The organism is Serratia sp. 1D1416 (genome assembly GCF_003641105.1).
GTDB classification, from domain to species: domain Bacteria; phylum Pseudomonadota; class Gammaproteobacteria; order Enterobacterales; family Enterobacteriaceae; genus Serratia; species Serratia ficaria.
In genome coordinates this window covers 1,889,732-2,000,516 of sequence record NZ_CP032738.1, presented here as the reverse complement: position 1 = coordinate 2,000,516, position 110,785 = coordinate 1,889,732, and the positions used below count along the sequence as shown (strand labels likewise).

The 110,785-nt window shown below is 59.6% G+C and carries 112 protein-coding genes, 5 tRNA genes and 1 pseudogene (2 of these 118 cut by a window edge); 39 read left to right on the top strand and 79 right to left on the bottom strand.

What is annotated here, in order from left to right; translation table 11 throughout:
- A protein-coding gene (locus D7I37_RS09530) for a DapH/DapD/GlmU-related protein (RefSeq protein WP_129543594.1) crosses the window boundary here: on the top strand, positions 1–189 show its final stretch. Its footprint begins 414 nt before the window's first position; 189 of the gene's 603 nt are visible here — the last part of the coding sequence; the start codon falls outside the window, past its left edge; the stop codon is at positions 187–189.
- Positions 190–202: 13 nt separating this feature from the next.
- Positions 203–985, top strand: a complete 783-nt coding sequence (phnP, locus tag D7I37_RS09525) for a phosphonate metabolism protein PhnP (RefSeq protein WP_129543593.1) — start codon at positions 203–205, stop codon at positions 983–985.
- Here the strand turns inward: phnP and D7I37_RS09520 are convergent.
- The gene (locus D7I37_RS09520; protein ID WP_129543592.1) at positions 942–1,574 is read right to left on the bottom strand and encodes an NAD(P)H-binding protein; all 633 of its coding nucleotides are present in this window, start codon (positions 1,572–1,574) and stop codon (positions 942–944) included. The genes phnP and D7I37_RS09520 overlap by 44 nt on opposite strands.
- 30 nt (positions 1,575–1,604) lie before the next feature.
- Complete coding sequence (locus D7I37_RS09515; protein ID WP_095095463.1) at positions 1,605–2,045, bottom strand: YhbP family protein; 441 nt, start codon at positions 2,043–2,045, stop codon at positions 1,605–1,607.
- Between the two features lie 84 nt (positions 2,046–2,129).
- On the opposite strand from D7I37_RS09515, the gene D7I37_RS09510 reads away from it, so the two are divergent.
- On the top strand, positions 2,130–2,426 hold the full coding sequence (locus tag D7I37_RS09510; RefSeq protein WP_061799830.1) for a GIY-YIG nuclease family protein: 297 nt from the start codon (positions 2,130–2,132) through the stop codon (positions 2,424–2,426).
- On the opposite strand, the gene D7I37_RS09505 is transcribed toward D7I37_RS09510, so the two are convergent.
- The gene (locus D7I37_RS09505; RefSeq protein WP_061799833.1) at positions 2,413–2,916 is read right to left on the bottom strand and encodes a GNAT family N-acetyltransferase; all 504 of its coding nucleotides are present in this window, start codon (positions 2,914–2,916) and stop codon (positions 2,413–2,415) included. The genes D7I37_RS09510 and D7I37_RS09505 overlap by 14 nt on opposite strands.
- Positions 2,910–3,437 (bottom strand): SCP2 domain-containing protein, encoded by a 528-nt coding sequence (locus D7I37_RS09500; protein ID WP_174524375.1) that lies wholly within the window; start codon positions 3,435–3,437, stop codon positions 2,910–2,912. The genes D7I37_RS09505 and D7I37_RS09500 overlap by 7 nt, the downstream gene beginning before the upstream one ends.
- Before the next feature lie 249 nt (positions 3,438–3,686).
- On the opposite strand from D7I37_RS09500, the gene D7I37_RS09495 reads away from it, so the two are divergent.
- From D7I37_RS09495 to D7I37_RS09485, 3 genes are all read left to right on the top strand, one after another.
- Complete coding sequence (locus tag D7I37_RS09495; protein WP_061799834.1) at positions 3,687–4,682, top strand: peptidase U32 family protein; 996 nt, start codon at positions 3,687–3,689, stop codon at positions 4,680–4,682.
- Between the two features lie 11 nt (positions 4,683–4,693).
- Positions 4,694–5,572 carry a U32 family peptidase gene (locus D7I37_RS09490; RefSeq protein WP_129543591.1) on the top strand — a complete coding sequence of 293 codons (879 nt, stop codon included), beginning with the start codon at positions 4,694–4,696 and terminating at the stop codon, positions 5,570–5,572.
- Positions 5,573–5,887: 315 nt separating this feature from the next.
- The gene (locus tag D7I37_RS09485) at positions 5,888–6,520 is read left to right on the top strand and encodes an acyl-homoserine-lactone synthase (protein ID WP_129543590.1); all 633 of its coding nucleotides are present in this window, start codon (positions 5,888–5,890) and stop codon (positions 6,518–6,520) included.
- Here the strand turns inward: D7I37_RS09485 and D7I37_RS09480 are convergent.
- The 4 genes from D7I37_RS09480 to D7I37_RS09465 form a co-directional block, all read right to left on the bottom strand.
- Positions 6,492–7,253, bottom strand: a complete 762-nt coding sequence (locus D7I37_RS09480) for a LuxR family transcriptional regulator (RefSeq protein ID WP_129543589.1) — start codon at positions 7,251–7,253, stop codon at positions 6,492–6,494. The two genes, D7I37_RS09485 and D7I37_RS09480, sit on opposite strands and share 29 nt — an antisense overlap.
- Before the next feature lie 245 nt (positions 7,254–7,498).
- Positions 7,499–8,641: an ABC transporter permease gene (locus D7I37_RS09475; protein WP_061799839.1), complete on the bottom strand. Its 1,143-nt coding sequence runs from the start codon at positions 8,639–8,641 to the stop codon at positions 7,499–7,501.
- Positions 8,638–9,792: an ABC transporter permease gene (locus tag D7I37_RS09470; RefSeq protein WP_061799840.1), complete on the bottom strand. Its 1,155-nt coding sequence runs from the start codon at positions 9,790–9,792 to the stop codon at positions 8,638–8,640. The genes D7I37_RS09475 and D7I37_RS09470 overlap by 4 nt, the downstream gene beginning before the upstream one ends.
- Positions 9,774–10,745 (bottom strand): HlyD family secretion protein, encoded by a 972-nt coding sequence (locus D7I37_RS09465; RefSeq protein WP_061799842.1) that lies wholly within the window; start codon positions 10,743–10,745, stop codon positions 9,774–9,776. Before D7I37_RS09465 ends, D7I37_RS09470 begins: the two co-directional genes overlap by 19 nt.
- Positions 10,746–10,975: 230 nt before the next feature.
- On the opposite strand from D7I37_RS09465, the gene D7I37_RS09460 reads away from it, so the two are divergent.
- Positions 10,976–11,989 carry a luciferase-like monooxygenase gene (locus D7I37_RS09460; protein WP_174524376.1) on the top strand — a complete coding sequence of 338 codons (1,014 nt, stop codon included), beginning with the start codon at positions 10,976–10,978 and terminating at the stop codon, positions 11,987–11,989.
- A 33-nt stretch (positions 11,990–12,022) separates the two neighbouring features.
- Here the strand turns inward: D7I37_RS09460 and D7I37_RS09455 are convergent, their stop codons facing one another.
- Positions 12,023–13,465, bottom strand: coding sequence for an MFS transporter (locus D7I37_RS09455; protein WP_129543588.1), 1,443 nt, complete (start codon positions 13,463–13,465; stop codon positions 12,023–12,025).
- 121 nt (positions 13,466–13,586) lie between these two features.
- Here D7I37_RS09455 and D7I37_RS09450 point away from each other — a divergent pair, with 121 nt between their 5' ends.
- Positions 13,587–14,453, top strand: coding sequence for a helix-turn-helix transcriptional regulator (locus tag D7I37_RS09450; RefSeq protein WP_061799848.1), 867 nt, complete (start codon positions 13,587–13,589; stop codon positions 14,451–14,453).
- Positions 14,454–14,461: 8 nt separating this feature from the next.
- Here the strand turns inward: D7I37_RS09450 and yedF are convergent, their stop codons facing one another.
- From yedF to secG, 15 genes and pseudogenes are all read right to left on the bottom strand, one after another.
- Positions 14,462–14,701 carry a sulfurtransferase-like selenium metabolism protein YedF gene (gene yedF, locus D7I37_RS09445; protein WP_061799849.1) on the bottom strand — a complete coding sequence of 80 codons (240 nt, stop codon included), beginning with the start codon at positions 14,699–14,701 and terminating at the stop codon, positions 14,462–14,464.
- The gene (gene yedE / locus D7I37_RS09440) at positions 14,698–15,912 is read right to left on the bottom strand and encodes a selenium metabolism membrane protein YedE/FdhT (protein ID WP_129543587.1); all 1,215 of its coding nucleotides are present in this window, start codon (positions 15,910–15,912) and stop codon (positions 14,698–14,700) included. The genes yedF and yedE overlap by 4 nt, the downstream gene beginning before the upstream one ends.
- A 146-nt stretch (positions 15,913–16,058) precedes the next feature.
- Positions 16,059–17,993: a DEAD/DEAH family ATP-dependent RNA helicase gene (locus D7I37_RS09435; protein WP_061799853.1), complete on the bottom strand. Its 1,935-nt coding sequence runs from the start codon at positions 17,991–17,993 to the stop codon at positions 16,059–16,061.
- Positions 17,983–18,057 (bottom strand): protein YrbN, encoded by a 75-nt coding sequence (gene yrbN, locus D7I37_RS27680; RefSeq protein ID WP_223499600.1) that lies wholly within the window; start codon positions 18,055–18,057, stop codon positions 17,983–17,985. The genes D7I37_RS09435 and yrbN overlap by 11 nt, the downstream gene beginning before the upstream one ends.
- Before the next feature lie 247 nt (positions 18,058–18,304).
- Positions 18,305–19,188 (bottom strand): annotated as a pseudogene (gene nlpI, locus D7I37_RS09425) (lipoprotein NlpI).
- Positions 19,189–19,316: 128 nt separating this feature from the next.
- Positions 19,317–21,434 carry a polyribonucleotide nucleotidyltransferase gene (gene pnp, locus D7I37_RS09420; RefSeq protein ID WP_061799858.1) on the bottom strand — a complete coding sequence of 706 codons (2,118 nt, stop codon included), beginning with the start codon at positions 21,432–21,434 and terminating at the stop codon, positions 19,317–19,319.
- Between the two features lie 256 nt (positions 21,435–21,690).
- Complete coding sequence (gene rpsO / locus D7I37_RS09410; protein ID WP_004933502.1) at positions 21,691–21,960, bottom strand: 30S ribosomal protein S15; 270 nt, start codon at positions 21,958–21,960, stop codon at positions 21,691–21,693.
- 124 nt (positions 21,961–22,084) lie between these two features.
- Positions 22,085–23,029 (bottom strand): tRNA pseudouridine(55) synthase TruB, encoded by a 945-nt coding sequence (gene truB, locus D7I37_RS09405; RefSeq protein ID WP_129543586.1) that lies wholly within the window; start codon positions 23,027–23,029, stop codon positions 22,085–22,087.
- Positions 23,029–23,439 (bottom strand): 30S ribosome-binding factor RbfA, encoded by a 411-nt coding sequence (rbfA, locus tag D7I37_RS09400; protein WP_061799862.1) that lies wholly within the window; start codon positions 23,437–23,439, stop codon positions 23,029–23,031. Before rbfA ends, truB begins: the two co-directional genes overlap by 1 nt.
- 70 nt (positions 23,440–23,509) lie before the next feature.
- Positions 23,510–26,197: a translation initiation factor IF-2 gene (infB, locus tag D7I37_RS09395; protein WP_061799864.1), complete on the bottom strand. Its 2,688-nt coding sequence runs from the start codon at positions 26,195–26,197 to the stop codon at positions 23,510–23,512.
- Positions 26,198–26,221: 24 nt separating this feature from the next.
- Positions 26,222–27,730, bottom strand: coding sequence for a transcription termination factor NusA (gene nusA, locus D7I37_RS09390; RefSeq protein ID WP_129543585.1), 1,509 nt, complete (start codon positions 27,728–27,730; stop codon positions 26,222–26,224).
- 21 nt (positions 27,731–27,751) lie between these two features.
- A complete protein-coding gene (rimP, locus tag D7I37_RS09385; RefSeq protein WP_004952852.1) occupies positions 27,752–28,204 on the bottom strand; it encodes a ribosome maturation factor RimP in 453 nt (150 codons plus the stop codon).
- Between the two features lie 217 nt (positions 28,205–28,421).
- A tRNA-Met gene (locus D7I37_RS09380) sits at positions 28,422–28,498 on the bottom strand.
- A 60-nt stretch (positions 28,499–28,558) separates the two neighbouring features.
- Positions 28,559–28,645 (bottom strand) — tRNA-Leu (locus tag D7I37_RS09375).
- A 78-nt stretch (positions 28,646–28,723) separates the two neighbouring features.
- Positions 28,724–29,059 carry a preprotein translocase subunit SecG gene (secG, locus tag D7I37_RS09370; protein ID WP_061799947.1) on the bottom strand — a complete coding sequence of 112 codons (336 nt, stop codon included), beginning with the start codon at positions 29,057–29,059 and terminating at the stop codon, positions 28,724–28,726.
- Positions 29,060–29,097: 38 nt separating this feature from the next.
- On the opposite strand from secG, the gene D7I37_RS27005 reads away from it, so the two are divergent.
- Entirely contained in the window at positions 29,098–29,271 is a 174-nt protein-coding gene (locus D7I37_RS27005) for a hypothetical protein (protein WP_157079264.1), read from the top strand.
- A 9-nt stretch (positions 29,272–29,280) separates the two neighbouring features.
- Here the strand turns inward: D7I37_RS27005 and glmM are convergent, their stop codons facing one another.
- The 4 genes from glmM to rlmE all read right to left on the bottom strand — a co-directional run bounded on the left by glmM (position 29,281) and on the right by rlmE (position 34,159).
- Positions 29,281–30,618 carry a phosphoglucosamine mutase gene (glmM, locus tag D7I37_RS09365; protein ID WP_061799946.1) on the bottom strand — a complete coding sequence of 446 codons (1,338 nt, stop codon included), beginning with the start codon at positions 30,616–30,618 and terminating at the stop codon, positions 29,281–29,283.
- Positions 30,619–30,622: 4 nt separating this feature from the next.
- Positions 30,623–31,459, bottom strand: a complete 837-nt coding sequence (folP, locus tag D7I37_RS09360) for a dihydropteroate synthase (protein ID WP_061799945.1) — start codon at positions 31,457–31,459, stop codon at positions 30,623–30,625.
- A gap of 82 nt (positions 31,460–31,541) precedes the next feature.
- The gene (gene ftsH, locus D7I37_RS09355; protein WP_061799943.1) at positions 31,542–33,473 is read right to left on the bottom strand and encodes an ATP-dependent zinc metalloprotease FtsH; all 1,932 of its coding nucleotides are present in this window, start codon (positions 33,471–33,473) and stop codon (positions 31,542–31,544) included.
- A 56-nt stretch (positions 33,474–33,529) separates the two neighbouring features.
- The gene (gene rlmE, locus D7I37_RS09350) at positions 33,530–34,159 is read right to left on the bottom strand and encodes a 23S rRNA (uridine(2552)-2'-O)-methyltransferase RlmE (protein ID WP_061799941.1); all 630 of its coding nucleotides are present in this window, start codon (positions 34,157–34,159) and stop codon (positions 33,530–33,532) included.
- Positions 34,160–34,302: 143 nt separating this feature from the next.
- Here rlmE and yhbY point away from each other — a divergent pair, with 143 nt between their 5' ends.
- Positions 34,303–34,596: a ribosome assembly RNA-binding protein YhbY gene (gene yhbY / locus D7I37_RS09345; RefSeq protein ID WP_004933536.1), complete on the top strand. Its 294-nt coding sequence runs from the start codon at positions 34,303–34,305 to the stop codon at positions 34,594–34,596.
- 103 nt (positions 34,597–34,699) lie between these two features.
- Here the strand turns inward: yhbY and greA are convergent, their stop codons facing one another.
- Positions 34,700–35,176, bottom strand: a complete 477-nt coding sequence (greA, locus tag D7I37_RS09340) for a transcription elongation factor GreA (RefSeq protein ID WP_061799939.1) — start codon at positions 35,174–35,176, stop codon at positions 34,700–34,702.
- A 256-nt stretch (positions 35,177–35,432) separates the two neighbouring features.
- On the opposite strand from greA, the gene dacB reads away from it, so the two are divergent.
- From dacB to pmrB, 3 genes are read left to right on the top strand one after another with little or no spacing between them, the layout of a single operon-like run.
- Positions 35,433–36,866, top strand: a complete 1,434-nt coding sequence (gene dacB, locus D7I37_RS09335; RefSeq protein WP_061799937.1) for a serine-type D-Ala-D-Ala carboxypeptidase — start codon at positions 35,433–35,435, stop codon at positions 36,864–36,866.
- An 8-nt stretch (positions 36,867–36,874) separates the two neighbouring features.
- Positions 36,875–37,537 carry a two-component system response regulator PmrA gene (gene pmrA / locus D7I37_RS09330; protein WP_061799936.1) on the top strand — a complete coding sequence of 221 codons (663 nt, stop codon included), beginning with the start codon at positions 36,875–36,877 and terminating at the stop codon, positions 37,535–37,537.
- Entirely contained in the window at positions 37,534–38,595 is a 1,062-nt protein-coding gene (pmrB, locus tag D7I37_RS09325; RefSeq protein ID WP_129543584.1) for a two-component system sensor histidine kinase PmrB, read from the top strand. The genes pmrA and pmrB overlap by 4 nt, the downstream gene beginning before the upstream one ends.
- A 35-nt stretch (positions 38,596–38,630) precedes the next feature.
- Here the strand turns inward: pmrB and cgtA are convergent, their stop codons facing one another.
- The 4 genes from cgtA to rplU form a co-directional block, all read right to left on the bottom strand.
- Complete coding sequence (gene cgtA, locus D7I37_RS09320; RefSeq protein WP_061799933.1) at positions 38,631–39,803, bottom strand: Obg family GTPase CgtA; 1,173 nt, start codon at positions 39,801–39,803, stop codon at positions 38,631–38,633.
- Positions 39,804–39,819: 16 nt separating this feature from the next.
- A complete protein-coding gene (locus D7I37_RS09315; protein ID WP_061799932.1) occupies positions 39,820–40,791 on the bottom strand; it encodes a DMT family transporter in 972 nt (323 codons plus the stop codon).
- 111 nt (positions 40,792–40,902) lie between these two features.
- Complete coding sequence (gene rpmA, locus D7I37_RS09310) at positions 40,903–41,160, bottom strand: 50S ribosomal protein L27 (RefSeq protein ID WP_004933559.1); 258 nt, start codon at positions 41,158–41,160, stop codon at positions 40,903–40,905.
- Positions 41,161–41,177: 17 nt separating this feature from the next.
- Positions 41,178–41,489 carry a 50S ribosomal protein L21 gene (rplU, locus tag D7I37_RS09305; RefSeq protein ID WP_004933561.1) on the bottom strand — a complete coding sequence of 104 codons (312 nt, stop codon included), beginning with the start codon at positions 41,487–41,489 and terminating at the stop codon, positions 41,178–41,180.
- Between the two features lie 270 nt (positions 41,490–41,759).
- Between rplU and ispB the strand changes: the two genes are divergently transcribed.
- Positions 41,760–42,731: an octaprenyl diphosphate synthase gene (gene ispB / locus D7I37_RS09300; RefSeq protein WP_061799929.1), complete on the top strand. Its 972-nt coding sequence runs from the start codon at positions 41,760–41,762 to the stop codon at positions 42,729–42,731.
- Between the two features lie 49 nt (positions 42,732–42,780).
- Here ispB and D7I37_RS09295 read toward each other — a convergent pair whose 3' ends face one another.
- Positions 42,781–43,131, bottom strand: coding sequence for a DNA-binding protein (locus D7I37_RS09295; protein WP_061799927.1), 351 nt, complete (start codon positions 43,129–43,131; stop codon positions 42,781–42,783).
- A 181-nt stretch (positions 43,132–43,312) separates the two neighbouring features.
- Between D7I37_RS09295 and D7I37_RS09290 the strand changes: the two genes are divergently transcribed.
- Positions 43,313–43,579, top strand: coding sequence for a helix-turn-helix transcriptional regulator (locus D7I37_RS09290; protein WP_061799925.1), 267 nt, complete (start codon positions 43,313–43,315; stop codon positions 43,577–43,579).
- Between the two features lie 66 nt (positions 43,580–43,645).
- Here the strand turns inward: D7I37_RS09290 and mdh are convergent, their stop codons facing one another.
- Together mdh and D7I37_RS27000 are read right to left on the bottom strand one after the other, a co-directional pair.
- A complete protein-coding gene (gene mdh, locus D7I37_RS09285; RefSeq protein WP_061799923.1) occupies positions 43,646–44,584 on the bottom strand; it encodes a malate dehydrogenase in 939 nt (312 codons plus the stop codon).
- 251 nt (positions 44,585–44,835) lie between these two features.
- The gene (locus D7I37_RS27000; RefSeq protein ID WP_157079263.1) at positions 44,836–45,012 is read right to left on the bottom strand and encodes a hypothetical protein; all 177 of its coding nucleotides are present in this window, start codon (positions 45,010–45,012) and stop codon (positions 44,836–44,838) included.
- A gap of 37 nt (positions 45,013–45,049) precedes the next feature.
- Between D7I37_RS27000 and argR the strand changes: the two genes are divergently transcribed.
- From argR to yhcN (D7I37_RS09270), 3 genes are all read left to right on the top strand, one after another.
- Positions 45,050–45,520, top strand: a complete 471-nt coding sequence (argR, locus tag D7I37_RS09280) for a transcriptional regulator ArgR (protein ID WP_061799922.1) — start codon at positions 45,050–45,052, stop codon at positions 45,518–45,520.
- A gap of 405 nt (positions 45,521–45,925) precedes the next feature.
- The gene (gene yhcN, locus D7I37_RS09275) at positions 45,926–46,189 is read left to right on the top strand and encodes a peroxide/acid stress response protein YhcN (RefSeq protein WP_061799951.1); all 264 of its coding nucleotides are present in this window, start codon (positions 45,926–45,928) and stop codon (positions 46,187–46,189) included.
- A 123-nt stretch (positions 46,190–46,312) separates the two neighbouring features.
- On the top strand, positions 46,313–46,576 hold the full coding sequence (gene yhcN / locus D7I37_RS09270) for a peroxide/acid stress response protein YhcN (RefSeq protein ID WP_061799921.1): 264 nt from the start codon (positions 46,313–46,315) through the stop codon (positions 46,574–46,576).
- 203 nt (positions 46,577–46,779) lie between these two features.
- Here the strand turns inward: yhcN (D7I37_RS09270) and mpl are convergent, their stop codons facing one another.
- Positions 46,780–48,159 carry a UDP-N-acetylmuramate:L-alanyl-gamma-D-glutamyl-meso-diaminopimelate ligase gene (mpl, locus tag D7I37_RS09265; RefSeq protein ID WP_129543583.1) on the bottom strand — a complete coding sequence of 460 codons (1,380 nt, stop codon included), beginning with the start codon at positions 48,157–48,159 and terminating at the stop codon, positions 46,780–46,782.
- A gap of 170 nt (positions 48,160–48,329) precedes the next feature.
- Between mpl and fbp the strand changes: the two genes are divergently transcribed.
- The gene (fbp, locus tag D7I37_RS09260) at positions 48,330–49,334 is read left to right on the top strand and encodes a class 1 fructose-bisphosphatase (RefSeq protein WP_061799919.1); all 1,005 of its coding nucleotides are present in this window, start codon (positions 48,330–48,332) and stop codon (positions 49,332–49,334) included.
- A gap of 47 nt (positions 49,335–49,381) precedes the next feature.
- Here the strand turns inward: fbp and D7I37_RS09255 are convergent, their stop codons facing one another.
- Entirely contained in the window at positions 49,382–50,935 is a 1,554-nt protein-coding gene (locus D7I37_RS09255) for a methyl-accepting chemotaxis protein (RefSeq protein WP_061799917.1), read from the bottom strand.
- 256 nt (positions 50,936–51,191) lie between these two features.
- Between D7I37_RS09255 and ppa the strand changes: the two genes are divergently transcribed.
- Positions 51,192–51,722 (top strand): inorganic diphosphatase, encoded by a 531-nt coding sequence (ppa, locus tag D7I37_RS09250; RefSeq protein WP_061799915.1) that lies wholly within the window; start codon positions 51,192–51,194, stop codon positions 51,720–51,722.
- Between the two features lie 52 nt (positions 51,723–51,774).
- On the opposite strand, the gene D7I37_RS09245 is transcribed toward ppa, so the two are convergent.
- The 3 genes from D7I37_RS09245 to D7I37_RS09235 are packed head-to-tail and all read right to left on the bottom strand — an operon-like array spanning position 51,775 to position 57,676.
- Positions 51,775–52,122, bottom strand: coding sequence for a gamma-glutamylcyclotransferase (locus tag D7I37_RS09245; RefSeq protein ID WP_061799913.1), 348 nt, complete (start codon positions 52,120–52,122; stop codon positions 51,775–51,777).
- Between the two features lie 2 nt (positions 52,123–52,124).
- Positions 52,125–55,943 (bottom strand): translocation/assembly module TamB domain-containing protein, encoded by a 3,819-nt coding sequence (locus D7I37_RS09240; protein ID WP_129543582.1) that lies wholly within the window; start codon positions 55,941–55,943, stop codon positions 52,125–52,127.
- Entirely contained in the window at positions 55,940–57,676 is a 1,737-nt protein-coding gene (locus D7I37_RS09235; protein WP_061799908.1) for an autotransporter assembly complex family protein, read from the bottom strand. Before D7I37_RS09235 ends, D7I37_RS09240 begins: the two co-directional genes overlap by 4 nt.
- A 287-nt stretch (positions 57,677–57,963) precedes the next feature.
- Here D7I37_RS09235 and msrA point away from each other — a divergent pair, with 287 nt between their 5' ends.
- Both msrA and D7I37_RS09225 read left to right on the top strand, forming a co-directional pair.
- Positions 57,964–58,605, top strand: a complete 642-nt coding sequence (msrA, locus tag D7I37_RS09230; protein ID WP_061799907.1) for a peptide-methionine (S)-S-oxide reductase MsrA — start codon at positions 57,964–57,966, stop codon at positions 58,603–58,605.
- Positions 58,606–58,804: 199 nt separating this feature from the next.
- The gene (locus tag D7I37_RS09225; RefSeq protein WP_061799906.1) at positions 58,805–60,136 is read left to right on the top strand and encodes a hemolysin family protein; all 1,332 of its coding nucleotides are present in this window, start codon (positions 58,805–58,807) and stop codon (positions 60,134–60,136) included.
- A 67-nt stretch (positions 60,137–60,203) separates the two neighbouring features.
- Here the strand turns inward: D7I37_RS09225 and D7I37_RS09220 are convergent, their stop codons facing one another.
- Positions 60,204–60,410, bottom strand: coding sequence for a DUF1107 domain-containing protein (locus tag D7I37_RS09220; protein ID WP_061799905.1), 207 nt, complete (start codon positions 60,408–60,410; stop codon positions 60,204–60,206).
- A gap of 328 nt (positions 60,411–60,738) precedes the next feature.
- Here D7I37_RS09220 and D7I37_RS09215 point away from each other — a divergent pair, with 328 nt between their 5' ends.
- Positions 60,739–61,296: a YtfJ family protein gene (locus tag D7I37_RS09215; RefSeq protein WP_061799904.1), complete on the top strand. Its 558-nt coding sequence runs from the start codon at positions 60,739–60,741 to the stop codon at positions 61,294–61,296.
- 1 nt (position 61,297) lies between these two features.
- Here D7I37_RS09215 and cysQ read toward each other — a convergent pair whose 3' ends face one another.
- Positions 61,298–62,038 (bottom strand): 3'(2'),5'-bisphosphate nucleotidase CysQ, encoded by a 741-nt coding sequence (gene cysQ / locus D7I37_RS09210; RefSeq protein ID WP_061799950.1) that lies wholly within the window; start codon positions 62,036–62,038, stop codon positions 61,298–61,300.
- A 255-nt stretch (positions 62,039–62,293) separates the two neighbouring features.
- Here cysQ and D7I37_RS09205 point away from each other — a divergent pair, with 255 nt between their 5' ends.
- Positions 62,294–64,246: a bifunctional 2',3'-cyclic-nucleotide 2'-phosphodiesterase/3'-nucleotidase gene (locus D7I37_RS09205; protein WP_129543581.1), complete on the top strand. Its 1,953-nt coding sequence runs from the start codon at positions 62,294–62,296 to the stop codon at positions 64,244–64,246.
- 44 nt (positions 64,247–64,290) lie between these two features.
- On the opposite strand, the gene fklB is transcribed toward D7I37_RS09205, so the two are convergent.
- The gene (fklB, locus tag D7I37_RS09200) at positions 64,291–64,911 is read right to left on the bottom strand and encodes an FKBP-type peptidyl-prolyl cis-trans isomerase (protein WP_061799901.1); all 621 of its coding nucleotides are present in this window, start codon (positions 64,909–64,911) and stop codon (positions 64,291–64,293) included.
- A 288-nt stretch (positions 64,912–65,199) separates the two neighbouring features.
- Here fklB and D7I37_RS09195 point away from each other — a divergent pair, with 288 nt between their 5' ends.
- Positions 65,200–65,850: an OapA family protein gene (locus D7I37_RS09195; RefSeq protein ID WP_061799900.1), complete on the top strand. Its 651-nt coding sequence runs from the start codon at positions 65,200–65,202 to the stop codon at positions 65,848–65,850.
- Here D7I37_RS09195 and D7I37_RS09190 read toward each other — a convergent pair.
- The 5 genes from D7I37_RS09190 to rpsF all read right to left on the bottom strand — a co-directional run bounded on the left by D7I37_RS09190 (position 65,847) and on the right by rpsF (position 67,756).
- Positions 65,847–66,200: a DUF488 domain-containing protein gene (locus D7I37_RS09190; protein WP_129543580.1), complete on the bottom strand. Its 354-nt coding sequence runs from the start codon at positions 66,198–66,200 to the stop codon at positions 65,847–65,849. The genes D7I37_RS09195 and D7I37_RS09190 overlap by 4 nt on opposite strands.
- Before the next feature lie 107 nt (positions 66,201–66,307).
- Positions 66,308–66,760, bottom strand: a complete 453-nt coding sequence (gene rplI, locus D7I37_RS09185; RefSeq protein WP_061799898.1) for a 50S ribosomal protein L9 — start codon at positions 66,758–66,760, stop codon at positions 66,308–66,310.
- Positions 66,761–66,799: 39 nt separating this feature from the next.
- Positions 66,800–67,027 carry a 30S ribosomal protein S18 gene (rpsR, locus tag D7I37_RS09180; RefSeq protein ID WP_000135199.1) on the bottom strand — a complete coding sequence of 76 codons (228 nt, stop codon included), beginning with the start codon at positions 67,025–67,027 and terminating at the stop codon, positions 66,800–66,802.
- 4 nt (positions 67,028–67,031) lie between these two features.
- Entirely contained in the window at positions 67,032–67,349 is a 318-nt protein-coding gene (gene priB / locus D7I37_RS09175) for a primosomal replication protein N (RefSeq protein ID WP_073970356.1), read from the bottom strand.
- Between the two features lie 8 nt (positions 67,350–67,357).
- Positions 67,358–67,756, bottom strand: coding sequence for a 30S ribosomal protein S6 (gene rpsF / locus D7I37_RS09170; RefSeq protein ID WP_004933634.1), 399 nt, complete (start codon positions 67,754–67,756; stop codon positions 67,358–67,360).
- A gap of 455 nt (positions 67,757–68,211) precedes the next feature.
- On the opposite strand from rpsF, the gene D7I37_RS09165 reads away from it, so the two are divergent.
- Positions 68,212–68,478 carry a DUF1471 domain-containing protein gene (locus D7I37_RS09165; protein ID WP_129543579.1) on the top strand — a complete coding sequence of 89 codons (267 nt, stop codon included), beginning with the start codon at positions 68,212–68,214 and terminating at the stop codon, positions 68,476–68,478.
- Between the two features lie 103 nt (positions 68,479–68,581).
- Here the strand turns inward: D7I37_RS09165 and yjfP are convergent, their stop codons facing one another.
- A complete protein-coding gene (gene yjfP, locus D7I37_RS09160) occupies positions 68,582–69,334 on the bottom strand; it encodes an esterase (RefSeq protein ID WP_061799895.1) in 753 nt (250 codons plus the stop codon).
- A gap of 126 nt (positions 69,335–69,460) precedes the next feature.
- On the opposite strand from yjfP, the gene bsmA reads away from it, so the two are divergent.
- Both bsmA and D7I37_RS09150 read left to right on the top strand, forming a co-directional pair.
- Entirely contained in the window at positions 69,461–69,769 is a 309-nt protein-coding gene (bsmA, locus tag D7I37_RS09155; protein WP_061799893.1) for a biofilm peroxide resistance protein BsmA, read from the top strand.
- Positions 69,770–69,890: 121 nt separating this feature from the next.
- Positions 69,891–70,166: a DUF1471 domain-containing protein gene (locus D7I37_RS09150; RefSeq protein ID WP_061799948.1), complete on the top strand. Its 276-nt coding sequence runs from the start codon at positions 69,891–69,893 to the stop codon at positions 70,164–70,166.
- Here D7I37_RS09150 and D7I37_RS09145 read toward each other — a convergent pair.
- The 16 genes from D7I37_RS09145 to nnr all read right to left on the bottom strand — a co-directional run bounded on the left by D7I37_RS09145 (position 70,163) and on the right by nnr (position 88,779).
- Entirely contained in the window at positions 70,163–70,561 is a 399-nt protein-coding gene (locus tag D7I37_RS09145) for a DUF350 domain-containing protein (protein ID WP_061799890.1), read from the bottom strand. The two genes, D7I37_RS09150 and D7I37_RS09145, sit on opposite strands and share 4 nt — an antisense overlap.
- 87 nt (positions 70,562–70,648) lie before the next feature.
- Positions 70,649–72,277, bottom strand: a complete 1,629-nt coding sequence (locus D7I37_RS09140) for an isovaleryl-CoA dehydrogenase (RefSeq protein WP_061799889.1) — start codon at positions 72,275–72,277, stop codon at positions 70,649–70,651.
- Between the two features lie 116 nt (positions 72,278–72,393).
- On the bottom strand, positions 72,394–73,125 hold the full coding sequence (gene rlmB, locus D7I37_RS09135; RefSeq protein ID WP_061799887.1) for a 23S rRNA (guanosine(2251)-2'-O)-methyltransferase RlmB: 732 nt from the start codon (positions 73,123–73,125) through the stop codon (positions 72,394–72,396).
- A gap of 59 nt (positions 73,126–73,184) precedes the next feature.
- Positions 73,185–75,671 carry a ribonuclease R gene (gene rnr / locus D7I37_RS09130; RefSeq protein ID WP_061799885.1) on the bottom strand — a complete coding sequence of 829 codons (2,487 nt, stop codon included), beginning with the start codon at positions 75,669–75,671 and terminating at the stop codon, positions 73,185–73,187.
- Between the two features lie 59 nt (positions 75,672–75,730).
- Positions 75,731–76,156 (bottom strand): nitric oxide-sensing transcriptional repressor NsrR, encoded by a 426-nt coding sequence (nsrR, locus tag D7I37_RS09125; protein WP_061799884.1) that lies wholly within the window; start codon positions 76,154–76,156, stop codon positions 75,731–75,733.
- Positions 76,157–76,388: 232 nt separating this feature from the next.
- Complete coding sequence (locus tag D7I37_RS09120; protein ID WP_061799882.1) at positions 76,389–77,687, bottom strand: adenylosuccinate synthase; 1,299 nt, start codon at positions 77,685–77,687, stop codon at positions 76,389–76,391.
- Positions 77,688–77,785: 98 nt separating this feature from the next.
- Entirely contained in the window at positions 77,786–77,986 is a 201-nt protein-coding gene (locus D7I37_RS09115; RefSeq protein ID WP_061799880.1) for a DUF2065 domain-containing protein, read from the bottom strand.
- A 63-nt stretch (positions 77,987–78,049) separates the two neighbouring features.
- A complete protein-coding gene (hflC, locus tag D7I37_RS09110; RefSeq protein ID WP_061799878.1) occupies positions 78,050–79,054 on the bottom strand; it encodes a protease modulator HflC in 1,005 nt (334 codons plus the stop codon).
- 3 nt (positions 79,055–79,057) lie between these two features.
- Positions 79,058–80,308 carry an FtsH protease activity modulator HflK gene (hflK, locus tag D7I37_RS09105; protein WP_061799876.1) on the bottom strand — a complete coding sequence of 417 codons (1,251 nt, stop codon included), beginning with the start codon at positions 80,306–80,308 and terminating at the stop codon, positions 79,058–79,060.
- Positions 80,309–80,376: 68 nt separating this feature from the next.
- Complete coding sequence (gene hflX / locus D7I37_RS09100) at positions 80,377–81,657, bottom strand: ribosome rescue GTPase HflX (protein ID WP_061799875.1); 1,281 nt, start codon at positions 81,655–81,657, stop codon at positions 80,377–80,379.
- Positions 81,658–81,755: 98 nt separating this feature from the next.
- On the bottom strand, positions 81,756–82,064 hold the full coding sequence (hfq, locus tag D7I37_RS09095) for an RNA chaperone Hfq (protein ID WP_004955988.1): 309 nt from the start codon (positions 82,062–82,064) through the stop codon (positions 81,756–81,758).
- 114 nt (positions 82,065–82,178) lie between these two features.
- A complete protein-coding gene (gene miaA / locus D7I37_RS09090; protein WP_061799873.1) occupies positions 82,179–83,120 on the bottom strand; it encodes a tRNA (adenosine(37)-N6)-dimethylallyltransferase MiaA in 942 nt (313 codons plus the stop codon).
- The gene (gene mutL / locus D7I37_RS09085) at positions 83,113–84,981 is read right to left on the bottom strand and encodes a DNA mismatch repair endonuclease MutL (RefSeq protein WP_129543578.1); all 1,869 of its coding nucleotides are present in this window, start codon (positions 84,979–84,981) and stop codon (positions 83,113–83,115) included. The genes miaA and mutL overlap by 8 nt, the downstream gene beginning before the upstream one ends.
- Before the next feature lie 22 nt (positions 84,982–85,003).
- A complete protein-coding gene (amiB, locus tag D7I37_RS09080; RefSeq protein WP_129543577.1) occupies positions 85,004–86,776 on the bottom strand; it encodes an N-acetylmuramoyl-L-alanine amidase AmiB in 1,773 nt (590 codons plus the stop codon).
- 7 nt (positions 86,777–86,783) lie between these two features.
- Entirely contained in the window at positions 86,784–87,254 is a 471-nt protein-coding gene (gene tsaE / locus D7I37_RS09075; RefSeq protein WP_061800499.1) for a tRNA (adenosine(37)-N6)-threonylcarbamoyltransferase complex ATPase subunit type 1 TsaE, read from the bottom strand.
- Positions 87,255–87,264: 10 nt separating this feature from the next.
- Positions 87,265–88,779, bottom strand: coding sequence for a bifunctional ADP-dependent NAD(P)H-hydrate dehydratase/NAD(P)H-hydrate epimerase (nnr, locus tag D7I37_RS09070; protein WP_061800500.1), 1,515 nt, complete (start codon positions 88,777–88,779; stop codon positions 87,265–87,267).
- Here nnr and queG point away from each other — a divergent pair.
- Positions 88,778–89,917: a tRNA epoxyqueuosine(34) reductase QueG gene (gene queG / locus D7I37_RS09065; protein ID WP_129543576.1), complete on the top strand. Its 1,140-nt coding sequence runs from the start codon at positions 88,778–88,780 to the stop codon at positions 89,915–89,917. The genes nnr and queG overlap by 2 nt on opposite strands.
- A gap of 311 nt (positions 89,918–90,228) precedes the next feature.
- Here queG and D7I37_RS09060 read toward each other — a convergent pair.
- The 4 genes from D7I37_RS09060 to orn all read right to left on the bottom strand — a co-directional run bounded on the left by D7I37_RS09060 (position 90,229) and on the right by orn (position 91,315).
- Positions 90,229–90,304, bottom strand: a tRNA-Gly gene (locus D7I37_RS09060).
- A 56-nt stretch (positions 90,305–90,360) separates the two neighbouring features.
- Positions 90,361–90,436 (bottom strand) — tRNA-Gly (locus D7I37_RS09055).
- 64 nt (positions 90,437–90,500) lie between these two features.
- A tRNA-Gly gene (locus tag D7I37_RS09050) sits at positions 90,501–90,576 on the bottom strand.
- Positions 90,577–90,769: 193 nt separating this feature from the next.
- The gene (orn, locus tag D7I37_RS09045) at positions 90,770–91,315 is read right to left on the bottom strand and encodes an oligoribonuclease (protein ID WP_061800503.1); all 546 of its coding nucleotides are present in this window, start codon (positions 91,313–91,315) and stop codon (positions 90,770–90,772) included.
- Between the two features lie 173 nt (positions 91,316–91,488).
- Between orn and rsgA the strand changes: the two genes are divergently transcribed.
- The 3 genes from rsgA to mscM all read left to right on the top strand — a co-directional run bounded on the left by rsgA (position 91,489) and on the right by mscM (position 96,871).
- A complete protein-coding gene (gene rsgA, locus D7I37_RS09040) occupies positions 91,489–92,538 on the top strand; it encodes a small ribosomal subunit biogenesis GTPase RsgA (protein ID WP_061800504.1) in 1,050 nt (349 codons plus the stop codon).
- 75 nt (positions 92,539–92,613) lie between these two features.
- On the top strand, positions 92,614–93,510 hold the full coding sequence (asd, locus tag D7I37_RS09035) for an archaetidylserine decarboxylase (RefSeq protein ID WP_129543575.1): 897 nt from the start codon (positions 92,614–92,616) through the stop codon (positions 93,508–93,510).
- 13 nt (positions 93,511–93,523) lie between these two features.
- A complete protein-coding gene (gene mscM / locus D7I37_RS09030) occupies positions 93,524–96,871 on the top strand; it encodes a miniconductance mechanosensitive channel MscM (RefSeq protein WP_129543574.1) in 3,348 nt (1,115 codons plus the stop codon).
- 66 nt (positions 96,872–96,937) lie between these two features.
- On the opposite strand, the gene epmA is transcribed toward mscM, so the two are convergent.
- Positions 96,938–97,915 (bottom strand): elongation factor P--(R)-beta-lysine ligase, encoded by a 978-nt coding sequence (gene epmA / locus D7I37_RS09025; RefSeq protein WP_061800507.1) that lies wholly within the window; start codon positions 97,913–97,915, stop codon positions 96,938–96,940.
- Between the two features lie 386 nt (positions 97,916–98,301).
- Here epmA and frdA point away from each other — a divergent pair, with 386 nt between their 5' ends.
- From frdA to frdD, 4 genes are read left to right on the top strand one after another with little or no spacing between them, the layout of a single operon-like run.
- The gene (gene frdA, locus D7I37_RS09020; RefSeq protein ID WP_061800509.1) at positions 98,302–100,098 is read left to right on the top strand and encodes a fumarate reductase (quinol) flavoprotein subunit; all 1,797 of its coding nucleotides are present in this window, start codon (positions 98,302–98,304) and stop codon (positions 100,096–100,098) included.
- Positions 100,091–100,825, top strand: coding sequence for a succinate dehydrogenase/fumarate reductase iron-sulfur subunit (locus D7I37_RS09015; RefSeq protein WP_061800510.1), 735 nt, complete (start codon positions 100,091–100,093; stop codon positions 100,823–100,825). The genes frdA and D7I37_RS09015 overlap by 8 nt, the downstream gene beginning before the upstream one ends.
- 15 nt (positions 100,826–100,840) lie before the next feature.
- A complete protein-coding gene (gene frdC / locus D7I37_RS09010) occupies positions 100,841–101,233 on the top strand; it encodes a fumarate reductase subunit FrdC (RefSeq protein WP_129543573.1) in 393 nt (130 codons plus the stop codon).
- A 12-nt stretch (positions 101,234–101,245) separates the two neighbouring features.
- Positions 101,246–101,605 carry a fumarate reductase subunit FrdD gene (gene frdD / locus D7I37_RS09005; protein ID WP_129543572.1) on the top strand — a complete coding sequence of 120 codons (360 nt, stop codon included), beginning with the start codon at positions 101,246–101,248 and terminating at the stop codon, positions 101,603–101,605.
- Between the two features lie 57 nt (positions 101,606–101,662).
- Here the strand turns inward: frdD and sugE are convergent, their stop codons facing one another.
- The 4 genes from sugE to efp all read right to left on the bottom strand — a co-directional run bounded on the left by sugE (position 101,663) and on the right by efp (position 103,198).
- Positions 101,663–101,980 carry a quaternary ammonium compound efflux SMR transporter SugE gene (sugE, locus tag D7I37_RS09000; protein ID WP_061800513.1) on the bottom strand — a complete coding sequence of 106 codons (318 nt, stop codon included), beginning with the start codon at positions 101,978–101,980 and terminating at the stop codon, positions 101,663–101,665.
- 195 nt (positions 101,981–102,175) lie between these two features.
- The gene (locus D7I37_RS08995) at positions 102,176–102,307 is read right to left on the bottom strand and encodes an entericidin A/B family lipoprotein (protein ID WP_061800515.1); all 132 of its coding nucleotides are present in this window, start codon (positions 102,305–102,307) and stop codon (positions 102,176–102,178) included.
- Positions 102,308–102,427: 120 nt separating this feature from the next.
- Positions 102,428–102,559, bottom strand: coding sequence for an entericidin A/B family lipoprotein (locus tag D7I37_RS08990; RefSeq protein ID WP_061800517.1), 132 nt, complete (start codon positions 102,557–102,559; stop codon positions 102,428–102,430).
- Between the two features lie 72 nt (positions 102,560–102,631).
- Positions 102,632–103,198 (bottom strand): elongation factor P, encoded by a 567-nt coding sequence (gene efp / locus D7I37_RS08985; RefSeq protein ID WP_061800519.1) that lies wholly within the window; start codon positions 103,196–103,198, stop codon positions 102,632–102,634.
- A 42-nt stretch (positions 103,199–103,240) separates the two neighbouring features.
- On the opposite strand from efp, the gene epmB reads away from it, so the two are divergent.
- Complete coding sequence (gene epmB / locus D7I37_RS08980; RefSeq protein ID WP_129543571.1) at positions 103,241–104,269, top strand: EF-P beta-lysylation protein EpmB; 1,029 nt, start codon at positions 103,241–103,243, stop codon at positions 104,267–104,269.
- An 80-nt stretch (positions 104,270–104,349) separates the two neighbouring features.
- Here the strand turns inward: epmB and D7I37_RS08975 are convergent, their stop codons facing one another.
- The 4 genes from D7I37_RS08975 to D7I37_RS08960 form a co-directional block, all read right to left on the bottom strand.
- Positions 104,350–104,694 carry a DUF4156 domain-containing protein gene (locus D7I37_RS08975; RefSeq protein WP_061800523.1) on the bottom strand — a complete coding sequence of 115 codons (345 nt, stop codon included), beginning with the start codon at positions 104,692–104,694 and terminating at the stop codon, positions 104,350–104,352.
- Between the two features lie 419 nt (positions 104,695–105,113).
- The gene (gene groL / locus D7I37_RS08970; RefSeq protein WP_061800525.1) at positions 105,114–106,760 is read right to left on the bottom strand and encodes a chaperonin GroEL; all 1,647 of its coding nucleotides are present in this window, start codon (positions 106,758–106,760) and stop codon (positions 105,114–105,116) included.
- Between the two features lie 44 nt (positions 106,761–106,804).
- The gene (locus D7I37_RS08965) at positions 106,805–107,098 is read right to left on the bottom strand and encodes a co-chaperone GroES (RefSeq protein ID WP_004952634.1); all 294 of its coding nucleotides are present in this window, start codon (positions 107,096–107,098) and stop codon (positions 106,805–106,807) included.
- Positions 107,099–107,288: 190 nt separating this feature from the next.
- Complete coding sequence (locus D7I37_RS08960; protein ID WP_129543570.1) at positions 107,289–107,780, bottom strand: FxsA family protein; 492 nt, start codon at positions 107,778–107,780, stop codon at positions 107,289–107,291.
- Between the two features lie 349 nt (positions 107,781–108,129).
- On the opposite strand from D7I37_RS08960, the gene aspA reads away from it, so the two are divergent.
- Both aspA and D7I37_RS08950 read left to right on the top strand, forming a co-directional pair.
- Positions 108,130–109,566, top strand: coding sequence for an aspartate ammonia-lyase (aspA, locus tag D7I37_RS08955; protein ID WP_061800720.1), 1,437 nt, complete (start codon positions 108,130–108,132; stop codon positions 109,564–109,566).
- A 126-nt stretch (positions 109,567–109,692) separates the two neighbouring features.
- Positions 109,693–110,785: the 5' portion of an anaerobic C4-dicarboxylate transporter gene (locus tag D7I37_RS08950; RefSeq protein WP_095095405.1), read on the top strand. 209 nt of this gene lie beyond the right edge of the window; 1,093 of the gene's 1,302 nt are visible here — the first part of the coding sequence; the start codon lies at positions 109,693–109,695; its stop codon lies off the right edge, out of view.

Genomic DNA, 110,785 nt, shown 5'->3' with positions numbered 1-110,785 from the left:
GTGACCAAAGATGTGGAGCCGTACAGCATCGTCGCCGGGGTGGCGGCCAAAAAGATCGGCATGCGCTTTGACGACGCGCTGGTTGAACGCATCGAGCGCAGCCAGTGGTGGCACTGGGATCATCAAACATTGCAGGAAAGATTGGCGGATTTCCGCGATATCGACCGCTTTGCGGAGAAGTATCTTTAACGGAGAGTGGCCTATGAAATTGACCTTTCTCGGCACCGGTGGTGCACAGCAGGTGCCGGCATTCGGTTGCGACTGCCTGGTCTGCCAGCGGGCGCGGCGTGAACCGGCATTTCGGCGGCGGCCGTGCAGCGCGATGATCGGCTATCAGGGGGAAACGACCTTGCTGGATGCGGGATTGCCGTCTTTGGAGCGGCGGTTTTCGGCGGGGCAAATTCAACGTTTTTTACTGACACATTACCACATGGATCACGTTCAGGGGTTATTTCCTTTGCGCTGGGGGTGCGGAAATTCCATTCCGGTCTACGGCCCGCCGGATGAGCAAGGCTGCGACGACCTGTTCAAACACCCCGGCATGCTGGCGTTTCAGCCGCCGCTGCAGGCCTTCGAAACCGTCGAGCTGGGCGGCATGCGCATCACGCCGCTGCCGCTGCAGCATTCCAGACTGACCCACGGTTATCTGATCCAGGCGGGCGGAGCATCGCTGGCCTATCTCACCGATACCCTCGGCCTGCCGCCGACTACCGCAGATTTTTTACAGCGGACGCCGCTGGATCTGCTGGTACTCGACTGCAGCCTGCCGCCGCAGCCGCAGGCGCCGCGCAACCACAACGATCTGACCCGCGCACTGGAAACGCAACGGCGGTTGCAGCCGCGGCGCACGCTGTTGACGCACATCAGCCATCATCTCGATCTGTGGCTGATGGACAACGAGCTGCCGGCCGGGCTGGAGCTGGCGTTCGACAACCTCAGCATCAGCTGCGATAGCAATGCAGCCGGTCCGACTCCAGCACCCTGACGCCTTCGCCGGGGCCGAATGCCTGCTGCAACAGGCTCTGCGCCACGTCTTTGGCGGCGACGGCCCGCCACTTGCCGGGCAGCAGTTTGAACAGCGGCAGGGAAAGCCGCTCCGTCAGCCGCGGTGACCGGCGTTCGCCCAGCAGCATCGACGGCCGCGCCAGCGTCAGGCGCGGCCAGTCTTGCTCGCGCAGCGCCTGCTCCATTTCGCCCTTGGTGCGGTTATACAGGAAGGAAGAATGCGGATTGGCGCCCAGCGCGCTGACCACCAGACAATGCTGCGCGCCGAGCCGCCGCCCGGTCAACGCGCTTTCGACCACCAGCTGATAATCGACATAGCGAAACGCATCGGCGCTGCCGGCCGCGCTGCGGGTGGTACCCAGGCAGCAAAAGACCAGTTCCACCGGCTGCCGCAGGGTGCTCAGCAATTCGAACAGGTCATCGCCCACCGGGTTGGTCAGTTTGGCGTGCGGCGGCAGCGGCGCGCGCGTCGGCGCCACGATCGCCGTCACCTGCGCATCGTCCTGCAGCAGCTGCAACAGCGCCTTCCCCACCAGGCCGGTGGCCCCCACTATCAGTGCCCGCGCCATCAGATCTCCCGTGCCAATCGATTGTTCAGCTTACAGTATAGACCGCGTCCAATGCAGCTTCTTGCCGAAGCCGAGGGTGTTGTCGGTCATCTTCACCTCCTGCAAACTCAGTTGCCACACCGGCGCCTTCATCGCTTTGGCGATCGGGAAACGCCGGCAGTAGCGGGCGCGCGCCTGCGCGTCTTCCTCGCCGCTCAGCATCACCGCCTCGGCGCGGTACTGCACGCCGCGGATCAACGCAATGGTCTTCGGCTTCGGCGCGATGGTGCCCACCACTCCGGCGTTCTGCAGCATCAGCTCGCCATGGCGGGTGTGCGGCTCGGTCATCAGCCACAGCGCCATGCGCTCGGCGTCAAACACGTAAAAACAGTTGGCGCACCACATATCCATGCCGTTGCCGGCGCACAGCGTCAGCACGTGCTGCTTGCCGATGAAATGGCGGATGTGTTCTAACTCTTCTGGCTGATTCAACGCAGTTCTCCCCTCGTCTCCAGCGCATGATAATAGCCTGATATGCTACGATTAGGCTCTGTTTCAACCCGATTTGATGTGCAAATGACCGAGAATAACTGGCATCTCTACATGCTGCGCCTGCCCAACGGCATGCTGTATACCGGCATCACCACCGACGTGGCGCGGCGGCTGGCCCAGCATCAGGCGGGCAAAGGCGCCAAGGCGCTGCGCGGCAAAGGGGAACTGACGCTGGCGTTTCACCGGCCGGTGGGGGATCGCTCGACGGCGCTGAGGCTGGAATATCGGGTAAAGCAGTTGAGCAAAGCGCAAAAAGAGCGGCTGGTGAAGCACCCGCCGCTGTCATTGGAATATTTGCTGCCGGCGGTTACAGCCGGTTAAACGGCGCCGAGTATGCGACTTCACCGCTGACGCCGCTCAGGGCGTCTTCCGCCAGCGGATAAACCTGGAACGCGGCTTCCGCGCCCGGCCAACGGCAGTGCAGGCCATAGGCCGCCGCCGGTTTGAAACCGAAACGGCCGTAATAAGCCGGATCGCCCAGCACCACCACCGCGGCGTAGCTGAACTCATTGAGCGAATCCAGCCCTTCGTAGATCAGCTTTTCGCCCAAGCCCTGGCGGCGCAGGCTTTCGTCCACCGCCAACGGCGCCAGACCGACCCATTGGCGATCTTCACCCGCCACATCGACCGGGCTGAAGGCGGCGTAGCCCACCACCCCGCCTTCGTCGTCGGTGGCGACGATGCCCAGAGTCAGCAGGCCGTCTTCGCGCAGTTGCTGCACCAGATCGGCTTCGTCGTCGCGGCCAAAGGCGCGGCGCAGCAGTGCGTCGATGCCCGCCGCATCTACCGGGATCTCTACGCGGATCAGCATGATACCGGTACACGGGAAGCCTGCGCCGTGCCCTCCTGCTGCCCTGCCTCGACAAAATCGGCCAGCTGCAGCAGCCCCATGCGCAGCGGCGCAGGCATGCTTTCCAGCTCAATGGCGTCCATCAGATTTTTTACATACAGGCCCAATTCGGTATCCCCTTCAATCTGCAGCCGACGCTGAAAGAACAGCGTATCAGGATCTTGCTTGCGCGCAGCGATCAGGATCAGATCGTTGGCGTCGCCGCTGAAGCTGACGTCCGCTTCGGCGTGCTGGCTGACAACCAGTTTGTCGTTTTCAACCGTCATAAACCAGTGTAGCGCCAGATCGCGAACTTCGATCTTTAACCAGCGCGACGCGAGAAATTCCAAATCGCCATCCGCCAGCGCCTGGCGGAACTGCCAGCCCAGCACCTGTTGCAGAAGCTGGCGCTGCAGAGCAAACGGCGTGAATTTTAGCGGTACGCGCAGCAGCGACGGCCCTTGGCGCACAATGCGTGCTCGTAGTTGTTCCAACACGGTCATTCACTCCTTTCAACACAGACTAACGCTATTTTGCCACAACGGCGCGCCGCTTCAGCGGTCTATATCAACAAATAGTGCATTTCGCCGCCATGTCTATCAATACGCCAGAAGCTGCCCCAAATCAAAACCTGTTCACCCGCCTTTCACTAAAATTGCCTCCCCGATTCGCGTTTGCCGGCGGGAAAGGGTCGCCGGCAACCTTATGACCGCCCATGCCCGGCCGGGCGCGGGCTGAGTCAGGATAAATCTATGGAGCTGCTTTGTCCCGCCGGCAACCTGCCGGCCCTGAAGGCCGCAGTGGATAACGGTGCCGACGCCGTTTACATCGGCCTGAAAGACGATACCAACGCGCGCCACTTCGCCGGTCTCAACTTCACCGAGAAAAAGCTGCGGGAGGCGGTCGACTACGTGCACCGCCACGGCCGCAAGCTGCACATCGCCATCAACACCTTCGCGCATCCGGACGGCTATGCGCGCTGGCAGCGGGCGGTGGACATGGCGGCGCAGCTGGGCGCCGACGCGCTGATCCTGGCCGATCTGGCGATGCTGGAATATGCCGCGGAGCGCTATCCGCAGCTGGAGCGCCACGTGTCGGTACAGGCCTCCGCCACCAACGAGGAGGCGATCCGCTTCTATCAGCGCCACTTCGACGTGAGCCGGGTGGTGCTGCCGCGCGTGCTGTCGATGCATCAGGTCAAACAGCTGGCGCGCACCAGCCCGGTGCCGCTGGAGGTGTTCGCCTTCGGCAGCCTGTGCATCATGGCCGAAGGCCGCTGCTACCTCTCTTCCTATCTGACCGGCGAATCGCCGAACACCGTCGGCGCCTGCTCGCCGGCGCGCTACGTACGCTGGCAGCAAACCGCACAGGGCATGGAGTCGCGGCTGAACGACGTGCTGATCGACCGCTATCAGGAGCATGAAAACGCCGGTTACCCGACGCTGTGCAAGGGGCGTTATCTGGTGGACGAGCTGCGCTACCACGCGCTGGAGGAGCCCACCAGCCTGAATACCCTGGCGCTGCTGCCGGAGCTGCTGGCCGCCAATATCGCCTCGGTGAAGATCGAAGGCCGCCAGCGCAGCCCGGCCTACGTCAGCCAGGTGGCGCGCGTCTGGCGCCAGGCGATCGACCGCTGCCTGGCCGATCCGGCCGCCTATCGGGCCGACGCCGCCTGGATGGAAACGCTGGGGGCGATGTCCGAAGGCACCCAGACCACATTGGGCGCCTATCACCGCAAATGGCAGTAGCCGGAGGAAGCATGAAATACGCACTGGGGCCGGTGCTCTACTACTGGCCAAAAAACGATATCGCGGCGTTTTATCGGCAGGCGGTAAACAGCAGCGCCGAGATCATCTACCTCGGCGAGAGCGTCTGCACCAAGCGGCGCGAGATGAAGGCCGGCGACTGGCTGGCGCTGGCGCAGGAGATCGCCCGCAGCGGCAAGCAGGTGGTGCTCTCCACCCTGGCGCTGCTGCAGGCGCCTTCCGAACTTAACGAGCTGAAGCGCTACGTGGAGAACGGCGAGTTCCTGATCGAAGCCAACGATCTGGGTACGGTAAATATGGCGGCGGAGCGCGGCCTGCCGTTCGTCGCCGGCCACGCGCTGAACTGCTACAACGCCTATACCCTGCGCCTGCTGCGCCGCCAGGGCATGATGCGCTGGTGCATGCCGGTCGAGCTGTCGCGCGACTGGCTGGCCAATCTGCTGACGCAGTGCGAAGAGCTGGGTTTCCGCCACGACTTTGAGGTGGAAGTTCTGAGCTACGGCCACCTGCCGCTGGCCTATTCGGCCCGCTGCTTCACCGCCCGTTCGGAAAACCGCGGCAAGGACGAATGCGAAACCTGCTGCATCAAGTATCCGCAGGGCCGCATGATGCGCTCCCAGGAGCAGCAGCGGGTGTTCGTGCTCAACGGCATCCAGACCATGAGCGGCTACTGCTACAACCTGGGCAACGAGCTGCAGAGCATGCAGGGGCTGGTGGACATCGTGCGGCTTTCGCCGCAGGGCGCCGAGACGCTGGCGCTGATCGCGCGCTTTCGCGCCAACGAACGGGGCGAGCAGCCGCTGGCGCTGACCGAAGGCGCCGACTGCAACGGCTACTGGCGCCGGGTCGCCGGGCTGGAGTTGATGAGGTAATTGCGATAAAACAGAGGCTTTTGTACCAGGGTGAACAGCCGCCGAGAACAAGATTTGTTCACCCCTGCCTGTGCGGCAATGAATGCCCGTACTCAAACACTGCCAGCACACATTCTCGCAAAGGATATACCCGCTGTTTCAATCGGGAGATGCGATCCGGAATTTCAAATATCAGTTCGGATACATCATCGCCAACTCCTCCGACTTTTCTTACCATGCTTTTAAGTTCGCCTGCCGACGCGAAACCTTTGTAGAATACCGGCATGCGATATGTAAATCGCGATGAATTCTCGCCAGTAAAAACAAGGAAATGAAATGCTGGAACTGTTTGATGTCAGTTTTGAAGAACTGAAAATGACGCACTCAAATGAACTTTACCGACTGAGAAAAAAAACGTTCAGTGATCGGCTGAGATGGGACGTCGTGTGCAACCTCGATATGGAGTTCGATGAGTTCGACACTCCCGGTACCCGTTATATTCTTGGACTGTGCCAAGGGCAGCTGATCTGCAGCGTCCGTTTTACGGGTCTGGATCAACCCAATATGATCACCCACACGTTCCGCACCTGTTTTGATTCGGTGCCTCTTCCTCACGCCGGCATTGAGTCCAGCCGTTTTTTCGTCGACAAGGCACGTGCGCGTCACCTGTTGGGTGGGCGTTACCCGATCAGCCAGGTACTGTTTCTCGCCATGATCAATTGGGCACGCCACCATCGGCGTAACGGAATTCATACCATCGTGAGCCGAGCCATGCTGACCATCCTTAAAAGGTCGGGATGGCAAATCAAGCAGCTTAAGGAGGCTTTTCTCAGCGAGCGGGAACGTATCTATCTGGTGTATTTGCCGACGGAACAGGCGGAACAAACGCGAATGGCAGAGGGAGTCATTACCGAACTTAACTGCCCTGCATCATCGGTTATCACTTGGCCAATGTCGTTGCCGGTGTGATCAACCCCAACTCAACGCCTAGTCGCACAGCCTGACGGGCGTTGCTGACCCCCAATTTGGTGACAATGTTGCCCATGTGGAACTTCACCGTGCTCACGGAAATACCCACGATGAGAGCCACCTCAGCATAGGTTTTCCCCATGCTTGCCCAATACAGCACTTCATTCTCACGGGCGGTAAACATGCCCTTGTCGTCGATTTCCGCTGGAGGTTTTTGCTTGCCGAACTTGCCGTATAAGACGGGTTCGGTCAGACGATACATCTGCTCATTAATATCTATTAACCACATTTGCAGACACCCTCCTTCAGACGAAAGACGCGCCGCCAACTCACTCTGCTCCTTGCTGTCGATAATAACGGACAACAATGCCAGATTGTTCATCTGGTCGTGCAACACAAAGGTGAAGCCATTGATAATGTTATATTGTTTCGACAACGAAAATATTCGGGTGAGCTTCAAATTAGACATCAGGGTGATGTTTTCGTCCCAGGAAAACGGCGAGGTACGTTTGAATGCGGTTAAAATCACCGGATCGGTAAGCTGAAAGTTGTTGGCTCGGTAGAGATTGACCCATTCATCTGGATAGCTGGAAATAATAAGTACATTTGATGGATTTTTTTTACTGATGACCGTGTAGGCGTACTCAGGACTACCGAGCGAAGAAATTTTTCCGTCGATATAGTCCCGCAGCTTTTCCGTGATTGTCTGATTCTCATTGAAAACAGAAAACATGAAGGCTCCATCGCGGTCAGATGCATCCCTTATGGCGACAACATGCCCCTAATCGCAGGTAAAACATAAGTAAAAAATATAAATTTGAGGCTAAAAACTATGACAATACTTATCAGTATAATAAAAACCCGACCTATGCGGTCAGGTAGCCAAATTAGCCAACACCAGGGAAAAATCCAGTCAGGCTGGGTAAAAATCACCACAGCCGACTGCCACAATTACGTTAGCATTTCTAATAGAACATTTCAAACGTGCCGCCGTTTGCGGAACATGCTGCGCAGCGCCACGCTGTTGCGTATAAAGCCGACGCCGAAGCCCAGCAGGGTGTAAATGATCCCCAGCACCAGCAGCATCACCACGTCGCCCCACACCTCGTTCAGCGACAGCCCCATCTGGTTCACCCCGGCGACCGCCTTGGTGGCCCAGGTGGAGGGAATGCTGTAAGAGATGGTGCGCACCCAGCCCGGCATCGCCTGCAGCGGCCAGATGGTGCCCGACAGATAGAAGATCGGGGTGGTGATAAACGCCAGCGTCAGGTAGATCATCTCGACGCTGCGCAGGCACTCGGTCACCAGCTTGCCCAGCCCCAGCACCGCCAGCAGGAACGGGAAGGTCAGCAGCAGGATTTCCGCTATGCCCGCCGTTTGCCGGTAGCCCAGCACCCAGGGCCACAGCACGAACAGCACGATCGACAGAAACAGCCAGATCGGCAGCAGCGCCGTCAATCCGCCCAGGTGCGCCGCGAACGGCGCTTTGCCGCCGGGCAGGTTTTTCATGGCGATGCTGACGCGGATACAGGCAATCAACAGCGAGTGCTGCAACAGCATCACCAGCAGGCCGGGGAAAACGATCGCCGCAAAGCTGATGCCGGGGTTGAACACGTCCAGCGTCTGCCCCCGTATCGGCGTCAGTATCACCTGCGCCTGCCGTTCGCTGAAACCGCTGCGCAACAGCAGCCCGTTGTTGTACTCGCCCAGCAATTGCTGGTAGGCCGCCACCACGTCCTGCTGGATCTGGCCGTTGGCCAGCCGGTTGGTGGCGTCGCCGTACACCGGCACCACGATATTCTGCCCGCTCAGGATCTTCTTCTCCAGATCCACCGGCATGATGATCACCGCGAACAGCTTGCGCCAGCCGAGATCGCGCTGCGCCTGCTCCAGGCTGTCATAGGTTTCAATGGCGATCTTGGAGGTGGCGTCCAGTTGACGGATCAGCTGGCGGCTGGCGGTGCTGTGGTCCTGATCGACCACCCCCACCGGCAGATCCCACACCGTGCGGTTGGCGTACACCAGGCTCATGATGCACAGCGAGAGGATCAACATCAGCCACATCGGCCGCTCCAGCATGCCGAGCAGCACCCGTACGAAGGTTTGCCAATAGAGCTTCATCCCGCGCCCCCTTCTTTCAGCAGCCGCACCAGCAGCCGTTTACGCACCAGCAGCGCGGTCACCAGCGGATAAACCGCCAACAGCGCGCAAACGCTGAAGATGGCGCTGGCCGGCACCTGCCGCAGGAACACGTCGAACATGGCATACAGCGCATGGGTCAACGGTTCGATGTTGGAAATGATGCGCGCCGGCAGCGGCATCGACAGCTCGGGCACCGCCATGCCGGAAAAGGTCATCGCGATGCTCACCAGGATGCCGATCAGGCTGTAGGCGGTGATGATGCTGCCGGTAAAGGTAAACAGCAGCAGGCCGATGCTCTGCGCCGCCATCACGTAGAAAAAACCGATCATCAGCATAAACAGCGGGTTGCCGCTTACCCTGGCGTCGAAAATGCCCACCAGCGCGGCGATCTCGATCATCAGCAGGCTGGTGAAGCACAGGGTGTAGGGCGCCAGCTTGCCGAGCAGCGCCAGGCTGAAGGGCCTGGCCTTCAGCAGCGACTTGCTGCGCGCCAGCACGTAGATCATGCAGGTCACCACGAACAGCTGCAGCAGGTGAATGGTGGCGGCGAACTGCTGGTAATAGATATAGCTGCCGCTGGCGTTGAACAGGCTGCCGTAAGACAGCGTCACGTCCGCCAACGGCGGCAGCGTCTTGCCCATCTCACCGGCGATGATGCTGCGATAGCCGGCGTTGATCTCGGTCATCAGGCCGCTGAAATCCTGGGTGGAGTACAGCCCGGCGCCGTAGAACAACGCGTTGTAGTACATCACCACGCTCGGCTGCTTGCCCGCCAGCGCATTGGCCTCGAAATCCGGCGGAACGTACAGCAGCGCGTAGTCCTGCGCGCTGCGCAGGCGGTGCAACGACTCTTGCAACCCGCCGCCGTAGGCCTCGACGTGGGCATGCGACCCGGCGTCCAGGCGGCGCGTCAGCGATTTGGACAACGGGCTGTGATCGCTGTCGACCACCGATACCGGCAGATCGAGCAGCGTCCCTTCGGAAAAGTTGCTGCTGATCAGCCCGAACAACATCAGCGGAAAGATCCAGCTCAGCCAGTGAACCACCGGGCTGCGGAAGGCGACGCGGCACTCGTTGTCAAACGCGTGGCTGAAGCAGCGCCAGCCGGCCCTTACTCTTTCCATTGCCATAAGCTGCTCATCCCCGGACGCAGGCCGTCCACCGGCTGTGACGGATACAGGCGAACCTCAAAGGTTTTCAGATCGAAGTCGCCGGTGGCGCGGGTGGCGCGTTTGGTGGCGTAATCCCCCAGCGGCGCGATGTAACGCACCTCGGTTTCGATCGTTTTGTCTTTCAACGCCGGCACCCGCAGCTTGACCTTGTCGCCCTTGCGCACGTGGGCCAGGATGTCTTCACGCAGGTTGAACACGAAGTAGGCGTCCGGCACGCGGATCAGCGTCAGCAGCGGGCTGCCGGCGTTCAGCAACTCCCCCACTTCGGCCGGGATCGGCCCCACTTCGCCGTCGACCGGCGCCTTGACCTGCAGATCGTCGGTCTGGGCTTTGACCTGCAGCAGATTTTCTTCCGCCGCGCGCAGCGCCGCCGCGTATTGCTGCCGCAGCTCGACGCGATCGCCGTTGACGCCTTCATCCAGGTTGGCCTTGGCCGCCTGCACCTGCTGGAAGGCGGTATCGCGCGCCCGGCGCGAACTGTCCAGCTCGGACTTCGAGATATAGCCTTTGCCGGCCACGCTCAGATTGCGGTTGTAATCGTTCTGCGCATTGCGGTATTGCGCCTCGGCCTGCGCCAGATTGGCGCGCAGGTTGCGAATGCTTTCCTCACGGGTGCCGTGCAACGACTGATCGAGCTGCGCCTTGGCCTCGTCGCGCGACGCCTGCGCGGAACGCAGCTGCGCCATCAGCTCCGGGCTGTCGAGCTGGATCATCAATTGCCCGTTTTTCACGTCGTCGCCGCGCTCTATCAGGCGTTCGACCACGCGTCCCTTGGCCTTGGAGGCCACGATCACCTCGGGCGCATCGACTTCGCCCTGCAGCAGCAAATCCTGATTATGCGCGCGGAACAGCACCGCCAGGGCGATGGCTACCACCATCAACAACAGGGTAAACAGCGTCTTTTTTTTCATTATGTCGGCTCCCGGAAGGGTAAGCGGCAGGCGGGGGTCATCATGTCCATATCTCGGTTTGCTCCTAAAAAACCATTATTCTCATAAGGATATCACAAGCACATATATCCTCTTTTATAACTATAAATTGGATTATGCTTTTAACACTAAAAAGCATCTATTTTTAGCTTTGTAGTTTGCAGACGCCTGCAATCGCCCTTTAAGCGATCAACCCTCTGATGGACGATGTTATGACCGAAAAAACTGCCGTACCGCTGTCGGTACTGGACCTGTCCCCCATCCCGCAAGGGGCCAAAGCGCGCGACGCCTTTCACTGCTCGCTGAACCTGGCGCAGCACGCCGAAACATGGGGCTACCAGCGTTACTGGCTGGCGGAGCACCACAACATGACCGGCATCGGCAGCGCCGCCACCTCGGTGCTGCTGGGCTACCTGGCCGCCGGCACCCAGAGCATCCGCCTCGGCTCCGGCGGCGTGATGCTGCCCAACCATGCGCCGCTGGTGATCGCCGAACAGTTCGGCACGCTGGAATCGCTGTACCCCGGCCGCATCGATCTGGGGCTGGGCCGTGCGCCGGGCACCGATCAGCGCACCATGATGGCGCTGCGCCGCCACCTGTCCGGCGAGGTGGATAACTTCCCGCGCGACGTACAGGAACTGCAAAATTATTTCTGCGATGCGCAGCCCGGCCAGCCGGTGCAGGCGGTGCCGGGCCAGGGGCTGCACGTGCCAATCTGGCTGCTGGGCTCCAGCCTGTACAGCGCGCAGCTGGCGGCACAGCTTGGCCTGCCGTTCGCCTTCGCCTCGCACTTTGCGCCGGACATGCTGTTCCAGGCGCTGCAGCTGTACCGCGAAAACTTCAAGCCGTCCCAACAGTGCGCGCAGCCGCACGCCATGGTGTGCGTCAACGTGGTGGCCGCCGACAGCGACAACAATGCGCGTTTCCTGTTCAGCTCGATGCAGCAGCAGTTCATCAACCTGCGCCGCGGCTCGCCCGGCCCGCTGCCGCCGCCGGTGGACAACATCCACGCGCTGTGGACCGCCGGGGAGCAGTATGGCGTGGAACAGGCGCTGCGGATGTCGATCGTCGGCGACGAAAATACCGTGCGCCACGGGCTGCAGGCGCTGCTGCGCGAAACCGGGGCCGACGAGATCATGGTCAACGGCCAGATCTTCGATCATCAGGCGCGGCTGCGCTCGTTCGAGATTGTCGCCGGGGTAAAAGGGGATTTACTGCGAGGTTAAGCCGGTGGGGGAGCGCACCTCCCCCACCTTGCTTCACGAACGGCAGGGCTGCTTCAGCGCCGCCTGCCGCCGATCGGCGCGCAGCACCAGCAGCGTGCGCGACAGCAACGCCAGCATCAGCACCAACTCTACCGCCACCGCCGTCAGCAACGCGCTCAGATAATTTCCCTGCGTCACATGCAGCACCTGCACCAGCACCGTGCCCAACAGAATCGGCCCCAGACCGAGTGCAGTTTGCTGCACGGTGGCCAGCATGGCGCTGCCGGAACCCGCGTGTTCGGGCGGCACGTCGGACAAACCGATGCGGAAGAAGCTGCTGACGATAAACGCCTGGCCGAAGCCGATCAGCAGCGTCGCCGGGATCAGGTTGAAGATCCCCGGCTGCGGCCACACCAACCGCAGGGTCAGCATCAGCGCCAGCAGGCCCGCCATCTGGATCAGGCAGCCGAACATCAGGGTACGCACCTTGCCGAAATGCTCGACCACCGTGCTGCTCAGCAGCGACGAGGCGAAATAGGCCACCCCCAACGCGATAAACGCATTGCCCGACTGGAACGAGCTCAACCCGGCCCCGGCCTGCAGCGTCAACGCCATCACGAACATGAAACCGCTCCAGCAGGCGAAGAACAAAATGGCGATGGTCAGCCCGAAACGCACGCTGGCCAGCCGCAGCAACGCCGGCGGCAATAGCGGGAAGTTATTTCGCCGCTCCTGCCGCCGCTCCACCCGCCACAGCCATGCCAGCAGGGGCAGGCTGGCGGCCAGCAACGCCAGGCACGGCCATGGCCAATGCCACACCGGCCCCAGCGCCAGCGGGAACAGCAGGCAGGCGATGGTCAGCCCCAGCAGCAGCGTGCCGGGCAGATCGACGCTCACCGGTTTTTCGCCGCGGGTGTCCGGCACCCAACGATGCGCGCAGGCCAGCACCAGCAGGCAGATGGGAATGTTGATCAGAAACACGCTGCGCCAACCGGAACCCGCCACGTTGAGGGAAATCAGCAAGCCGCCCAGCACCTGACCGACGATAAACGCCAGCCCGCCGATGGCGCCGTACAGCCCCAGCGCCCGGGCGTGCTCGCGGCCGCGCAGGCAAACGTGAATGGTGGCGAGAATTTGCGGCACTATCAGCGCCGCCCCTGCCCCCTGCAGCACCCGCGCCACCAGCAGCAGCCAGACCGAGTTCGCCAGCCCGCACATCAGCGAGGCGATGGCGAACAGCCGCACGCCCCACAGGAACAGGCGGCGGCGCCCCAGGTTATCCCCCAGCCGGCCGCCCATCGCCAGGCAGACGGCGAAGGCCACGCCGTACACCGCCACGATCAGCTCCAGCTGCGCCGGGCTGGCGCCCAGCGATTGCGCCATCGAGTCCAGGCCGACGTTGACGATGGAAAAATCGATCATCGGCAGCAACTGCCCGGCCAGTAAGATAATCAGCCCCGCGCGGCCCAAAGAGGCCGCAGGTGATGCCATGTTCATCGTGTTCAACCATTGTGTTAACCCAGGAATGTGATTAGCATCACCCTTAAATCAAACGGGTACCAGTTCTTGGTTATCATGGTATAAAAACTACCGGTCTCGTTGCAGGAGTAAACTGTTTATGCCCGTAACTACCCGCCTTTCCGCCACCGCTCACGCCGACAACCGCAAGCTGCTGGGCGCTTTTCTGCGCACGCGCCGCGAGAGCCTGGACCCCAATCGGCTCGGCCTGCCGCGCATGCGCCAGCGCCGCACGCCCGGCCTGCGCCGTGAAGAAGTGGCGCAACTGGCCGACGTCGGCATCACCTGGTACACCTGGCTGGAACAGGGGCGGCCGATCCAGGCCTCGCCGAAAACCCTGACCGCCATCGCCAATGCGCTGCAGTGCAACGAAGCGGAGACTCACCACCTGTTCCGGCTGGCGGGGCAAAGCCTGCCGGCGACGCCGCAAAACGAGGGCTGCGAGCAGCTGTCGATATACGGGCAAAAAATTCTCGACCAGCTCGATCCGCTGCCGGCGATTATCTCCAACGCCCGCTTCGATATTCTGGGCTTCAACCGAGCCTATTGCCTGCTGATGGGCGTCGATCTGGCCGAGCTGCCGCCGGAGGATCGCAACTGCATCTATCTGGCGTTTACCCACGAGCAGTGGCGCGCCAGCCAATTGGACTGGGACGAAGTGATGCCGAAAATGGTGGCGCTGTTCCGCGCGCAGATGGCCGAGCATTTGGGCGATCCGCTCTGGGAGCAACAGCTGGCGCGCTATCTGGCGGTCTCGGAGGATTTCCGCACCCTCTGGGAGCGGCACGAGGTGCGCAGCATCGACAACAACGTCAAGCGCTTCCGCCATCCGTCGGTGGGGGTGATGAACCTGCGGCAGAACAACTGGTGGTCGGCGCCGCGCAACGGCGACCGCATGCTGGTGTATGTGCCGGCGGATGAGCCGAGCGAGCGCCGCCTGCATCAGTTGACCGGCGGCGCAGAGTAACCCGGCGCTCAGCGCTGGATCAGGTAGCGGATGGTCGGGCCGTCCTGCTGGATATCCAGCACCTTGTAGCCGTGATTGCGCGCGTCGAGCGGGATGTTGTTGATCGACTGCGGGCAATCGCTGATCACCTCGAGGATCTCGCCCGGCTTCAGCTGCGGCATCGCCTCCAGGGTCGCCACCGCCGGGTATGGGCAGGGCTCGCCCAGCATATCCAGCCGGTAATCCGGCACTATCGCCGTCGCTTTCATGGCATGCTCCTTAAATTGACCACCTGCGCCGCAGGTTTGGCGCGGAAAAAGCGTTTCTCCCACCACAGCATGGCGGCAAAGGCCAACGCCAGCAGCAGGTAGGTCACCAACAGGCCGCCGATCGGGCCGAAGGTGTCCAGCAGGTTGACCTTGTCATAATCGGTGGCCAACGCCGGGGCCAGATCGTCCCAGTAATAGGCCAGCAGCGTGGCGCCGATGATGTTGCCCAGCCCCACCCACCAGTAATGCACCTGGCCTTCTACCGCCCGGTACATCCAGCCGGTCTCGCAACCGCCGGCCAGCACGATGCCGAAACCGAACAGCAGGCCGCCCAGCACCGCGTTCGGCCCGGCCCACATGATTTTCGGCGCGACGCCGAGCTGCACGTAGCTGAAGATGCCGACGGCGCTGACCGCCATGCCGATGATGATCGCCTTCGCCATGTGGGTGCGGCCGGTGATCCACAAATCGCGGAACGCCGAGGTGAAACAAATCTGCGCGCGCTCAATCAACAGGCCAAAGCCGATGCCGAACAGCATGGCGATGCCCAGCTTGGGCGCATCGAACAGCGTCCACAGCGACCAGGCCACCGCCAGAGCGAAAATCGCCATGCCGAGACGGAAGCGCCGGCGCGCCTGCGCCGGCTTTTGCGTCAGCGGCGCGGCGGCCTTCACCTTTTGCAGCCTGACCGGAATGCGGAACATCGGCAGCAGGGTGAATTTGGCGCCAAAATAGGAGCCTGCGGCGGTCGCCAGCGCGAAGAACCAGGCGTGCAGCGAGAACTGCGGGATACCGGTGAAGAAGGCCGCCAGGTTGCAGCCCATCGCCAGGCGGGCGCCAAAACCGGCGATAATGCCGCCCAGCAGCGCCTGCACGATGCGGATGCGATGCTGCGGCTGGCGCAGCTTGATGTTGTTGGCCCACAGCGCGGCGGCGATGCAGCCGGCGAACATGCCGATAATCATCCGGCCGTCGATGCGCTCAAACGGCGTGCCTGCCAGACCGATAACCTTGAAATACCCCCACTGCTCGGGGTGCAGGCCGAACCACTGCAACACGTGGCCGCCCCAGCGGGTGAATTCGCCGGTCACCGCCCAGAAGGTGCCGGTCATGCCGAAGTAGTAGGTAGAGAGGATCCCGGCGGCGATCACCGCCGGCAACGGTGCCCAAAAGCGCACCAGGTATTGAGATTTAAATTGCTGCCAACTCATGGCATCTCCCGTGCATATCATCCATAAGAAAAAACCTTATGAATAATACGCCATTCAACGTCGTTTGACGGTAAATTTCAGGCATAAAAAAACCAGCCCGAAGGCTGGTTTTCAGTGCGACTGACCGCGAAGGGTCAAATCAGCGATTATGCATCACCGAAACGGCGACGTGGAGCCGCTGGCGCTGAGTCATCACGACGCGGAGCCGGCTTGCCGTCACGATTGAAGTTGCCGCCACGGCGCTCGCCGCCGGCGTTGCCGCCTTCGCGACGTTCACCGAAAGAACGACGCGGAGCGCCTGCGCCTTCACGGCGTTCGCCGTTGAAAGGACGACCGTTGCCACGGCGCTCGCCGGCGCCGCCTTCACGACGCTCACGACGTTCGTGCGGCTGTGCATCGCCCAGCAGTTGCATGTTCATCGGCTTGTTCAGGATGCGGGTGCGAGTGAAGTGATTCAGGATCTCGCCCGGCATGCCTTTCGGCAGCTCGATGGTGGAGTGGGAAGCGAACAGCTTGATGTTACCGATGTAACGGCTGCTGATGTCGCCTTCGTTAGCGATAGCGCCAACGATATGACGAACTTCCACGCCGTCATCACGGCCCACTTCGATGCGGTACAGCTGCATTTCGCCGACGTCGCGACGTTCACGACGCGGGCGGTCACCGTCACGGCTGTCTGGACGCGCATCGCGACGACGGTCGTTGCCGCGATCGTCACGATCGTTGAACTCACGGCGCTGACGCGGTTTGAACACCGGATCCGGCGGCAGGATCAGAGGGCGTTCGCCCTGGGCCATTTTCAGCAGCGCTGCGGCCAGGGTTTCCATTTCCAGCTCTTCTTCCGGCTGCAGTTTAGCCAGCAGCGCACGGTACATGTCCAGATCGCTGCTTTCCAGCTGCTGCTGTACTTTCGCGGCGAACTTGGCCAGACGACGCTGACCCAGCAGCTCTGCGTTTGGCAGCTCGACTTCCGGAATGGTCAGCTTCATGGTGCGTTCGATGTTGCGCAGCAGGCGGCGTTCGCGGTTTTCCACGAACAGCAGCGCGCGGCCGGCACGACCGGCACGGCCGGTACGGCCGATACGGTGAACGTAAGACTCGGAATCCATCGGGATGTCGTAGTTCACAACCAGGCTGATGCGCTCAACGTCCAGACCACGCGCCGCAACGTCGGTGGCGATCAGGATGTCCAGACGACCGTCTTTCAGGCGCTCCAGAGTCTGCTCACGCAGCGCCTGGTTCATGTCGCCGTTCAGCGCGGCGCTGCTGTAACCGCTGCGCTCCAGCGCTTCGGCCACTTCCAGGGTCGCGTTTTTGGTGCGCACGAAGATGATCGCCGCGTCAAAGTCTTCCGCTTCCAGGAAACGCACCAGCGCTTCGTTCTTGCGCATGCCTTGCGCAGTCCAGTAGCTCTGGCTGATGTCTGGGCGGGTGGTGATGCTGGATTGGATGCGCACTTCCTGCGGCTCTTTCATAAAGCGGCGGGTAATGCGACGGATCGCTTCCGGCATGGTGGCGGAGAACAGCGCGGTCTGATGTTCAGCCGGGATCTCAGCCATGATGGTTTCTACGTCTTCGATAAAGCCCATGCGCAGCATTTCGTCGGCTTCATCCAGCACCAGGCCGCTCAGGTTAGAGAGGTTCAGGGTGCCGCGTTTCAGGTGGTCCAGCAGACGGCCTGGGGTACCCACCACGATTTGCGGGCCCTGACGCAGGGCGCGCAGCTGCACGTCATAACGCTGGCCGCCGTACAGGGCCACGACGTTTACGCCATGCATGTGTTTGGAGAAATCGGTCATTGCTTCGGCAACCTGAACCGCCAGTTCGCGGGTCGGCGCCAGCACCAGGATCTGAGGCGCTTTCAGGTCTGCCTGCAGGTTATGCAGCAGCGGCAGCGAGAACGCTGCGGTTTTACCACTACCGGTCTGTGCCATGCCCAGCACGTCGCGGCCGTTCAACAGGTGAGGAATACACTCAGCCTGGATCGGTGATGGTTTTTCATAGCCCAGATCGGTCAGGGCGGAAATGATTGGAGCAGACAGCCCCAGGTCAGCAAAAGAGGTTTCAAACTCAGTAGTCATGTACACGTGCCTCATTAATAATGGCAGCCAGTCTACATAACTCGTCGAGAAAATTTTCAGTCATTTTCATTGAAAAGTGTGAACCGGCTCAAATTAGATTATAAAACGAACAAAAAAGCCCTCGCCCGTGAAGGCGATAACTTTGGCTGTAAAACCAATGTCGATCAGGCTGATTACCCTTCATCTTCCAAGCTGCCGCTGCGTTGGCTGCTCTCCCTCATCCTCGTCACTTAGTGAACTAAGCTCCCAGGGATTCGTTCGATTGCCGCCTTGCCGCAACTTGAAATCTATTGGGTAGAGGTGTTCGTCAGCTATTGCTGGTCCGATTCCGATAGGTCGTCTTGCTCTTGGCCCAAAAGCGCCAATTCCAACAATGCATAGCGGTGCTCAACGAAGTTATGTACGTTGTTAGCAACCGTCAGTTTGAACAGCGCCGAAGCGGTGTCCTTGTCCCCAGACTCAGGTAGTGTTTACCTAAATAGAAGTCAGTTTCACTGAGATGCTCAGCGAGCGAAGTGTTATCCGTTGCATCTGCCTTGAGGCGTTCCATCAGCGTTTTCTCGCTAATGTTGCCCAGGTAGAATTCGACAATATTCCATCCCCATTGCCCTCTGTCCGCTTTGTCATAACGCTGCTTGAGCGCTACGTCAGCCTTCTTGGGATCGATTTCTCGCTCCACAAGATACAGCCACAACGAACGGAAGGGATCGTTTGGGTCGTCTTGATAAAACGCCTGCAGATCATCCTGCGCCAACGGGAAGCGGCCGCCATAGTACAGTGCGATGCCCCGGTTTAAACGCGCGTAATTGTAAGTTGGATCAAGCTCTAGTACAGAATCAAACGCTTCATAGGCAGCATCAAAATTGCCTGCCTGCGTTAAGTAAATGCCCAGGTAGTTGAAAACTTCCGGCATATCAGGACGTATCGCCAGCGCTTGCGAGAAATCATTGCGCGCCAGTGCACGTAACCCAAGGCTATCATACAGCACACCGCGCTCATATAAAAGCTGCGCACGCTCATCGTCCGTCAGTGCCCGGCTGGCAAGTATTTGTTCCATGCGCGCCAGGATCACTTCCTGCTGCAACGTAGGCTGCAACGGGATCGCCAAAACTTCGTCTTTACGCCAATCATGGTTGCTGCATCCTGCCAGCATGAGTGCTGTCGCAACGTAACACCAGCGCAAGAAAGGCTTCATTTCCCACTCCCGAAGACAAACATTGGATGAACGTCCTGCCATCCGTTTGCTAATACGCAAGCATCCTACCCGCGCGATACGAACAGCTCCCAACCCCATGGCGGGGAGCTGTAAAACTATCTATACAGTTATTCTGCTTCAGGCGCAGGCGAACCCGCTTCCGGCGCCGTCGCTTCTTTGATGCTCAGACGCACGCGGCCCTGACGGTCAACTTCCAGTACCTTAACCGGCACTTCCTGACCCATCTGCAGATAGTCGGTCACTTTCTCAACGCGCTTGTCGGCGATTTGAGAGATGTGCACCAGGCCTTCTTTACCCCCGCCGATAGCGACGAACGCGCCGAAATCAACGATGCGGGTCACTTTACCCTGGTAAATGCGGCCAACTTCGATCTCCGCAGTGATCTCTTCGATACGACGGATAGCGAATTTCGCTTTCTCACCGTCGGTCGCAGCGATTTTAACTGTACCATCATCTTCGATCTCGATGGTAGTGCCAGTCTCTTCGGTCAGCGCACGGATCACCGAGCCGCCTTTACCGATCACGTCTTTGATCTTATCCGGGTTGATGCGGATAGTGTGAATGCGCGGTGCGAACTGAGAGATATCGCCGCGCGGGGTGCTGATAGCCTGTTCCATCACGCCCAGGATGTGCAGACGCGCGCCCTTGGCCTGGTTCAGTGCCACCTGCATGATTTCGCGGGTGATGCCTTCAATTTTAATGTCCATCTGCAGCGCGGTGATACCGTCGCGGCTACCGGCCACTTTGAAGTCCATGTCGCCCAGGTGATCTTCGTCACCCAGAATGTCGGACAGAACCACAAAGTTGTCGTCTTCTTTCACCAGGCCCATCGCGATACCCGCAACGGCGGCCTTGATTGGCACGCCCGCGTCCATCAGCGCCAGAGAGGCGCCGCAGACCGAAGCCATGGAAGAAGAACCGTTGGACTCGGTGATTTCGGAAACCACGCGCACCGTGTACGGGAAATCTTCCGGTTTAGGCATCATAGCCAATACGCCGCGTTTCGCCAGGCGACCGTGACCGATTTCACGACGCTTAGGTGAACCGACCATGCCGGTTTCGCCCACGGAGTACGGAGGGAAGTTGTAGTGGAACAGGAAGCTGTCGGTCTTTTCGCCCATCAGCTCGTCCAGGTTCTGCGCGTCACGCGCGGTGCCCAGGGTCGCGGTCACCAGCGCCTGAGTTTCGCCGCGGGTGAACAGTGCGGAACCGTGGGTGCGCGGCAGTACGCCGGTGCGCACGTCCAGGCCGCGGATCATGTCTTTTTCGCGGCCGTCGATGCGCGGCTCGCCGCGCAGTACGCGGCTACGCACCACGTTTTTCTCTACGCTGCCCAGGATGTCCTGAATTTCAGACGCGTCCAGCGTTTCGTCCTGCGCCAGCAAGGTCTCGACCACGCTGTCCTTGATCGCATCTACCTGAGCGTAACGCTCTTGTTTCTCGGTGATGTGATAAGCGTCGCCCAGGCGAGCTTCGGCCAGCTCGGCCACGCGCGCGTGCAGCGCTTCGTTGACCGCAGGCGCCTGCCAGTCCCACTTAGGTTTGCCGGCTTCGGCCACCAGGGAGTTGATGTTCTCGATCACGATCTGCTGCTGCTCGTGGCCAAACACCACGGCGCCCAGCATCTGATCTTCGCTCAGCACGTCGGCTTCGGATTCAACCATCAGCACCGCGCCGGCGGTACCGGCAACCACCAGGTCCAGGCTGCTGGTTTTCAGCTCGTCGGTGGTTGGGTTCAGTACGTACTGGTCGTTGATGTAACCTACGCGCGCTGCGCCGATTGGGCCGTTGAACGGAATACCGGACAGGCTCAGGGCTGCAGAGGCGCCGATCATCGCAACGATGTCCGGGTTAACCTGCGGGTTAACGGAAACCACGGTCGCGATCACCTGAACTTCGTTCAGGAAGCTGTCCGGGAACAGAGGACGGATCGGACGGTCGATCAGACGGGAAGTCAGGGTTTCGCCTTCGCTCGGGCGGCCTTCACGACGGAAGAAACTGCCCGGGATACGGCCGGCAGCGTAGGTACGCTCCTGGTAGTTAACGGTCAGCGGGAAGAAGCTCTGGCCCGGTTTGGCTTTTTTCTGGCCAACCACGGTAACGAAAACGGCGGTGTCGTCCATGCTCACCATAACGGCGGCGGTGGCCTGACGCGCCATCATACCGGTCTCGATGGTGACGGTGTGCTGGCCATATTGGAATTTGCGAATGATCGGTGTCAGCAAAATTATATCCTTGATTAACGGCGCGCAATCGTATTGACGACTCGACACGCCAGTGACTCGATTTGCCTTCTCACTACATCCTCGCGACTAATGACAATCCTTATCTCAAGCCTGAGACAAAGCCTCTCATTAGCCGCGCGAACCTCTGTAACGGAAGAACCTGTTTGGAAACATCAGTAATACATTAACCTGATTTGCTTATGCTTCCTAGAAGAAAGGGGCCAAAATAGGCCCCTTTCCACTGAAACTTGCTAGATTAGCGACGCAGACCCAGACGCTCGATCAGGCTGGTGTAACGTGCTACATCTTTACGCTTCAGGTAGTCCAGCAGCTTACGACGCTGAGAAACCATACGCAGCAGACCACGACGGCTGTGGTGATCTTTTTTGTGCTCGGAGAAGTGGCCTTGCAGATGGTTGATCTGCGCAGTCAGCAGGGCAACCTGAACTTCGGTAGAACCGCTGTCGTTAGTACCACGACCGAAATCAGCTACGATTTGAGCTTTAGCTTCAACACTTAGAGACATTGTAATACTCCAGATTATAGATAATAAAAACAGGCGCCGATCTCTAATTCAGCAACCCAATGCATAAGCTGCGCCATTCTACTCTCAGCGCAGTGCGATCGCAAGGCAGCGCGTGTGCCTTCCCTCAGTCGAAATGCTCGACCACCAGGCGGCGCGGCGCCACGCGACCGTCGTCGGCGATGTCGCCTACGCCGATGAATTTGCGCTCTTCGCCTTCGGTGATGCGCACCATACCCGAGGCCGGCGCGCCGGCAACCTGCACCGGCTGCCCCTGCTTGACGTAACCCGCCACCACCGGCAACAGGTTCACTTCCGGATAATTCTCAACCGGACTGTCCATCGGCATCAGCAGCGGATCGAGCAGTTCGCCCGGCGCAGTTTCCTGCGCTTGCGCCTGCTCCAGCAACGCGTTCAATTGCTCCAGCGTCACCATGCGCTCTATGGGATAGGTCGCCACCTGCAGACGGCGCAGGTAAATCACATGCGCGCCGCAGCCCAACAGCTCGCCGAGATCGTCGGTGATGGTGCGGATGTAGGTGCCTTTCGAGCAGTGAATTTCCAGCTCCAGTTCGTCCCCTTCCCAGCGGATGAACTGCAGTTCGTAAACGGTGATGCTGCGCGCTTCACGCGGCACTTCGATGCCCTGGCGCGCATACTCGTAGAGCTTCTTGCCCTGATACTTCAGCGCCGAGTACATCGAAGGCACCTGCCGGATATCGCCGCGGAAGCTGTCCAGCGCCGCATCGAGCTGCGCCTGGGTGAAGTTTACCGGGCGCTCCTGCACAATCTGGCCGTCGGCGTCCGAGGTATCGGTGCGCTGGCCCAGCCTGGCGATCACCCGATAGCGTTTGTCGGAGTCGAGCAGGAACTGCGAGAACTTGGTTGCCTCGCCCAGGCAGATCGGCAGCATGCCGGTCGCCAGCGGATCGAGCGCACCGGTATGGCCCGCGCGGTTGGCGTTATACAGGCGCTTCACTTTTTGCAGGGCGTCGTTGGACGACAGGCCCTGCGGTTTGTCCAACAGCAGTACGCCGTGGATATCACGGCCGCGGCGACGAGGGCGACTCATTAAGCCTCCTCGTCATCGCCTGATGCGGAACGGCGCTCGGCGTCGTTCTTCACGACGTTGGTCACCAGGTTGGACATGCGCATGCCCTCCACCAGGGAGTTGTCGTAGGCGAAGGTCAGCTCAGGCACCACGCGCAGGCGCATGGCCTTGCCCAGCAGCGTGCGGATATAGCCGGCGGCGTCCTGCAGCGCTTTGATGCCGTTGGTCACCAGATCCGGATCGTGATTTTCGGTCAGCACGTTCAGGAAGGTGACGTAAACCTTGGCGTACGCCAGGTCGCGGGACACTTCGACGCCGGAAACGGTGGCCATGCCGATGCGCGGATCTTTGACTTCACGCTGCAGAATGATCGCAATCTCTTTCTGCATCTCTTGCGCCACGCGTTGGCCGCGGCTGAATTCTTTTGCCATTTTGGATTCTCCAGACAAATCGGGGGGCACAAAGGCCCCCCGTAAACAGATTTAAGCAGATGTGCAATCGTTAAGCGATGGTGCGTTGAATCTCAATGATTTCGAACACTTCGATCATGTCGCCGACGCGCACGTCGTTGTAGTTCTTGACGCCGATACCACATTCCATGCCGTTACGAACTTCGTTGACGTCATCTTTGAAGCGACGCAGGGATTCCAGCTCGCCTTCATAGATAACCACGTTGTCGCGCAGAACGCGGATTGGGTTGTGACGTTTGATCGTCCCTTCGGTAACCATACAGCCTGCGATGGCGCCGAACTTCGGTGATTTGAACACGTCGCGCACTTCGGCCAGGCCGATAATCTGCTGTTTGTACTCAGGTGCCAGCATGCCGCTCATCGCCTGCTTCACTTCGTCGATCAGGTTATAGATCACGGAGTAATAACGCAGATCCAGGCTTTCCGCTTCAATCACGCGGCGCGCAGAAGCGTCGGCACGGACGTTGAAGCCCAGGATGATGGCGTTGGACGCTGCCGCCAGGGTGGCGTCGGTTTCGGTGATGCCGCCTACGCCGGAACCCACAATCTTCACCTTCACTTCGTCGGTGGAGAGTTTCAGCAGTGAATCGCAAATCGCTTCGCAAGAACCCTGTACGTCGGACTTCAGTACGATGTTCAGCTCGGAAACTTCGCCGTCGGTCATGTTGGCGAACATGTTTTCCAGCTTGGATTTCTGCTGACGCGCCAGTTTGACTTCGCGGAACTTGCCTTGACGATACAGCGCAACTTCACGCGCTTTCTTCTCGTCACGCACCACGGTCGCTTCGTCGCCCGCGGCGGGAACGCTGGACAGGCCCAGGATTTCCACAGGGATAGAAGGACCGGCGGAGGTCACTTCGCGACCCAGTTCGTCACGCATCGCACGCACGCGGCCGTATTCGAAGCCGCACAGCACGATGTCGCCCTTGTTCAGCGTACCTTCCTGAACCAGAACGGTAGCGACCGGACCACGGCCCTTATCCAGGAAGGATTCGATCACCACGCCGCTGGCCATGCCGCTGCGCACCGCTTTCAGTTCGAGAACTTCGGCCTGCAGCAGGATAGCGTTCAGCAGTTCGTCGATACCGGTACCGGCTTTCGCGGATACGTGAACGAACTGCGCTTCGCCGCCCCACTCTTCCGGCATGACGCCGTACTGAGACAGTTCCTGCTTAACGCGGTCCGGATCGGCTTCCGGCTTGTCGATTTTGTTAACGGCAACCACCAATGGCACCTGCGCCGCTTTCGCGTGCTGGATAGCTTCGATGGTTTGCGGCATCACGCCGTCGTCCGCCGCCACCACCAGAACCACGATGTCGGTCGCCTGAGCACCGCGGGCACGCATGGAGGTAAAGGCGGCGTGGCCTGGGGTATCCAGGAAGGTGATCATGCCGTTGTCGGTTTCTACGTGGTAGGCGCCGATGTGCTGGGTAATGCCGCCGGCTTCGCCCGCCGCCACCTTGGTGGAGCGGATGTAGTCCAGCAGAGAGGTTTTACCGTGGTCAACGTGGCCCATGATGGTCACGACCGGCGCGCGCGGCTCTGCGGCGGCACCGGTGTCGCGATCGCTCATCAGCGCTTCTTCCAGTTCGTTCTCACGACGCAGGATAACCTTGTGGCCCATCTCTTCGGCAACCAGCTGTGCGGTTTCCTGGTCGATGACCTGGTTGATGGTGGCCATTGCGCCCAGCTTCATCATCGCTTTGATGACCTGAGAGCCTTTCACCGCCATCTTGTTGGCCAGTTCGGCCACGGTGATGGTTTCGCCGATAATAACGTCACGGTTAACCACCTGAGCCGGCTTGTTGAAGCCCTGCTGCAGGCTGCTTGGCTTACGCTTGCCTTTACCGCCACGGGTAACGGCGCGCGCTTCTTCACGGTCCGCTTTAGACTCGGAAAGCTTGTTGCCTTTTTTCTGCTTGGTGGCTTTACCGCCGCGGGTGCGGCTGCGGCGCTCGCCTTCAACCTTGGCGTCGTTTTCGTCTTCGGCTGCACGGGCGTGCTGAGAGGTGGTCACGTGGTAATCGGCGGTTTCTACCGCAGCGCTTGCTGCTTCAGCTTCGGCCCATTTCTCACCGTTCTCTTCGGCCATGCGGCGGGCTTCTTCCGCCACGCGCTTGGCTTCCTCTTCAACCTTACGGCGCACTTCCTCTTCCGCTTTACGTTTCAGTTCAGCGGCTTCGGCTTCACGGCGTGCTTTTTCTGCCTGAGCTGGCTTGGTCATTTCGTCGGTATGTTGATTGGTCACTTTTTCTTTTTCCGCTGAATTACGCTTAGCAATCTCCGCGGCCTCACGTTTGGCTTGCTCTTCGGCTGCGCGCTTCGCTTCTGCTTCGCGTTTCGCTAGCTCTTCCGCTTCGCGCCGTGCCTGCTCTTCCGCTTCACGCTGTGCCTGCTCTGCCGCTTCAGCCTGCTGGGCTTCCTGCGTATCGCGATTTACATAAGTGCGTTTCTTGCGGACCTCGATTTGCACCGATTTACTTTTACCGCCGGTGCTCGGAATATTCAAGGTGCTGCGCGTTTTGCGCTGCAAAGTGAGTTTACCCGGCGCACTGCCGTGTTCACGGTTCAGGTGCGCCAGCAATGTTTCTTTTTCTTGCTGGGTCACAGAGTCCGACTCGGACTTGTTGATCCCTGCATCAGCAAACTGCTGTACCAGGCGATCAACCGGAGTCTGAATCTCTGCTGCCAGCGATTTTACGGTTACATCTGTCGTCATGCTGTTCCTTCCTGCTACAGTTTATTACGCGTTGTCGCCAAACCAACAGATATTACGTGCGGCCATGATCAGCTCGCCGGCTTGCTCGTCGCTAAGCCCTTCAATATCAGCCAGATCGTCAACACCCTGCTCGGCAAGATCTTCCAGCGTACAAACCCCACGCGCGGCCAGTTTAAAGGCCATGCTGCGCTCAAGACCCGGCAGGTTGAGCAAATCGTCAGCAGGTTTTTGGTCGCCCAGGCTCTCTTCTTGGGCCAGGGCCAGCGTGGTCAATGCAGCTTTGGCGCGATCGCGCAACGCTTCAACCGTATCTTCATCCAGACCGTCGATTTCCAGCAGCTCTTTGATTGGCACGTAGGCCAGCTCTTCCAGAGTGGAGAAGCCTTCTTCAACCAGTACGGTGGCGAAATCTTCGTCGATATCAAGATACTTGGTGAAGGTATCAATGGCGGCATGAGCCTCGGCCTGGTGCTTGGCCTGCAGATCGTCCGCCGTCATCACGTTCAGTTCCCAACGGTCATCATCACGATGCTGTTTCAACAGCTGGGAAGCCAAACGCACGTTTTGGCCATTACGGCCGATCGCCTGTGCCAGGTTGCTGGCTTCAACGGCGATATCCATGGTGCAGTTATCTTCATCAACCACGATCGAGGCGACGTCTGCCGGCGCCATGGCGTTGATGACGAACTGCGCAGGGTTGTCATCCCACAGGGTGATGTCGATGCGTTCGCCGCCGAGCTCGCTCGACACGGCCTGAACGCGCGCACCGCGCATACCTACGCAGGCGCCGACCGGGTCGATGCGCTTGTCGTTGGTTTTCACTGCAATTTTCGCACGGGAGCCGGGATCGCGGGCCGCCGCTTTAATTTCGATCACTTCTTCGCCGATTTCCGGCACTTCGATGCGGAACAGTTCTTTCAGCATTTCCGGGCTGGAGCGGCTGACGAACAGCTGCGCGCCGCGGGCTTCAGGACGCACGGCGTACAGCACGCCGCGGATGCGGTCGCCCGGACGGAAGTTTTCGCGCGGCAGCATGTCTTCACGGCCAATCACCGCTTCCGCGTTGCTGCCCAGATCCAGCGCGATGCTGTCGCGGTTAACCTTTTTCACCACGCCGGTGACGATCTCGCCTTCGTGTTCACGGAAAGCGTCAACCACCATCGCGCGCTCGGCTTCGCGCACTTTCTGCACGATAACCTGCTTGGCGGTCTGGGTGGTGATACGGTCGAAGGTCACGGATTCGATCTGATCTTCGATGTAGCCGCCCAGCTCGATGCCCGGCTCTTCATACTGCGCCGCTTCCAGCGTGATTTCACGCGTAGGCTGAGTCACTTCATCTACGGCGACCCAGCGGCGGAAGGTATCGAAATCGCCGGTTTTGCGATCGATGCTGACGCGTACGTCGATTTCCTGCTCGTATTTTTTCTTGGTTGCGGTGGCTAATGCGGTTTCCAACGCCTCGAAAATCTTCTCACGCGGAAGGGATTTTTCATTGGAAACTGCTTCAACAACAGCCAGAATCTCTTTATTCATCCTAGTTGCCTCATCCAAACTTTAAAAGTGGGGTACCAGGTTCGCTTTCTGGATATTGCTCAGCGCGAACACTTCATCTTTCCCTTCCACAGTAACCGTGATCATCTCGCCGTCGACAGACTTGATAATGCCCTGCCACTTGCGGCGGTTCTGTACCGCCATGCGCAGGACCAGGCTGACTTCTTCACCGAGGAAACGAGTATAGTGCTCTGCGGTGAACATCGGGCGATCAAGGCCAGGAGAGGAGACTTCCAAGTTGTAAGCGACCGTGATTGGCTCTTCGACGTCCAATACAGCGCTGACCTGGTGGCTGACATCAGCACAATCATCAACGTTGATGCCGTTTTCACTATCAATATAGATGCGGAGCGTCGATTGGCGCGCACGAATAAATTCGATGCCTACAAGCTCAAAGCCCAACGCTTCTACCGGTGCCGAAAGCATCTCTGTTAACTTTTGCTCTAATGTGGACAAGCCCACCCCCAAGACATAAAAAAAGGGCTTAATAGCCCAGTGATTCTGTTGCCAAATAACAAAAAACCCCGAAAATTCGGGGCTTTATGCAACTGGACCCTGTTTGCCGCTACGCGGCTTCGGTGCAACTTTCAAGCAAGTGTCATTTTCAAATGTTGTTCGAGAAAAGCGGATTTCATTCGAAAAGTGTATTTGAAAATAAACACTTAAAGGAAAGTGGTTGCGGGGGCCGGATTTGAACCGACGACCTTCGGGTTATGAGCCCGACGAGCTACCAGGCTGCTCCACCCCGCGTCCGAAAACGTGGCAAATACTACGCCGATAATCGCAAAATTGCAAGTTATCTCTGGGATTTGGTACCGAGGATGGGACTCGAACCCACAAGCCCGTTAGGGCACTACCACCTCAAGGTAGCGTGTCTACCAATTCCACCACCTCGGTACTGATTTTTACTGCCAACGGCCGTTGATCCTTCGAGTTCACAACCACCGTTTTCAAACTCTGTCGCTGCTTAGCGGCTTACTGCGGGATATCGCTGCTCGGCTTGGCTGGTGCCGCCGGCGCGGTAGTCTGCTCAGATTTTACTGGCTGACCCAGATTTTCCCACTCGCTGCCTTTCTTGCTTTGGTTGCTGCTGAGGTTGCCCAGAATCAGGCTGATGACGAAGAACAACGTCGCCAACACAGCGGTCATGCGGGTCATAAAGTTACCGGAACCACTCGAACCGAACAATGTGCCAGATGCACCTGCTCCGAAAGAGGCTCCCATATCAGCGCCTTTACCTTGCTGCAGCATAATCAGAGCTACCAGCCCGATTGAGATCAGCAGGAAAATTACCAGAAGAGCTTCGTACATAGTAGTACCCGTATCCTTGCGGCTTCACCGCATGCCAAATGCTTCTCACCAATAAAGCAGGCGTTTTTTACAAACTGCCTACTGAAGCGGGTGTGAATACTAACCAAAGCCGCCAGAGCGCGCAAGGGCAATTTGCTGCCGCCGGCGCGTTTGCGGAAAAAAACGCCAACAATCGTTTTTCCGGGCCCTGGCCGGCAGAACCCGTGGGATAACCGTCTGTTTTAACCGGCGGATTTCACCGCGTCGGCGATGCGGTGCGCCAGCGCCGTCACCTGCTGTTCGTCCTCGCCTTCCACCATCACGCGGATCAATGGCTCGGTGCCGGATTTGCGCAGCAACACCCGGCCGCGGCCGGCCAGTTCCGCCTCGACCTGTTCGGTGATTTTGCGCACCTCGTCAGATTCCAGCGGGTTGTGTTCGCCGGCGAAGCGCACGTTGACCAGGATCTGCGGCAGCAGCTTCATGCCGCTGCACAGGTCGTGCAGGCTCATGTGGTTGCGCACTATCGCGGTCAGCACCTGCAGCCCGGCCACGATGCCGTCGCCGGTGGTGGTTTTGTCCAGCAGGATCACGTGGCCGGAGTTTTCCGCGCCGATGCGCCACCCCAGCTCCTGCAGCTTCTCCAGCACGTAGCGGTCGCCCACTTTGGCGCGCGCGAACGGAATGCCCAGCTGCTTCAGCGCCAGCTCCAGCCCCATGTTGCTCATCAGCGTGCCGACGGCGCCGCCGCGCAGCTGCCCCTGACGCAGGCCTTCGCGGGCGATGATATACAGGATCTGGTCGCCGTCCACCTTGTTGCCCAGATGATCCACCATCATCACCCGGTCGCCGTCGCCGTCGAACGCCAGGCCGACGTGGGCCTTCTCCTGCAGCACGCGCTCCTGCAGCTGGCGAACGTCGGTGGCGCCGCATTTCTCGTTGATGTTCATGCCGTCCGGCTCCACGCCGATGGCGATCACCGTGGCGCCCAATTCGCGCAGCACGCTCGGCGCGATGTGATAGGTGGCGCCGTTGGCGCAGTCGACCACGATTTTCAGCCCCTTCAGGCTCAGCTCGCTCGGGAAGGTGCCTTTACAGAATTCGATATAGCGGCCGGCGGCGTCGATGATCCGGCTGGCCTTGCCCAGTTCGGCGGACTCCACGCAGGTCAGCGGCTTTTCCATCTCGGCTTCGATCGCCTCTTCCACGTGATCCGGCAGCTTGGCGCCGTCGATCGAGAAGAACTTGATGCCGTTATCGTAGAACGGGTTGTGCGAAGCGGAGATGACGATGCCGGCTTCGGCGCGGAAGGTGCGCGTCAGGTAGGCCACCGCCGGCGTCGGCATCGGGCCGGTGAAGGAGGCGGACAGCCCCGCGGCCGCCAGGCCGGCTTCCAGCGCAGACTCCAGCATATAACCGGAGATGCGGGTATCCTTGCCGATGATGATCTTACGAGAGCCGTGGCGCGCCAGCACTTTGCCGGCCGCCCAGCCGAGCTTCAGCACGAAGTCCGGGGTAATTGGGCTATCACCGACCTTGCCACGAATGCCGTCGGTGCCAAAATATTTGCGCTCGCTCATGTTTCTACTGTCCCTTAGCTGAAAGTGTTGCCTCGACGACACGCATCGCCTCGACGGTTTCTTTAACGTCATGCACTCTGACAATCTGCGCGCCCTGCATCGCGGCGATCACCGCGCAGGCCACGCTACCGATGACCCTCTGGTCAGGCGGCACGTTCAGCAGTTGTCCAATCATCGACTTGCGCGACATGCCCACCAACAGCGGCAGACCGAAGCGATGAAATTCCGACAACCGGGCCAGAAGCTGATAGTTGTGCGCTAAATTTTTACCGAAACCGAAGCCTGGGTCGAGCAGCAATTTCTGATTTGTTATCCCTGCATCATTGCAGCGCTTGATGTGGCGCTCAAAAAAGGCATTCACGTCGGCGATCAGATCATCGTAGCGGGGAGCCTGCTGCATGGTGCGCGGCTGCCCCTGCATGTGCATCAGGCATACCGGCAGGCCACTTTCCGCGGCGGCGGCCAGCGCGCCGGGCTCCTGCAGCGAGCGAATATCGTTGATCAAATGCGCGCCCGCCCGGGCCGATTCGCGGATCACCCCGGCTTTCGAGGTGTCGACCGAGATAAACACCTCGAAACGCTGCGCCAACGCCTCCACCACCGGCACCACCCGTGCGATCTCTTCCTCCTCGCTGACCTCCGCCGCCCCGGGCCGCGTCGATTCGCCCCCCACGTCAATCATGGTGGCACCGGCCGAAATCAGCGCATGCGCGTGCAGCAGCGCCTGATTGAGGCTGTTGTGACGGCCGCCGTCGGAAAACGAATCCGGCGTCACGTTGAGGATGCCCATCACCTGCGGATGGGAAAGATTGAGCGTCATGTCGCGCACGGTTAACTGCATGCTTTATCCACCTTACTGTTCTGCCCGCCGGGCAATAAAAAACCCCGGCATGCCGGGGTTTGATGTTATTGCACAGCGAGACTTACTTGTCGAGCTGTTCAGACAGGGTATTGCCTGGGTTCGGCGTACGCGGCTCATCTACCGGCGTCGGGGCTTTTGGGGTACCGCCGTTGTCGGAGCTGTTGCCTTTGTTCGCATCGTCCCAACCCGCCGGCGGACGCACGTCTTTGCGGTTCATCAGATCGTCGATCTGCGGTGCATCGATGGTTTCATATTTCATCAGCGCATCCTTCATCGAGTGCAGGATGTCCATGTTTTCCATCAGCAGCGCACGAGCGCGCACGTAGTTGCGTTCGATCAGGGATTTCACTTCCTGGTCGATGATACGTGCGGTTTCGTCCGACATGTGTTTCGCCTTGGCGACGGAACGGCCCAGGAACACTTCGCCCTCTTCTTCCGCATACAGCAGCGGCCCCAGCTTCTCGGAGAAGCCCCATTGGGTCACCATGTTGCGGGCGATGGAGGTCGCCACTTTAATGTCGTTCGACGCGCCGGTAGAGACTTTTTCCGGACCGTAGATGATCTCTTCCGCCAGACGACCGCCGTACAGGGTGGAGATTTGGCTCTCCAGCTTCTGACGGCTGGCGCTGATCGCATCCCCTTCCGGCAGGAAGAAGGTCACGCCGAGCGCGCGGCCGCGAGGAATGATGGTCACCTTGTGAACCGGATCGTGCTCAGGAACCAGACGGCCGATGATGGCGTGGCCTGCCTCGTGATACGCGGTCGACTCTTTCTGCGCTTCGGTCATCACCATGGAGCGGCGTTCCGCACCCATCATGATCTTGTCTTTGGCTTTTTCGAACTCAACCATCGACACCACGCGTTTGTTGCCGCGGGCGGCGAACAGCGCCGCTTCGTTGACCAGGTTGGCCAGATCGGCACCGGAGAAGCCCGGGGTACCGCGCGCAATGACGGAGGCGTCGATATCGGCCGCCAACGGCACGCGGCGCATGTGCACCTTCAGGATCTGCTCACGGCCGCGCACGTCCGGCAGGCCGACCACCACCTGACGGTCGAAACGGCCCGGACGCAGCAGCGCCGGGTCAAGCACGTCCGGACGGTTGGTTGCCGCGATGACGATGATGCCTTCGTTGCCTTCAAAACCGTCCATCTCGACCAGCATCTGGTTCAGCGTCTGCTCGCGTTCGTCGTGACCGCCACCCAGACCGGCGCCACGCTGGCGGCCGACGGCGTCGATTTCATCGATAAAGATGATGCAAGGTGCGGCTTTCTTGGCCTGCTCGAACATGTCGCGCACGCGGGAAGCGCCCACACCGACAAACATTTCTACGAAGTCGGAACCGGAAATGGTGAAGAACGGCACTTTCGCTTCGCCGGCGATCGCTTTCGCCAGCAGCGTTTTACCGGTCCCCGGCGGGCCAACCATCAGCACGCCTTTAGGGATCTTGCCGCCCAGCTTCTGGAAACGGCTCGGTTCGCGCAGGTATTCCACCAGTTCGCTCACTTCTTCTTTCGCTTCGTCACAACCGGCGACGTCGGCAAAAGTGGTCTTGATCTGATCTTCGGTCAGCATGCGGGCCTTGCTCTTGCCGAACGACATCGCGCCCTTGCCGCCGCCGCCCTGCATCTGGCGCATAAAGAAGATCCAGACCCCGATCAGCAACAGCATCGGGAACCAAGAAATAAAGATAGAGGCCAGCAGGCTCGGCTCTTCAGGCGGCTCGCCGACAACTTTCACATTCTTCGTTAACAACGTATCCAGCAACTTGGGATCGTTGACGGGGATGTAGGTCGTGTATTTGTTACTGTCTTTCTTGGTAACGTTAATCTCACGTCCGTTAATTCGCGCTTCGCGAACCTGGTCCTGGGTCAGTTCGGACATGAAGGTAGAATAATCTACCCTACGGCCATTCGACTCGCTGGGCCCAAAGCTCTGGAATACAGACATCAACACTACCGCGATGACTAACCAGAGAATTAGGTTTTTCGCCATGTCACTCAAGGGATTAACCTCATATTACAACTGTGTTAACAAACAGCGTTAGGGTACTACAGCTTGCGCCCTGTCGCTACAATGTACACTTCGCGCGAACGTGCGCGGGAAGCGTCTGGCTTACGAATCTTAACCTTCGTAAACAGGGAGCGAATTTCCCGTAGGTACTCGTCAAAGCCATCTCCCTGGAACACCTTCACCAGGAAACTTCCGCCTGGTGCGAGGACATCACGACACATCTCCAGTGCTAACTCCACCAGATACATCGATCTTGGAATATCGACGGCCGGAGTGCCACTCATATTCGGGGCCATATCGGACATGACCACCTGAACCTTACTCTCACCTACACGTTCCAACAGCGCTTTAAGCACCAGTTCATCACGAAAATCGCCCTGAAGGAAATCGACGCCAACGATAGGATCCATTGGCAAAATATCACAGGCGATGATGCGACCGGTACCGCCGATTTGGGTGACCACGTATTGCGACCAGCCGCCCGGCGCTGCTCCCAGGTCCACTACGGTCATGCCCGGCTTGAACAGTTTGTCACTCTGCTGTATTTCATCAAGTTTAAACCAGGCGCGGGAACGCAGCCCCTTTTTCTGCGCCTGCTGCACATATTTATCGCTAAAGTGTTCCTGCAACCAGCGACTGGAGCTAGCAGAACGCTTTTTATTAGCCATCTCGTTTTCCAACTATCATAAAAAGAGTCTTATGTCAGGTTCGCTGCTCACGTAGACTCACACCGGTGAAGACCGATTTGGTGATACACATGAGATGGCGGTAGAATGTACCGTTTTCAATCCCAACTTAAGTAAAAAAGACAATGAATCTGAATAATAAACAAAAACAGCACCTGAAAGGCCTGGCGCATCCGTTAAAACCGGTTGTCATGCTGGGTAATAACGGTCTCACCGAAGGGGTGCTGGCTGAAATTGAACAGGCTCTGGAGCATCATGAGCTGATCAAGGTAAAAATCGCCGCTGAAGATCGCGAAACCAAAACCCTGATCGCCGACGCTATCGTGCGTGAAACGGGCGCCTGCAACGTGCAAGTCATCGGCAGTACGCTTATTCTTTACCGCCCGTCTAAAGAGCGCAAGATCAGTCTACCGCGTTAATAAACGTCAGGTTAACGAAAAGGTGCCATGCACCCGATTCAGATAAAAGGCCGCACGCGGCCTTTTTCCTTTCTTTACAAAACACTGGCGCATTTCTGACCGATCAGAGGTAGTCGACCTTCAGGATCTCGTAATCCACGTCGCCGCCCGGCGTTTTGATCACCACCACGTCGTCCTGCTCTTTGCCGATCAGACCGCGCGCCATCGGTGAATTTACCGAAATCAGATTTTTCTTGAAATCGGCTTCGTCGTCGCCAACGATGCGGTAGGTCACCTGTTCTTCGCTATCCAGATTCAGCACCGATACGGTAGCGCCGAAAATCACGCGGCCGGTATTAGGCATTTTGGTGATATCGATCACCTGCGCGTTCGACAGCTTGGCTTCAATTTCCTGGATACGCCCTTCACAGAACCCCTGCTGCTCACGCGCGGCATGGTACTCGGCGTTTTCTTTCAAATCGCCGTGCTCGCGGGCGTCAGCGATGTCGGCAATAATCTTGGGACGGCGTACGCCCTTCAGATATTCAAGCTCTTCGCGCAGTTTTTCAGCGCCAAACAAGGTCATCGGAATTTGTTTCATATGGTAAATACCTCTAAATCTTTCCTGTTCAAATAACCGTCATCCTGACGTATTCGTATGAAAATACGGTTGGCTCATCGCCCCCCGCCTCCAGGCGACAAACAAAAGAAACCTGACTCGGAACGGAGCCCAAGTCAGGATCGATTTTGCATTTTGATACGTATTTTAGCCTAGAGTTCCTTGAGGGTCATCGTTTACTTTTTCCCTGAATGCACCGTAGTATGACGACACGTTATCCAGCTGTTATCCCGAGATTATGCGTTTTTCACGAATTGTCAGTGCATTGGCTTGCGCATTTGTTCTGAATGCGAATGCGGCCCCGGTTGAAGATTACACACAATATTTGCCTGATGGGGCCAACCTTGCCCTGGTAGTTCAGAAGATCGGCGCCACCGCGCCGACCATCGATTATCACTCTCAGCAAATGGCATTGCCGGCCAGTACCCAAAAGGTGCTGACAGCGCTGGCGGCGTTGCTGCAGCTCGGGCCGGACTACCGCTTCACCACCACGCTGGAGAGCCAGGGCAACATCAGCGACGGCGTGCTGCGCGGCAATCTGATCGCCCGCTTCGGCGGCGATCCGACCTTCAAGCGCCAGAGCCTGCGCAACATGGTGGCGGCCCTGAAGAAACAGGGCGTGCGCCAGATCACCGGCGACGTGCTGGTCGACACCTCGGTGTTCGCCAGCCACGACAAGGCGCCCGGCTGGCCGTGGAACGACCTGACGCAGTGCTTCAGCGCACCGCCGGCGGCGGCGATTGTCGATCGCAACTGCTTCTCGGTGTCGCTGTACAGCGCGCCGAACCCGGGCGAAATGGCGTTTATCCGCGTCGCCTCCTATTATCCGGTCAACATGTTCAGCCAGGTGCGCACGCTGGCGCGAGGCTCCGCCGACGCGCAATACTGCGAGCTGGACGTAGTGCCGGGCGAGCTGAACCGCTTTACCCTGACCGGCTGCCTGACCCAGCGCAGCGATCCGTTGCCGCTGGCCTTCGCCATTCAGGACGGCGCCAGCTACGCAGGTGCTATCCTGAAGGATGAGCTGACGCAGGCCGGCATCCAGATCGACGGCCACCTGAAGCGCCAGACGCAGCCAGGTCTGACCGGCACGGTGATCGCCCAGACCCAGTCCGCGCCGCTGCATGACCTGCTGAAAATCATGCTGAAAAAATCGGACAACATGATTGCCGATACCGTATTCCGCACCATCGGCCACGAACGCTTTGGCGTGCCTGGCACCTGGCGCGCGGGCGCCGACGCGGTGCGTCAGGTGCTGCGCCAGAAGGCCGGCGTCGATCTGGGCAACAGCATCGTGGTGGACGGCTCCGGCCTGTCGCGCCATAACCTGCTGGCGCCGGCGACCATGATGCAGGCGCTGCAGTACATAGCGCAGCACGACAACGAGCTGAACTTCATCTCGATGTTGCCGCTGTCCGGCTATGACGGCACCCTGCGCTACCGCGGCGGCCTGCACGAAGCCGGCGTCGACGGCAAGGTGTCGGCCAAGACCGGCGCGCTGCAGGGCGTCTACAACCTGGCGGGCTTCATCACCACCGCCAGCGGCCAGCGCATGGCCTTCGTGCAATACCTGTCCGGCTACGCCGTGCCGCCGGAAGATCAAAGGCAGCGCCGCGCGCCGCTGGTGCGTTTCGAAAGCCGCCTGTACCGGGACATTTATCAGAACAACTGAGGATCGCCATGAAGCTGTTGATAGTGGAAGACGATGAGCTGCTGCAACAGGGACTGGCGTTAGCGCTGACCGGCGACGGTTATGCCTGCGACTGCGCAGGCACGGCGGCCGAGGCCGGCAGCCTGCTCGTCACCAGCCAGTACAGCATGGTGATCCTCGATCTCGGCCTGCCGGATATGGACGGCGCCAGCCTGCTGCGGCAGTGGCGCCGGCAGCAGATTGACCTGCCGGTGCTGATCCTCACCGCCCGCGATGCGCTGGCGGACCGCGTGGACGGGCTGGACGCCGGCGCCGACGACTATCTGGTCAAACCCTTCGCGCTGGTCGAACTGCAGGCGCGGGTGCGGGCGCTGATACGCCGTTATCAGGGCCACAGCGACAACCTGATGCAGGTGGACTCTCTGCAGCTCAACCTCTCCAGCCAGCAGGTTTACCTGCAGCAGCAGCCGGTGGAGGTCACGCCTAAAGAGTTCGCCATTCTGTCGCGGCTGATGATGCGCGCCGGGCAAACGGTCAACCGCGAGCTGCTGCAGCAGGATCTCTACACCTGGCAGGACGATTTGGGCTCCAATACGCTGGAAGTGCATATCCATAACCTGCGCCGCAAACTGGGCAAGGACCGCATCCGCACCGTACGCGGCATCGGCTACCGTCTGGAACCGGCATCATGATCAGCATGCGCCGCCGTCTGTTGCTGATGCTGGCGTTAATCCTGCTGGTCACTCAGCTTATCAGCGCCTTTTGGTTGTGGCACGAAAGCCAGGAGCAAATCAGCTTCCTGGTGGATGAAACCTTGTCCGCCAAGGTGCGCACCGAGCGCGTCGACACCGAAATCGCCGAGGCCATCGCCTCGTTGCTGGCCCCTTCGCTGATCATGATGATCGTCACGCTGTTGGCCTCTTTTTGGGCCATCAGCTGGATTATTCGCCCGCTCAACCAGCTGCAGCAACGGCTGGAGAAACGCTCCGCCGATAATCTCACCCCTCTGCCAATCAGCAGCGACAGCCGAGAAATGGTGGCGGTCACCACGGCGCTCAACCAGCTGTTCTCGCGCCTGGACAACACCATCCGGCAGGAGCGGCTGTTCACCGCCGACGCCGCCCACGAGCTGCGCACGCCGCTGGCCGGGATCCGGCTGCACCTGGAGCTGATGGAAAAACAGGGCGTCGGGGAAAGCCGCGCGCTGATCGCCCGCATCGACCAACTGATGCACACCGTCGAGCAGCTGCTGATGCTGTCACGCGCCGGGCAAGACTTTGCCAGCGGCCACTATCAGCATTTCGACTGGGTGGCCGAGGTGATCCAGCCGCTGCGCGAAGAGCTTGACGAGCTGGTCGCCCAGCGCCGGCAGACGCTGCGCTGGCAATTGCCGGCAGAGGCCCGGGTGCACGGCGATCCGGTGCTGCTGCGCCTGCTGCTGCGCAATCTGGTCGAAAATGCCCACCGCTACGGCCCGGAAGGCAGCGCCATCCAGGTACGGCTGGCCGCGCGGGATAACGGTCACCTGCTGCAGGTGATCGACGAAGGGCCGGGAATTAAGGAAAACATGGTGGGGGAACTCACCCAGGCGTTTCGCCGCATGGACCAGCGCTATGGCGGCAGCGGGCTGGGGCTGAACATCGTCATCCGCATCGTGCAGCTGCATCAGGGGCGTTTGACGCTGGAAAACCGGCGGGACACCAGCGGGCTGAATGCGCAATGCTGGCTGCCTGACAAGGCCTGGAAATAAACAGGGCCCAGCGTTGCTGAGCCCTGTCGGGAGGATTATTTCTGGTAGATGATTTCGACGCCTTCGTCGTCATCTTCGTCCCAGTCGTCATCCCAGTCGTCTTCCGCTTCGGCTTCCACTTCCGCGATCTGCTCACGGTGGTAGTCGTCCCACATGAATTCGACCTTCTCCGGCGCGCTTTCTTCGATCGCCATCGCTTTCGGCTGGCTGTTGATGAATTTCATCACGTCCCAGCACAGCGCGTTGACGCCTTCGCGATTGACTGCGGAGATCATGTAGTACTTACCTTCCCAGCCCATGGCCTCTACGATAGCCTTGGCGCGTTCGGCGGCTTCTTCCTCGCCAATCACATCAATCTTGTTGAAAACCAGCCAGCGTGGCTTCTGCGCCAGATTTTCGCTGTATTGGTTCAGCTCGTTGATGATGATTTTGGCGTTTTCCACCGGATCGGATTCGTCGATCGGCGCGATGTCCACCAGGTGCAGCAACACGCGGCAGCGCTCCAGGTGCTTCAGGAAGCGGATACCCAGCCCGGCGCCGTCGGAAGCGCCTTCAATCAGCCCCGGAATGTCGGCGACCACAAAGCTCTGCTCGTGGTCCATGCGCACCACGCCCAGGCTTGGCACCAGCGTGGTGAACGGGTAGTCGGCCACCTTCGGCTTGGCGGCGGATACCGCGCGGATAAAGGTCGACTTGCCGGCGTTCGGCAGGCCCAGCATGCCCACGTCGGCCAGCAGCAGCAGCTCCAGCAGGAGATCGCGCGCTTCGCCGGCGGTGCCCAGCGTCTTTTGACGCGGCGCACGGTTCACCGAAGACTTGAAGCGGGTGTTGCCCAGGCCGTGCCAGCCGCCTTTGGCGACCATCAGCTGTTGCTCATGACGGGTCATGTCACCGAGGATCTCGCCGGTGCCCTGATCCTTCACGCGGGTGCCGACCGGCACCTTGATGATGATGTCTTTGCCGCGCTTGCCGGTACAGTCGCGGCTCTGGCCGTTTTGGCCACGCTCGGCGCGGAAGGATTTCTCAAAGCGGTAATCGATCAGCGTGTTGAGGTTTTCGTCCGCCAGCAGATAGACGTCGCCGCCGTCGCCGCCGTCGCCGCCGTCCGGCCCGCCGTTCGGGATATATTTTTCGCGGCGGAAGCTGACGCAACCATTACCACCGTCACCTGCAACGACCAAAATCGCTGCTTCATCTACAAACTTCATTTACCGTCTCCGTAAATCATTCACCGGGCTGCTTCAAAGGAGCAACCAGGCTGGTTTCTGCCCGTCGCGGCCACCACCGGTGACCAATTGCGGAAAACATGGCGCCCGCCACCACCACAAAAGCGCCGACATAACCGACGACGTTCAAGGTCGGCGCAGCGAATGCCTGTGGCCAGGCCAGCGCCAATAAATCTGAAAACAGCAGGGTAAACAGCGGTGTCAGCGTCACTAACGCACTCACCTGCGCCGCCTGCCAGCGCGCCATCGCCTCCGCCAGCGCGCCATAGCCAATCAGCGTGTTGGCGCCGCAGAACAGCAGGCAAGCCAACTGCCAACCGCTGAGCTGGAAAATCACCTCGGGCCGGGCCAGAGGGAATAACGCGATTGCACATAAAGTGTACAACATTACCAGGATCTGCGGCGAGGCCAATCGACGCAGCAACACCTTCTGCGCCACGCCGTAGCTGACCCAGACCGCCGCCGCGCACACGCCAAGCAGCACCCCGAGGGTGTAATCCGTCAGGCGGGTGAAGATCTCGATCAGGCTGACGTTGAAAAACAGCATCAGCCCGCAGATCAGCATCAGCGCGCCAATCACCTGCGTGATGCGCATCCGTTCTTTTAAAATCAGCACGCTGGCGAACATCATGCCGACCGGCGACAGCTGGCCAATCACCTGCGACGCCGTCGGGCTGAGATACTGCAGCGACGAGCTGAAGAACACAAAGTTGCCCAACAGACCCGCGGTGGCTATCGCCAGCAGCAGCAGCCAGCGCGGCTGGCGGAACATCTTCAGCGGCGGCAGCCTGCCGCGCACCGCCAGGATCAGCCCCAGGCCGATAGCGGCGATGGTAAAGCGATACCAGACGATGGTAAACGGCTCCATCACCGCCAGCACTTCTTTCATCGCTATCGGCAATGCGCCCCAGCAAACCGCCGTGGTTAACGCCAGCGAAATGCCTACACCGACCTGCTGTTTCGTGTCCATATTACCTTTGCCAGCGCTGACATGCCTGCGGTCTGAAGTATGACGGGTATAAATGTAAAAAGCCCCGCAACGAATTGCGGGGCTTACATCTATTTCGTAAGGCTCGAAAAATTATTCAGCTTCGATGCTGATGAATTTACGATTGCTCGGGCCTTTAACTTCGAATTTGACTTTACCGTCTTTCAAAGCAAACAGAGTGTGGTCTTTGCCGCAACCCACGTTGGTACCAGCGTGGAATTTGGTGCCGCGCTGACGAACGATGATGCTGCCTGCCAGTACTGCTTCGCCGCCAAAGCGTTTTACGCCCAGACGTTTAGCTTCTGAATCGCGACCGTTACGAGTCGAGCCGCCAGCCTTTTTGTGTGCCATTAATCCGCTCTCCTAACTTAAGCGCTGATGCCGGTGATTTTAACGTCAGTGAACCACTGACGGTGGCCCTGCTGCTTACGGTGGTGCTTACGACGACGAAACTTAACAATCTTAATTTTCTCGCCACGACCGTGAGCAACGACTTCAGCTTTGATCTTACCGCCATCGACGAAAGGAACGCCGATTTTGATATCTTCGCCATTAGCGATCATCAGAATCTGGTCAAACTCAACCGCTTCACCAGTTGCGATGTCCAGCTTTTCCAAGCGAACGGTCTGACCTTCGCTTACTCGGTGTTGTTTACCACCACTTTGGAAAACCGCGTACATATAAAACTCCGCTTTCCGCGTGCTCAACTGTGTTAGTACAGAGCGCGCTATAAATATTCACAATAGGGCGCGAATTCTACGCAAAAAACCGACGCATGACAAGAGCAGAATAAGACCAGAAGCAGAAAAAAGAAGAAAAAAACCACAGTTTCTTTCGTGGCGTTTATCTGAACCGTTTTTCAAGTACAATCAGGGGGACAGTTACCGCCATGTACCGATGTGAGCAGCGATCTCAACGCGGTGAAGAGAAACACAGCTGAAAAAAATACAATGAACCTAGAGCAAATTACCGAGTTAACCGCGCAAGATATGGCGGCCGTGAACGCAACAATTCTCGAACAGCTGAACTCCGATGTCACACTCATCAATCAGCTTGGCTATTACATTATCAGCGGTGGCGGTAAACGCATCCGACCGATGATCGCCGTGCTGGCTGCACGGGCGTTGGGCTATGAAGGCCACAAGCACGTGACCGTTGCGGCGCTGATCGAATTCATTCATACCGCCACGCTGCTGCATGACGACGTGGTGGATGAATCCGATATGCGCCGCGGCAAAGCCACCGCCAATGCCGCGTTCGGCAACGCCGCCAGCGTGCTGGTCGGCGACTTTATCTATACCCGAGCTTTCCAGATGATGACCAGCCTGGAATCGCTGCGCGTGCTGGCGCTGATGTCCGAGGCGGTCAACGTGATTGCCGAAGGCGAAGTGCTGCAGTTGATGAACGTGCACGATCCCGACATCACCGAAGAAAGCTATATGAGGGTGATCTACAGCAAAACCGCGCGCCTGTTCGAAGCCGCTGCGCAATCTTCGGCGATTTTGTCCGGCGCCAGCGAGGCGCAGGAAAAAGCGCTGCAGGATTACGGCCGTTACCTCGGCACCGCCTTCCAATTGATCGACGATCTGCTCGATTACAGCGCGGACGGCAGCACCCTGGGCAAGAACACCGGTGACGATCTGAATGAAGGGAAGCCCACCCTGCCGCTGCTGCACGCCATGCACAATGGCGACGAAGCGCAAAGAACGATGATCCGCGCAGCGATTGAACAAGGCAACGGCCGCCACCTGCTGGAGCCGGTGCTGCAGGCCATGCAGCAATGCGGTTCTTTGGCGTACACCCGTCAGCGCGCCGAGGAAGAAGCCGACAAGGCGATCGCCGCGCTGCAGGCGCTGCCGGCGTCCGCGCACCGCACCGCGCTGGAGGGCCTGGCCCATCTGGCGGTGCAGCGCGATTTTTAAGAAACTTGAATTTCCGCTTATCCCCTACAGGCCCGCGCTGCGGGCCTGATTACTTCTCTTCGGTGATGCGCGCCAACAGGCCGCCGATCCCTTCCCGCATCAAAAACGACAGCATTTTCTCGCGCTCGCTTTCCGTCAGGTGATAGTAATACTCAATCCACACCGTCAAAGGATCCTGTCTTTCCACTTCGTACACCGCCGCATCTTCTTTCAGCAACAGCAGATTTCGGGCGCCGTGCGGCAAGCTGTTGATATGATACTCCAACGCTTTTCCCTGCACGCCTTTGCGCCTGCGACTGATCCATCCTTCGCGCCGGGCCATCAGATTTATTCCCTGTGGTGAGGAAGGTAATCCTGCGATGCCTGTAAGCTCCTTGGCGGCAAACCACTCATTTTTCATAGCCATTATCTCTGGGCAATAGTGGGCAAAGTCATTTTTTAGAAATCATTGAGATATTTTTTAGGAAATTTAGTGGTATCCTGATTTCCGTATAAGCGTTTCATGTTGTTCAAACGATTAATCTTGACCTGTTAGTTATACCACTAACAGAACTTTCGCTAATCAAAAAAGGAATGTAAACATGAATACAAGGGATCAGGATTGGCATCCGGCGGATATCATCGCGGCACTGCGCAAGAAGGGAACGACGCTGGCGGCGGTATCGCGCCGCGCCGGGCTGAGTTCGTCAACGCTGGCCAATGCGCTGTCGCGCCCCTGGCCGAAAGGCGAGTGGCTGATCGCCGAAGAGCTCGCCATTCATCCTTCGGAGATCTGGCCGAGCCGTTATTATGATCCGCACAGCGATCGCCTGCTGGATCGCAAGGCGCGCATCAAGCCGAAGGCATGAATAAAAAGCAAAAAAAACCGCCGGAACCAGGTCCGGCGGCTTCTGCATGCACAGGCTGTGCGGCAATCAGTTGTTGATAAACTTCTCGCCCAGCTCGATATCTTTGTGCAGCACGTCCAGCATCTCATTCAGCGCTTTCTGCTCGAAGGCGCTCAGGGTGCCGATGTCTTTGCGTTCTTCAACGCCGTTTTTGCCCAGCACCAGCGGCTGTGCGAAGAAGCGCGCGTATTTGCCGTCGCCTTCAACGTAGGCGCATTCAACCACGCCTTGCTCACCCTGCAGCGCACGCACCAAAGACAGGCCGAAACGCGCAGCCGCCTGGCCCATGGACAGGGTCGCGGACCCGCCGCCGGCTTTGGCTTCAACCACTTCGGTGCCCGCATTCTGGATGCGCTTGGTCAGATCGGCCACTTCCTGTTCGGTGAAGCTCACGCCCGGGATCTGCGACAGCAGAGGCAGGATGGTCACGCCAGAGTGGCCGCCGATGACCGGCACGTTCAGCGCTTCCGGCTGCTTGCCTTTCAGCTCAGCCACGAAGGTGTTGGAGCGGATGATATCCAGCGAGGTCACGCCGAACAGTTTGTTTTTATCGTAAACGCCGGCTTTTTTCAGCACTTCCGCCGCGATGGCGACGGTGGTGTTGACCGGGTTGGTGATGATGCCGATGCAGGCTTTCGGGCAGGTTTTCGCCACTTGCTCGATCAGGTTACGCACGATGCCGGCGTTAACGTTGAACAGGTCGGAACGGTCCATGCCCGGCTTGCGCGCGACGCCGGCGGAAATCAGCACCACGTCGGCGCCGTGCAGAGCAGGAGTAGCGTCTTCGCCACTGAAGCCTTTGATTTTAACTGCGGTTGGGATGTGGCTTAAGTCGACGGCAACGCCAGGGGTAACAGGGGCAATGTCGTAGAGAGAGAGTTCAGAACCTGAAGGAAGCTGGGTTTTGAGTAGAAGGGCGAGGGCCTGGCCGATACCGCCAGCAGCACCGAGAACTGCAACTTTCATCCTATACTCCTTTATTATCTTAAATATATAAAGCGCCGTGAATGTGTTGGTTACGGACCTTAAATTATTACACCTTTGAAAACAATCTCTTAACGATGTGTTTGCGAGCTGGGGCAATAAACCGGCCGATGCCGCGCCCATTTTAGATTAAATCGCTTACGCATGAAGGGCATAGCGCACACTAATCAAAAATAATGCGAGGTTATTCACGAGCAAGTTAACCGGCGGTTACATTACACCCTTACGCAACATCAGAACAACATCATTTTAATAACATTTTCTTTACCGCTGGGGGCCATGATTTCAGTCGCTGAAAGGGCATATTCATGAGGGGCGGATTTTGTTAAAATGCCGTCCTTTCCTCGCCGCCCGGGCACGATTATTTTATTTGGGCAGGCTTTATTGCATAAAAATTCAATTATATGCATAATCATCACTTCTATTGTCAACATTCCACGGTGCAAAATGCGTAATCCCGCAAAGCAGGAAGATCTGATCAAGGCGTTTAAAGCGTTATTGAAAGAAGAAAAATTCAGTTCTCAAGGCGAGATCGTTTTGGCGCTGCAAGAAGAAGGCTTCGAAAACATTAACCAGTCCAAAGTATCGCGCATGCTGACCAAGTTCGGCGCGGTGCGTACGCGCAATGCCAAAATGGAAATGGTGTATTGCCTTCCGGCCGAACTCGGCGTGCCGACCACCACCAGCCCGCTGAAGAACCTGGTGCTGGACGTCGACCACAACGACGCGGTGGTGGTGATCCACACCAGCCCGGGCGCGGCGCAGCTGATTGCCCGCCTGCTGGATTCGCTGGGTAAATCCGAAGGCATTCTCGGCACCATTGCCGGTGACGACACCATTTTCGTCACCCCCTCCAGCACCTTTACCGCTCAGAAGTTACATGAAGCGATCCTGGGTGTGTTCGAACAAGAACTGTGAGGCGCGGCGCTAACAAAATGCGGCCAAGGGTCGCGTTTCGTTAGCGCTTATTTAACCCTTCCTTTACCTTTCCACGCTGCCCTACCACGTTTAATACTGCCTTTTCGCCCATCTGCAACACATTTCAATGACATTTCCATGTCGCCAGCGTTAGCGACTGCGATCTTCCGCACTTTTGGTCAAAAGCACTTACCCTATTGAAATTACATAAATTTAACATCGAAAGATCGTTTTATAAGCGTTTTTTATTCCATCCGGTTATTAAAAATAAGGATCGCCAGATTAAAGTTTCACTAGAAACTGTTAGCCAACTATTAATTTTTCGAGTTACTAGATGTATACTCATTTCCGTGACGTAAATCACAGTTCATTGGAACTGATAAAAGAATACGATGAGGTGAGATGATGAATACTAAAACTACCGTTGCAGCCATGAGCCTTCTATCAATGCTTTCTTTCGGCGCATTTGCAGCACAATCTGTTGATGCCTCCCAGGCGGAAAAACTGCAGCCGGCCGGCGTGATTACCGTGAGCGGCGTCGCCGCCGCACCTTCGGACATTCGCCAGGCGCTGTCTGATAAAGCCGACGCCAAAGGGGCCACGGCGTACCGCGTGATCGAAGCGCGCAACGAAGGCAGCTTCCACGCGACCGCTGAAATTTACAAATAAGTACCGGGCGTTACCCGTAAACGGGCAATAAATCTCTGGAATTTCGCACCACCGATAACGGTCTTCAAGAATAAAAACCGCTACCAAGCCCTTCCAGGCTGTTATCGCCAAAGGACCCATACCATGAACATGAAAACCACCATCGCCGCGCTCAGCCTGCTGTCAGCCGTGTCTTTCGGCGCTTCGGCCGCCCAACTGGTCACTAACGATCAGGTCGGCAATCTGCAATCCGTCGGCACCATCACCGTCAGCGGCATCGACGGCGCGCCTTCCGACATTCGCCAGGCGCTGTCGGATAAAGCGGACCAACAGGGCGCCACAGCCTACCGCGTGATCGAAGCGCGCAATGAAGGCAGCTACCACGCTACCGCCGAGATCTACAAATAACAACGCTGGGGAGCGCGTTTGCAGAGCTGATTACCCTCGTCACTGCCACTGCCGAGTTCTGACGCAAACGCCGACTCTCCGGCGCCCCTATCGTCGTCCTATCCGACGAAACCCCGTTGCCCTCGCTCGCGAGGGCTTTTTTATGGGCGCAAAAAAGGGCCGCCGGCGGCCCTTATGCTGAAATGACGCGATCCCGCTGACGATCAGTAGGTGACTTTCGGCTCCTGCTTCTTCGCCAGCGCTTCCAGCAGGCGATCGTGAATGCCGCCGAAGCCGCCGTTGCTCATCACCAGAATGTGGTCGCCCGGCTGCGCGGTTTTCACGATCATCTCCACCAGCGCATCGAGATCGGCGCTCCAGTGCGCCGGCTGTACGCAGGCTTCGGCCACTTCCGCCACCTGCCAGGGAATATGGTGCGGCTGGAACAGGAACACTTCGTCGGCGCGGCCGAGCGAAGGCGCCAAATCATTTTTGCTGATGCCCATTTTCATGGTGTTGGAGCGCGGCTCCAGCACCGCCAAAATGCGCGCCGTGCCGCCCACCTTGCCGCGCAGCGCGGCCAGGGTAGCCAGGATCGCCGTCGGGTGGTGGGCGAAATCGTCGTACACCGTGACGCCGTTGGCTTCGCCGCGCAGTTCCAGGCGGCGGCGGGCGTTGATGAAGTCGCCCAGCGCGCGGCAGGCGTCGGCCGGATGCACGCCCACGTGGCGGGTGGCGGCGATGGCCATCAGCCCGTTATGCATGTTGTGCTCGCCCACCAGCGCCCAATTCACCTCGCCGACCTGCTCGCCGTTGAGGAACACCGCATAGCGGCTGGCGTCCGGCGTCAGCTTTTGCGCGCGCCATGCGCCCTCTTCGCCGACCTGTTCCTGCTCGCTCCAGCACCCCATCGCCATCACCTGCTTCAGGTGATTGTCGTTATCCGGCAAGATGATTTTGCCTTTGCCCGGCACCAGACGCACCAGGTGGTGGAACTGTTTCTGGATCGCCTTCAGATCGTCAAAGATATCGGCATGATCGAACTCCAGGTTGTTCATGATCAGCGTACGCGGGCTGTAGTGGACAAACTTGGAACGCTTGTCGAAGAACGCGCAGTCATATTCATCGGCTTCGATCACGAAGAACGGGCTGCCGCCGAGGCGGGCGGACACGTCGAAGTTGCCCGGCACGCCGCCGATGACGAAGCCTGGCTGGTAACCGCAGGCTTCCAGGATCCAGGTGGCCATGCCGGCGGTGGTGGTTTTGCCGTGGGTGCCGGCAACCGCCAGCACCCAGCGATCGCGCAACACGTAGTCGTGCAGCCACTGCGGGCCGGAAACGTAAGGAATGCCCCGCTCCAGCACCGCTTCCACGCACGGGTTGCCGCGCGTCATGGCGTTGCCGATGATCACCAGATCCGGCGCCGGATCCAGCTGGGCCGGATCATAGCCCTGAATAAGATCGATCCCCTGGTTCTCCAACAGCGTGCTCATCGGCGGGTAGACATTGGCGTCCGAACCGGTGACTTCATGCCCCAGTGAACGAGCCAGCACCGCCAGCCCGCCCATAAAGGTGCCGCAGATCCCAAGAATATGTATGCGCATTAGGTTTCTCATCTGAGTGCTTCGATTTAGAGCTTATTCTAACGCTCAGAATCGTCCAGAAGAAATGGATTTGCCTATGAATAGCGCGTGGCTTTGGGCTACACTGCTCGCGAAAACGTTGGCGGTTTGTTAACAGACCGCTATCCATCCGTAGATTCAGGGATTGTGTCATGAAAACGTTAGGCGAATTTATCGTCGAGAAACAGCACGACTTCTCTCACGCCACCGGCGAGCTGACAGCGTTACTTTCTGCAATTAAACTGGGCGCCAAAATCATCCACCGCGATATCAACAAGGCCGGTCTGGTTGATATTCTGGGGACCAGCGGCGTTTCCAACGTACAGGGCGAAGTTCAGATGAAACTGGACCTGTACGCTAACGAAAAGCTGAAAGCGGCGTTGAAAGCGCGCGGTGAAGTTGCGGGCATCGCTTCTGAAGAAGAAGATGAAATCGTGATATTCGACGGCGAACGTGCAGAAAATGCCAAGTATGTGGTGCTGATGGATCCGTTGGACGGCTCGTCCAACATTGATGTCAACGTCTCGGTCGGTACGATTTTCTCGATCTATCGTCGCATCACCCCGGTCGGCACTCCGGTGACCGAAGAAGACTTCCTGCAGCCGGGCAGCGCTCAGGTGGCGGCGGGCTACGTGGTTTACGGTTCATCCACCATGCTGGTGTACACCACCGGTTATGGCGTGCATGCCTTTACTTACGACCCTTCTCTGGGCGTGTTCTGCCTCTCCCACGAGAAAGTTCGCTTCCCTGAAACCGGCAACATGTATTCCATCAACGAAGGCAACTACATCAAGTTCCCTCGCGGCGTGAAGAAATACATCAAATATTGCCAGGAGCAGGATGAGGCGACCCAGCGCCCTTATACTTCGCGCTACATCGGTTCTTTGGTTGCCGACTTCCACCGCAACCTGCTGAAGGGCGGCATCTACATCTACCCAAGCACCGCCAGCCACCCGCAAGGCAAGCTGCGCCTGCTGTATGAGTGCAACCCGATGGCCTTCCTGGCCGAGCAGGCCGGCGGCAAAGCCAGCGACGGTAAAAACCGCATTCTGGACATCACCCCGGTGAAACTGCACCAGCGCGCGCCATTCTTCGTCGGCACCCGTTCGATGGTCGAAGACGCCGAGCGCTTTATCGCCGAGAACCCGGACGAGTAAAGCCGCTGTACGGGAGGGCGGCCCACCGCCCTCCCGTCTTCTTTCGCTTAGAGTTTGAACGCCGCCATGCTCTGCGCCAGCAGCTGGGCCTGATCCTCCAGCGAACGCGTCGCCGCCGCCGACTCTTCCACCAGCGCCGCATTCTGTTGCGCCACCCGATCCATCTGCGCCACCGCCAGATTCACCTGTTCGATGCCGCTGCTTTGCTCGCGGGTCGCCGCCGAAATCTCGCGCATCAGCGCCGTCACCCGGCCCACTTCACCGGTAATGCCGCTCATGGTTTTCGCCGCCGATTCCGCCATCTGCTCGCCTTCCTGCACCCGGTTCTGCGAAGCCTCGATCAGCCCCTTGATTTCTTTGGCCGACTGGGCGCTGCGCTGCGCCAGATTGCGCACCTCTCCGGCCACCACCGCGAAGCCGCGCCCCTGTTCGCCGGCGCGCGCCGCCTCTACCGCCGCATTCAGCGCCAGAATGTTGGTCTGGAAGGCGATGCCGTCCATCACGCTGATGATATCGGCAATGCGCCTGGAGCTGTCGGTGATCGCCTGCATTTTGCTCATCACCTGGCTCACCACGTCGCTGCCCCGATTGGCGATGTCGGACACGCTCAGCGCCAGCTGATTGGCCTGCTCGCAGTTCTCGGCGTTCATCTTCACCGTCGAGGTCAGCTGCTCCATGCTGGCGGCGGTCTCTTCCAGCGACGCGGCCGACTCTTCGGTGCGCTGAGCCAGATGCAGGTTGCCGGCGGCCAGCTCGCGCGAGCCGGTATCGATTTGGCTGCTGGCGTCGCGCACCTTGCTGACCGAACCGGCCAGCGCCTGCTGCATGCGCTGCATCGCCCGCACCAGGCGGCCCATTTCGGTATCCCCTTCGCCGCTGATGTGATGGGTCAGGTCGCCGCCGGCGATATGTTCCAGCTGGGCGATGGAATCATCCAGCGGCCGCAGGATAATGATCCGCAGCGCAAACCAGGCCAGCACCGCCAGCAGCACGCTGAGCAGGCCGGCCACCACGATCAGGCTAATCTTGGCGCTGGCGTTGCTTTTCGCCTCATCCACCCGCTGCTCGCCGATTTTCATGGCGAAGCTGCGGAAATCGCCGAGGTCCTTTTCAAAGGCGATGCTCAGCGCGGAGATTTTGGTTTCCTGGATCCGGTAGTAATCGTCGACCTTGCCGGCCTTGATGGCGTCCGCCATCGGCGCCACGCCCTGTTCCAGATAGGCCCGATAGCTGTTTTGCAGGCGGCCGGACAGCACGCGCCCGCGTTCGGTCACGGTGCCGACGCCCACGAAGCGCGCCATTTCGCGCTTCGACTGCTCAAGATAGCCGTAGATGCGGCTGACGGTCGCGTCGGACACCTCAATCTGGCCGATTTCCCGCTGGCGCACCGCCAGCGAGGCGGCGGTCCTGGCGCGCAGCGTCAGGTTGGAACTGTTGGCCAGCGATCCCAGCTCTTCGCCGAGGATCTGGTTCAGAGTATGTAGCGAGCGCGATCCTTCGTTAATCGCGTTTACGCCGATAACGCTGACCATAATCAACAGCATGGTCATCAGGCTCAGCAAGGCGATAAGCCCGGCCTTCACCGTAATCTTTTTTAGCATGAGTTCTTCCCGGCTTCAGAATAGTGAGATCAACGTAGGGGAGGCAAAACGCGGAGCCAGCCTTTGCCGGCTCATTATTATTTGCGGAAGTTATCGGCATCCCCGGGGAAAACTTCACGCCGACGGTGGATTAATCTGGAAATTATCGCCATGGCCCCCGGCCGGGCTCCGGGTGATGAAAAGGGCAGGAAATCGCAAAAGAGTCCGCTATAATAGCCGCCACTCCATTTCTGGTTTGAAGATTAAGGAAACCGACATGAGCTTGAACCTGGTCCCCGCTGGCAAAGACCTGCCGGAAGACATCTACGTAGTTATCGAAATCCCGGCCAACGCCGATCCGATCAAATATGAAATCGACAAGGACACCGGCGCGCTGTTCGTTGACCGCTTCATGTCCACCGCGATGTTCTACCCGTGCAACTACGGCTACATCAACCACACCCTGTCTCTGGACGGTGATCCGGTTGACGTGCTGGTGCCGACCCCTTACCCGCTGCAGCCAGGTTCCGTGATCCGCTGCCGCCCGGTTGGCGTACTGAAGATGACCGACGAAGCCGGTGAAGATGCGAAGCTGGTTGCCGTTCCGCACAGCAAGCTGACCAAAGAATACGATCACATCAAAGATGTGAACGACCTGCCGGAGCTGCTGAAAGCGCAGATCGCCCACTTCTTCGAGCACTATAAAGATCTGGAAAAAGGCAAATGGGTGAAAGTGGAAGGCTGGGCAGACGCTGCCGCGGCTAAAGCGGAAATCATCGCCTCTTTCGAACGCGCCGCCAAGAAGTAATTCCTGCCGCCGTCCGATGAAAAAACACCGCTCGGTGAGCGGTGTTTTTTTATTACTTTTCGTCGAGACGCTTCAGCCAATCACCGCTGTCGATCCGCGGGTAACCGTCTACGCTGTGTTTATACAGGTAGATCCACGCACTCCCATAAGGCGTCTGAATCAGCTCGCGCTTATAGTCCTTGGTGTTGCTTTTCAGTTCGTCCAGCTCTGCCAGAATCGATGAGTTAATACGATACACCTCGCAATGTATCGTGCCCTCTCCAGGGATCGCCGCCGGGTAATGGCCCAGATTATAAATCTGATAGCCTTCGAGCTCATGCTCGCCGAGCCATTGGGCGTTGGTCATCCAATGGCTGTTTCCCTGTTTGCGTCGTAAACTGCCGTAGACAATTATTCGCATCGCTAAAACTCAAACTGATAGAGCAAATCTAATGCCTGATCGAGACCAGACACCGCTTCAAGATACAACTTAGGCATCAGGCGGTAACGCAACGTCAGCGTGGCCAGCGAGTCGAAAATGCCCACCCCATATTTTACTTGTAAGCCTGGGAGAACATAGCCGCTCACGACAACCTGGGAGCTGTCGCCAACCCCCTGGGTATCCAGGGCCAAATTACTCACGCCAAACGCCTCGCCGATTTTACCCACAAGTTGACCACTTTGTGCAACCCCCATGCCAATTAACATTGAGGTCATGGCGTTGCCGTCGGCGCCGGAGCTGTTCAATCCCTGGCCGCGAAGCAGGTAGGACAAGGCTTCCTGCTGCGATTTGGCCGGATCCGAGAACACCTCAAGCTTGGGCGCATCCGCCAGGCCGGTCACGCGCACCCCGGCGGTCACGTCGTCTTCGGTCGATTCGGGGTTACGGATCGCCTCAATGTTGAGCAGCGGCTGATCCGGCGGGCCGGAGAACATCAGCTGCCCCTTGCGAACGATCAGATCCTGACCATAAGCATGGAAGCGGCCGGAAGGGATGTCAATCTGGCCATTGAGCCCCAGCCCCTGCTTGTCCTGCACCACCTTCAGGTCGCCCTTCAGCCTGGCCTTCAGGCCAAAGGCGTCCAGCCGCACATCGTCGCCGACGTGGATCATCAGGTTGCTGTTGATCGGGATCCCCGCCGTCTTCGGCTGGATCGGCTTCAGTTGGTCATCCAGCATCACCTCGTCGGAAGAGACGCCCACCGCGCTTTCCGGCAGTTCCTGCACCGTGATGCGCGCCCAGGGAATATCCACCGAACCGTTGAGCGAGAACAGCTGCGGCGTGGCTTCAAACACCAGATCCGGCGACACGTCGATGCGGATCATCGGCGGCACCGTCACCCGCAGCTTGTCGCCCTTGGCGGCGATGCGCGCGCGCCAGGCGTTGATGTCGCGCCAGTCGGCGTCGCCCGCCAGGTTAAGCTGGCCGCGGGTGGTGCTGACCAATCCTTCCAGCGTCGAGGTCATGCCGTTGAAATTGATCGCCAGCCGGCCGTCGGTCATGTCGAACGGCATCCAGTGGCCGTCGATATCCACCTTGTCCAGCGCCAGCCGGCCGAACACCAGCGGTTTCTCCGCGCTGCCGCCCAGGCGCAGGTTGGCGTTCAGCATGCCCGCCGCCTTTTCGCCCTGCATCAGCGCCGGGTTGATCATCGCCAGCGAGATATTGGCGATGTTGACGTTGCCGCTGATAGCGCGCCGCACCTGCGGATCGGTCACCTGGATCTTGCCGTCGAACTGACCGTTGTTGGTCAGCTTGATCAGCCAGTCCGCCTGTGCGCGGCCGTTGTTGAGCCCGGCGTTGAGGGTCAGGGTGTCGAAGGCGATCGGCAACGCGTTGCCCTGCACCTGCTGCACCACCTTCACGCCGTTGCCGGCCAGCGACACCTTGGCCTCCGGCAGCGCGCCGCCCGGTTTCCAACTGACGTCGGCCCGGCCGGTAAATACGCCGCTCAGCGCGGTTTCCGGGCCGAGGAAAGGTTTGATCATCGCCAGATCGAAGCGGTTAAGCACCACGCTGGCCTGGCCGCTCTGGCCGGCCTCGATGGTTTTCGGCACGCACAGCTCGGCGTTCGGGTTCTGCCAGCAGTGCGGCCCGACGCTGATTTTCTGCGCGGTATTCAGGTAGTCCAGCGCGATAGCGCGCGTCAGGCGCCATTCGCCGACCGGGGTATCGAAGCGAGTGTTGTTCAGGTTGCCGCGCCAGCGCTGTTGCTGGCGATCGAAGCTGCCCTGCAGCGCCAGCTGGCCGGAGACCGGCTTGCCGTCAATCTTCAGCTGCAGCTGATGCTGCTTCTCGCTGCCCTTGGCGTCCAGGGTCAGCAGGCTGACCTCCAGCGCGTCCTGCTTCAGCTGCTCAACGCGCACCGCCAGCTGCCCCTGGATCTGGTCAGTAGAGCGCACGTCGCCGTCGATTTTCACCCGGTTGATGCGCAGCGCCTGCCATTGCAGGCCGGAGGCGGTCAGGTCGGCCAACACCTGCGGCGCCTGCAGGTTGCCGCGCAGCTTGACCAACCCTTTGGCGGTGCCGCCCAGGCCCGGCAGCGCGCCGTCGAGATGCGGCGCGTCGATATTGGCGTCCAGGTTCCAGCTTTTCTCATCCAGCTGGCCTTTGACGTTGAGCTGATTGCGCCCCAGCGTCAGGTCGATGCCGGGTATCTTCCACTGCCCGGCGGCGTTGCCGCTCAGCGCACCGCGCGCCGTGACCTTGTTCTGCTTCACGTTGCCGTCCAGCTGCAGCACCGGCACCTGCAGCTGCCAGCTGCCGCCGTACAAACTGCCGCGGGTGGTGATTTTGCCGTCGAGCCGGGCCGGCCATTCCGGCCATTGTTTGGCGGTGTTGATGCCGCTCAGCGTCAGCTGCGAATTCCAGCTGATGGCCTTGCTCCAGTCCACCAGCGCGGTGAGGTCGGTATTGCCCTGCAGCGCGGCCAGTCGCAGGCGCTCCAGCTTGAACTGTTCGACATTGCCCTTGCCATCCAGCGTCAGCACCGCCGGCGGCAGGTCCTGCCCCTTGATATTGGCGCGGGTGGACAACGCGTAGTCGGTCGCCTTGCCGTTAAAGCGCAGGCGGAAATCATTGACCTGATATTGCGATTCGCCGCTCAACGGCCATTTCAGCTGTTTGCTTTGCAGCGTCAGCGCCAGCGGCAGGCCAGCCTCGGCCAGGCGCGTCTGTACGTCGAGCTGCGCGCCGACCGGCCCGGACAGGTTGAGCGCCACCTTCAGCTCTTCGCGCAGCCCGCCGCCGACGTTGAGCTTCACCTTCTCGCCCTTCAGCGGATCGATGTTCAGCGTGCTGTTGGCCACCATGCTCACCGGCCACTCGCCGGTCAGCGTCGCCTGCCCCTGTGCGGACAGCGTGCCCTGCGGCGACTTGACGTCAAAATTATCCAGCTGGATATGTTGATCCTTGGTGCTGGCCTGCAGCAGCAGGCGGGTGATCAGCACCTCGGTATCGCCGGTCAGGCGCAGCTGTTCGCCGCTGATTTCCTTGACGGTGATATCCAACGGCAAGCGAATTTCCGGCAGGTCCGGCAGCAGCGGCTGGGCAAACAGCGCTTTCAGCGTTTCGCCCAGCGGCTGTTCTGCCGGCTGCGGCGCCGGTTTGGCCGCCTTGTCGACCTGCTCGCCAACCTGTTTCGCCACCTCTACCGCCGGCTGCACCGCCTCTGGCAAGGGGTTCTGCGGCGTCTTCGGCAGGGCAATCAGCAGCGCGCTGATTTTGGTCGGCATCAGGGTCAGCGCGCGTTCCTGCCACTGGGCGCCGGTGCGGAACTCGCCCAGGGAAATCGCGGTGTCATCGACGCTGACCTTGACGTTGTTCAACGCCAGCATGCGCAGGGTAATCGGGTATGGCGTACTGAGATTGGTGGTCGGCTCGCTGGTCTCCTCGACCGGCGCAGACGGCGCCATCTCTTTGGTTTTCACCACCACGTCCACGTCCTGCGCGGTCAGGGCATTGACGCACAGCGAGCTGCGCTTGAAGCAGGACAGATCGAGCGACAGGTGGAACTGCCCGGCATTTACCGTCACGCCCGGCATCTGGTATTTGACGCCTTTCAGCGTCAGATCGCGCCAGCCGCCGCTGACGCCGGCGATATCCAGGCCCGGCACCCAGCGCGCCGCGCCGTTAATCACCATATGCAAACCGCTGGTGGTGCCCAGCAGGAAAGCGACTCCGCCGATCAGCAACAGCAGAACGATCAGGGATCCGAGACAAATCTTTTTCACCAGGCTCATAGTTCAGGCCCCAAACCGATGTAGAACTGCACGCCATGGGTCTCCTTGTCACCCACCGGCGCGGCGATATCCAGCTTCACCGGGCCGACCGGCGACTGCCAGCGCACGCCCACGCCTGCGCCGGTCTTGAAGTTGCTTTGCTTGATATCGTTCACCGCCTCGCCCGAGTCGACGAACACCGCGCCCCACCATTTGCCGGTCACGTTGTATTGGTATTCCAGCGAGCCGGTCATCATCTTGGAGGCGCCGGTCAGCTTGCCGTCGTCGTCGCGCGGCGAAATGCCCTTGTACTTATAACCGCGGATGCTGCGGTCACCGCCGGCGAAGAAGCGCAGGTCCGGCGGCACCTTGTCGAAGTCGTTGGTTTCAATCCAGCCCACCTGGCCGCGCGCCACGAAACGGTGCTTGTCGGCCAGGGTGCGGATCCACACGTTCTGCGCCTGCATCAGCGCAAAGTCCACCCCGGAGCCCCAGGTGGTGTCGGAGACATCGATGGAGTAACGCTGGCTGTCGCCCCAGGTCGGCATCAGGCCGCCGCGCGAGCGGGTGCGGTTGATGCTGACGCCGGGATACAGCAGCATGGTGGTGTTGGTGACGGTGCCCTGGGTAAAGTGGTCCCAACGCCAGGTCAGGTTCAACGCCCGTTGCCAGCCGCTGGAGAGATCCCAGTTGCGCGACGCCACCACTTTGGACGTGACGGATTTGGTGTCGTTGAGATCGACGTTCTTGAAGCCGCCCTGCAGCAGGTAATACTGTTCCAGCGGGTTCTTCAGCAGCGGGATCTTATAGGTCAGATCCAGTTGCTGCTCCGGCGCCGAAATGCTGGCGCTGGTTTCCAGGCTGTGGCCGCGATCGTTGAGCCACGGTTTTTTCCAGGTGCCCTTGACCCGCGGGCCGACGTCGGTGGAATAGCCGACCCCGGTTTCGATGGTGTTGCGGGTGCGCGGCGTCACCAGCGCCTCTAGCGGCAAAATCTTGTTCTCTTTGGCATCTTTGAAATCAGGCGACACCACCACCGAGTTGAACCAGTTGGTGGCGGACAAACGCCGGTTCAGCTCGGCCAAATCCTCCGAGCTGTAATAATCCCCCTGATGAAAGGGCACCAGATTTTGCAGATAGTCTTCGCGAATTTGCGACCCTTCGAACTTTACCTTGCCGAAGCGATAGCGCTCGCCGCTGTTGAAGTCGATATCCCAAAAGGCCTTGTGCAGCTCTTCGGCAACGCCGAGCTGGCTCTTGGCCATATCGGCGTCGAAATAGCCCTTGCGCAGCGCCAGGCCGCTCAACGATCCCTTAAAGCTGTCGTACTTGCCGTGATTGAGGATCTCGCCGATGGTCGGCCGGCCCTTTTTGACCAGCGTCTGGTAATCTTCGTCGGTGCGGGCGCCGCCGCGCAGCACGATGTTGGCGCCGGCGATGCGCACCGGTTCGCCCGGATCCACCTTGGCGTGCAGCACCGGGCGCGAAAGGCCGGGCCGGTTGTCGAGCGTGAAGTTGATGGTCGGCTCATAGTAGCCGAGCGCCCGCAGCCCCTGGCGCACCGCTTCGTCCACGCGCGCGCGGAAGCGGCCGTCGGTGCCGACCTCTTCGGGGGTGATCGACGACAGCCGCACCCGGACGTTTTTTTCCAGTTCCCCGCTAAGACCTTCCACCTGCAGACGCACATTCGCCGCGTACGCCGCAGGAGCCGCAAGCAGCACAGATAACAAGCACATGACCGGGTATCGTGGCACGCGTTCTCCTTATTTATTTTACTTTCCTGTAAATGGTGTTCGCTCTGGGGCCAGGGCAGACTCCGCGCTATCAGGACGGCAGCCCTCTTCAACCTTATTCCAGACGCGGCCCGCGACGGTTTGACTCTCACCGTTCATCGGGCGCATTCTTCACTTTTGGCGCTCAAAATACTGCGTTAAGCTTATGCTAAATCCAATATGCCGCTTATTGTGGGCAAAGACGCGGTTAGATACAACCGAACCGCCCCGACTTGCGTCAATTCTTACTGTGACAACAGGAGACAACCGTGGTGCCATTTTTTGATAAATCACAAACCGTCGACCCGGCGAGCGCGCTGCCAGGCCGCACCACGCCTATGCCGGTCGCCACGCTCAACGTGGTTACCGAGCATTCGATGACCCAGGTGCCGGACGGCATGGAAGTGGCGATCTTCGCCATGGGCTGCTTCTGGGGCGTAGAGCGTCTGTTCTGGCAACAGCCGGGCGTTTACAGCACCGCAGCCGGCTACAGCGGCGGCTCTACGCCGAACCCGACCTACCGCGAAGTGTGCAGCGGCCAGACCGGCCATGCCGAAGTGGTGCGCGTGGTGTTCGACCCGCAGGTCGTCAGCTACCCGCAGCTGCTGCAGGTATTCTGGGAAAACCACGATCCGGCGCAGGGCATGCGTCAGGGCGGCGACATCGGCACGCAGTACCGCTCGGCGATTTACACGCTGAGCCCGGAGCAACAGGCCGAAGCCGAAAACAGCCTGCGGCGCTTCCAGCAGGCGATGGACGCCGCGGGCGACCGGCGCGCGATCACCACCGAGATCGCGCCGGCCCTGCCGTTCTACTACGCCGAAGACGATCACCAGCAGTATCTGCATAAAAATCCGGAAGGCTATTGCGGCCTGGGCGGCATCGGCGTCTGCCTGCCGCCGCAGGGCTAACCCGCTGGCCGGCGGCAATTTTTTAACCGCTGGCGGCCCCTGTGGGGCAACTGCTATACTGTGCGGGGTCGCATTTGCGGCCCCGCTTTTTGGTAAAGCTCTGGCGGGCGCGGCGTATCGCGCCCCTACGACTCTTTTTTTACAATGTACTACCCTTCCTCAAGAGCGCCGTCATCCCGTCGGCACGTATGGATAGATTATGTTAAACAGTATTTTACTGATTCTTTTTCTGATCGCGGTGAGCGCGTTTTTCTCACTGTCGGAAATCTCTCTGGCTGCGTCACGCAAGATCAAACTGAAGCTGATGGCTGACGAAGGTAACGTCAATGCCGCCAAAGTGCTCAAACTGCAAGAAACCCCCGGCCTGTTCTTTACCGTGGTGCAAATCGGCCTGAACGCCGTGGCCATTCTCGGCGGTATCGTCGGCGATGCGGCCTTTTCTCCCTCTTTCAAACTGCTGTTCGACCGCTTCCTCTCGCCGGAACTGGCGGAGCAGGTCAGCTTTATCTGCTCCTTCGTGCTGGTCACCAGCCTGTTTATCCTGTTCGCGGATTTGACCCCGAAGCGCATCGGTATGATTGCACCAGAGACGGTCGCCGTCCGGATCATCAACCCGATGCGTTTCTCGATCATGATTTTCCGGCCGCTGGTGTGGTTCTTCAACGGCATGGCCAACCTGATCTTCCGCCTGTTCAAACTGCCGATGGTGCGCAAGGACGACATCACCTCCGACGATATCTATGCGGTGGTGGAAGCCGGCGCCCTGGCGGGCGTGCTGCGCAAGCAGGAGCACGAGCTGATCGAGAACGTCTTCGAGCTGGAATCGCGCACCGTGCCTTCCTCCATGACCTCGCGTGAAAGCGTGGTGTACTTCGACCTGCGCGAGAGCGAAGAGAGCATTATCGAGAAGGTCTCGACCCACCCGCACTCCAAGTTCCTGGTGTGCGACGGCCATATCGATCAGGTGGTCGGCTACGTCGATTCCAAAGACCTGCTGAACCGCGTGCTGGGCAACCAGAGCCTGGTGCTGAGCAGCGGCGTGCAGATCCGTTCGGCGCTGATCGTGCCGGATACCCTGACGCTGTCGGAAGCGCTGGAAAGCTTTAAAACCGCCGGCGAGGACTTCGCCGTGATCCTCAACGAATATGCGCTGGTGGTGGGCATCATCACGCTCAACGACGTGATGACTACGCTGATGGGCGATCTGGTCGGCCAGGGGCAGGAAGAGCAGATTGTCGCGCGCGATGAGAGCTCATGGCTGATCGAAGGCGGCACGCCGATCGACGACGTGATGCGCGTGCTGCATATCGACGAGTTCCCGCAGGCGGGCAACTACGAAACCATCGGCGGCTTTATGATGTATATGCTGCGCAAGATCCCCAAACGCACCGACTTCGTCAAATACGCCGGCTACAAGTTTGAGGTGGTGGATATCGACAGCTACAAGATTGACCAGCTGCTGGTCACCCGGCTGAGCGACAAGCCGGCGGCCACGCTGCCGAAGGCGCCGGACGAGAACGTCCCGGCCTGACGGCCATACGGCAGAAACATCAGCGGCCCCATCGGGGCCGCATTTTTTTACCGGCTCAGGCCTGGCTTTATCCCATTTCGGACTGCAGCAACAGCACCTGGCGGTTGACCTCTGACATCACGCTGAAGTGGCGCTTGTCGCGAATTTTCGGCAGCAGGATTTTTCCTTCGTCGAATTCGAACGCGCCCACGTCCTTGATATACAGCCGGCCACGAAACAGGGTCTTAACGTACTTCGCCACTTTCAATGGGTTATAACGCTGGAAGATTCTCATTCTTTTACGCTCCTCCCGTTTGATCCATGCGCTCAGCGAGCCGCCAAGGTGGCAGCCTCGAAATTCAGAACGCAACTTGATTGCATGTAGTAGACCCAGTAAAGACCAGAACGTTCATTTTCGCTCGGATTTCTACGCTGGATTTACACTTTTTGACAGAATTGTATATGATAATTTATAACGTTTTCAGTATATCCCTTCAAAATCTGGTGATTAGCGGAACGAGGGGAAAACTGCGATCCGGTTAACAGGACAGACCTCTGATCACAACCTATGCTTTAGGCTGTTGAGTGCTGTCGCACTATTTCCCCCATTACAAGGAGAAAGCATGAAAAAAAGACACATGCTGATGGTATCCCTGCTGCTCGCCCCTCTTTTCGCCTCCGCGCACAACTTCCAGCTCCAGCAACGCGTGGCGCCGGTCGGCGTCAGCGACAAAGGAGAGTTAAATTATGCTAATGATAATTTTAGCTACAAAAACTGGAATAGCGCGCAACTTAGTGGAAAAGTGCGAGTTATACAGCATATTGCCGGCCGCAGCTCCGCCAAGGAGATGAACGACCCGCTGATAGAAGCCATTAAAAAAGCTAAACTACCACAGGATCGTTACCAAACGACGACAATCGTCAACACCGACGATGCCCTGCTGGGCACCGCGATGTTCGTACGCAGCAGCATTGAAGACAGCAAGAAAGAGTTCCCGTGGTCGCAGTTTGTCGTCGACAGCAACGGCAACGTGCAAAAAGCCTGGGATTTACAGCCGAAAAGCTCCACCATTGTGGTATTGGATAAGCAGGGCAGGATCCAGTTCGCCAAAGACGGCGCGCTGACGCCGGAAGAGGTGCAGCAGGTCATGACCAAGCTGCACCAGCTGTTGGCGAACTAACTCAGAACAGCGAAACCCGGAAGCCGGGGTTGAGGAAAGATTCACGCGGGGCGTACAGCAACGGCCGGCCCTGCCAATCGTGGATCTGCGCCCCGGCGGCCACCGCCACCGCATGCCCTGCGGCGGTATCCCAGATATTGGTCGGCCCAAAGCGCGGATAGAGCTGCGCCTTGCCTTCCGCCACCAGGCAGAATTTCAGGGAAGAGCCGACCGAAATGGTCTGGTGCTCGCCAAGCTGCTTCAGGTAGTCCTTCAGCTCATCGTCGATGTGCGAGCGGCTCACCACCACCAGCGGCGGTTGCGCATTGCTGACGGCGATCGGCTGGCGCTGCCCCTTTTCTTCCTTCCAGGCCTTGCCGCGCTCCGCCAGATACAGCACGTCTATCGCCGGCGCATACACCACCCCCATCACCGCCTCGCCGTGCTCAATCAGCGCGATGTTGACGGTAAACTCGCCGTTGCGGTGCAGGAACTCCTTGGTGCCGTCCAGCGGGTCGACCAGCCAGTAACGCGTCCAGCTCTGGCGCTCTTCCCAGGCCGGCGGATCCTCCTCCGACAGCAGCGGCACCTCCGGCGTCAACGCCGCCAGGCCGCGCTTGATGATATGATGCGCCGCCAGATCGGCTGCCGTTACCGGTGAATCGTCTTTTTTCTGTGCGACATCAAGCGGTTGTTCACCGTCATACACCGCCATGATCGCCGCCCCCGCCTCGCGGGACAGTTGGCAAATTTGCTCTAACATCATGCACCTCAGATACGCAGTTCCGTGGGAAATTTCCCCCTGTCTCTGCTAGCAGACTAGTTTTTTTTACGCCGAATATCCATCTCAACCGGCTAACCTACGGTAATTGCTCAGGTCTTGTTCCACACAACTGTGAACTTACCCGCGTTACATCCGGCCATTTTCTGCCACACTTCACAGTTTACTGTGGCAACCAATGTTAATTACATTTCCCTCTGCGATAACACTCGAATAATGGAATGGAGAGAGTCAAAAATGATCAAGCGTCCGCTGACGTTGTCCGCCCTCGCTCTGCTGGTTTGCGCTTCGGCGCAGGCGGCGACCGTCGACCTGCGCGTGCTGGAAACCACCGACCTGCACAGCAACATGATGGACTTCGATTACTACAAGGATAAGCCGACCGACAAGTTCGGCCTGGTGCGCACCGCCAGCCTGATCCAGCAGGCCCGCCAACAGGCCGCCAACTCGGTGCTGGTGGATAACGGCGACATCATTCAGGGCAGCCCGCTGGGCGACTACATGGCGGCCAGGGGGCTGAAGCCGGGCGACGTGCATCCGGTATACCAGGCGATGAATACGCTGGATTACGTGGTCGGCAATATCGGCAACCATGAGTTCAACTACGGGCTCGACTACCTGAAGAACGCCATCGCCGGCGCCAAATTCCCCTACGTCAACGCCAACGTCATCGACGCCCAAACGCAAAAGCCGCTGTTCACCCCCTACATTATCGTCGATACCCCGGTAAAAGACCGTGACGGCAAAGCACATACGCTGCGCATCGGCTATATCGGCTTTGTGCCGCCGCAGATCCTGGTGTGGGACAAGGCTAACCTGCAGGGCAAGGTGACGGTCAACGACATCACCGAAACCGCCAAACGCTACCTGCCGGAAATGCGCAAGCAGGGCGCCGACCTGGTGGTGGCGATCCCGCACTCGGGCCTGTCCAGCGACCCCTATAAAGCGATGGCGGAAAACTCGGTGTACTACCTCAGCCAGGTGCCGGGCATCGACGCCATCATGTTCGGCCACGCCCATGCGGTCTTCCCGAGCAAAGACTTCGCCAACATCAAGGGCGCAGATATCGACCAAGGCTTGCTGAACGGCGTGCCGGCGGTGATGCCGGGCCAGTGGGGCGATCACCTCGGCGTGGTCGACCTGCAGTTGAGCAACGATTCCGGCAGCTGGAAGGTGACCGGCGCCAAAGCGGAAGCCCGGCCGATTTACGACAAGGAACACAAGAAATCGCTGGCGGCGGAAGATGCCGCGCTGGTGAAGGTACTGGCCGACGCCCACCAGGGCACCCGCGAATTCGTCAGCCAGCCGGTCGGCAAGTCTGACGGCAACATGTACAGCTACCTGGCGCTGGTGCAGGACGACCCGACGGTCCAGATCGTCAATAACGCCCAGAAAGCCTACGTCGAGCACTATATTCAGGGCGATCCGGATCTGGCGGACCTGCCGGTGCTGTCGGCCGCCGCGCCGTTCAAGGTCGGCGGGCGCAAAAACGATCCCGCCAGCTTCGTCGAAGTGGAAAAAGGCCGGCTGACCTTCCGCAACGCCGCCGATCTCTATCTCTACCCCAATACCCTGGTGGTGGTGAAAGCCAGCGGCAAAGAGGTGAAAGAATGGCTGGAGTGCTCCGCCGGGCAGTTCAATCAGATCGACGTCAACAGCGGCCAGCCGCAGGGCCTGATTAACTGGGACGGCTTCCGCACCTACAACTTCGACGTGATCGACGGGGTGAATTACCAGATCGACGTCAGCCAGCCGGCGCGCTACGACGGCGAGTGCCAGTTGATCAACGACAAAGCCGAGCGCATCAAGCAGCTGACCTTCAACGGCAAGCCTATCGATCCGAAGGCCACCTTCCTGGTCGCCACCAATAACTACCGCGCCTACGGCGGCAAGTTCGCCGGCACCGGCGACCAGCACATCGCCTTCGCTTCGCCGGACGAAAACCGTTCGGTGCTGGCGGCCTATATCAGCGCGGAGACCAAACGGCGCGGTGCGGTGCAACCGCAGGCCGACAATAATTGGCACCTGGCCAGCTTCAGCAGCGAACAGCCGCTCGATATTCGCTTCGAGACGTCGCCTTCAGACCAGGCGACGGGGTTTATCAAGCAACACGCACAATACCCGATGAAGGCTGAAGGCAACGACAGCATCGGTTTTGCGGTATATCGGATAGATTTACAGAAGAAGTAAACAATCAGGGCGCCGAGAGGCGCCCTTATCACTGCCGTGATGGATTACAGAATTTCCAGCAGTTCGACGTCAAACACCAGCGCGCTGAATGGCGGGATGGAGGCGCCGGCGCCACGCTCGCCGTAGGCCAGGGTGTGCGGGATGTACAGCTGCCATTTGGAGCCGACCGGCATCAGGGTCAGCGCTTCGATCCAGCCCGGGATCACGCCGCTAACCGGGAATTCCGCCGGCTGGCCGCGCTCTACGGAGCTGTCGAACACGTCGCCGTTGATCAGACGGCCGGTGTAGTGCACGCGCACGCGGTCCTGACGGGACGGAATTGGGCCATTGCCCTGCTCCAGCACGGAGAACTGCAGGCCGGACTCGGTCAGCGTCACGTCATCACGCTTGGCGTTTTCGTCCAGGAACTGCTGGCCTTCAACGGCCATCGCCTGCTGGCGCTCACGACGCACGGCGTCCGCACGTTCGTGGATCTCACGCAGCGCACGGTGCACCACGTCAACCGGAACCGCCGGGGCATTCCCTTCCAGCGCGTCACGCAAACCCGCCAGCAAAGCTTCCGGTTGCAAACCTTCCAGACCGGACTCTTGCAACTGCTGACCGACCTGTAAACCGATCCCGTAACTTGCTTGCGCTTCAACGCTGTCAAAAGAAGGGGTTGTCATGGGGTTTTCCTTAAGTCTCTAAAAAGTCGAAAGCGCAGCATAACAGCGCGGGAAAGCCGGGTAAAATCTTGTGTGGAGAATGATGACTTTTGTCGTAGAAAAAGAAACAATAACCTTCTGTTAACGCCCCTAGCCGCGATCCCGGGCCCAAAGCCCACCGCCGCCGGCGTTGAAACGCAGCCGCCTTTCACTTCAATCAGTTAGCGGACTATACTGAAAGCAGGAAACCGGGCCGACGGTACAGCCTTTTGTATCGTGTTATTTTTACGCCGTTGAAGAGAGGTCACCATGGGCAGAATCTCGCCCAGGAGAAGGAAAACCACCCGCATCTACCAGCCGTTGCTGCGTACCTGGCTGAACGTCAGCCAACGCCTGAAACCTGGCGCCGCGCCAGAGGCGGCAGATCCGGAATCAGAGCAACCGCCGGTGAACGGCAAAGGACAGGGAATCAAAGCGTTACTGCTGAAGATCTGGCACCTGCCGGACGGCTTCGGCTGGATGGAGCCGCTGCCCTATTTTCATCGCCGTTGGACCCTTATCTTCGGCGCCATGCTGCTGCTGGCGTTGCTGTGGCCCTATTCGCCCGAGAAACAGGCGTTCCCGGTCACGCAGCAGGCCAACGGCGTGCCGCAGCAAGGCAGCGAGCCGCCGCCGGCCGCGGAGCCCGAGCCATCGGGCAACTGGCAGCGCTATCAGATCCAGCCGGGCCAGACGCTGGCGCAGCTGTTCCGCGACAACGGCCTGCCGGTGAATGAAGTGTTCGCCATGGCGCAGGTCGAAGGCAACGACAAGCCGCTGAGCAATATGAAGGCCGGCCAGGAAGTGCGCATCGAGCGCGACGCCAACGGCGTGATCGGCGCGCTGTCGGTGACCACCGCCGATAACAGCCAGGCGCTGTTCCGCCGCCAGGCCGACGGCAGCTATCGCCGCGAGCGTTAAATCTGCGCCAGCAGAAAATCGCGCAGCACCACGCCCTGATTGTGCTCGGTGTCTTTACTGCCATACAGCAGGGTCAGCGATTGGCCCTGCTGCAACAGCGCCGCCAGCGGCCGCCAGGCGTCGTTCTCCGCCAGCTGCCGCCGGTAGCGCCGTTCAAACGCTTCCCACTGGTCGGAATGCTGATGAAACCACTGGCGCAACTCGGTATCCGGCGCCACCGCTTTCAGCCACTGCACGCCCTTCAGCCTTTCCTTGCTGACGCCGCGCGGCCACAGCCGGTCAATCAGGTAGCAGTGTTCCGGCGCCGGCGCGCTGAAATCGTAGACCCGCTGCAAGATAATCGTCGCCATATCCCCCTCCCCGGTCAGATAACCACAGGGTAGCGCGTTTCGCCGGGCGCAGAAAAGCAAAACGCCAGCACGAGGCTGGCGTTTTAACTTGGTTAACAGACGCGTTGTTACGCTTCTGGAACCACAACTACATTCAGCTGTGCGAACACGTCGCTGTGTACCTGGAAGTGCACTTCGTGCTCACCGGTGGTACGCAGAACGCCGTTCGGCAGACGAACTTCGCTCTTGGCAACTTCAACGCCTGCCGCAGTAACTGCGTCAGCGATGTCGCGGGTGCCGATAGAGCCGAACAGTTTACCTTCGTCGCCTGCTTTAGACGCGATGGTGACCGTTGCCAGTTCGTTGATCTTGGTTGCGCGAGCTTCAGCGGCAGCCAGAACGTCAGCCAGTTTGGCTTCCAGTTCAGCACGGCGTGCTTCGAAGAACTCTACGTTTTTCTTGGTAGCAGGAACAGCTTTGCCCTGTGGTACCAGGAAGTTACGGGCATAGCCCGCTTTAACGTTAACTTGATCACCCAGGCTGCCCAGGTTTGCTACTTTATCAAGCAGAATAACTTGCATTACCTTATCCTCTCAAAGTCGTTAATGGACAGTGGCCGATTACTGATGACGATCAGTGTACGGCAACAAAGACAGGTAGCGCGCGCGCTTGATAGCACGGGCCAGCTGGCGCTGATATTTTGCACGAGTACCGGTGATACGGCTCGGTACAATTTTACCACTTTCAGTGATGTAGTTTTTCAGCGTAGCGATGTCTTTATAGTCAATCTCTTGAACGCCTTCCGCGGTGAAACGGCAGAACTTGCGACGACGGAAATAACGTGCCATTTGGCTAGTCTCCAGAATCTATCAATTCAATCTGCTCGGCATGCAGAACCAGTTTGTTCAGCCCGTTGCGCCCTTGATGGCAACTTACGAAGCCTTGCACGGTAACCTGACTGCCGACCGTTAATCTTTGAGTTAGTGCTTGTGACTGGTGTCCACTGACAACCACGGGCATTCGGCACCATGCTTGCCTGTTGAATCCGGCTTCCATCTGCTGCGAACGGTGCTCAAGCACGAATTGGCAGTGCGGTATCCCGGAAGGACTCACTTTTCGAACCGGCGCCTTGCACAGGGTGCCCGACAAAACCAGACGATTAGCCGTCACGGCGGCAATTACTCTTCAGAATCCCCAGCATCTGCATCATCTGCGGTTTCGTTAGCGAAGTCTTCGCGGCGATCGCCACGACGTTCGTCTTTCGCTTTAACCATCGGAGATGCTTCAGTTACCGCGTGCTTAACGCGCATAACCATGCTGCGGATAACGGCGTCGTTGAAGCGGAAGTTAGTTTCCAGCTCATCGATCGCTTCCTGCGGAGCTTCAACGTTCAGCAGAACGTAGTGAGCTTTGTGCAGTTTGTTGATCGGATAAGCCAGCTGACGGCGGCCCCAGTCTTCCAGACGGTGAATCTGACCTTGCGCGTTAGTGATGGTAGCACTGTAACGCTCGATCATGCCCGGAACCTGTTCGCTTTGGTCAGGATGGACCATAAAAACGATTTCGTAATGACGCATCGAATTGCTCCTTACGGATTATTCAGCCTCCTGTCAGGGTCAACCGCGGCCCATGGAAGCAAGGAACGTGTTTAGTGTGCGGCTGAAAAATGACGCGTAATCATACTGGCGCAGGGGGGGAAACTCAAGGACCGCGTGGGATTTATTCACGGGAATGAGAGCGGACTGTGGAAATAGCACGATTTGCCGCCTGATAAACCTATGTATGCCGATCCATCAGTTTCAAAAATCTTTCAATGAAATCATCGGCGAGTCGTAAATGTTTTTCATTTATTTTGAATGAGCGCATCAAAAGCCCGCGCTTTTTAATCCTGCGCGAGGGTCTAAAATTAACCCTATCCGCCGCAGACAGCGCGACGAAAAAGATCTCAGCTTATTCAATGCAGATAAATAACTTTTTGCTGCACTGGCACCCGCTGTCAGGCCGTTGAAGCAAACAGTTAAGAGAGGCACCTATGAAACGCATTACCCTCGCCACCGCCGTTGCTTTACTGTTTTCCGCCAACGTCATGGCCGCCACCGAGGTCTCTTCGCTCCAGGCCGATGGGTTGCAGAGCGTCGGCTTCGTGACGCTGAACCAGAACCTGGTGTCGCCGGATGACGCCAGCAGCCAGGTGAGCAAGCTTGCCGACCAGCGCGGGGCGGCCGCCTACCGCATCATCGCCCTGCATGAGCCGAACAACAACAGCACAATACATGTCAGCGCAGAACTGTACCGTTAAACGCCCTGCCGGCACCGGGAAAACGAGCCGCAGATAAAAGCGGCGAATTAAAACGCGTAAGCCATCATCGGCCCCCTGCCTGCAGGGGGCTTTTCCGTTGCCGCTACAGCACCCGCTGGAAAAAATCGGCGGTGGCCCCAAGCGCCCGCGGAGTGATGCGATGCTTGACGTCCGGCTCGCTGAGGAAGGTCAGCCGGCTGTCCCAGCCGCGCTGGCGCAGCTCGGTCGCCAGCCGCAGGCTTTCCGCCGCCGGCACCACGTCATCCGTTTCACCATGCCACACCAACAGCGGCCGATCGGCGATTTTTTCCAACTGCTGTTCCAGCCCGAACTCCGCCAGCGCGGCGATGCGCGCCTGGAAGGCGGCCGCGCTCAGCGGCTGCCCTTGTGGGCCCAACGGCGGGAACAGCGTCTGCGCCAGCGAGCTGTAATAGCCGGACCCCATCAGGCTGGCGGCCGCCTTGATCCACGGATAGCGCGCAAAGCTGCCCAGCGTGGTCATGCCGCCCATCGAGGCGCCGGCCACGCCGATACGCCCGTCGGCGATCAGGCCACGCCGTTCAAAATGCGTTTTGATGGCCGGCAGCTCCTCGATATTGCGGCGCAGGATCTCCCAGAAGCTGGCCAGCCGCCGCTGCTCATCGCCATCGAAACGCTCGCCGTGCTGGTCGGTGTCCGGCAGCACCACGCGAAAACCGACGCGCGCCAGCGCATAGGCGAAGTAGGCGTACACCTCCTTCGATGAGGTATAGCCGTGGTAGAAAAACACCGTCGGCAGCGGCTGATGGCAGCGCCCCGCCGGCACCGCATGGATAGCCGCAATGTCACCCACCCGTTCGTCATGTATTTCGATCATTCGTTTATCCTCGGCAGCCTCTTGCCTCCATCATGGCAAACTTGCGCGGGGGAGCGTTAGCTCAATATGTTCCAGCATATATTGCGTTACACTGAAGCCATAACAACCGGCTTTCCCGAGGTCTGCATGACGTTTTCCCGCCTGTTTACCGTCCTGACGCTTTCCGCCCTGCTGTCGGCCTGCGGCATCATGACCGTCACGCCCAAACCGCCGCCGCCGCCCACCGCTCAGGCGCAGGAGATCACCCGCGCGCAAACCGGCGAGCTGGTCAAAATGGGCACCACCAGCGCCCTGGTCTACGGCAGCCCGATGGACGTGGAAGCGGCGATCCAGAGCAAGGCCAACGCCAGCGGCGCGCGCTATTACATGATCATCATGAACAGCGAAACCATCGTGCCCGGCCAGTGGTATTCCCAGGCGATCCTGTACCGTTGACGGCGGTTTTTTAAGCAGATTTACATTGGCTTTGCACTGGCTGAAGTTGATTGCGGCACACTGCTGAACAACATGCCGCATTCTGCGGGTTTTGATTCAGGATCTGACGAAGGGGAACGCCATGAAACGCTCCGCCGCACTCACCTCCCTCTTGCTCTCCATGGGGCTGCTCAGCGCCGGCGCGCAGTCCGCCGAGCTGGCGCCCGCCGATCGCGTTACGCCGCTCAGCGAAATCGCCGAGATCACCCTAAACGATCTGCCCGGCTCGCCGCAGGAGGCGGAGCAGGTCATTGCCCGTAAAGCCGATGAACACGGCGCCAGCTACTACCGCATTCTGCGCATGGAGGAACAGGCGCACCAGCCCGGCTGGCATGCCTCGGCGATCCTTTATCTCTAGTAGCTCATGCAGGCCGCATTCAATACGCCGCCGCTGACGGATACGCCCCCCAGGAAGATGCCGGCGGCCAGGTGGTTCGCCTCGATCTTGTCGCTGATGCGCGGCATGTAGATCTTCACCGCGGCAAACAGCAGCAGCTGCACCACCAGCGCCACCACGCCCCACAGCAGATAATCCAGCAGGCTGATCGAGTTGATCGCCGCGCTGGCCAATGGGATCACATAGCCCAGACAGGCGCCGATGAACGCCAAGGCGGCGGACTGATTGTCGGCCTTGATCAGCGCCCATTCATCATGCGGGGTGATACGGGTGTAGACGAACAGAAATACCAAAACCATGGCGAAGCCACTGAAGAAATACGAGGCGAACGCCGCCAACGCGCTGAGAATATCCATGTTAATTTTCCTGGTCCGGGGTGACAGGCCCTTGCGGGTCATAGCCTGAATTAAAAAGGTTTTCCCATCTGGGCGCCACTGTTTTCCCTAACCGCCGATCGCGCGGCCTAGCAACTGGTCGCAGACCTCGGCCGACAGCGGGCTTTCGCCGCGGTGATCCAGCGTCAGATGGCACCAGGCGTCGGCGATCTGCGGGCTGGCGTGCTGCAGCAGCTGTGCGGCGCAGCACAGGTCGAACAGCTGTTGAGTCAGCAACCGCCCCATCTCCTCGCGCGGCTGGCGAGCGCGCTGCTGCCACTGGCGCCAGGCATGGTCAAACAACCGATTCTGGCCGCGCACCGGCTGCAGCTCGAACTGCAGCATTTCAAGCGCGCCAGGCAGTTTGTGCAGGCTGCGCAACACGTCCAGGCACATGATATTGCCGGAACCCTCCCAAATGCTGTTCACCGGCATCTCGCGATACAGACGCGGCAGTTCGCTCTCTTCGCAATAGCCGATGCCGCCCAGCACCTCCATCGCCTCGGCGATAAAAGGCATCCCCTGGCGGCAGATGCTGTATTTGGCGGCCGGCGTCAGCAGACGGCTGTAAATCCGCTCCCCTTCGCTGTCGCGGCTTTCCCAGGCGCGCGCCAGCCGGAACAACAGCGCGGTGTGCCCTTCCAGCCGCAGCGCCATGCGCGCCAGCACCTGACGCATCAGCGGCTGCTCAATCAGCGTCTTGCCAAACGCCTGCCGCTGCAGCGCGTGGTACAGCGCCACCGACAGCCCGCGCCGCATCAGGCCATGGCTGCCCAGCGAACAGTCGAAACGCGTCAGGCCGCCCATTTTGAGGATATGCCGCACGCCGTCGCCTTCGTCGCCCAGCAGCCAGGCGGTGGCGTCCTGAAACTCCACTTCACCGCTGGCGTTGGAGCGATTGCCAAGCTTATCCTTCAGCCGCTCGAGGCGGATGGCGTTGCGGCTGCCGTCGGGCAGAAAACGCGGCAGGAAGAAGCAGGACAGACCGCCCTCGGCCTGCGCCAGCACCAGATGCGCATCGCTCTGCGGCACCGAGAAAAACCATTTATGCCCCACCAGCCGGTAGGCTTCCCCCGGCCCTCTCGCGCCCAGCGACGCGGCGGTGGTGGTATTGCTCAGCACGTCTGAACCGCCCTGCTTTTCGGTCATGCCCATACCGATCAGCAGCCCGCGTTTTTGCCCGCCCGGCAGCAAATGGGCGTCGTAGCGGTCGGACAACAGCGGCGTCAGCCAGGCGTGAAATTCCGGCGGCAGCGCCTGTTGCAGCAGCGGCGTGGCGCCGAAGGTCATGGTAACCGGGCACAGGGTGCCGGCCTCCACCTGGGCGTGCAAAATAAAGCGCGCGGCGCGCGCCACGAAGGAGCCGATGCGCGCATCCTCCTGCCACGGCAGGTTATGCACCCGGTTGGCGATCAGCCCCTGCATCAGGATATGCCAGGCGGGATGGAAACGAACGTCGTCCAGCCGCTGGCCGGTGGCGTCGTAACGCAGCAGCTCCGGCGGATTGGCGTTGGCCAGCCGCCCCAGCTCCAGCGACTCCTGGGTGCCGAGCTGTTGGCCCAGCGAAGCCAGAACGTCGGCGTCCCAGCCGGCCTGTTCGCGCTGCACCGCCTCGCGCAGCGGCGTGTCGGAAAGAAACAGGTTGCTGTTGCCCAGCGGCTTGGGTTGATTGAACACGGTGTGCGTAGTCCAGACCATCGTCTTGCTCCCCGATCAAAGCGTCAGGGGTAATTATGGTCGGCGGGGAGATTTCTGCCTGAGGCGGGATCACAAGATGGCGGATTGGCGGGGACGAAAACGCCCCCGCCGGTCAATCAGCTGCGCTGGCGCACCGCTTCAAACAGACAAATGCCGGTGGCGACCGAGACGTTCAGCGAGGAGACGGTGCCGGCCATCGGGATGCTGATCAGCTCGTCGCAGTGCTCGCGCGTCAGGCGGCGCATGCCTTCGCCTTCCGCCCCCATCACCAGCGCCATCGGGCCGATCATTTTGCTCTGGTACAGCGTATGGTCGGCTTCGCCGGCGGTGCCCACCACCCAGACGTTCATTTCCTGCAGCAGGCGCAGGGTGCGCGCCAGGTTGGTGACGCGGATCAGCGGCACGTTCTCCGCCGCGCCGCAGGCCACTTTTTTGGCGGTGGCGTTCAGCTGGGCGGAGCGGTCGCGCGGCACGATCACCGCGTGCACGCCGGCGGCGTCGGCGCTGCGCAGGCAGGCGCCGAGGTTATGCGGGTCGGTTACGCCATCCAGCACCAGCAGGAACGGCGTATCAACGCTTTCCAGCAGCGTCGGCAGGTCGTTTTCCTGGTACTGCCGCCCCTCGCGCACCCGGGCGATAATCCCTTGGTGCACTGCGCCTTCGACCTTCTCATCCAGCCATTGGCGGTTTGCCACCTGGATGACGATGCCGGTGGCTTCCAGTTCGGCGATCAGCGGCTGCAGGCGGCGATCGTCGCGCCCCTTGAGGATAAACACTTCCAGGAAGCGTTGCGGGTCGCGCTCTAACAGGGCTTTGACGGCGTGGATGCCGTAAATAATTTCGCTCATGATGCTCTTTTAACTGTGCGGCTGGCGGTTGCCAGCCGGTGATAATGAGGTGCCGCAGGTCAGGCCTGCTCGGCACCTTTCTTCTTGGACGCGCGCTTGGCTTTGGTCGCCGCCGCTATCTTCCGGGTTTTGTCGGACGGTTTCTTGGCTTTCGCCTTTTTGTCCTTCTTCACCTTGTCGGCGGGTTTGTCGCCGTCTTTGCGGAACGCGCTGTCCGGCTCGAAATTGGCCGGCGGCTTGCCGCCGCGGCGCTTGCGTTGCGCCTGGCCGCGGCCGGCGCCGGCCCCGTCGCGCAGGGTACGCTGCCCGCCGTTCTTGGCGCGATCGCGCTCGGTTTTGCCTTCGCCACGCGGTTTGCGGGTGCTGGAAACCAACGCGAAATCGATTTTGCGCTCGTCCATATGCACCGCTTCAACGCGGATTTCCACCGTATCGCCCAGGCGATAAACCATGCCTGAGGATTCGCCGATCAGACGCTGGCCGATATTATCGTAGCGATAGTAATCGTTATCCAGCGACGAAACGTGCACCAGGCCGTCGATAAACAGATCGTTCAGGCGCACGAAGAAGCCGAAGCCGGTGACGCTGGCGATGATGCCGTTGAACACTTCCCCGACGTGATCCTGCATAAAGTCACACTTCAGCCAGTCGGCGACGTTGCGCGTCGCTTCGTCGGCGCGGCGTTCGGCCATCGAACAGTGCTCGCCCAGCTGCAGCATTTCTTCGAACTCGCTGTGCCAGCCGCCGGTCGGCGTCCAGCGCTCTTTCGGCTGGCCGTGCTCTTTGGCCAGCAGGTATTTGATGGCGCGGTGCAGCGCCAGGTCCGGGTAACGGCGGATTGGCGAGGTAAAGTGGCCATAAGAGGCCAGCGCCAGACCAAAGTGGCCGCGGTTTTCCGGATCGTAAATCGCCTGCTTCATCGAACGCAGCAGCATGGTCTGCAACATTTCATGATCGGGACGTTCGGACACTTCGTCCATCAGGGTGGCGTAATCTTTCGGTTGCGGCTTGTTGCCGCCGCCCAGCGTCAGGCCCAATTCGCTCAGCACGCTGCGCAGCGCGGAGATATGATCGTCGCTTGGGCGATCGTGCACGCGATACAGCGCCGGCTCGTTATTCTTCTCGACGAAGCGCGCCGCCGCGACGTTGGCCATGATCATGCATTCTTCGATCAGCTTGTGGGCGTCGTTGCGCACCGTCGGCTCGACGCGCTCGATGCGGCGTTCGGCGTTGAAGATGAACTTGGCCTCTTCGGTTTCGAAGGCGATGCCGCCGCGCTCGGCGCGCGCCTTATCCAGCACCTTGTACATCGTATGCAGCTCTTCCAGGTGCTTGACCAGCGGGTGATAATGCTCACGCAGCTCCTGATCGCCCTGCAGAATGTGCCACACCTTGTTGTAGGTCAAACGCGCGTGGGAACTCATCACCGCTTCGTAGAACTTGGCCGTCGACAGGCGCCCCTGGGCGGAGATGGTCATCTCGCACACCATGCACAGGCGATCGACCTGCGGGTTCAGGGAACACAGGCCGTTGGACAGCACTTCCGGCAGCATCGGGATCACCTGCGACGGGAAATACACCGAGGTGCCGCGGTTGCGCGCTTCGTCATCCAGCGCGGTGCGCGGGCGCACGTAGTAGCTGACGTCGGCGATGGCCACCCACAGGCGCCAGCCGCCGCCGCGTTTTTTCTCGCAGTACACCGCGTCATCGAAGTCGCGCGCGTCTTCGCCGTCGATGGTCACCAGCGGCAGCTTGCGCAGATCGACGCGGCCTTTCTTGGCCGCTTCAGGCACCTGCTCGCTGAGATCGGCCACCTGCTTTTCCACCTGCGGCGGCCAGGTATGCGGGATCTCATGGGTGCGCAGCGCGATGTCCACCGCCATGCTGGTGCCCATCTTGTCGCCGAGGATTTCGACGATCTTGCCGACCGCCTTGGTGCGGCGGGTCGGACGCTGGGTCAGCTCCACCACCACCATGTAGCCCATGCGCGCGCCGCTGACGGCCTCGGCCGGGATCAGGATATCGAAGCTCAGGCGGCTGTCGTCGGGCACCACAAAGCCGGTGCCGGCGTCCATGAAGAAGCGGCCGACGATCTGGCTGGTCTTCGGCACCAGCACGCGCACGATGCGCGCCTCGCGGCGGCCCTTGCGATCGGCGCCCAGCGCCTGCGCCAGCACCACGTCGCCGTGGATCGCCATTTTCATCTGCTCGGCGGAAAGATACAGGTCATCCTTGCTGCCTTCGATGCGCAGGAAACCATAGCCGTCGCGGTGGCCGATGACGGTGCCGCGCAGCAGGTCCAGGCGTTCCGGCAATGCATAGCACTGGCGGCGGGTAAAGATTAACTGACCGTCACGCTCCATCGCGCGCAGGCGGCGGCGCAACGCTTCCAGCGGCTCTTCGCCGCTTAGCCCCAGCTCTTTGGCCAGCTCTTCGCGGCTGGCCGGCGTTTCACGTTTCGCCAGATGGGCCAGAATGTATTCACGGCTCGGGATGGGGGATTCATATTTTTCTGCTTCTCGTTCCAGGAATGGATCTTGTGACATTGCGGTTCCTCCGTTGTCATCAGCAGGGTGTCGCTGAGCCTTGTCTTCTCAACGACGCTTTATTCGACAAGCAATAGCTTGTAGAGCGGCGGATTGTCTTCGACCATATCGGCCAGGGTGTGGTTATCCAGCTCTTCAAGGAAATTCTGTACGCCCTGATGGAGCACCTGCTTCAGGCGGCAGGCAGGGGTTATGTGGCAAAAATCACTGCTGCAGTTGACCAGTGAGAGCGGCTCCAGCGCTCTGACCACGTCGCCGAGGCGAATGGTTTCGGCCGGCTTGCCCAAACGGATGCCGCCGTTTTTCCCGCGCACCGCGGTGACGAAGCCGACACGGCTTAACTGATTGATGATCTTAACCATATGGTTGCGGGACACGCCGTAGACCTCGGTCACTTCCGAGATGCTGGTCATTTTGTCCGGTGGCAGCGAAGCCATGTAGATCAACGCCCGCAGGCCATAATCAGTAAAACTTGTTAACTGCACATCTACCTCTGGGTATCACTTTACCCGTCTGATACGCCGCTTTTCGGCATTTTTCAAAAGATTACTCATTGGATAATAAACCAGCCGGAGAGTTCGCCGCTAATTATTTAGCGCATGACAGGCTCTGAGACGGGATTAAGAAAGGATTTTTTGACGTGAAACCGCAAATGGGGAGAACAAACGATAAAAACAAACCGGGACGCGCCCGGTTCGTTTATGGCAAAAAGCCAGATTATGCGTCGAACGGGTCGCGCAGGATCATGGTTTCGCTACGGTCCGGGCCAGTAGAGATAATGTCTACCGGTACGCCGGTCAGTTCTTCGATGCGCTTGATGTAGTCCAGCGCCGCCTGTGGCAGCTTGTCGTGCTCTTTCACGCCAAAGGTGGTTTCGCTCCAGCCCGGCATGCTTTCGTAGATAGGTTCGATACCTTCCCAACCTTCGGCAGCCAGCGGAGTGGTGGTCATTTCGCGGCCGTCCGGCATGCGATAGCCCACGCAGATCTTCACTTCTTTCAAGCCGTCCAGCACGTCCAGCTTGGTCAGGCAGAAGCCGGACAGCGAGTTGATCTGCACTGCGCGGCGAACCGCCACCGCGTCCAGCCAGCCAGTGCGACGACGACGGCCGGTCGTGGCGCCGAATTCGTTGCCCTGCTTGCACAGGTATTCGCCGGTTTCGTCGAACAGTTCGGTCGGGAACGGACCCGCACCCACGCGAGTGGAGTAAGCTTTAACGATGCCCAGCACGTAATCCACATAACGCGGACCAATGCCTGAACCCGTCGCCACGCCGCCGGCGGTGGTGTTGGAAGAGGTCACGTACGGATAGGTACCGTGGTCGATATCCAGCAGGGTGCCCTGAGCGCCTTCGAACATGATCAGGTCGCCACGCTTGCGCGCGCCGTCCAGCAGTTCGGAAACGTCTACCACCATGCCGGTCAGGATGTCGGCGATAGACAGCACGTAGTCCAGGGTGGCCTGGTAATCCACGGCTTCGGCTTTGTAGTAGTTGACCAGCTGGAAGTTGTGGTATTCAACGATTTCCTTCAGCTTAACGGCGAAGGTTTCTTTGTTGAACAGGTCGCTGACGCGCAGACCGCGGCGAGCCACTTTATCTTCGTAAGCCGGGCCGATGCCGCGACCGGTGGTGCCGATGGCTTTCGCGCCGCGCGCTTTCTCACGCGCGTTGTCCAACGCGACGTGGTAAGGCAGGATCAGCGGACAGGCTTCGGACAGTAACAGACGTTCGCGTACCGGGATGCCGCGCGCTTCGAGTTCACCCATTTCCTTCATCAACGCGTCTGGCGCCAGAACCACACCGTTGCCGATGATGCTGGTGACGTTTTCACGCAGGATGCCTGAAGGAATTAAATGAAGGACGGTTTTTTCACCGTTAATAACCAGAGTGTGGCCAGCGTTATGGCCACCTTGGTAGCGCACAACATATTGAGCCCGTTCAGTCAGCAGGTCTACGACCTTGCCCTTACCTTCGTCACCCCATTGGGTGCCCAGTACGACGACGTTCTTACCCATTTTTCAAAATCACCGGTTGCTTAAAAATGGATTCTACCACCGTAATTTTCGATTTTCAGCACTTTTAGCATACGATTGCGTAATTTTTAGTCTAAACTTTAAACCCCGGTGCGACTGCGCAACATGTAGTAGATCACGCAGCCCGCAACCACTATTCCGCCGCCAAATCGCCGCAGCGTGGCGTCCGGCAATTGGCTCATCGCCAGGATCATTTTGCGCCACGCCTGTGGAAACAGCATCGGCCCCAGCCCTTCCAGCACCAGAACCAGCCCAAGCGCCAGCCAGATCGTTGAATTCATGCATCCCCCAAAACAACAAAGGGCCCGCGATTAAACGGGCCCCCGATAATTTACCTGTCGCGGTTACTTGCGCGTGGATTCAGGCGATTTCATATAGCGGAAGAAATCGCTGTCCGGGCTCAGTACCATCACGTCCTGGTTGTTCTTGAAGCTGGCTTCATAAGCACGCAGGCTACGGATAAAGGCGTAGAAGTCCGGATCCTGGCTGAACGCGTTGGCGAACAGCTTGGCCGCTTCGGCGTCGCCTTCACCGCGGTTGATACGGGCCTGGCGCTCGGCCTCCGCCAGAGTACGGGTCACTTCGTAATCCGCGCTGGCGCGCAGCTTCTCGGCTTCTTCCTGACCCTGCGAACGCAGACGACGGGCTACCGCTTCACGCTCGGCGCGCATACGCTGGTAGATGGCGTCGGACACTTCGGCCGGCAGGTTGATCTGCTTGATGCGCACGTCGATCACTTCGATACCCAGCGCCGCCATGCTGTTCGGGTTAACCTGCGGCTGTTTGCCGGTGGTTTCCCGCTCAACGCGCGCCGCTGCGGAGGCGATAGCGTCATCGGCTTCGGTGGTCGCCACTTCTTCGCCATCACCCACGGTGCCGGTGTTCAGCGCGTCGCGCACGTCTGACATCAGCTTGCCGCGCGAGTCGGTCACGATGTCTTTCACGTCCAGACGGCCGATCTCGGAACGCAGACGGTCGCTGAATTTACGCTTCAGCAGCACTTCGGCCTGGGAGACGTCGCCGCCGCCGGTCGCCAGATAGTAACGGCTGAAATCGCTGATGCGCCACTTCAGGTAGGAGTCGACGATCAGGTCTTTCTTCTCGCTGGTCACGAAACGATCGGCCTGGTTGTCCATGGTCTGGATACGCGCATCCAGGTTCTTCACGGTTTCAATAAACGGGATCTTGAAGTGCAGACCCGGCGCATACACCAGCGGTTTGTTTTCGCTGTCGCGCAGTACCTTGCCGAAGCGCAGCACGATGCCGCGTTGGCCTTCCTGCACCACGAACAGTGAAGCGTACAGCGCCACCAGCACCACGAGGACGATAACTACAAAAGACTTACGCATTGATTACTCTCTCCCTACGCGAGTGGTGTCGTCACGCTGCGCATTCGCCCGGCGTTGGTCCATGACCGAGCCGTTGCCGGTGCGTTGGCTGCTGGAGCCGCCGTTGGCAGACGGGGCGGGGTTGAGGCGAATCAGGCTAGAGTCCTTATTGCCGCCGTCCGCCGCATTGGCCTGGCCGCGCAGCATTTGATCCAGCGGTAACATCATCAGATTGTTGCCTTTGTCGCTCACCAGCACCTTACGGGTATGGCTCAGGACTTTCTGCATGGTTTCGATATACAGGCGCTCGCGGGTAATTTCCGGGGCGGATTTGTATTCCGGCAGCAGCTTGGCGAAGCTGGCCACCTCACCCTGGGCTTCCAGGATGGTACGGTCTTTGTACGCCTTGGAGTCTTCCAGCAGGCGCTGCGCCTGGCCGTTCGCACGCGGCTGCACTTCGTTGGCGTAAGCTTCCGCCTCACGGATGTACTGCTGCTCGTTCTCACGCGCGGCGATGGCGTCATCGAACGACGCTTTGACCTCTTCCGGCGGACGCGCCGCCTGGAAGTTGACGTCCAGCAGCGTGATGCCCATGTTGTAAGGACGAATGGTCTCTTCCAGCATGCGTTGAGTATCGTTACGCACCACGGTACGGCCTTCGGTCAGGATGCGGTCCATCGAGTACTTGCCGATCACGCCGCGCAGGGCGCTGTCGGTCGCCTGGCTCAGGCTGTCGTCGGCATTCACTACGCTGAACAGATAGGCTTCCGGATTGGTCACGCGGTACTGCACGTTCATTTCCACGCGCACCACGTTCTCGTCGGAGGTCAGCATCACGCCGGACGCCGCCAGTTCACGCACCGATTCCACGTTGACCGGGCGCACTTCGTCGATGAAGGTCGGCTTCCAGTTCAGGCCCGGCTGCACCAGGTGGCTGAACTTGCCAAAGCGCGTCACCACGCCGCGTTCGGCTTCCTTGATGGTGTAGAAGCCGCTGGCGGCCCAGATCACCACCACGGCGACCGCCGCGATACCGATAATGCGGCCGCTGAAGCCCGGACCAGAGGTGCCGGTGCCGCCGCTATTGCCGCTGGAGCCTTTGCCCCCGCCCAGGCCGCTCAATTTCTTGCTCAGCTTGCGGAAGATATCGTCCAAATCAGGTGGTCCTTGATCACGACCGCCTTTGTTGTTACCGCCAGAGTTGCCGCCATTATTATTGCTGCTCCCCCACGGGTCGCGGTCCTGTCCGTTATTACCGGGCTGATTCCACGCCATGTTTTAGCTCCATATTCTGTGATTGGGTACTTCAGGCTTACGCGAAGCATAAATGTAACAGGATATGATCATACGATAAAGCTAATCAGGTCCTGTTCCTGTTTACAGAGGCGGCGCCACTCGACGATGGGCATACGCACCACCACGCCGATGCTGCCGTCTTCTTCGTTCCACTCTTTCTCAATTGCCTGAAGCTGGTAAAAACGGCTACGAAGACGGCCTGCCTGTGGCGGTAAGCGCAGCTCATAATGCGCGATTTCCCCCGATAAGCGCTCCGTCAACGCCTGATACAGCAACGGGATACCTTCTCCGCTGGCGGCGGACAGCCACACCCGGATCGGTAAGTTTTCGTCGTTGCGGTCGATACGCGGGACAAAGTCATCCAGCATATCTATTTTGTTCATCACTAACAGTGTAGGGATCTCATCCGAATCAATCTCCGCCAGCACGGTATTGACCGCTTCCATGTTTTCATCGACGCGAGCATCCGCGGCGTCGATGACATGCAGCAGCAGAGACGCCTGGCGCGTTTCCTGCAGCGTCGCCTTGAAGGCGGCCACCAGGTCGTGCGGCAGGTGCCGGATAAAGCCTACGGTATCCGCCAACACGGTATCGCCCACGTCCGCCACGTCGATGCGCCGCAGGGTGGGATCCAGGGTGGCAAATAGCTGGTCCGCCGCATAGACCTCGGCAGACGTTATTCGGTTAAACAGGGTGGATTTGCCGGCGTTGGTGTAGCCCACCAGCGATACGGTCGGCACATCTGCACGGGTACGCGCCCGTCGGCCTTGTTCACGCTGCTTCTCTACCCGCTCCAGGCGGCGCAGAATCAAGCTGATGCGATCGCGCAACAAACGACGGTCGGTCTCTAATTGGGTTTCCCCCGGCCCGCGCAGGCCAATCCCCCCTTTTTGGCGCTCCAGGTGCGTCCAGCCGCGCACCAGACGCGTGGCGATGTGGCGCAACTGCGCCAGCTCTACCTGCAGCTTACCTTCATGGGTACGGGCACGCTGGGCAAAGATGTCTAGAATCAACCCGGTGCGATCGATCACCCGGCATTCACACAGGCGCTCAAGGTTTCTCTCCTGCGCCGGGGAAAGGGAGTGATCAAACAGGACAACAGACGCGCCACTGGCTTTTACCGCATCTGCAATTTCTTCGGCCTTTCCTTCACCTACAAAGTACTTGGGATGCGGGGCTTTGCGGCTACCAGTCACCACTTGCAAAGCTTCGACACCCGCCGAGGACACCAGGGATTCGAACTCACTGAGATCTTCGGTATCTTTGTCTTGCGAGAAATAGATATGAACCAGTACGGCCTGCTCACCGGCTTCATAACGGTCAAACAAGCGTGCAACCTCTCAAACGGACACAAACCGCTAGTGCGGGGGACATAAACAGCGCACGGCTGCTTATGCTCCCCGTCATGGTTGACTTGCAACGCGCTTTATTCAGCGTCATCGCTTTCCTGCTGCGGCTGTTGCGGCGCAGACGGGTTGTTACCATGGTGATAGTTACTGGTGCCGCCGCTCGGGTTGTTGCTGTGGTGCGAAACCGGGCGTGACGGGACAACGGTAGAGATAGCGTGCTTATAAACCATCTGGCTCACCGTGTTTTTCAACAGGATGACAAACTGGTCAAAAGACTCAATCTGGCCTTGCAGCTTAATACCATTCACCAAATAAATAGAAACCGGAACACGTTCACGACGCAATGCGTTCAGGAACGGATCTTGCAAAGATTGCCCCTTAGCCATTCTATCTTTTCCTTATTTGCTTGTTGTTTGTAACTAAGAACCTGTCGGCTCTAAAATAAACGACGTAAAAAATTTGCGCGCTGAATACTCATCAATTGTACACAATCACTCGACCTATGCACTAACAACCTGTATTACCGAGTCCAAAGCCTCTCCCGGCTTCTCGCTGTCCAGCCAATGTACCGAGTTCCAGCCCCGTAACCAGGTCATTTGGCGCTTGGCCAACTGACGCGTTGCGCAAATACCACGATAAACCATCTCATCGTAACTAATTTCGCCAGACAAATATGACCACATCTGGCGGTAACCGACACAGCGAATGGAAGGCAAATCCGTATGCAAATCACCCCGTGCAAAAAGTGCACGCGCTTCCGTCTCAAAGCCCGCCGCCAACATTTGATGGTACCGCTGCGCGATGCGTTGATGGATCAACTCACGGCTGGACGGCGCTATCGCAAATTGGTGAACATGATACGGCAACGATTCACCCGAAATTTTAGTCAGTTCCGTTAAAGTTTTACCCGAAATAAAAAAAACTTCCAGTGCTCTGGACAGTCTCTGCGGATCATTCGGATGAATTCTTAATGCCGCAACCGGGTCAATCTCCTGTAACCGGCGGTGCAAAGCCTCCCAGCCCTGCTCCGCCGCCTGCTGTTCTATACGCTCGCGCACCGCCGGATCGGCGGAAGGCAGCGGCGATAATCCCTCCAGCAGCGCCTTGAAATACAGCATGGTGCCGCCCACCAGCAGCGGGATGCGCCCGGCCGCGGTGATGTCGGCCATTTCTTGCAGCGCGTCGGCGCGAAAATCCGCCGCCGAATAGGCCTGCGCCGGATCGCGAATGTCGATCAAACGGTGCGGCGCCTGCGCCAGCTCTTCTGCGCTCGGCTTGGCGGTGCCGATATCCATGCCGCGATAAATCAGCGCGGAATCCACGCTGATCAGTTCCACCGGCAGACGTTGGCGCAGCGCGATCGCCAGCGCGGTCTTGCCCGAGGCGGTCGGCCCCATGATAAAAATAGCCGGGGGACGTGGTGTCATTTCAGTGTCAGTCATGCTTAAGGGCCGCCAGTGCAGCCTGTAAATCAACGGGTTGTAAAAGTCCGCTCGGTGGCGATTTGACCAGCTGCGGGCAAAGTCGTTCAACGTCGGTCAGCAATTGTATCGCTTGCGAGGTGTTCCACTGCTCATGTTCGCCGCCTAAACGGCGGGCGATCCAGGTGGCCAGCACCGCGGGCGACATCTCCTGATGCTCGGCCAGATAGCCTAACAGCTCGGGTATCAGTTTTTGTAAATTTTGTTGGCGTAATGGTAAAGGCACTGCGCGCAGCGTCACACGGCCGCTCCCCGCCTGCAGATCCAGCCCCATGGTGGCCAACAGCGCCTGATGGCGCGCGATCGCCGCCGCTTCATTTTTGTTCAGCGTCAGCTTGATGGGGATCAGCAGCGGCTGCGGCCGCAGCCCCCCTTCCGGCGGATTGAGCTGCGCCTGGCGCAGCCAGCGCTCCGCCACCGGCAGGTTGAGCAACACCGGCTGATGCTGGCGTTCGATCAGCGCGTAGCACGGCGGGTAGATCATCAGCACCCGGCCAAAGCTGTGCTGGCCGCCCGCCAGCGGCGTTTCCGCTGCCGGCTTCACCGGCGGGAACAGCGGCGGCTTCGGCGCGGGTTCCTGCGGTTGCGGCTCCGCGGCCTGCAGCAGCTTGCCGTACAGCTCGCCTTCGCGCTTCTGGTAGCCGCTCCCCGCCGGATAAGGCGGCTGCGGCGCACGCTCGCGGGCGGGCGCCGCCGGCGGTGGCGTTTCGCGCCGCGGCGCGGGCTGAGAAAAATGGTTGCCGCCGGCGGCGATGCGGTTTTCCGGCTGCCAGGTCGGCGCCGCCTCTTCGTCCGACGTCTCGGCCAGCGCCAGCGGCGCTGAACCGGTCTGCTGCAGCACGGTGGTCACCGCCTGATAAATAAAATCGTGCACCAGCCGCGCCTGATGGAAACGCACCTCGTGCTTGGCCGGGTGGACGTTAACGTCCACCTGATGCGGATCCACCTCCAGATACAGCACATAGGCGGGCTGCTGGTCGTCCTTGAGCTGGTCCTGATAGGCCTGGCGGATGGCGTGGTTGATCAGGCGATCGCGCATCATGCGGCTGTTGACGTAGCAATACTGCATCTCCCCCAGCTGGCGCGCGCCGGCCGGGTCCGCCACCCAGCCGCGAATGGTCAGATCGCCGTGCTGCCAGGAGATATTCAGCGCGTGCTGCAAAAACGCCGGGCCGCAGATGCTGCCCAGCCGGCGTTCATGCTGGCTTTCCTCTTTCGCCGCGCGGTATTGGCGAATCAGCTTGCCGTTGTGGCTGAGGTTGATCGCCACATCGAAGCGCGCCAGCGCGATACGCCGCACCACTTCATCGATATGGCCGAATTCGGTTTTTTCGGTGCGCATGAACTTGCGGCGCGCCGGGGTATTGTAAAACAGGTCGAGCACTTCCAGCGTGCTGCCGATCGGGTGCGCGGCGGGTTTTACCGTCACCGCCTGCTCGCGGCCTTCGGCGTAGGCCTGCCAGGCTTCGGCCTGTTCTGCGGTGCGTGAGGTCAGGGTCAGGCGGGAGACCGAGCTGATGCTGGCCAGCGCTTCGCCGCGGAAACCGAGGCTGACGATGGCTTCCAGATCGTCGAGCGTGCTGATTTTACTGGTGGCGTGGCGCGCCAGCGCCAGCGCCAGGTCGTCCTTGCCGATGCCGCAGCCGTTGTCGCGAATGCGGATCAGCCTGGCGCCGCCGCGCTCGATGTCGATATCGATGCGCGTTGCGCCGGCGTCCAGGCTGTTTTCCACCAGCTCCTTCACCACCGACGCCGGTCGTTCGACCACTTCCCCGGCGGCAATCTGGTTGGCGAGCTGTGGCGGTAACACCTGGATAGGCATGCTGACTCCTGTGATGATGGCGCTAGGCCTGCGGAATGGTCAGCGTCCGATCCAGCGGCGCGACGTCCGACTTCAATTTATTGACCCGCTTCAGATCGCTGACGCTGACGCCATAACGTGAAGCTATAGACGACAGCGTATCACCGCGAGTCACTTTATGTTTAGACGGTTTCTGCGCCGGCGCTTTCGCCTTGGCGACGGCGGCGGTTTTCCCCGCCGGCACCTTGAGACGTTGGCCGACCCATACGCCGTCTTTTTTCAGTTTGTTCAGGTCACGCAGCGCGGCCATGGAAGTGCCGTAGCTGTCGGCGATGCCGGACAGCGTTTCCGCCCGCTTCACCACGTGGATCCGGGTCTTGCCGCTAACGCTGCGGCCTGCGCCGGCCGAACTGACGATCGGCGCGGGGGTACTGACGTCTGGTGTTGAGGAGTTAACCGCCGCTGCGACGTCCAGCGGTCGGTTTTCCACCTTTGGGTCGGCTTGTAGCGGATGCGCCAGGAAATAATTGCGCAGGCCGCTATGGATGGCCCTGGCAATCTTCTCCTGATACGCGCTACTGCCCAGCAGCCGCTCCTCCGTGCTATTACTGATAAATCCTGTTTCCACCAGCAGCGATGGAATATCCGGCGAACGCAATACGCCCAGACTGGCGTGCTCCGGCCGGCGTTTATGCAATGAACCGACGCTCTGCATCTGTTGCAGCACTTTCACCGCCACGTCGTAGCCCACGCGCTGCGAATGGCCGAACTGCAGATCCAGCACCGCCTGGCTCAGATAAGGGTCAGCCTGGCTGTTGGCCAGCAGGTCGCCTGCGCCGCCGAGCAGTTCGGACTGTTTCTCGTGCTGTTCGAGCCAGCCGGCCATTTCGCTGTTGGCGCGCCGGTTGGACAGCACCCAGACCGAGGCCCCATTCGCGCTGCGGTTCGGCGCGGCGTCGGCGTGGATCGAAACCAGCACGTTGGCGCCCTGCTTGCGCGCCACGTCTGAACGGCCCATCACCGAGATGAAGTAGTCGCCGTTGCGCGTCAGCACCGGCTTGAACAGCGGATCGTCATTCAGCATCGCCTGCAGGCGGCGCGCAATGGCGATAGTGACATTCTTCTCTTTCAGCCCGTTCGGGCCAATGGCGCCCGGATCCTGCCCGCCGTGGCCGGCGTCGATCGCCACCACCACCCGGTCGCCCGAGCCGGCGGATACGCGGCTGCTGCGCGGCGTCACCTCAGAGGCGGTGCCGGAAACCACGGTCGGTTTGTTGGTGAACGGATTGGCGCCGCTTGGCGCTTTGCGCACCGGCGGCTCGCTGACCACCGCCGGCGCCTGACGCGGCGGCTGGCTGACCGCAACCGGCGCAGGGGCCGGTGCCTTGCGCACCAGGTTGGTTTTTGCGCCGCCCTCGGCGGCGATGGTGAACACCACGGTATACGCGCCGCCGTTCTGGCGCGTCGCTACGCGGGTCTTGGCTCGCTGGGTCAAATCAAACACCAGACGCACGCTTTGCGCGTCTTTCGGCGCGCTGGAGCGGATGCTCTTCACCAGGTTCTGCCCGCTGAAGTTCAGCGGCAGGCCGCCGACCTTGCCCGGCTGATTGACGTCCAGCACCACGCGTTCCGGCCCGTGCAGCGGGAAGAAAGCATAATCCGGCGGGCCGTTGAAGCTCACCGAGACCGTCGCTTCGCGCTGGGCATTCGACACCTTGATGTCGGACAGCGATGAGGCCAATGCACTGGCCGCGCCCAAGGGCCCCAGTACGGCGATAAAGGCGATTAAGACTAGTTTTCTCAACGCATACGTCATTGCGGCGTCATCCCTGTGGCCCGTGAATACGGTCTAAAAGCTGGCTGCCATAAGCGGAAACCGCCTGAATCTTCGCTTCTCTGCCCTGATCCTGATAGCTGAGATGCAGCTCCAGATCCGGATCCGGCAGCACGCCGGTGCCCTGTTGCGGCCATTCGACCAGGCAAATGGCATCCTGCGCAAAATAATCGCGAATGCCCATAAATTCGAGTTCTTCCGGATCGGCCAAGCGATACAGATCGAAGTGATAAACCGCCAGCGGCGCCAGCGCATACGGCTCCACCAGCGTATAGGTCGGGCTTTTCACATTGCCCCGGTGACCCAATGCCTGCAGAAAACCACGGCTGAAGGTGGTTTTACCGGCGCCCAGGTCACCGTAAAGATAGATTACGCTGGCGCGATCGCACGCCTTGGCCAAGGCGGCGCCCAATGCGACAGTCGCTGCCTCATCCGGCAGAGGTAAAACGAGTTCTTTCATTCGATTAAGTCTATTTTGCCCACTCAGGGTTAACGAAATGAAGGATGTCCGGCAATAAATCCGTCGCCAACATGCCTCTGGTTCCTTGTCTTTCCGCCAGGCGATCGGCGGCTGCGCCATGTACCACGCAGCCCGCACAGGCGGCATCATACAGCGAGAGCTTTTGCGCCAGCAAACCGCCGATCACGCCCGACAGCACATCGCCCATGCCGCCGGAGGCCATGCCGGCGTTGCCGACGTCGGCGATCGCCATTTGGCCCTGCTCATCGGCAATCAGCGTGCCGGCGCCTTTCAGCACCGCCACGCCGCCATAACGAGACACCAGGTTGCGCACCGCAAGTAAGCGATCACTCTCAATGTCGGCGGTGCGGCAGCCCAACAGCCGCGCCGCTTCCCCAGGATGCGGGGTCATGACGCGATTCTGACGCTTCTCGGGATTTAATGCCAGCAAGTTCAGCGCATCCGCATCCCATAACGCCGGTTTATCACTGGCTTGCAGCACTTTCAGCGCATTCTTACCCCATTCGCCCTGGCCCAGCCCCGGCCCCACCACCAGCACATCCGCCCAGTCCAGCGCCTGATCCAGCGTTTCGCCGTCCAGCGCCTGTGCCATCAGCTCCGGCCGGGCGGCCAGCAGCGGTGCGATATGCTCAATGTGAGTAAGCACTCGCACCAAACCGGCACCGCTGCGCAGTGCGGCCTCCGCCGCCATACGAATAGCCCCGCCGAAGCCGCGATCGCCGCCGACCAGCAACAGGCGCCCGTGGTCGCCTTTATGAGAGCAAGGACGGCGCGGCTGCAGCCACTGCGGCAGCGTTTCTGCGGTAAACCGCTGAATCGGCACCCGTTGCTTTGCCAGCCAGTCAGCTAATCCTAGCGTACTCTGGTGAAGTTGCCCGACCCAGTCGCGCGCCTGGCCGGTCAGCAGCCCCGGCTTGAGGCCGATAAAAGTGACGGTGTGCGCGGCGCGGATCACCGCCCCGGGCGCCGCGCCGCTTGCCGCCAACAGCCCGGAGGGGATATCCAGCGCCACCGTCGGCGCGCGGTGGCGGTTGGCGGCTTCAATCAGCGCATCGTACGGCGCGCGCGGCGCGGCGCCCAGGCCGGTACCGAGCAGGCCGTCGATAATCAGATCGATCGTTTCCGGCCAGCGACCGTTGACCGGTTCAACGGCGCCGCCGCAGGCCAGCCAGTCCCGCCGGGCCGCGGCGGCCTCAGGCGGCAGCGGCCTTGCGCCTTCGCAGGCGATCAGCGTGACCGCAACGCCCGCTTCTGCGGCCAGGCGCGCCACCACGTAGCCGTCGCCGCCGTTGTTGCCATGGCCGCACAGCACCAGCCAGTGGCTGCTGGCCGGATATTCGTCGCGCGCCAGGTCGTAAGCCGCTTTGCCGGCGCGTTGCATCAGGTCGTAGAGTGAAATGCCCAGCGACGCCGCCGCCGCGGGCTCCGCCTGACGGATCCAGTCCGCAGGCCAGACAGAGTGTGGTAAACTGTCGGAGTATGCTCTCTTACTGTGGCCCGTCATGACGCACCCCCTCGATCTCAATCAACTCGCCCAACATATCAAGCAATGGGGGCAATCGCTAGGATTCCAGCAGGTGGGCATCTGCGACACCGATCTGAGCGCCGAAGAGCCCAGGCTGCAGGCGTGGCTGGACAAACAGTACCATGGCGAAATGGCATGGATGGCGCGCCACGGCATGCTGCGCGCCCGGCCCCACGAGCTGTTGCCGGGGACGCTGCGGGTGATCAGCGTGCGCATGAACTATCTGCCGGCCAAGGCGGCGTTTGCCAACACGCTGCAAAACCCTGAGCTGGGCTATGTCAGCCGCTATGCGCTGGGCCGCGACTACCACAAGCTGTTGCGCCAGCGGCTTAAAAAGCTGGGCGACCAGATCCAGGCCTACTGCGGCGAGCTGAACTTCCGCCCGTTTGTCGACTCGGCGCCGGTGATGGAGCGCGCGCTGGCGTCCAAAGCCGGCATCGGCTGGGTTGGTAAACACTCACTCATATTGAACCGCGAGGCCGGCTCCTGGTTTTTCCTCGGCGAGCTGTTGATCGACCTGCCGCTGCCGGTGGATAAACCGCAGGAAGAACAGTGCGGCCGCTGCGTCGCCTGCATCACCACCTGCCCAACCGGCGCTATCGTCGCGCCCTATACCGTAGACGCGCGCCGCTGCATTTCCTACCTGACCATTGAGCTGGAAGGGGCGATCCCGGAAGAGTTCCGCCCGCTGCTCGGCAACCGCATCTACGGCTGCGACGACTGCCAGCTGATCTGCCCGTGGAACCGTTTCTCGCAGCTGACCGATGAGGACGATTTCAGCCCGCGCGCCGCGCTGCATGCGCCGCAGCTGATCGATTTGTTTGGCTGGACGGAAGAAAAGTTTCTGCGCATCACCGAAGGCTCGGCCATTCGGCGCATCGGCCATCTGCGCTGGCTGCGCAATATCGCCGTGGCGTTGGGCAATGCGCCCTATCAGGATGAGATAGTGATCGCGCTGCGCGCGCGCCTCAAACAGGACGCCATGCTGGACGAACACATCGACTGGGCGCTGGCGCAGCAGTTGGCCCGCCGCGAAGCGCAGGGCGTCGAGGTGCAAACGGCACAGAAAAAGCGGCTGATACGGGCTGTGGAAAAAGGTTTGCCGAGGGATGCCTAAAGCCAATGCCAGACCTATCATGCCAAGCGGCAAAGTCTGTCTGTGGACTTGTGCATAAAAATAAAAACACGTTGTCTTTCAACTGCAACAAAAAGAGCAAGTGATCGGCATAACGTTTTCACATAAATAAATATGCATACAAATCAATGCAATAAATATTTCATTTGCGTGGCGTTGATTTTTTAAACTGGCGACGTTATGTACGCAAGCTGTGGATAACTCTGTTTACAACATTTTTAGGGGGTGTGTAAAACGGGACAAAGAACCGCGCCGGAGAAGGCGTTGAACTGAGTTTGAAACGAAGAGAAAATTGGAGCGGGAAACGAGACTCGAACTCGCGACCCCGACCTTGGCAAGGTCGTGCTCTACCAACTGAGCTATTCCCGCATTGAGATGCTTTGGGCATCCGGCCATCAAACAACAGCATGGCCTTTGAATTTTTTTGGAGCGGGAAACGAGACTCGAACTCGCGACCCCGACCTTGGCAAGGTCGTGCTCTACCAACTGAGCTATTCCCGCGTCGCATGGGTACTGCCTGACACTTTTTTTATTCATCACGCCGCATCAGCAGCATTGTTGAATTTGGAGCGGGAAACGAGACTCGAACTCGCGACCCCGACCTTGGCAAGGTCGTGCTCTACCAACTGAGCTATTCCCGCCCGGCGTATCGATGTCGGAACTTAACGAAATTCTTCATCGGTACGGGGTGCGCATTATACGAGAAATCCTTTTTGCCGCAAGCCCCTGAAAGCAAAAAAACGCGATTTTTGTTTGATTGCCGATTAAAGCGCCAAACTGGCGAATTAAGCGGCGGAATCGGGCGTTTTTCAGCGCGCACGGGCCCCGTAGCCACTACAGCTGAATGAAATGCTCGCGGTAATAGGCCAGTTCGGCCACCGATTCGCGGATGTCATCCATCGCCTGGTGGGTGCCCTGCTTCTTGAAGCCGCCGAGAATTTCCGGCTTCCAACGCCGCGCCAGCTCTTTCAGCGTGCTGACGTCCAGATAGCGGTAATGGAAGTAGGCTTCCAGCTCCGGCATGTAACGGAACAGAAAACGGCGATCCTGGCCCACGCTGTTGCCGCAGATCGGCGATTTGCCGGCCGGCACCCACTGCTGCAGGAAGGCGATGGTTTCCAACTCGGCGGCGCGGTCGTCGAGGCGGCTGGCTTTCACGCGCGCCACCAGTCCGCTGCCGGTGTGGGTGCGCACGTTCCAGTCATCCATCAGGCCCAGCTGTTCATCGGACTGATGGACGGCAATCACCGGCCCCTCGGCCAGAATGTTCAGGTTGGCGTCGGTGACCAGCGTGGCGATCTCGATGATGCGGTCGCGTTGCGGATCCAGGCCGGTCATCTCCAGATCGATCCAAATCAGGTTGTTTTCGTTTCCTGTCATGATATTTCCTGCATAAAAGCCGAAAGATAAACAATGCGCGGGCAAGGCGGCGAGCGACGCCGGTGGCGCCGCGCCGTACATGGCGGCTAACAACGGTTATTTAATATAAAATAGCGTGTATCATAGTCTTTTTGGTCGCCATGGGCGATAAAAGCCGATTCAAGTGAGGCGCAGTGAGCAAGAACAAACTGTCCAAAGGTCAACAACGCCGCGTGCAGGCGAACCATCAGCGCCGCCTGAAGCGCACTGATAACAAACCCGAGCTGGATGATTCCCAATTGGGCGAGCCGCAGGACGGCATCGTGATCAGCCGCTTCGGGATGCACGCCGACGTTGAAGCGGCGGATGGCTCCCAGCACCGCTGCAACATTCGTCGCACCTTGCGATCGCTGGTGACCGGCGATCGCGTGGTGTGGCGCCCCGGCGTCGGCAGCCATGAAGGGGTTAAGGGCATCGTCGAAGCGGTGCACGAGCGCAGCTCGGTGCTGACCCGTCCCGACTTCTATGACGGCGTAAAACCGATCGCCGCCAATATCAATCAGATCGTCATCGTTTCGGCGATCCTGCCCGAGCTTTCGCTGAACATCGTCGATCGCTATCTGGTGGCTTGCGAAACGCTGGAAGTCGAACCGCTGATCGTATTGAACAAAATTGATCTGCTGGACGCCGAAGCGCGCAAGCGGGTCGACGGCATGATGGATACCTACCGCAAAATCGGTTATCGGGTGCTGGAAGTCTCCAGCCAGACGCGTGAAGGCATGGAGGCGTTTGAACAGGCGCTGGTCGGGCGCATCAGCATCTTCGCCGGCCAGTCCGGGGTCGGCAAGTCCAGCCTGCTGAACGCCCTGCTGCCGCCGTCCAAAGAGCAAATTCTGGTAAATCAGGTTTCCGACGTGTCGGGGCTGGGGCAACATACCACCACCGCCGCGCGGCTGTACCATTTCCAGCACGGCGGCGACGTGATCGATTCGCCGGGCGTGCGTGAGTTTGGCCTGTGGCACCTGGAGCCGGAACAAATCACCCAGGGCTTTGTCGAATTCCGTGACTATTTAGGCGGTTGCAAGTTCCGCGACTGCCGCCACGACACCGATCCAGGCTGCGCCATCCGCGCGGCGATGGAAAAAGGCGATATCGCGAAAGAGCGTTTCGACAACTACCACCGCATACTGGAAAGCATGGCGCAGGTGAAGGTTCGCAAGAACCTGACGGACGCCGCAGACTGATCATGACGGGCGGCGTTGACTGTGGCGGAGCCAGGGTTACAATGCGCGCCCTTTACCCTTATTCAAGAGGTTAACGTGCTGGATAGCATCAAGATTAAATTGCAGTATTGGCTACCGAAGCTGGCTCTGACTCGCCTGGCGGGCTGGGGCGCGGATAAACAGGCCGGCTGGCTGACCCAGCTGGTGGTGAAGGCCTTCGCCCGCTATTACCGCGTGAATATGCAGGAAGCGCAAAATCCGGACCTGACCTCCTACGCCACCTTCAACGACTTCTTCGTGCGTCCGCTGCGCGACGGCGCGCGGCCCATCATCGAAGACGCCCGCTGGCTGGCGCTGCCCGCCGACGGCGCCATCAGCCAGCTCGGCCCGATCCGCGACGATCAGATCTTCCAGGCCAAAGGCCATCACTACAGCCTGGAAGCGCTGCTGGCCGGCAACCATATGCTGGCGGAGCCGTTCCGCCACGGCCTGTTCGCCACCACCTACCTGGCGCCGCGCGACTACCACCGCGTGCACATGCCCTGCGCCGGCGTGCTGCGCGAAATGATCTACGTACCGGGCGACCTGTTCTCGGTCAACCCGCTCACCGCCGCCAACGTGCCGAACCTGTTCGCGCGCAACGAGCGCGTCATCTGCCTGTTTGATACCGCCATCGGCCCCATGGTGCAGATCCTGGTCGGCGCCACCATCGTCGGCAGCATTAAAACCGTCTGGGCCGGCACCGTCACGCCGCCGCGCGAAGGCATCATCAAACGCTGGACCTACCCCGCCGAAGGGGAAGAAGGCGCCGTCGCGCTGGAGAAAGGCGCCGAAATGGGCCGCTTCAAGCTCGGCTCGACGGTGATCAACCTGTTCACCGCAGACAGCGTGCAGTTCGCTCCGCAGCTGAATAACGGCACCGTCACCCGCATGGGCGAAGCCTTCGCCGAAATCGCGGCCGCGCCTGCCACCGCTGAATCACCGCAGATCTGAAGGAATTGACGCTGTGCGCCTGATTATCACGCTACTGCTCGGTTGTTTGCTGTTTCAACCGGCGCTGGCCGCCACGGTACCCACCGAGAATCAGCTCAAACAAGAGTTGAAGCAGGCGGAGGGCAACAAGAACGCGCCTAATCAGGCGGAAACCACCGAGGCGCTGCAAAGCGCTCTCAACTGGCTGGCGGAACGCAAGGAGTCGATGACGCGTTCCGAGCAGTATCAGCGGGTGATCGATGATTTCCCCAAGATGACGCAGGAGCTGCGCCGTCAGCTGACGCTGGAAGAAAACAAGATCCTGCCGAACGGCGAAAACCTGCCGGCCAGCGATCTGGAACAGCAAATCCTGCAGGCCAGCAGCCTGCTGCTGGAACAGGCGCGCCTGTTGCAACAGGAACAGGACCGCACGCGGGAGATCAGCGATTCGCTGGGCCAGCTGCCGCAGCAGCAGACCGACGCCCGCCGTTCGCTGACCGAAGTGCAGCGCCGTCTGCAGGCACAGCCCGCCAACCCGACCACCCCGCACGCCCAGGCGGCGCTGGCGCTGCTGCAGACCGAAGCCGCGGCGCGCAAGGCCAAAGTGGACGAGCTGGAGCTGGCGCAGCTGTCGGCCAACAACCGCCAGGAGCTGGCGCGGATGCGCGCCGACGTTTACAAAACGCGCCATGAGAAGATCGACATCCAGCTGCAGGCGCTGCGCAACAATCTCAATGCCCAGCGCCAACGCGAAGCCGAACTGGCGTTGGAAAAAACCGAACAGTTAGCCGAGCAGAATGGCGATCTGCCGAAAAGCATCGGCCAGCAGCTGCAGATCAACCGCCAGCTTTCCGCCGCGCTGAACAGCCAGGCCCAACGCATGGACCTGATCTCATCCCAGCAACGTCAGGCCGCGGCGCAAACGCTGCAGGTGCGGCAGGCGTTGAGCACCATCATCGAACAGGCCCAGTGGCTCGGTTCCTCGTCGGCGCTGGGGGAAACCCTGCGCGCCCAGGTCGCCACCCTGCCGGAAATGCCCAAGCCTCAGCAGCTGGACGGCGATATGGCCCAGCTGCGCGTGCAGCGGCTGCAGTTCGAGAGCCAGCTGGAGAAGCTGTCGCAGCGCGAATTCAAGCGCGACGACGGCAGCGAGCTGAGCAGTGCGGAACGCCGCATCGTCGAGGCCCAGCTGCGCACCCAGCGCGAGCTGCTGAATTCGCTGCTGTCCGGCTGCGACACCCAAATCCTCGAGCTGACCAAGCTGAAGGTGGCCAACACCCAGCTGATTGAAGCGCTGAACGAAATCAGGGACGCCACCCACCGCTATCTGTTCTGGGTGCCGGACGTCAATCCGGTCTCCCTGTCCTACCCGATTAACGTCGCGCACGATCTGACGCGCCTGCTGTCGCTGGATACGCTGGCGCAGCTCGGCGGCGCCTTTATGATGATGGTGACCAGCCGCGAAACCCTGGTCCCGATCTTCGGCGCTCTGCTGCTGGTGATTTTCAGCATCAGCTCGCGCAAGCACTATCACGCCTTCCTGGCGCGCGCCAGCAGCCGGGTGGGCAAGGTGACGCAGGATGAGTTCTTCCTGACGGTGCGCACGGTATTCTGGTCGATTCTGGTGGCGCTGCCGCTGCCGGTGCTGTGGGCGGCGCTCGGTTTTGGCCTGCAGAGCGCCTGGAACTACCCGGTGGCGGAGGCGATCGGCAAAGGGGTTACCGCCACGCTGCCGATCCTGTGGGTGTGCATGATCTGCGCCGCCTTCGCTCATCCGCAGGGGCTGTTTATCGTTCACTTCCGCTGGCCGGTGAAGCAGGTTTCGCGCGCCATGCGCTACTACAAGATGTCGATCTGGCTGATCGTGCCGCTGATCATGGCGCTGATCACCTTCGACAGTCTGAAAGAGCGCGAGTTTGCCAATACCCTGGGCCGGCTGTGCTTTATCCTGCTGTGTCTGGCGCTGGCCATCGTCACCAACAGCCTGAAACGCGCCGGCATTCCGCTGTATCTGGACAAAAACGGCTCCGGCGAGAACATGGTCAACACCGCGCTGTGGGGGCTGCTGCTGTCGGCGCCTCTGCTGGCCGCGCTGGCCTCCTGCGTCGGCTACCTCACCACCTCGCAGGCGCTGCTGGCCCGACTGGAAACCTCGGTGGCGATCTGGTTCTTCCTGCTGGTGGTTTACCATATCATTCGCCGCTGGATGCTGATCCAGCGGCGACGCATCGCCTTCGACCGCGCCAAACAGCGCCGCGCCGACATTCTGGCCCAGCGCGCCCGCGGCGAAGAAGAAACGCCGCACACGCCGAACAGCACCGAAGGCGCGATGGATACGGATTATTCAGAGATCGATCTGGACACCATCAGCGCGCAGTCGCTGCGGCTGGTGCGCTCGATCCTGACGATGATCGCGCTGGTGTCGGTGATCGTGCTGTGGTCGGAGATCCATTCCGCCTTCGCCTTCCTGGAAAACATCTCGCTGTGGGATGTCACCTCGACGGTCAACGGCGTGGAAACGGCGCATCCGATCACCCTCGGCGCGATATTGATCGCCATCCTGGTGCTGATCGTCACCATGCAGCTGGTGCGCAACCTGCCGGCGCTGTTGGAGCTGGCGGTGCTGCAGCACCTGGATTTGACGCCGGGCACCGGCTACGCCATCACCACCATCACCAAATATTTGCTGTTGCTGTTCGGCGCCATCCTCAGTTTTTCCTGGATCGGCATCGAATGGTCGAAGCTGCAGTGGGTGGTGACCGCGCTCAGCGTGGGGTTGGGCTTCGGCATGCAGGAGATCTTCTCCAACTTCATCTCCGGCCTGATCATCCTGTTCGAGAAACCGATCCGCATCGGCGATACGGTGACGATCAGGAATCTGACCGGCACCGTCACCAAGATCAACACCCGCGCCACCACCATCTCGGACTGGGACCGCAAAGAGATCATCGTGCCGAACAAAGCCTTTATCACCGAGCAATTCGTCAACTGGTCGCTGTCGGACAACCTGACTCGCGTGGTGCTCACGGTGCCGGCCCCGGCCGATGCCAACAGCGAAGAGATCACCAAGATCCTGACCAACGCCGCCGAGCGCTGCTCGCTGGTGCTGGACAACCCGGCGCCGGAGGTATACCTGGTCGATCTGCAGCAGGGCATTCAGATCTTCGAGATGCGTATCTACGCGGCCGAAATGGGCCACCGCATGCCGCTGCGCCACGAGATCCACCAGCTGATCCTGGCGGGCTACCGCGAACACGGCATCACCCTGCCGTACCCGCCGTTCCAGGTGCGCAGCGAAACGCTGTCGCGGCTGACCAGCAATGGCCGCACGCCGGCTTCCACCCCGCCGCCCAACACCAAACGCGAATCCGGCGGCCTGTAAGCGCATAATGCAAAAAGGGTTCGGCGTGCAATGCAACACCGAACCCTTTTATCACCACAAGATATCCTATGCGCGCCCTACCGGGAAGGCGAGCACCTCGCTCAGGCTCTCGGCGCCCAACGCCAGCATCACCAGGCGGTCGACGCCCAGCGCCACCCCGGAACATTCCGGCATGCCGTGCTGCAGCGCGTCCAGCAGGTTGTTGTCGATCGGGTGCTGCGGCAGGCCGCGCTCCGCGCGCTTGCGGTTGTCCTGCTCGAAGCGCTGGCGCTGTTCGCGACTGTCGGTCAGTTCACGGAAGCCGTTCGCCAGTTCGATACCCTTGAAATACACCTCGAAACGTTCCGCCACGCGGTGGTCCTCGGTGCTGATCTCCGCCAACGCCGCCTGGCTGGCCGGGAAGTGATAAACAAAGGCCGGCTTTTCGCGGCCGATGTGCGGCTCCACCCCAACGGTGAACAGCAGCTGCAGCAGCGTGTCGCGGTCTTCTTCGGTATCGGCGATGTTGCTCAGATCGAGCTTGGCCGCCGCTTCCCGCAGCTGCGCCTTCTCCGCCGACAGCGGGTCGAGATCCAAATGGCGCAGGAACGCCTGCTGATAAGACAGGGTTTCCGCACTGTCGCAGTCCAGCACCTGCTGCAGCAAATCGTCCACTTCATTCATCAGCCGGTACATGTCGTAATGCGGACGGTACCATTCCAGCATGGTGAATTCCGGGTTGTGATGCCGCCCGGCCTCTTCATTGCGGAAGCTGCGCCCCATTTGATAGATCGGGCCGCTGCCCGCCGCCAGCAGGCGCTTCATGTGATATTCAGGGCTGGTCATCATGTACAGCGTCAGGCCGTCCGCCGCGCCCGGCCCGACGAAGCGCGTCTGGAACGGGAACAGGTGAATATCGGTAACCGTCGCCTGGCTCATGGTGGGCGTCTCAACTTCCAGCACGCCACGATCGGCGAAGAAACGCCGGATCTCAGCCAGGATCGCTGCGCGTTTCAACAAATTGGCGATGGGTGCACTTGGCTGCCAGCTTGCCGTTTCGCTCATGGTAATTACTCCGAAATCAAACAGGGGATGCAGTCTACTCGTATCCCGGCACGCAAACAAATTCTTCAGGGTCGGCGGGCCGCAGCGGCGTCGATTTCCGACAATCGGGCGGCAAAAAGGGCGATAAAAAGGCGAACGCACGCTGAACGCGCCGTCATGGCAGAACAGCCTGTCGGCTAACGATTAATCGACAAAACAATCGATCACATCAAATTTCCCCTACTTAACTTTAGGTATAGTTAATTCCCCACAAATGGTGGGAGATACCTATCCTTAACCTTTAATTAACATCAATCGGTTCAATTAGTTAGCACCCGAAGCGTTTCATTAAATTTTAAGCATAGATATTTAACTTGCCGTTCTTAACCGAACATTGGAGGAATGCAGTGCAAACCTTTAACGCCGATCTTGCCATTATTGGGGCCGGGGGCGCTGGTTTACGTGCAGCAATAGCCGCAGCGGAAGCCAACCCTCAACTGAAAATCGCGCTGATCTCTAAAGTCTATCCGATGCGCAGCCATACGGTCGCCGCCGAGGGGGGCTCCGCCGCCGTCACTCAGGATCACGATTCTTACGACTACCACTTCAACGACACCGTCGCCGGCGGCGACTGGCTGTGCGAGCAGGACGTGGTCGACCATTTCGTGCACCAGTGCCCGCGCGAAATGACCCAGCTGGAACAATGGGGCTGCCCCTGGAGCCGCAAACCGGACGGCTCGGTCAACGTGCGGCGCTTCGGCGGCATGAAGATCGAACGCACCTGGTTCGCCGCCGACAAAACCGGCTTCCATATGCTGCACACCCTGTTCCAGACCTCGCTGAAATACCCGCAAATCCAGCGTTTCGACGAGCACTTCGTGCTGGACATTCTGGTGGACGACGGCCAGGCGCGCGGCCTGGTGGCGATGAACATGATGGAAGGCACCCGCGTGCAGATCCGCGCCAATGCGGTGGTGATGGCCACCGGCGGCGCCGGGCGCGTGTACCGCTACAACACCAACGGCGGCATCGTCACCGGTGACGGCATGGGCATGGCGTTCCACCACGGCGTGCCGCTGCGCGATATGGAGTTCGTGCAGTACCACCCGACCGGCCTGCCCGGCTCCGGCATCCTGATGACCGAAGGCTGCCGCGGCGAAGGCGGCATCCTGGTCAACAAGGACGGCTACCGCTACCTGCAGGACTACGGCATGGGGCCGGAAACGCCGCTGGGCGAACCGAGAAACAAATATATGGAGCTGGGCCCGCGCGATAAAGTTTCGCAGGCCTTCTGGCACGAATGGCGCGCCGGGCGCACCGTCGCCACCCCGCGCGGCGACGTGGTCTATCTGGACCTGCGCCACCTGGGCGAGAAAAAGCTGCTGGAGCGGCTGCCGTTTATCTGCGAGCTGGCCAAGGCCTACGTCGGCGTCGATCCGGTGAAGGATCCGATCCCGGTGCGCCCCACCGCGCACTACACCATGGGCGGCATCGAAACCGATCAACACTGCGAAACCCGCATCAAGGGGCTGTTCGCGGTCGGCGAATGCTCTTCCGTCGGCCTGCACGGCGCCAATCGCCTCGGCTCCAACTCGCTGGCTGAACTGGTGGTATTCGGCCGGGTGGCCGGCGAACACGCCGCGCGCCGCGCGCTGGAAAGCGGCCCGGCCAACGGCAACGCGCTGGACGCCCAGGGCCGCGACGTCGAAACCCGGCTGAGCAACCTGATGAAACAGGAAGGCAGCGAAAACTGGTCGAAAATTCGCGACGAAATGGGCCTGTCGATGGAAGAAGGCTGCGGCATCTACCGCACGCCGGAGCTGATGCAAAAAACCATCGATAAGCTGGCCGAGCTGAAGGAACGTTTCAAACGGGTCAAAATCACCGACAGCTCCAGCGTGTTCAATACCGATCTGTTGTACAGCATCGAGCTGGGCTACGGCCTGGACGTCGCCGAATGCATGGCGCACTCCGCCTTCAACCGCAAGGAATCGCGCGGCGCGCACCAACGTCTGGATGAGGGCTGCACCGAGCGCGACGACGTCAACTTCCTCAAACATACGCTGGCGTTCCACAACCCGGCCGGTGCGCCGCGGCTGGAATACAGCGAAGTGAAAATCACCAAGCTGCCGCCGGCCAAACGCGTTTACGGCGCCGAAGCCGATGCGCAGGAGAAAAAGGATAAGGAGCAGGCCAATGGCTGAGATGAAAACCCTGAAAATCGAAGTCATGCGCTATAACCCGGAACGCGACGCCGAGCCGCATTTCGAGACCTACGCCGTGCCTTACGATGAACAGACCTCGCTGCTCGACGCGCTGGGTTACATCAAGGACAACCTGGCGCCTGACCTTTCCTACCGCTGGTCCTGCCGCATGGCGATCTGCGGCTCCTGCGGCATGATGGTCAACCGGGTGCCGAAGCTGGCGTGCAAAACCTTCCTGCGGGAATACACCGGCGGCATGAAGGTCGAGGCGCTGGGCAATTTCCCCATCGAGCGCGATCTGGTGGTCGACATGACCCACTTTATCGAGAGCCTGGAGGCGATTAAGCCCTACATCATCGGCAACGACCGCACACCGGAAGAAGGCCCGAACGTACAGACTCCGGCGCAGATGGCGAAATATCACCAGTTCTCCGGCTGCATCAACTGCGGCCTGTGCTACGCCGCCTGCCCGCAATTCGGCCTCAATCCGGAGTTTATCGGCCCGGCGGCGATCACCCTGGCGCACCGTTACAACCTGGACAACCGCGACCGCGGCAAGAAACAGCGCATGCCGCAGCTCAACGGTCAAAACGGCGTCTGGAGCTGCACCTTTGTCGGCTATTGCTCCGAAGTCTGTCCGAAACACGTCGATCCGGCCGCCGCCATCCAGCAGGGCAAGGTGGAAAGCGCCAAAGACTTCATGATCGCCATGCTGAAGCCGCAATAAGGGAGAAAAATTGCCATGACAACACAACGTAAGCCCTATGTGCGCACCATGACGCCCACCTGGTGGCAGAAACTCGGCTTCTATCGCTTCTACATGCTGCGTGAAGGCACGTCGGTATTGGCGGTGTGGTTCAGCATCGTGCTGCTGTACGGCGTGTTCGCGCTGAAGGGCGGCGCGGAAAGCTGGGCCGGTTTCGTCGGTTTTCTGCAAAACCCGCTGGTGCTGCTGCTCAACATCGTCGCGCTGCTGGCGGCGGCATTGCATACCAAAACCTGGTTCGATCTGGCGCCGAAAGCCGCCAATATCGTGGTTAACAGCGAAAAAATGGGGCCCGGACCGATCGTCAAAGGGCTGTGGGCGGTCACCCTGGTGGTCAGCGTGATCATTCTGGCCGTCGCCCTGATGTAATCCGGAGGAAACATGATAAATCAAGTACCTAAACGCTCCGACGAGCCGGTTTTCTGGGGGTTGTTCGGCGCCGGCGGCATGTGGGGCGCGATAGTCGCGCCGGCCATCGTGCTGCTGGTCGGCATACTGCTGCCGCTGGGACTGTACCCCGGCGAGGCGCTGGACTATGAGCGGGTGCTGGCGTTCTGCCAGAGCCTGATCGGCCGCCTGTTCCTGCTGCTGATGATCATTCTGCCGCTGTGGTGCGGCCTGCACCGCATCCACCACGCCATGCATGACCTGAAGATCCACGTGCCGGCCGGCAAATGGGTGTTCTACGGGCTGGCGGCGATCCTCAGCGTCGTAACCCTGATCGGGGTCGTCACCCTGTAAACCGCTGCGGCGGCCAATGTCCGTTGGCCGCCTGTTTTAGGTAGGTGACTGGAGTTATCAGTGGCTGCTGAACTTCAGGCCAAGTATCCCGACCACAATCAGGCACAGGCTGATGATACGCGCGATATTGGTCGATTCGCCCAGCAATATCATCCCCATAATCGCTGCCCCCACCGCGCCGATGCCGGTCCAGACCGCATAGGCGGTGCCGGCGGGCAGCGTTTTCATGGCGTTGGCCAGCAGCAACATGCTGACCACCATCGCGGCGACGGTAATGATGCTGGGCGTGAGGCGGGTGAAACCCTGGGTGTATTTCAGACCGATAGCCCATACCACTTCGAGCAAACCGGCGATAAGCAGAATAATCCAGGCCATGAGACGGCCTCCATAAGCATGGGGTCGTCCCCGATGTAATGACGCGTGAACAGGTCGTCCCGTTCAGCTTGATGACAAATGCCGGGCAATTATAACGCAGCAAGACAAACGCGGAAAGGCGGGCATAAAGCGGTATTCCACAAAACGAACCGGGCGTTACTGCTTATGGAATACCACCGGAGTCTGGAAACACGCTTATTCCGCGCTGCGCTGAATGGCCTGGCCCCCGGCCTGGATATCTTCACCCACGCCCTTGGTGGTGTTGCATGCGGTCAATGAGCTCAAAATCATCAAAGAGAAAATGGCGATAATACTTTTCTTCAGCATAGGAAAGTCCTTATTTGTCGTGATGAAAAAGTACGGCCTTCTAAGCTTAGTAAACATTGACGCACGCCGCTGTTTAAAATGGCGTTTTTTTGGTCTAAATGATAAGTGGAGCTAATGCTTTTAGCTGGCCGTGCGCGAGATAGCGCCGCCAAGGTGTTGAACGTCTTCGCCAAAGCCGCGAAACGTATTACAGCCGCTTAGGGATGCCAGCAGCAACAGGGAGATCACGGCCAACAGCGTTTTCTTCATCATGCGAATTTTCTGCCAACGGTCGACGGGAAGGGATAAAACAGAGGAACCGCGGGGGTTCCTCTGCCTTGAAACTTATTTAACGCGAGATACGTATTCGCCAGAGCGGGTGTCAACGCGGACAACTTCGCCAATCTGCACGAACAATGGCACTTTAACCACGGCGCCGGTGCTCAGGGTCGCAGGCTTGCCGCCGGTACCGGCGGTATCGCCTTTCAGGCCTGGATCGGTATCAGTGATTTCCGCTTCGATGAAGTTCGGCGGCTGAACGGCGATAGGACGGCCGTCCCACAGGGTGATGATACATTCCGCATTGTCCTGCAGCCATTTTGCCGCGTCGGATACGGTTTTGCCGTCGACCTGATGCTGTTCGAAGGTCTCTGGGTGCATGAAGTGATAGAACTCGCCGTCGGTGTACAGGTAGTTCATGTTGGTGTCTACTACGTCCGCGCCTTCGCAAGAGTCGGTAGATTTAAAGGTTTTTTCCACGCGGGTGCCGGTCAGCAGACGGCGCATTTTTACGCGGGCGAACGCCTGGCCTTTACCAGGTTTAACGAACTCGCTTGACTCGACGGCGTAAGGTTCGCCCTCGAACATGATTTTAAGACCCGGACGGAAATCGTTGCTAGAATAAGTCGCCATGATGGCCCTCTGAATATTTGAACTGGTAGCTTAGCCAAAAAAATGGCACACATTATAACCCGAACTACGGCATATAGAGAAGATTGGTTGTATCAACTCGCCGATGTTATTACCGATCCTGATGAATTACTGCAGCTTTTGTCACTGAATACGCACCCGGAACTGCCGCAGGGGCGCGATGCCCGCCGGCTATTCGCGCTGCGAGTGCCGCGCGCCTTTGCCGCGCGCATGCGGCCGGGCGATGCCAATGACCCCCTGCTGCGCCAGGTGCTGACCGTCAAAGAAGAATTCATCAACGCTCCCGGCTTCACCACTGACCCGCTGGATGAACAGCGCAGCGTGGTGCCCGGCCTGCTGCACAAATACCGCAATCGCGCGCTGCTGCTGGTCAAGGGCGGCTGTGCGGTCAACTGCCGCTACTGTTTCCGCCGCCATTTCCCGTATCAGGACAACCAGGGCAACAAGGCCAACTGGCGTCAGGCGCTGGATTATATCCGCCAACACCCGGAACTGGATGAAATTATTTTCTCCGGCGGCGATCCGCTGATGGCGAAAGACAGCGAACTGGACTGGCTGATCGGCGAGCTGGAAGCCATCCCGCACCTGAAGCGCCTGCGCATTCACACCCGGCTGCCGGTGGTGATCCCGGCGCGCATTACCCCCGATCTGTGCCGGCGGCTGTCGGCATCGCGCCTGCAGGTGCTGATGGTGACCCATATCAACCACGCCAACGAGATCGACCGCGAGCTGCAGGCCGCCATGGCGCAGCTGAAGCTGGCCGGGGTGACGCTGCTCAATCAAAGCGTGCTGCTGCGCGGCATCAACGACGACGCCGACACGCTGGCGGCGCTGAGCAACGCGCTGTTTGACGCCGGCATTCTGCCCTATTACATCCACGTGCTGGACAAGGTGCAGGGCGCGGCGCATTTCATGGTCAGCGACGACGAAGCGCGCGCCATCATGCAGGCGCTGCTGAGCAAGGTTTCCGGCTATATGGTGCCGCGCCTGACGCGTGAAGTGGGCGGCAAACCGAGCAAAACGCCGCTCGACCTGCACCTGATGCAGAACTGAAGCGCCGCGAGGGCAACAAAAAGAGGAATGCCTGGGCATTCCTCTTTTTTTATTTGTTCGCTGCTATCGGCGCCGGTGCCTTATGGGCACTTATAAACCTGGCCGACCATTTTGCTGTCCAGCGGGGCGAAGCTCGAGAGCAGGTTTTGGCTCGGGCTGTTGGCGCCGTAAATCACGTTGCCGCCCATTTCCGCCGCCTTGTTGCGCAGATCGTTAGCCGCACCGCGCATCGAGCTGCCTTCGCCGCCGTTGCCGGACAGCCAGTTGCTCTGGGTGCCGGTCACTTCACCCAACAGTTGGCATTCCGCCGCCGGTTTGGTGTCGGTGAACTTAATCTGCTGACCTGCAGCGGTCAGTTGATGAGTGTTGCTGCAACCCGCCAGCAGTACGGCTGCCGAGAGACCCAGTAAGGCTTTAATCCGCATCTTGTTCCCCATATGATGTTGAGAATTACGCAAAATCTTATACCCGTCGTCTTTCAAGTTGCAGCCTTGTCGACTGCTTACAAGCCCATCCATGGGTCTTGCCCCCCCGGGGCCGCTGCAAGCAGCGTTCAAATCTGTTCCCGACAGATTTGTCGCTAACCCCAGTGACTTACTCAAGTAAGCGCCTGGCTGTCACTTGAAATTCATAGGGTATATCAGAAAGCGTTGCCACCTCTTAAGCATCCGTTGCCACCGAACGCTGGCCAACGTCTTGAGCGACAGCTGAGACCGATCAGTTTACCAGCTAAATCGCCTCGGGCTGCAAAAATATCATCAAATACAGTGCGGCAAAAAGCACAAAATAAAAAACCCCGGCCAGAAGACCGGGGTTTCTCAACACGCGTGAGCGCGGGGGATGATTACATCATGCCGCCCATGCCACCCATGCCGCCCATGCCGCCGGCGCCGCCTAAGTCAGGCGCGTCAGCTTTAGGCAGATCGGTAACCATGCACTCGGTGGTGATCATCAGGCCAGCCACGGAAGCCGCGTACTGCAGAGCAGAACGGGTGACTTTGGTCGGATCCAGGATGCCCATCGCGATCATGTCGCCGTATTCTTCGGAGTAAGCGTTGTAGCCGTAGCTGCCTTCGCCCGCTTTCACGTTGTTAGCGATAACAGAGGCTTCTTCACCGGCGTTGATCACGATCTGACGCAGTGGAGATTCCATCGCGCGCAGCGCAACTTTGATACCGACGTTCTGGTCTTCGTTGTCGCCTTTCAGGCCGGCAATTTTGCCCGCCACGCGGATCAGCGCAACGCCGCCGCCGGCAACCACGCCTTCTTCCACCGCAGCACGGGTTGCGTGCAGGGCGTCTTCAACGCGGGCTTTCTTCTCTTTCATTTCAACTTCAGTGGCTGCGCCAACTTTGATAACGGCAACGCCGCCGGCCAGTTTAGCTACGCGCTCCTGCAGTTTTTCACGATCGTAGTCAGAGGTCGCTTCTTCGATCTGCTGACGGATCTGGGTAACGCGGCCCTGAATGGTGGCTTCGTCGCCCACGCCATCGATGATGATGGTGGTGTCTTTGTTGATCACAACGCGTTTTGCCTGACCCAGATCTTCCAGGGTGGCTTTTTCCAGCTCCAGGCCGATCTCTTCAGAGATAACGGTACCGGCAGTCAGGGTAGCGATGTCCTGCAGCATGGCTTTACGACGGTCGCCGAAGCCAGGCGCTTTAACCGCAGCCACTTTCACGATGCCGCGCATGGTGTTGACCACCAGGGTAGCCAGCGCTTCGCCTTCAACATCTTCAGCGACGATCAGCAGCGGTTTGCCGGCTTTCGCCACGGCTTCCAGCACTGGCAGCAGTTCGCGGATGTTGGAGATTTTTTTGTCAGCCAGCAGGATGAACGGGCTTTCCAGCTCGACAGAACCGGTTTCCGGCTTGTTGATGAAGTAAGGGGACAGGTAGCCGCGATCGAACTGCATACCTTCAACCACGTCCAGCTCGTCTTGCAGGCCGGTGCCTTCTTCAACGGTGATGACGCCTTCTTTGCCCACTTTTTCCATCGCTTCTGCAATCAGTTTACCCACGGTTTCGTCGGAGTTTGCAGAGATGGTGCCTACCTGTGCGATGGCTTTGGAGTCGGAGCAAGGTACGGACAGTTTTTTCAGCTCTTCAACCGCAGCGACCACGGCTTTGTCGATGCCGCGCTTCAGATCCATCGGGTTCATGCCGGCAGCCACGGCTTTCAGGCCTTCGGTGATGATGGATTGGGCCAGTACGGTTGCGGTGGTGGTGCCGTCGCCTGCAGCGTCGTTCGCTTTGGAGGCAACTTCTTTCACCATTTGCGCACCCATGTTTTCGAACTTGTCTTCCAGTTCGATTTCACGGGCAACGGATACGCCGTCTTTGGTGATGGTCGGCGCGCCGAAGGATTTATCCAGCACTACGTTGCGGCCTTTCGGGCCCAGGGTCACTTTTACTGCATCAGCGAGAACATTCACGCCGCGGAGCATTTTCACGCGAGCGTCGTTGCCGAATTTTACGTCTTTAGCTGCCATTGGTATTTCCCTTCAACTCGTTCAGTTCAGAAGATAAAGCGCAATTACGCTTCAACAATTGCCAGAATGTCGCTTTCGGACATGATCAACACTTCTTCATTGTCGATCTTCTCTGCTTTCACGCCGTAGCCGTCGTTGAAAATCACGATATCGCCAACTTTCACATCCAGCGGTTGGATGTTGCCGCTTTCCAGCACACGCCCCTTACCCACTGCAACCACTTCACCACGAGTAGATTTACCCGCTGCAGAGCCAGTCAGAACGATGCCGCCAGCAGATTTTGATTCAACTTCTTTGCGCTTGACGATAACGCGGTCATGCAATGGACGAATACTCATTGAACGCTCTCCTGTAAGAAGGTCTCTATCAGATTTAGGGTTGTTCACCGGAATTTTTGTTATTACCGGCCTCGTGGAATTTGAGATGGGGGCATTCCATCCCCCTTCAAGGGGCCAGCTAAAAAAATTTTCGCTTTTGAGGACAATCCTCAGCGGCGGAAACAAAAAACGCGGCCCGAGCCGCGTTTTTTTAGCGATCGTTGCGCTTGTCGCGCTCATCGGGCTGGTGCTCCAGCCTGTAGCGATCGTCATCCTTACGCTGGAACTCGCCGTCGAAGGTGTTGCCGTTGGCGGCGTCGTCGCCGGGGCCCCATCCGCCTGGGCGGTAGACCGACAGATGCGGCATCAGCTTCAGCGTCAGCGTTTTTTGCACCGGCGGCAGCAGCAGCAACAGGCCGAGGAAATCGGTGAAGAAGCCCGGCACCAACAGCAGGAAGCCCGCCAGCACCAACGAAACGCTTTTCACCATTTCCGCCGCCGGGCTTTCGCCGGCAGCCAGTTTTTGCTGCATTTGCACGAAGGTTTTCATGCCCTGATTGCGCACCAGCGAAATGCCGACGCAGGAGGTAAACACCACCAGCAACAGGGTGACAGCCACGCCAAGCACGGCGGCGACTTTGATAAATAAGGATATTTCTATGTAAGCCAGCAGAAATATCAGCAGTAGCGGTAACCAGCGCACCTGGTTCTCCTATCGGTAGGTAAGGCGCAGCCGCTCTAAGGCGGCTGCGCGAAAAGGGAGGCCGTTCAAGGCCGACCCGAATAGAATGGGGACATCCGCCGGCCATTTCAACCAAAGGCCCTTTTTTATTGCTAAAGTTAGCAAACGTGAAAGAGATCACAGAACCGGAAAAGTGCGTTTTTATAAGCATCATAAGGTGATCTGGATTCAGTCATTTATTACTGACCAGCATATGATCTGGGCAGCAACGGGCGATATGGTTAATCGTTTCATGCCCCAAGCCTTCGGCAACATAAATTAGTTACCTGACAAATTATTAATTCGGCAGCAACACATAGAGAAGGTTCTCATGTCAAACAACATTCGTATCGAAGAAGACCTGTTAGGAACACGTGAAGTACCCGCAGAAGCCTACTACGGTGTTCACACTCTGCGTGCGATTGAAAACTTCTATATCAGCAACAGCAAAATCAGCGATGTTCCCGAGTTTGTGCGCGGCATGGTGATGGTGAAAAAAGCCGCGGCGATGGCGAATAAAGAACTAAAAACGATTCCGCGCAAGATCGCCGACGTCATCATTCAGGCCTGTGACGAAGTGCTGGATAAAGGCAAATGCATGGACCAGTTCCCGGTGGACGTGTTCCAGGGCGGCGCCGGCACCTCGCTGAACATGAACACCAACGAAGTGCTGGCCAACATCGGCCTGGAGCTGATGGGCCACCAGAAAGGCGAATACCAGTACCTGAACCCCAACGACCACCTCAATAAATGCCAGTCCACCAACGACGCCTACCCGACCGGTTTCCGCATCGCGGTGTACGCCTCCAATCAAAAACTGATCGACGCCATCAACCAGCTGCGCGAAGGCTTTGACCGCAAGGCGAAAGAGTTCGAGACCATCCTGAAGATGGGCCGCACCCAGCTGCAGGACGCGGTGCCGATGACTCTCGGCCAGGAATTCCACGCTTTCAGCGTGCTGTTGAACGAAGAAACCCGCAACCTGCACCGCACCGCGGAGCTGCTGCTGGAGGTCAACCTGGGCGCCACCGCCATCGGCACCGCGCTCAACACCCCGGAAGGCTACCAGCCGCTGGCGGTGCAGAAGCTGGCCGAAGTCAGCGGCCTGCCGGTGGTGCCGGCGGAGGACCTGATCGAAGCCACCTCCGACTGCGGCGCCTACGTGATGGTGCACAGCGCGCTGAAACGCCTGGCGGTCAAGCTGTCCAAAATTTGCAACGACCTGCGCCTGCTCTCTTCCGGCCCGCGCGCCGGCCTGAACGAAATCAACCTGCCGGAGCTGCAGGCGGGTTCTTCCATCATGCCGGCCAAGGTGAACCCGGTGGTGCCGGAAGTGGTCAATCAGGTGTGTTTCAAGGTGATTGGCAACGACACTTGCGTTACCATGGCGGCCGAAGCTGGCCAGCTGCAGTTGAACGTGATGGAGCCGGTGATCGGCCAGGCGATGTTCGAGTCTGTCCATATCCTGACCAACGCCTGCTATAACCTGCTGGAAAAATGCATCAACGGCATTACCGCCAATAAAGAAGTGTGCGAGCACTACGTCTTCAACTCTATCGGTATCGTGACCTATCTGAACCCGTTCATCGGCCACCACAACGGTGACATCGTCGGGAAGATCTGCGCCGAAACCGGCAAGAGCGTGCGCGAAGTGGTGCTGGAACGCGGCCTGCTGACCGAAGCCGAGCTGGATGACATCTTCTCCGTAGAGAACCTGATGCACCCGGCCTACAAAGCCAAACGCTATACGGATGAAAATGAACAATAACAGCCCTACCCGGTAGCCCGAAAGGCACGCTGAATCCCCTGGATAGCGTGCCTTTTTACTTTCCGGCGCCCACAAAATTTTAACGTTTGATTTTCAATTTATTTCATTTCTTAAGGAGTAGACACTATGTTAGCCGTGGAATTGGTTATCGTTCTGCTGGCCATCTTTTTAGGTGCCAGGCTGGGCGGTATCGGTATCGGGTTCGCCGGAGGGCTGGGGGTATTGGTCCTGGCGTTGATCGGCGTCAAGCCGGGCAGCATCCCCTTCGACGTGATCTCCATCATCATGGCGGTGATCGCCGCGATCTCCGCCATGCAGGTCGCCGGGGGGATGGATTATCTGGTGCAGCAAACCGAAAAATTGCTGCGCAAGAACCCCAAGCACATCACCATACTCGCCCCCATCGTGACCTATTTTCTGACCATCTTCGCCGGCACCGGCAATATCTCGCTCTCTGCGCTGCCGGTGATTGCCGAAGTGGCGAAAGAACAGGGCATCAAGCCTTGCCGCCCGCTGTCGACCGCGGTGGTGTCCGCCCAGATAGCCATCACCGCTTCGCCGATTTCCGCCGCGGTGGTGTACATGTCTTCGGTGATGGAAGGCCACGGCGTCAGCTACCTGCATTTGCTGATGGTGGTGCTGCCTTCAACCTTCTGCGCCGTGCTGGTGATGTCGCTGCTGGTCACCTGGCTGTTCGACTCCAGGCTGTCTGACGACCCGGTTTACCTGAAGCGCCTGGAAGAAGGCCTGATCACCCTGCGCGGCAACAACGCGCTGGCGATCAAACCGCGCGCCAAGACCTCGGTGCTGCTGTTCCTGCTGGGGGTGCTGTGCGTGGTGGCCTACGCCATCATCAACAGCCCGGGCCTGGGCCTGGTGGCCAAACCGCTGATGAACACCACCAACGCCATTCTGATCATCATGCTGAGCGTCGCCACCCTGACCACCCTGCTGTGCCGCGTCGATACCGACATGGTGCTCAACTCGAGCACCTTCAAAGCCGGCATGAGCGCCTGTATCTGTATCCTGGGCGTCGCCTGGCTGGGCGACACCTTCGTGCAGGCCAACATCGACTGGATCAAAGAGACGGCCGGCAGCGTGATTCAGGCGCATCCGTGGCTGTTGGCGGTGATCTTCTTCTTCTGCTCGGCGCTGCTGTACTCGCAGGCCGCCACCGCCAAGGCGCTGATGCCGATGGCGCTGGCGCTGAACGTGTCGC

What these genes read in the sequence shown, in the direction of transcription:
- yhcN (WP_061799951.1), top strand. Translation starts at nt 45,926, where the DNA reads ATGAATACTAAAACTACCGTTGCAGCCATGAGCCTTCTATCAATGCTT.
- folP (WP_061799945.1), bottom strand. Translation starts at nt 31,459, where the DNA reads ATGCAGTTAACCGTGCGCGACATGACGCTCAATCTTTCCCATCCGCAG.
- frdD (WP_129543572.1), top strand. Translation starts at nt 101,246, where the DNA reads ATGATAAATCAAGTACCTAAACGCTCCGACGAGCCGGTTTTCTGGGGG.
- fklB (WP_061799901.1), bottom strand. Translation starts at nt 64,911, where the DNA reads ATGACAACCCCTTCTTTTGACAGCGTTGAAGCGCAAGCAAGTTACGGG.
- hfq (WP_004955988.1), bottom strand. Translation starts at nt 82,064, where the DNA reads ATGGCTAAGGGGCAATCTTTGCAAGATCCGTTCCTGAACGCATTGCGT.
- D7I37_RS09465 (WP_061799842.1), bottom strand. Translation starts at nt 10,745, where the DNA reads ATGAAAAAAAAGACGCTGTTTACCCTGTTGTTGATGGTGGTAGCCATC.
- D7I37_RS09490 (WP_129543591.1), top strand. Translation starts at nt 4,694, where the DNA reads ATGAAATACGCACTGGGGCCGGTGCTCTACTACTGGCCAAAAAACGAT.
- D7I37_RS09215 (WP_061799904.1), top strand. Translation starts at nt 60,739, where the DNA reads ATGAAAAAAAGACACATGCTGATGGTATCCCTGCTGCTCGCCCCTCTT.
- D7I37_RS09485 (WP_129543590.1), top strand. Translation starts at nt 5,888, where the DNA reads ATGCTGGAACTGTTTGATGTCAGTTTTGAAGAACTGAAAATGACGCAC.
- rpsO (WP_004933502.1), bottom strand. Translation starts at nt 21,960, where the DNA reads ATGTCTCTAAGTGTTGAAGCTAAAGCTCAAATCGTAGCTGATTTCGGT.
- cysQ (WP_061799950.1), bottom strand. Translation starts at nt 62,038, where the DNA reads ATGTTAGAGCAAATTTGCCAACTGTCCCGCGAGGCGGGGGCGGCGATC.
- hflC (WP_061799878.1), bottom strand. Translation starts at nt 79,054, where the DNA reads ATGCGTAAGTCTTTTGTAGTTATCGTCCTCGTGGTGCTGGTGGCGCTG.
- D7I37_RS08995 (WP_061800515.1), bottom strand. Translation starts at nt 102,307, where the DNA reads ATGCTGAAGAAAAGTATTATCGCCATTTTCTCTTTGATGATTTTGAGC.
- secG (WP_061799947.1), bottom strand. Translation starts at nt 29,059, where the DNA reads ATGTACGAAGCTCTTCTGGTAATTTTCCTGCTGATCTCAATCGGGCTG.
- yedE (WP_129543587.1), bottom strand. Translation starts at nt 15,912, where the DNA reads ATGAGTTGGCAGCAATTTAAATCTCAATACCTGGTGCGCTTTTGGGCA.
- D7I37_RS09225 (WP_061799906.1), top strand. Translation starts at nt 58,805, where the DNA reads ATGTTAAACAGTATTTTACTGATTCTTTTTCTGATCGCGGTGAGCGCG.
- bsmA (WP_061799893.1), top strand. Translation starts at nt 69,461, where the DNA reads ATGACGTTTTCCCGCCTGTTTACCGTCCTGACGCTTTCCGCCCTGCTG.
- rlmB (WP_061799887.1), bottom strand. Translation starts at nt 73,125, where the DNA reads ATGAGCGAAATTATTTACGGCATCCACGCCGTCAAAGCCCTGTTAGAG.
- D7I37_RS09190 (WP_129543580.1), bottom strand. Translation starts at nt 66,200, where the DNA reads ATGGCGACGATTATCTTGCAGCGGGTCTACGATTTCAGCGCGCCGGCG.
- groL (WP_061800525.1), bottom strand. Translation starts at nt 106,760, where the DNA reads ATGGCAGCTAAAGACGTAAAATTCGGCAACGACGCTCGCGTGAAAATG.
- D7I37_RS08975 (WP_061800523.1), bottom strand. Translation starts at nt 104,694, where the DNA reads ATGCGGATTAAAGCCTTACTGGGTCTCTCGGCAGCCGTACTGCTGGCG.
- pmrA (WP_061799936.1), top strand. Translation starts at nt 36,875, where the DNA reads ATGAAGCTGTTGATAGTGGAAGACGATGAGCTGCTGCAACAGGGACTG.
- mpl (WP_129543583.1), bottom strand. Translation starts at nt 48,159, where the DNA reads ATGCGCATACATATTCTTGGGATCTGCGGCACCTTTATGGGCGGGCTG.
- D7I37_RS09470 (WP_061799840.1), bottom strand. Translation starts at nt 9,792, where the DNA reads ATGGCAATGGAAAGAGTAAGGGCCGGCTGGCGCTGCTTCAGCCACGCG.
- D7I37_RS08990 (WP_061800517.1), bottom strand. Translation starts at nt 102,559, where the DNA reads ATGATGAAGAAAACGCTGTTGGCCGTGATCTCCCTGTTGCTGCTGGCA.
- yhcN (WP_061799921.1), top strand. Translation starts at nt 46,313, where the DNA reads ATGAACATGAAAACCACCATCGCCGCGCTCAGCCTGCTGTCAGCCGTG.
- amiB (WP_129543577.1), bottom strand. Translation starts at nt 86,776, where the DNA reads ATGACGTATGCGTTGAGAAAACTAGTCTTAATCGCCTTTATCGCCGTA.
- efp (WP_061800519.1), bottom strand. Translation starts at nt 103,198, where the DNA reads ATGGCGACTTATTCTAGCAACGATTTCCGTCCGGGTCTTAAAATCATG.
- ispB (WP_061799929.1), top strand. Translation starts at nt 41,760, where the DNA reads ATGAACCTAGAGCAAATTACCGAGTTAACCGCGCAAGATATGGCGGCC.
- orn (WP_061800503.1), bottom strand. Translation starts at nt 91,315, where the DNA reads ATGACAGGAAACGAAAACAACCTGATTTGGATCGATCTGGAGATGACC.
- fbp (WP_061799919.1), top strand. Translation starts at nt 48,330, where the DNA reads ATGAAAACGTTAGGCGAATTTATCGTCGAGAAACAGCACGACTTCTCT.
- D7I37_RS09240 (WP_129543582.1), bottom strand. Translation starts at nt 55,943, where the DNA reads ATGAGCCTGGTGAAAAAGATTTGTCTCGGATCCCTGATCGTTCTGCTG.
- frdC (WP_129543573.1), top strand. Translation starts at nt 100,841, where the DNA reads ATGACAACACAACGTAAGCCCTATGTGCGCACCATGACGCCCACCTGG.
- D7I37_RS09315 (WP_061799932.1), bottom strand. Translation starts at nt 40,791, where the DNA reads ATGGACACGAAACAGCAGGTCGGTGTAGGCATTTCGCTGGCGTTAACC.
- rplU (WP_004933561.1), bottom strand. Translation starts at nt 41,489, where the DNA reads ATGTACGCGGTTTTCCAAAGTGGTGGTAAACAACACCGAGTAAGCGAA.
- D7I37_RS09475 (WP_061799839.1), bottom strand. Translation starts at nt 8,641, where the DNA reads ATGAAGCTCTATTGGCAAACCTTCGTACGGGTGCTGCTCGGCATGCTG.
- ppa (WP_061799915.1), top strand. Translation starts at nt 51,192, where the DNA reads ATGAGCTTGAACCTGGTCCCCGCTGGCAAAGACCTGCCGGAAGACATC.
- hflK (WP_061799876.1), bottom strand. Translation starts at nt 80,308, where the DNA reads ATGGCGTGGAATCAGCCCGGTAATAACGGACAGGACCGCGACCCGTGG.
- queG (WP_129543576.1), top strand. Translation starts at nt 88,778, where the DNA reads ATGACGCACCCCCTCGATCTCAATCAACTCGCCCAACATATCAAGCAA.
- D7I37_RS09195 (WP_061799900.1), top strand. Translation starts at nt 65,200, where the DNA reads ATGGGCAGAATCTCGCCCAGGAGAAGGAAAACCACCCGCATCTACCAG.
- D7I37_RS09150 (WP_061799948.1), top strand. Translation starts at nt 69,891, where the DNA reads ATGAAACGCTCCGCCGCACTCACCTCCCTCTTGCTCTCCATGGGGCTG.
- argR (WP_061799922.1), top strand. Translation starts at nt 45,050, where the DNA reads ATGCGTAATCCCGCAAAGCAGGAAGATCTGATCAAGGCGTTTAAAGCG.
- D7I37_RS09145 (WP_061799890.1), bottom strand. Translation starts at nt 70,561, where the DNA reads ATGGATATTCTCAGCGCGTTGGCGGCGTTCGCCTCGTATTTCTTCAGT.
- rpsF (WP_004933634.1), bottom strand. Translation starts at nt 67,756, where the DNA reads ATGCGTCATTACGAAATCGTTTTTATGGTCCATCCTGACCAAAGCGAA.
- D7I37_RS27000 (WP_157079263.1), bottom strand. Translation starts at nt 45,012, where the DNA reads ATGCATATAATTGAATTTTTATGCAATAAAGCCTGCCCAAATAAAATA.
- nnr (WP_061800500.1), bottom strand. Translation starts at nt 88,779, where the DNA reads ATGACGGGCCACAGTAAGAGAGCATACTCCGACAGTTTACCACACTCT.
- D7I37_RS09520 (WP_129543592.1), bottom strand. Translation starts at nt 1,574, where the DNA reads ATGGCGCGGGCACTGATAGTGGGGGCCACCGGCCTGGTGGGGAAGGCG.
- ftsH (WP_061799943.1), bottom strand. Translation starts at nt 33,473, where the DNA reads ATGGCGAAAAACCTAATTCTCTGGTTAGTCATCGCGGTAGTGTTGATG.
- D7I37_RS09290 (WP_061799925.1), top strand. Translation starts at nt 43,313, where the DNA reads ATGAATACAAGGGATCAGGATTGGCATCCGGCGGATATCATCGCGGCA.
- dacB (WP_061799937.1), top strand. Translation starts at nt 35,433, where the DNA reads ATGCGTTTTTCACGAATTGTCAGTGCATTGGCTTGCGCATTTGTTCTG.
- D7I37_RS09205 (WP_129543581.1), top strand. Translation starts at nt 62,294, where the DNA reads ATGATCAAGCGTCCGCTGACGTTGTCCGCCCTCGCTCTGCTGGTTTGC.
- aspA (WP_061800720.1), top strand. Translation starts at nt 108,130, where the DNA reads ATGTCAAACAACATTCGTATCGAAGAAGACCTGTTAGGAACACGTGAA.
- D7I37_RS09510 (WP_061799830.1), top strand. Translation starts at nt 2,130, where the DNA reads ATGACCGAGAATAACTGGCATCTCTACATGCTGCGCCTGCCCAACGGC.
- rnr (WP_061799885.1), bottom strand. Translation starts at nt 75,671, where the DNA reads ATGTCACAAGATCCATTCCTGGAACGAGAAGCAGAAAAATATGAATCC.
- yhbY (WP_004933536.1), top strand. Translation starts at nt 34,303, where the DNA reads ATGAATCTGAATAATAAACAAAAACAGCACCTGAAAGGCCTGGCGCAT.
- sugE (WP_061800513.1), bottom strand. Translation starts at nt 101,980, where the DNA reads ATGGCCTGGATTATTCTGCTTATCGCCGGTTTGCTCGAAGTGGTATGG.
- D7I37_RS09455 (WP_129543588.1), bottom strand. Translation starts at nt 13,465, where the DNA reads ATGAACATGGCATCACCTGCGGCCTCTTTGGGCCGCGCGGGGCTGATT.
- yjfP (WP_061799895.1), bottom strand. Translation starts at nt 69,334, where the DNA reads ATGATCGAAATACATGACGAACGGGTGGGTGACATTGCGGCTATCCAT.
- phnP (WP_129543593.1), top strand. Translation starts at nt 203, where the DNA reads ATGAAATTGACCTTTCTCGGCACCGGTGGTGCACAGCAGGTGCCGGCA.
- mutL (WP_129543578.1), bottom strand. Translation starts at nt 84,981, where the DNA reads ATGCCTATCCAGGTGTTACCGCCACAGCTCGCCAACCAGATTGCCGCC.
- D7I37_RS27005 (WP_157079264.1), top strand. Translation starts at nt 29,098, where the DNA reads ATGCTTCTCACCAATAAAGCAGGCGTTTTTTACAAACTGCCTACTGAA.
- D7I37_RS08965 (WP_004952634.1), bottom strand. Translation starts at nt 107,098, where the DNA reads ATGAGTATTCGTCCATTGCATGACCGCGTTATCGTCAAGCGCAAAGAA.
- glmM (WP_061799946.1), bottom strand. Translation starts at nt 30,618, where the DNA reads ATGAGCGAGCGCAAATATTTTGGCACCGACGGCATTCGTGGCAAGGTC.
- D7I37_RS09015 (WP_061800510.1), top strand. Translation starts at nt 100,091, where the DNA reads ATGGCTGAGATGAAAACCCTGAAAATCGAAGTCATGCGCTATAACCCG.
- D7I37_RS09500 (WP_174524375.1), bottom strand. Translation starts at nt 3,437, where the DNA reads ATGACCGTGTTGGAACAACTACGAGCACGCATTGTGCGCCAAGGGCCG.
- tsaE (WP_061800499.1), bottom strand. Translation starts at nt 87,254, where the DNA reads ATGAAAGAACTCGTTTTACCTCTGCCGGATGAGGCAGCGACTGTCGCA.
- epmA (WP_061800507.1), bottom strand. Translation starts at nt 97,915, where the DNA reads ATGAGCGAAACGGCAAGCTGGCAGCCAAGTGCACCCATCGCCAATTTG.
- D7I37_RS09480 (WP_129543589.1), bottom strand. Translation starts at nt 7,253, where the DNA reads ATGTTTTCTGTTTTCAATGAGAATCAGACAATCACGGAAAAGCTGCGG.
- truB (WP_129543586.1), bottom strand. Translation starts at nt 23,029, where the DNA reads ATGAGTCGCCCTCGTCGCCGCGGCCGTGATATCCACGGCGTACTGCTG.
- D7I37_RS09115 (WP_061799880.1), bottom strand. Translation starts at nt 77,986, where the DNA reads ATGAATTCAACGATCTGGCTGGCGCTTGGGCTGGTTCTGGTGCTGGAA.
- D7I37_RS09435 (WP_061799853.1), bottom strand. Translation starts at nt 17,993, where the DNA reads ATGACTACTGAGTTTGAAACCTCTTTTGCTGACCTGGGGCTGTCTGCT.
- infB (WP_061799864.1), bottom strand. Translation starts at nt 26,197, where the DNA reads ATGACGACAGATGTAACCGTAAAATCGCTGGCAGCAGAGATTCAGACT.
- D7I37_RS09505 (WP_061799833.1), bottom strand. Translation starts at nt 2,916, where the DNA reads ATGCTGATCCGCGTAGAGATCCCGGTAGATGCGGCGGGCATCGACGCA.
- yedF (WP_061799849.1), bottom strand. Translation starts at nt 14,701, where the DNA reads ATGAAAGCGACGGCGATAGTGCCGGATTACCGGCTGGATATGCTGGGC.
- D7I37_RS09245 (WP_061799913.1), bottom strand. Translation starts at nt 52,122, where the DNA reads ATGCGAATAATTGTCTACGGCAGTTTACGACGCAAACAGGGAAACAGC.
- D7I37_RS09165 (WP_129543579.1), top strand. Translation starts at nt 68,212, where the DNA reads ATGAAACGCATTACCCTCGCCACCGCCGTTGCTTTACTGTTTTCCGCC.
- D7I37_RS09495 (WP_061799834.1), top strand. Translation starts at nt 3,687, where the DNA reads ATGGAGCTGCTTTGTCCCGCCGGCAACCTGCCGGCCCTGAAGGCCGCA.
- D7I37_RS09295 (WP_061799927.1), bottom strand. Translation starts at nt 43,131, where the DNA reads ATGAAAAATGAGTGGTTTGCCGCCAAGGAGCTTACAGGCATCGCAGGA.
- cgtA (WP_061799933.1), bottom strand. Translation starts at nt 39,803, where the DNA reads ATGAAGTTTGTAGATGAAGCAGCGATTTTGGTCGTTGCAGGTGACGGT.
- nusA (WP_129543585.1), bottom strand. Translation starts at nt 27,730, where the DNA reads ATGAATAAAGAGATTCTGGCTGTTGTTGAAGCAGTTTCCAATGAAAAA.
- rpsR (WP_000135199.1), bottom strand. Translation starts at nt 67,027, where the DNA reads ATGGCACGTTATTTCCGTCGTCGCAAGTTCTGCCGTTTCACCGCGGAA.
- D7I37_RS09450 (WP_061799848.1), top strand. Translation starts at nt 13,587, where the DNA reads ATGCCCGTAACTACCCGCCTTTCCGCCACCGCTCACGCCGACAACCGC.
- miaA (WP_061799873.1), bottom strand. Translation starts at nt 83,120, where the DNA reads ATGACTGACACTGAAATGACACCACGTCCCCCGGCTATTTTTATCATG.
- mdh (WP_061799923.1), bottom strand. Translation starts at nt 44,584, where the DNA reads ATGAAAGTTGCAGTTCTCGGTGCTGCTGGCGGTATCGGCCAGGCCCTC.
- D7I37_RS09120 (WP_061799882.1), bottom strand. Translation starts at nt 77,687, where the DNA reads ATGGGTAAGAACGTCGTCGTACTGGGCACCCAATGGGGTGACGAAGGT.
- D7I37_RS09255 (WP_061799917.1), bottom strand. Translation starts at nt 50,935, where the DNA reads ATGCTAAAAAAGATTACGGTGAAGGCCGGGCTTATCGCCTTGCTGAGC.
- rpmA (WP_004933559.1), bottom strand. Translation starts at nt 41,160, where the DNA reads ATGGCACACAAAAAGGCTGGCGGCTCGACTCGTAACGGTCGCGATTCA.
- rplI (WP_061799898.1), bottom strand. Translation starts at nt 66,760, where the DNA reads ATGCAAGTTATTCTGCTTGATAAAGTAGCAAACCTGGGCAGCCTGGGT.
- greA (WP_061799939.1), bottom strand. Translation starts at nt 35,176, where the DNA reads ATGAAACAAATTCCGATGACCTTGTTTGGCGCTGAAAAACTGCGCGAA.
- rbfA (WP_061799862.1), bottom strand. Translation starts at nt 23,439, where the DNA reads ATGGCAAAAGAATTCAGCCGCGGCCAACGCGTGGCGCAAGAGATGCAG.
- epmB (WP_129543571.1), top strand. Translation starts at nt 103,241, where the DNA reads ATGGCACACATTATAACCCGAACTACGGCATATAGAGAAGATTGGTTG.
- pmrB (WP_129543584.1), top strand. Translation starts at nt 37,534, where the DNA reads ATGATCAGCATGCGCCGCCGTCTGTTGCTGATGCTGGCGTTAATCCTG.
- rlmE (WP_061799941.1), bottom strand. Translation starts at nt 34,159, where the DNA reads ATGGCTAATAAAAAGCGTTCTGCTAGCTCCAGTCGCTGGTTGCAGGAA.
- D7I37_RS09460 (WP_174524376.1), top strand. Translation starts at nt 10,976, where the DNA reads ATGACCGAAAAAACTGCCGTACCGCTGTCGGTACTGGACCTGTCCCCC.
- D7I37_RS09220 (WP_061799905.1), bottom strand. Translation starts at nt 60,410, where the DNA reads ATGAGAATCTTCCAGCGTTATAACCCATTGAAAGTGGCGAAGTACGTT.
- D7I37_RS09140 (WP_061799889.1), bottom strand. Translation starts at nt 72,277, where the DNA reads ATGGTCTGGACTACGCACACCGTGTTCAATCAACCCAAGCCGCTGGGC.